At 61.9% G+C, this 90562-nt stretch carries 87 protein-coding genes, 1 tRNA gene and 2 pseudogenes (1 of these 90 only partly in view); 46 read left to right on the top strand and 44 right to left on the bottom strand.

Translation table 11 applies throughout. The annotated features are described in order from the left end of the window. On the bottom strand, window positions 1–878 hold the 5' portion of the coding sequence (locus AC0L25_RS06515) for a trimethylamine methyltransferase family protein (RefSeq protein WP_473594729.1). It extends 676 nt beyond the left edge of the window; 878 of the gene's 1554 nt are visible here — the first part of the coding sequence; its start codon is at window positions 876–878; its stop codon lies off the left edge, out of view. Window positions 879–1062: 184 nt separating this feature from the next. Between AC0L25_RS06515 and AC0L25_RS06520 the strand changes: the two genes are divergently transcribed. From AC0L25_RS06520 to AC0L25_RS06535, 4 genes are all read left to right on the top strand, one after another. Beyond that, on the top strand, window positions 1063–1701 hold the full coding sequence (locus AC0L25_RS06520; protein ID WP_473594730.1) for a TetR/AcrR family transcriptional regulator: 639 nt from the start codon (window positions 1063–1065) through the stop codon (window positions 1699–1701). Window positions 1702–1858: 157 nt separating this feature from the next. Then, window positions 1859–4018 (top strand): transglycosylase domain-containing protein, encoded by a 2160-nt coding sequence (locus AC0L25_RS06525; RefSeq protein ID WP_473594731.1) that lies wholly within the window; start codon window positions 1859–1861, stop codon window positions 4016–4018. 117 nt (window positions 4019–4135) lie between these two features. Next, window positions 4136–4720, top strand: coding sequence for a DUF1214 domain-containing protein (locus AC0L25_RS06530; RefSeq protein WP_473594732.1), 585 nt, complete (start codon window positions 4136–4138; stop codon window positions 4718–4720). Then, entirely contained in the window at window positions 4713–5261 is a 549-nt protein-coding gene (locus tag AC0L25_RS06535; protein ID WP_473594733.1) for a DUF1254 domain-containing protein, read from the top strand. The genes AC0L25_RS06530 and AC0L25_RS06535 overlap by 8 nt, the downstream gene beginning before the upstream one ends. Before the next feature lie 54 nt (window positions 5262–5315). Here the strand turns inward: AC0L25_RS06535 and AC0L25_RS06540 are convergent, their stop codons facing one another. Further along, window positions 5316–5552 (bottom strand): hypothetical protein, encoded by a 237-nt coding sequence (locus AC0L25_RS06540; RefSeq protein ID WP_473594734.1) that lies wholly within the window; start codon window positions 5550–5552, stop codon window positions 5316–5318. Between the two features lie 210 nt (window positions 5553–5762). Here AC0L25_RS06540 and AC0L25_RS06545 point away from each other — a divergent pair, with 210 nt between their 5' ends. Beyond that, a complete protein-coding gene (locus AC0L25_RS06545; RefSeq protein WP_473594735.1) occupies window positions 5763–6782 on the top strand; it encodes a hypothetical protein in 1020 nt (339 codons plus the stop codon). 47 nt (window positions 6783–6829) lie between these two features. Here AC0L25_RS06545 and AC0L25_RS06550 read toward each other — a convergent pair whose 3' ends face one another. The 3 genes from AC0L25_RS06550 to AC0L25_RS06560 all read right to left on the bottom strand — a co-directional run bounded on the left by AC0L25_RS06550 (window position 6830) and on the right by AC0L25_RS06560 (window position 9745). After that, entirely contained in the window at window positions 6830–7177 is a 348-nt protein-coding gene (locus AC0L25_RS06550) for a DUF1491 family protein (protein WP_127313594.1), read from the bottom strand. 89 nt (window positions 7178–7266) lie between these two features. After that, window positions 7267–8034 carry a peptidoglycan-binding domain-containing protein gene (locus AC0L25_RS06555; protein ID WP_473594736.1) on the bottom strand — a complete coding sequence of 256 codons (768 nt, stop codon included), beginning with the start codon at window positions 8032–8034 and terminating at the stop codon, window positions 7267–7269. Next, a complete protein-coding gene (locus tag AC0L25_RS06560; protein WP_473594802.1) occupies window positions 8009–9745 on the bottom strand; it encodes a sensor histidine kinase in 1737 nt (578 codons plus the stop codon). Before AC0L25_RS06560 ends, AC0L25_RS06555 begins: the two co-directional genes overlap by 26 nt. A 532-nt stretch (window positions 9746–10277) precedes the next feature. Here AC0L25_RS06560 and AC0L25_RS06565 point away from each other — a divergent pair. Further along, window positions 10278–10628: a DUF5330 domain-containing protein gene (locus tag AC0L25_RS06565; protein ID WP_352954076.1), complete on the top strand. Its 351-nt coding sequence runs from the start codon at window positions 10278–10280 to the stop codon at window positions 10626–10628. Window positions 10629–10722: 94 nt separating this feature from the next. Further along, window positions 10723–11151 carry a SufE family protein gene (locus AC0L25_RS06570; protein ID WP_292518181.1) on the top strand — a complete coding sequence of 143 codons (429 nt, stop codon included), beginning with the start codon at window positions 10723–10725 and terminating at the stop codon, window positions 11149–11151. A gap of 132 nt (window positions 11152–11283) precedes the next feature. On the opposite strand, the gene AC0L25_RS06575 is transcribed toward AC0L25_RS06570, so the two are convergent. After that, a complete protein-coding gene (locus tag AC0L25_RS06575; RefSeq protein WP_029354623.1) occupies window positions 11284–11709 on the bottom strand; it encodes a Ros/MucR family transcriptional regulator in 426 nt (141 codons plus the stop codon). 428 nt (window positions 11710–12137) lie between these two features. Beyond that, the gene (locus AC0L25_RS06580) at window positions 12138–12506 is read right to left on the bottom strand and encodes an SH3 domain-containing protein (RefSeq protein WP_473594737.1); all 369 of its coding nucleotides are present in this window, start codon (window positions 12504–12506) and stop codon (window positions 12138–12140) included. A 118-nt stretch (window positions 12507–12624) separates the two neighbouring features. Here AC0L25_RS06580 and AC0L25_RS06585 point away from each other — a divergent pair, with 118 nt between their 5' ends. Both AC0L25_RS06585 and AC0L25_RS06590 read left to right on the top strand, forming a co-directional pair. Further along, window positions 12625–14775 carry a S9 family peptidase gene (locus AC0L25_RS06585; protein ID WP_473594738.1) on the top strand — a complete coding sequence of 717 codons (2151 nt, stop codon included), beginning with the start codon at window positions 12625–12627 and terminating at the stop codon, window positions 14773–14775. A 161-nt stretch (window positions 14776–14936) separates the two neighbouring features. Beyond that, window positions 14937–15320: an SET domain-containing protein gene (locus AC0L25_RS06590; RefSeq protein WP_352954081.1), complete on the top strand. Its 384-nt coding sequence runs from the start codon at window positions 14937–14939 to the stop codon at window positions 15318–15320. A gap of 28 nt (window positions 15321–15348) precedes the next feature. Here AC0L25_RS06590 and AC0L25_RS06595 read toward each other — a convergent pair whose 3' ends face one another. The 4 genes from AC0L25_RS06595 to AC0L25_RS06610 all read right to left on the bottom strand — a co-directional run bounded on the left by AC0L25_RS06595 (window position 15349) and on the right by AC0L25_RS06610 (window position 18535). After that, window positions 15349–16299, bottom strand: a complete 951-nt coding sequence (locus AC0L25_RS06595) for a cytochrome c (RefSeq protein ID WP_473594739.1) — start codon at window positions 16297–16299, stop codon at window positions 15349–15351. A 9-nt stretch (window positions 16300–16308) separates the two neighbouring features. Further along, on the bottom strand, window positions 16309–16752 hold the full coding sequence (locus AC0L25_RS06600; protein WP_473594740.1) for a c-type cytochrome: 444 nt from the start codon (window positions 16750–16752) through the stop codon (window positions 16309–16311). A 195-nt stretch (window positions 16753–16947) separates the two neighbouring features. After that, the gene (locus tag AC0L25_RS06605) at window positions 16948–17550 is read right to left on the bottom strand and encodes a superoxide dismutase (protein ID WP_127313602.1); all 603 of its coding nucleotides are present in this window, start codon (window positions 17548–17550) and stop codon (window positions 16948–16950) included. A 106-nt stretch (window positions 17551–17656) separates the two neighbouring features. Further along, window positions 17657–18535 carry a branched-chain amino acid aminotransferase gene (locus tag AC0L25_RS06610; protein ID WP_352954085.1) on the bottom strand — a complete coding sequence of 293 codons (879 nt, stop codon included), beginning with the start codon at window positions 18533–18535 and terminating at the stop codon, window positions 17657–17659. Window positions 18536–18692: 157 nt separating this feature from the next. Here AC0L25_RS06610 and AC0L25_RS06615 point away from each other — a divergent pair, with 157 nt between their 5' ends. Beyond that, complete coding sequence (locus AC0L25_RS06615) at window positions 18693–19355, top strand: haloacid dehalogenase type II (RefSeq protein WP_473594803.1); 663 nt, start codon at window positions 18693–18695, stop codon at window positions 19353–19355. A 271-nt stretch (window positions 19356–19626) separates the two neighbouring features. After that, on the top strand, window positions 19627–20451 hold the full coding sequence (locus AC0L25_RS06620) for a L,D-transpeptidase (RefSeq protein WP_473594741.1): 825 nt from the start codon (window positions 19627–19629) through the stop codon (window positions 20449–20451). 150 nt (window positions 20452–20601) lie between these two features. Here AC0L25_RS06620 and AC0L25_RS06625 read toward each other — a convergent pair whose 3' ends face one another. Then, on the bottom strand, window positions 20602–22146 hold the full coding sequence (locus AC0L25_RS06625; RefSeq protein WP_473594742.1) for a helicase HerA-like C-terminal domain-containing protein: 1545 nt from the start codon (window positions 22144–22146) through the stop codon (window positions 20602–20604). 259 nt (window positions 22147–22405) lie between these two features. Here AC0L25_RS06625 and AC0L25_RS06630 point away from each other — a divergent pair, with 259 nt between their 5' ends. The 4 genes from AC0L25_RS06630 (at window position 22406) to AC0L25_RS06645 (ending at window position 26646) form a co-directional block, all read left to right on the top strand. Next, a complete protein-coding gene (locus tag AC0L25_RS06630; RefSeq protein ID WP_473594743.1) occupies window positions 22406–23848 on the top strand; it encodes a methylmalonyl-CoA mutase subunit beta in 1443 nt (480 codons plus the stop codon). Beyond that, window positions 23845–25968 carry a methylmalonyl-CoA mutase gene (scpA, locus tag AC0L25_RS06635; protein ID WP_473594744.1) on the top strand — a complete coding sequence of 708 codons (2124 nt, stop codon included), beginning with the start codon at window positions 23845–23847 and terminating at the stop codon, window positions 25966–25968. The genes AC0L25_RS06630 and scpA overlap by 4 nt, the downstream gene beginning before the upstream one ends. A 70-nt stretch (window positions 25969–26038) precedes the next feature. Next, a complete protein-coding gene (locus AC0L25_RS06640; RefSeq protein WP_473594745.1) occupies window positions 26039–26260 on the top strand; it encodes an AbrB/MazE/SpoVT family DNA-binding domain-containing protein in 222 nt (73 codons plus the stop codon). After that, window positions 26257–26646, top strand: a complete 390-nt coding sequence (locus tag AC0L25_RS06645) for a type II toxin-antitoxin system death-on-curing family toxin (protein ID WP_473594746.1) — start codon at window positions 26257–26259, stop codon at window positions 26644–26646. The genes AC0L25_RS06640 and AC0L25_RS06645 overlap by 4 nt, the downstream gene beginning before the upstream one ends. On the opposite strand, the gene greA is transcribed toward AC0L25_RS06645, so the two are convergent. Continuing rightward, on the bottom strand, window positions 26643–27116 hold the full coding sequence (gene greA, locus AC0L25_RS06650; protein ID WP_473594747.1) for a transcription elongation factor GreA: 474 nt from the start codon (window positions 27114–27116) through the stop codon (window positions 26643–26645). The two genes, AC0L25_RS06645 and greA, sit on opposite strands and share 4 nt — an antisense overlap. 118 nt (window positions 27117–27234) lie before the next feature. Here greA and AC0L25_RS06655 point away from each other — a divergent pair, with 118 nt between their 5' ends. Beyond that, entirely contained in the window at window positions 27235–28611 is a 1377-nt protein-coding gene (locus tag AC0L25_RS06655; RefSeq protein ID WP_473594748.1) for a TIGR03808 family TAT-translocated repetitive protein, read from the top strand. Window positions 28612–28621: 10 nt separating this feature from the next. Here AC0L25_RS06655 and AC0L25_RS06660 read toward each other — a convergent pair whose 3' ends face one another. Both AC0L25_RS06660 and AC0L25_RS06665 read right to left on the bottom strand, forming a co-directional pair. Beyond that, window positions 28622–29626, bottom strand: coding sequence for an asparaginase (locus AC0L25_RS06660; RefSeq protein WP_473594749.1), 1005 nt, complete (start codon window positions 29624–29626; stop codon window positions 28622–28624). A 128-nt stretch (window positions 29627–29754) separates the two neighbouring features. Continuing rightward, window positions 29755–30921, bottom strand: coding sequence for an acetyl-CoA acetyltransferase (locus AC0L25_RS06665; RefSeq protein WP_473594750.1), 1167 nt, complete (start codon window positions 30919–30921; stop codon window positions 29755–29757). A 221-nt stretch (window positions 30922–31142) separates the two neighbouring features. Between AC0L25_RS06665 and betI the strand changes: the two genes are divergently transcribed. The 5 genes from betI (at window position 31143) to betB (ending at window position 37545) form a co-directional block, all read left to right on the top strand. Further along, a complete protein-coding gene (gene betI / locus AC0L25_RS06670; protein WP_473594751.1) occupies window positions 31143–31733 on the top strand; it encodes a choline-binding transcriptional repressor BetI in 591 nt (196 codons plus the stop codon). Then, window positions 31730–33259: a choline-sulfatase gene (gene betC / locus AC0L25_RS06675; RefSeq protein WP_473594752.1), complete on the top strand. Its 1530-nt coding sequence runs from the start codon at window positions 31730–31732 to the stop codon at window positions 33257–33259. Before betI ends, betC begins: the two co-directional genes overlap by 4 nt. Further along, window positions 33256–34263 carry a threonine/serine dehydratase gene (locus tag AC0L25_RS06680; protein ID WP_473594753.1) on the top strand — a complete coding sequence of 336 codons (1008 nt, stop codon included), beginning with the start codon at window positions 33256–33258 and terminating at the stop codon, window positions 34261–34263. Before betC ends, AC0L25_RS06680 begins: the two co-directional genes overlap by 4 nt. Before the next feature lie 3 nt (window positions 34264–34266). After that, a complete protein-coding gene (betA, locus tag AC0L25_RS06685) occupies window positions 34267–35919 on the top strand; it encodes a choline dehydrogenase (RefSeq protein ID WP_473594754.1) in 1653 nt (550 codons plus the stop codon). Between the two features lie 162 nt (window positions 35920–36081). After that, entirely contained in the window at window positions 36082–37545 is a 1464-nt protein-coding gene (gene betB, locus AC0L25_RS06690; protein ID WP_473594755.1) for a betaine-aldehyde dehydrogenase, read from the top strand. 9 nt (window positions 37546–37554) lie between these two features. Here the strand turns inward: betB and AC0L25_RS06695 are convergent, their stop codons facing one another. After that, window positions 37555–38466 carry a LysR family transcriptional regulator gene (locus AC0L25_RS06695; protein ID WP_473594804.1) on the bottom strand — a complete coding sequence of 304 codons (912 nt, stop codon included), beginning with the start codon at window positions 38464–38466 and terminating at the stop codon, window positions 37555–37557. Window positions 38467–38566: 100 nt separating this feature from the next. Between AC0L25_RS06695 and AC0L25_RS06700 the strand changes: the two genes are divergently transcribed. Then, complete coding sequence (locus tag AC0L25_RS06700) at window positions 38567–39454, top strand: NmrA/HSCARG family protein (protein ID WP_473594756.1); 888 nt, start codon at window positions 38567–38569, stop codon at window positions 39452–39454. Between the two features lie 115 nt (window positions 39455–39569). Here AC0L25_RS06700 and AC0L25_RS06705 read toward each other — a convergent pair whose 3' ends face one another. Further along, the gene (locus AC0L25_RS06705) at window positions 39570–41090 is read right to left on the bottom strand and encodes a phosphomannomutase/phosphoglucomutase (RefSeq protein WP_473594757.1); all 1521 of its coding nucleotides are present in this window, start codon (window positions 41088–41090) and stop codon (window positions 39570–39572) included. Between the two features lie 204 nt (window positions 41091–41294). Here AC0L25_RS06705 and AC0L25_RS06710 point away from each other — a divergent pair. Beyond that, window positions 41295–41371, top strand: a tRNA-Pro gene (locus tag AC0L25_RS06710). A 239-nt stretch (window positions 41372–41610) separates the two neighbouring features. Here AC0L25_RS06710 and AC0L25_RS06715 read toward each other — a convergent pair. Together AC0L25_RS06715 and AC0L25_RS06720 are read right to left on the bottom strand one after the other, a co-directional pair. Continuing rightward, on the bottom strand, window positions 41611–42315 hold the full coding sequence (locus AC0L25_RS06715; RefSeq protein WP_473594758.1) for a hypothetical protein: 705 nt from the start codon (window positions 42313–42315) through the stop codon (window positions 41611–41613). A gap of 299 nt (window positions 42316–42614) precedes the next feature. Next, window positions 42615–43451: a universal stress protein gene (locus tag AC0L25_RS06720; RefSeq protein ID WP_473594759.1), complete on the bottom strand. Its 837-nt coding sequence runs from the start codon at window positions 43449–43451 to the stop codon at window positions 42615–42617. Window positions 43452–43834: 383 nt separating this feature from the next. Between AC0L25_RS06720 and AC0L25_RS06725 the strand changes: the two genes are divergently transcribed. From AC0L25_RS06725 to AC0L25_RS06765, 9 genes are all read left to right on the top strand, one after another. After that, a complete protein-coding gene (locus AC0L25_RS06725) occupies window positions 43835–45397 on the top strand; it encodes a bifunctional aminoglycoside phosphotransferase/ATP-binding protein (RefSeq protein ID WP_473594760.1) in 1563 nt (520 codons plus the stop codon). Window positions 45398–45428: 31 nt separating this feature from the next. Then, window positions 45429–45878 (top strand): thioredoxin TrxC, encoded by a 450-nt coding sequence (gene trxC, locus AC0L25_RS06730; protein ID WP_473594805.1) that lies wholly within the window; start codon window positions 45429–45431, stop codon window positions 45876–45878. A 217-nt stretch (window positions 45879–46095) separates the two neighbouring features. Further along, a complete protein-coding gene (locus tag AC0L25_RS06735; RefSeq protein ID WP_473594806.1) occupies window positions 46096–46848 on the top strand; it encodes a FadR/GntR family transcriptional regulator in 753 nt (250 codons plus the stop codon). Between the two features lie 63 nt (window positions 46849–46911). Continuing rightward, window positions 46912–47814 (top strand): 5-dehydro-4-deoxyglucarate dehydratase, encoded by a 903-nt coding sequence (gene kdgD / locus AC0L25_RS06740; protein WP_473594761.1) that lies wholly within the window; start codon window positions 46912–46914, stop codon window positions 47812–47814. 106 nt (window positions 47815–47920) lie between these two features. Further along, on the top strand, window positions 47921–49435 hold the full coding sequence (locus AC0L25_RS06745; protein ID WP_473594762.1) for an ABC transporter substrate-binding protein: 1515 nt from the start codon (window positions 47921–47923) through the stop codon (window positions 49433–49435). Window positions 49436–49518: 83 nt separating this feature from the next. After that, a complete protein-coding gene (locus tag AC0L25_RS06750; RefSeq protein WP_473594763.1) occupies window positions 49519–50433 on the top strand; it encodes an ABC transporter permease in 915 nt (304 codons plus the stop codon). A gap of 3 nt (window positions 50434–50436) precedes the next feature. Beyond that, a complete protein-coding gene (locus AC0L25_RS06755) occupies window positions 50437–51354 on the top strand; it encodes an ABC transporter permease (protein WP_473594764.1) in 918 nt (305 codons plus the stop codon). Further along, a complete protein-coding gene (locus AC0L25_RS06760; protein WP_473594765.1) occupies window positions 51351–52991 on the top strand; it encodes an ABC transporter ATP-binding protein in 1641 nt (546 codons plus the stop codon). Before AC0L25_RS06755 ends, AC0L25_RS06760 begins: the two co-directional genes overlap by 4 nt. Window positions 52992–53334: 343 nt before the next feature. Beyond that, complete coding sequence (locus AC0L25_RS06765) at window positions 53335–53823, top strand: nucleoside deaminase (protein WP_473594766.1); 489 nt, start codon at window positions 53335–53337, stop codon at window positions 53821–53823. A 34-nt stretch (window positions 53824–53857) separates the two neighbouring features. Here the strand turns inward: AC0L25_RS06765 and AC0L25_RS06770 are convergent, their stop codons facing one another. The 7 genes from AC0L25_RS06770 to AC0L25_RS06800 all read right to left on the bottom strand — a co-directional run bounded on the left by AC0L25_RS06770 (window position 53858) and on the right by AC0L25_RS06800 (window position 61057). After that, complete coding sequence (locus AC0L25_RS06770) at window positions 53858–54823, bottom strand: ABC transporter ATP-binding protein (RefSeq protein WP_473594767.1); 966 nt, start codon at window positions 54821–54823, stop codon at window positions 53858–53860. Between the two features lie 2 nt (window positions 54824–54825). After that, window positions 54826–55833 (bottom strand): ABC transporter ATP-binding protein, encoded by a 1008-nt coding sequence (locus AC0L25_RS06775; RefSeq protein WP_473594768.1) that lies wholly within the window; start codon window positions 55831–55833, stop codon window positions 54826–54828. A 2-nt stretch (window positions 55834–55835) separates the two neighbouring features. Further along, a complete protein-coding gene (locus tag AC0L25_RS06780; RefSeq protein WP_473594769.1) occupies window positions 55836–56753 on the bottom strand; it encodes a dihydrodipicolinate synthase family protein in 918 nt (305 codons plus the stop codon). 17 nt (window positions 56754–56770) lie between these two features. Continuing rightward, window positions 56771–57673 carry an ABC transporter permease gene (locus AC0L25_RS06785; RefSeq protein ID WP_473594770.1) on the bottom strand — a complete coding sequence of 301 codons (903 nt, stop codon included), beginning with the start codon at window positions 57671–57673 and terminating at the stop codon, window positions 56771–56773. Next, a complete protein-coding gene (locus AC0L25_RS06790) occupies window positions 57673–58632 on the bottom strand; it encodes an ABC transporter permease (RefSeq protein WP_292395281.1) in 960 nt (319 codons plus the stop codon). Before AC0L25_RS06790 ends, AC0L25_RS06785 begins: the two co-directional genes overlap by 1 nt. 83 nt (window positions 58633–58715) lie before the next feature. Further along, entirely contained in the window at window positions 58716–60302 is a 1587-nt protein-coding gene (locus tag AC0L25_RS06795; RefSeq protein ID WP_473594771.1) for an ABC transporter substrate-binding protein, read from the bottom strand. 41 nt (window positions 60303–60343) lie between these two features. Next, a complete protein-coding gene (locus AC0L25_RS06800) occupies window positions 60344–61057 on the bottom strand; it encodes a FadR/GntR family transcriptional regulator (protein WP_473594772.1) in 714 nt (237 codons plus the stop codon). 274 nt (window positions 61058–61331) lie between these two features. On the opposite strand from AC0L25_RS06800, the gene AC0L25_RS06805 reads away from it, so the two are divergent. The 4 genes from AC0L25_RS06805 (at window position 61332) to AC0L25_RS06820 (ending at window position 64861) form a co-directional block, all read left to right on the top strand. Further along, on the top strand, window positions 61332–62054 hold the full coding sequence (locus AC0L25_RS06805; RefSeq protein ID WP_473594773.1) for a Gfo/Idh/MocA family protein: 723 nt from the start codon (window positions 61332–61334) through the stop codon (window positions 62052–62054). Further along, window positions 62051–63046 carry a Gfo/Idh/MocA family protein gene (locus tag AC0L25_RS06810; RefSeq protein WP_473594774.1) on the top strand — a complete coding sequence of 332 codons (996 nt, stop codon included), beginning with the start codon at window positions 62051–62053 and terminating at the stop codon, window positions 63044–63046. The genes AC0L25_RS06805 and AC0L25_RS06810 overlap by 4 nt, the downstream gene beginning before the upstream one ends. Next, window positions 63036–63989: a dihydrodipicolinate synthase family protein gene (locus AC0L25_RS06815; RefSeq protein ID WP_473594775.1), complete on the top strand. Its 954-nt coding sequence runs from the start codon at window positions 63036–63038 to the stop codon at window positions 63987–63989. Before AC0L25_RS06810 ends, AC0L25_RS06815 begins: the two co-directional genes overlap by 11 nt. 101 nt (window positions 63990–64090) lie before the next feature. Beyond that, on the top strand, window positions 64091–64861 hold the full coding sequence (locus tag AC0L25_RS06820) for a TIGR01458 family HAD-type hydrolase (protein ID WP_473594776.1): 771 nt from the start codon (window positions 64091–64093) through the stop codon (window positions 64859–64861). Between the two features lie 38 nt (window positions 64862–64899). Here the strand turns inward: AC0L25_RS06820 and AC0L25_RS06825 are convergent. Then, window positions 64900–66422, bottom strand: a pseudogene (locus AC0L25_RS06825) (FAD-dependent oxidoreductase). A 281-nt stretch (window positions 66423–66703) separates the two neighbouring features. On the opposite strand from AC0L25_RS06825, the gene AC0L25_RS06830 reads away from it, so the two are divergent. Together AC0L25_RS06830 and AC0L25_RS06835 are read left to right on the top strand one after the other, a co-directional pair. Continuing rightward, the gene (locus AC0L25_RS06830) at window positions 66704–67675 is read left to right on the top strand and encodes an SDR family oxidoreductase (RefSeq protein WP_473594777.1); all 972 of its coding nucleotides are present in this window, start codon (window positions 66704–66706) and stop codon (window positions 67673–67675) included. A gap of 85 nt (window positions 67676–67760) precedes the next feature. Then, complete coding sequence (locus tag AC0L25_RS06835; RefSeq protein ID WP_473594778.1) at window positions 67761–69473, top strand: HAD family hydrolase; 1713 nt, start codon at window positions 67761–67763, stop codon at window positions 69471–69473. A gap of 155 nt (window positions 69474–69628) precedes the next feature. Here AC0L25_RS06835 and AC0L25_RS06840 read toward each other — a convergent pair whose 3' ends face one another. Together AC0L25_RS06840 and AC0L25_RS06845 are read right to left on the bottom strand one after the other, a co-directional pair. Further along, window positions 69629–70075: a TIGR02588 family protein gene (locus tag AC0L25_RS06840; protein ID WP_473594779.1), complete on the bottom strand. Its 447-nt coding sequence runs from the start codon at window positions 70073–70075 to the stop codon at window positions 69629–69631. Then, window positions 70072–70893, bottom strand: coding sequence for a TIGR02587 family membrane protein (locus AC0L25_RS06845; protein WP_473594807.1), 822 nt, complete (start codon window positions 70891–70893; stop codon window positions 70072–70074). The genes AC0L25_RS06840 and AC0L25_RS06845 overlap by 4 nt, the downstream gene beginning before the upstream one ends. A gap of 210 nt (window positions 70894–71103) precedes the next feature. Here AC0L25_RS06845 and AC0L25_RS06850 point away from each other — a divergent pair. Then, window positions 71104–71548: pseudogene (locus AC0L25_RS06850) on the top strand (PPC domain-containing DNA-binding protein). A gap of 48 nt (window positions 71549–71596) precedes the next feature. On the opposite strand, the gene AC0L25_RS06855 reads toward AC0L25_RS06850, so the two are convergent. From AC0L25_RS06855 to AC0L25_RS06865, 3 genes are all read right to left on the bottom strand, one after another. Further along, entirely contained in the window at window positions 71597–72871 is a 1275-nt protein-coding gene (locus AC0L25_RS06855) for a DUF763 domain-containing protein (RefSeq protein ID WP_473594780.1), read from the bottom strand. A 139-nt stretch (window positions 72872–73010) separates the two neighbouring features. After that, window positions 73011–73541, bottom strand: a complete 531-nt coding sequence (locus AC0L25_RS06860; RefSeq protein WP_473594781.1) for a GFA family protein — start codon at window positions 73539–73541, stop codon at window positions 73011–73013. A 14-nt stretch (window positions 73542–73555) separates the two neighbouring features. Beyond that, window positions 73556–74185 (bottom strand): alpha-ketoglutarate-dependent dioxygenase AlkB, encoded by a 630-nt coding sequence (locus AC0L25_RS06865; protein WP_473594782.1) that lies wholly within the window; start codon window positions 74183–74185, stop codon window positions 73556–73558. 153 nt (window positions 74186–74338) lie between these two features. On the opposite strand from AC0L25_RS06865, the gene AC0L25_RS06870 reads away from it, so the two are divergent. Then, complete coding sequence (locus AC0L25_RS06870; RefSeq protein ID WP_473594783.1) at window positions 74339–74554, top strand: KTSC domain-containing protein; 216 nt, start codon at window positions 74339–74341, stop codon at window positions 74552–74554. Between the two features lie 61 nt (window positions 74555–74615). Here AC0L25_RS06870 and AC0L25_RS06875 read toward each other — a convergent pair whose 3' ends face one another. Beyond that, window positions 74616–74810 carry a hypothetical protein gene (locus tag AC0L25_RS06875; protein ID WP_473594784.1) on the bottom strand — a complete coding sequence of 65 codons (195 nt, stop codon included), beginning with the start codon at window positions 74808–74810 and terminating at the stop codon, window positions 74616–74618. Window positions 74811–75015: 205 nt separating this feature from the next. Here AC0L25_RS06875 and ku (AC0L25_RS06880) point away from each other — a divergent pair, with 205 nt between their 5' ends. Beyond that, window positions 75016–75885, top strand: a complete 870-nt coding sequence (gene ku / locus AC0L25_RS06880; protein ID WP_473594785.1) for a non-homologous end joining protein Ku — start codon at window positions 75016–75018, stop codon at window positions 75883–75885. Between the two features lie 3 nt (window positions 75886–75888). Then, the gene (gene ligD / locus AC0L25_RS06885) at window positions 75889–78438 is read left to right on the top strand and encodes a DNA ligase D (RefSeq protein ID WP_473594786.1); all 2550 of its coding nucleotides are present in this window, start codon (window positions 75889–75891) and stop codon (window positions 78436–78438) included. A 31-nt stretch (window positions 78439–78469) separates the two neighbouring features. On the opposite strand, the gene AC0L25_RS06890 is transcribed toward ligD, so the two are convergent. Both AC0L25_RS06890 and ku (AC0L25_RS06895) read right to left on the bottom strand, forming a co-directional pair. Then, window positions 78470–79468: an ATP-dependent DNA ligase gene (locus AC0L25_RS06890; RefSeq protein ID WP_473594787.1), complete on the bottom strand. Its 999-nt coding sequence runs from the start codon at window positions 79466–79468 to the stop codon at window positions 78470–78472. An 85-nt stretch (window positions 79469–79553) separates the two neighbouring features. Next, on the bottom strand, window positions 79554–80357 hold the full coding sequence (gene ku / locus AC0L25_RS06895; protein WP_473594788.1) for a non-homologous end joining protein Ku: 804 nt from the start codon (window positions 80355–80357) through the stop codon (window positions 79554–79556). A 300-nt stretch (window positions 80358–80657) separates the two neighbouring features. Between ku (AC0L25_RS06895) and AC0L25_RS06900 the strand changes: the two genes are divergently transcribed. After that, a complete protein-coding gene (locus AC0L25_RS06900; protein WP_473594789.1) occupies window positions 80658–81347 on the top strand; it encodes a phosphoribosyltransferase in 690 nt (229 codons plus the stop codon). 188 nt (window positions 81348–81535) lie between these two features. Here AC0L25_RS06900 and AC0L25_RS06905 read toward each other — a convergent pair whose 3' ends face one another. The 3 genes from AC0L25_RS06905 to AC0L25_RS06915 all read right to left on the bottom strand — a co-directional run bounded on the left by AC0L25_RS06905 (window position 81536) and on the right by AC0L25_RS06915 (window position 82419). After that, complete coding sequence (locus AC0L25_RS06905) at window positions 81536–81751, bottom strand: hypothetical protein (RefSeq protein ID WP_473594790.1); 216 nt, start codon at window positions 81749–81751, stop codon at window positions 81536–81538. Between the two features lie 16 nt (window positions 81752–81767). Further along, a complete protein-coding gene (locus AC0L25_RS06910; RefSeq protein ID WP_029356303.1) occupies window positions 81768–82013 on the bottom strand; it encodes a hypothetical protein in 246 nt (81 codons plus the stop codon). A 238-nt stretch (window positions 82014–82251) separates the two neighbouring features. Continuing rightward, entirely contained in the window at window positions 82252–82419 is a 168-nt protein-coding gene (locus tag AC0L25_RS06915; protein ID WP_473594791.1) for a hypothetical protein, read from the bottom strand. A 577-nt stretch (window positions 82420–82996) separates the two neighbouring features. On the opposite strand from AC0L25_RS06915, the gene AC0L25_RS06920 reads away from it, so the two are divergent. Continuing rightward, on the top strand, window positions 82997–84742 hold the full coding sequence (locus tag AC0L25_RS06920) for a thiamine pyrophosphate-dependent enzyme (RefSeq protein WP_473594792.1): 1746 nt from the start codon (window positions 82997–82999) through the stop codon (window positions 84740–84742). A gap of 17 nt (window positions 84743–84759) precedes the next feature. Here AC0L25_RS06920 and AC0L25_RS06925 read toward each other — a convergent pair whose 3' ends face one another. The 3 genes from AC0L25_RS06925 to AC0L25_RS06935 form a co-directional block, all read right to left on the bottom strand. After that, window positions 84760–85074: a hypothetical protein gene (locus AC0L25_RS06925; RefSeq protein ID WP_473594793.1), complete on the bottom strand. Its 315-nt coding sequence runs from the start codon at window positions 85072–85074 to the stop codon at window positions 84760–84762. 167 nt (window positions 85075–85241) lie between these two features. Further along, window positions 85242–85490 (bottom strand): hypothetical protein, encoded by a 249-nt coding sequence (locus AC0L25_RS06930; RefSeq protein ID WP_473594794.1) that lies wholly within the window; start codon window positions 85488–85490, stop codon window positions 85242–85244. 139 nt (window positions 85491–85629) lie between these two features. After that, window positions 85630–86451, bottom strand: a complete 822-nt coding sequence (locus tag AC0L25_RS06935) for an SIR2 family NAD-dependent protein deacylase (RefSeq protein WP_473594795.1) — start codon at window positions 86449–86451, stop codon at window positions 85630–85632. 184 nt (window positions 86452–86635) lie between these two features. Between AC0L25_RS06935 and AC0L25_RS06940 the strand changes: the two genes are divergently transcribed. Next, complete coding sequence (locus AC0L25_RS06940; RefSeq protein WP_473594808.1) at window positions 86636–86959, top strand: hypothetical protein; 324 nt, start codon at window positions 86636–86638, stop codon at window positions 86957–86959. Window positions 86960–87078: 119 nt separating this feature from the next. Here AC0L25_RS06940 and AC0L25_RS06945 read toward each other — a convergent pair whose 3' ends face one another. The 3 genes from AC0L25_RS06945 to AC0L25_RS06955 form a co-directional block, all read right to left on the bottom strand. Next, window positions 87079–88002 (bottom strand): NAD(P)/FAD-dependent oxidoreductase, encoded by a 924-nt coding sequence (locus AC0L25_RS06945; protein WP_473594796.1) that lies wholly within the window; start codon window positions 88000–88002, stop codon window positions 87079–87081. Window positions 88003–88089: 87 nt separating this feature from the next. Beyond that, window positions 88090–88563 carry a DUF2269 family protein gene (locus tag AC0L25_RS06950; RefSeq protein WP_473594797.1) on the bottom strand — a complete coding sequence of 158 codons (474 nt, stop codon included), beginning with the start codon at window positions 88561–88563 and terminating at the stop codon, window positions 88090–88092. After that, complete coding sequence (locus tag AC0L25_RS06955) at window positions 88563–89849, bottom strand: SDR family oxidoreductase (RefSeq protein WP_473594798.1); 1287 nt, start codon at window positions 89847–89849, stop codon at window positions 88563–88565. Before AC0L25_RS06955 ends, AC0L25_RS06950 begins: the two co-directional genes overlap by 1 nt. A 147-nt stretch (window positions 89850–89996) precedes the next feature. Between AC0L25_RS06955 and AC0L25_RS06960 the strand changes: the two genes are divergently transcribed. Then, a complete protein-coding gene (locus AC0L25_RS06960) occupies window positions 89997–90206 on the top strand; it encodes a DUF2934 domain-containing protein (protein ID WP_473594799.1) in 210 nt (69 codons plus the stop codon). The last annotated feature ends 356 nt before the right edge of the window (window positions 90207–90562 follow it).

Below are 90562 nucleotides of genomic sequence, written 5' to 3' on the forward strand. Positions count from 1 at the left end.
AGCCCGGCCAGCGCTTCGGCATGCTGCAGCGTCAGCGCACCGGCCACCGTGATCGGCGCCATGGCGCCGGCGAGGCAGAAAGGTGTGATGATCAACACTTGCCCCGCCTTGGCAAAGTCGATGATGCCATGCGCCATCGGGATGTCGAGCTGGCGTGGCGAGTTGGTGTTGATGACAGTGTAGCAATGAGCGCCCGAACGGAATTCGTCCTCGGACAGGCCGCGCGCCAGCCGCAGCATCTCAAAGCCGTCCTCGACCTGCGGCGTGCCGCGCGCGAAGACGAACGGGAACTTGTCTGAGAGCGTCAGTTGAGCCCGGTTGACGGCATAATGGCGGAAACGGTTGTCGATGTCCTGCGGTTCGATGCATGGCCCCAGCATGTGCAGAACGTCGAAATGCTGCACCAGCCGAATGAGATCCTCGAAGGCGGCTAGCGTTCCCGGCCGACGGCCGCGCTCTAGATCGGTGACGTTCGGCGCCCCGGATCCCGCCAGGAACGTCATCGAGCCAAGCTCGAGCGTCAGGTCGCGGGCACGGTCACCAGCGTGCGCCCGGATCAATTTCGGCGCCGAGGCCAGCGCCGCCGCGACAATGTCGCGGCCGATGCGCACCATCTGGCTGTCCTCGTCGACCATAGCACCGGCACGAGCAAGAATGGTGCGCGCCTCCGGCAGCAGCACCTTGACGCCGAGTTCCTCGAGCACGCGCAGCGCCGTGTCGTGAATCGCGGCGACCTGGTCGGCCGAAAAGATCGGCTGCGGCAGAAACGGGTTCTTCAGCGAACGATAGTCCGGTCGGCGACTGCTCTCGCTGCCGGCCTCGCCGGTTCGTCCGCGCCTGCGTTCGCACCTGAGATCACGTGCGGCGTCATCGATCATGGCGGATACTCCTCATTGCCGTATTGCCCTGCCGTATTGCCCTGCTCTGGGGATCGTAGGGAGAAGCCGCTATGACGCGCGCCGGCCGCTCGGCCCAGTTCGTTGAGGCGGGCAGGATACTTGCACTGTACATATGTGTCTAGTACGGTTGTATGCAGCTCCCCCTCATGCCAATTGTGCGGCCATGATCATGATTGCTCCGCAGGACGAGCCGGCGCCCGGCAACATCAAGGTGACGCGCTGGGACTGGATCAATCTTGCGCTCCAGACATTGATCTCAGACGGCATCGAAAGCGTGCGCGTGCTGCCGCTCGGCCAGAAGCTCGGCGTTTCGCGCTCTAGCTTCTACTGGTATTTCGAGAGCCGTCAGGATCTGCTCGATCAGTTGCTTGCCCATTGGCGGGATACCAACACCAAGGCGATCGTCGAACGCGCGCAGCGGCCAGCCGAAAGCATCATCATGGGCGTCATGAACGTGTTCGAATGCTGGGCTGACGAGCGTCTGTTCAATCCGAGGCTCGACTTCGCCATCCGCGAATGGGCGCGTCGCTCCGACGACGTGCGCCTGGCCATCGACCAGGCCGACAATCACCGGCTAGACGCGATCCGCGACATGTATCGCCGGCATGGCTACGACGAAGAGGATGCCTTGATCCGCGCCCGCGTGCTCTACTACATGCAGATCGGTTATTATGTGCTCGACCTCAAGGAACCGGTCGAGGCGAGAGTCAGTCATCTCGCCGCCTATCTGCGCAGTTTCACCGGCCAGGAGCCAAGCGATGCCGACGTGGCGCATTTCGTGCGCTTTATCGCGGCGCGGTAAGCGGGTGCGAGGTGGCGGAGGTGGCAGGCCCTACCCTGGTAACAACAAACTGTACAGCGAAAGTCCCATCGCCCTTGTGAGCGGGGCCAAAATGGACAAATAGTCTGGTAGGAGTGCCGCTTCTCAGTGAGAGGCGTAGCCGCAGCCGGATCCTGGAATGGCCAGTCCTTTGAAACCACGCAAGAGAAGAGGTCCGATTGCCGCAAGGCTGCTGGCGGCGGATGCGTGGTTCGATTCCTCGCTCTACGAGATCGGCTTCAAAGCGCGCCGGTTCTGGGAAGCGGCCACCATTTTTTTCCGGCGCTTCCGCGTCTCCGGCTGGCGCCGCAGCATCATCGAAATGTTGAGCGAAGGTTTCACGCTCGGCGCCGGCGGCATCGTCGTCATGTTGGCGCTTGCCTTGCCGGCCTTCCAGGAAACCGCTGGCGACTGGCGTGCCCAAGGCGATTTCGCCGTCACCTTCCTCGACCGCTATGGCAATGAGATCGGCCAGCGCGGCATCATCCAGCGTGATTCGGTGCCGGTCGACGAGATGCCCGACCAGGTCATCAAGGCGGTGCTGGCCACCGAGGATCGGCGTTTCTTCGATCACTACGGCATCGATGCGCTCGGCCTTTCGCGCGCGATCTTCGCGAATGTGCGGGCGAATTCCGTGGTTCAGGGCGGATCGAGCATCACCCAGCAGCTGGCCAAGAACCTGTTCCTGACCAATGAACGGACATTGGAACGCAAGATCAAGGAAGCCTTCCTCTCGCTGTGGCTCGAGGCCAATCTGTCGAAGAAGGAGATCCTGCAGCTCTATCTCGACCGCGTCTATATGGGCGGCGGCACGTTTGGTATCGAAGCGGCCGCCGATTTCTATTTCGGCAAAAGCGTCAAGGATGTGAACCTCGCCGAAGCGGCGATGCTGGCCGGCCTGTTCAAGGCACCGACCAAATACGCGCCGCACATCAACCTGCCTGCTGCCAGGGCGCGGGCCAATGTGGTGCTGTCCAACCTCGTCGAGGCCGGTTTTATGAGCGAGGGTCAGGTGCTGCAGGCGCGGCTGCACCCGGCCGAAATCGTCGACCGCGGCGAGCAGAAGAGCCCGGATTACTACCTCGACTGGGCATTCGAAGAGGTCAAAAAGATCGCTGCAAAGTCCGGCCAGCATTCGCTGGTCGCTCACACCACGTTCGACGCCAACATCCAGAAGGCGGCGGAAGAATCGATGGAATTCCATCTCCGCCAGTTCGGCAAGGAATACAACGTCACCGAAGGCGCTATGGTCGTCATCGAAACCAATGGCGCAGTCAGGGCGATCGTCGGCGGCCGCGACTACGGCGCCAGCCAGTTCAACCGCGCCACCAAGGCGCTGCGCCAGAGCGGCTCATCGTTTAAACCCTACGTATACGCAACAGCAATGGAGCACGGCTTCACGCCGGACTCCGTCGTTTCCGGCGCGCCGATCTCCTGGGGTGCCTGGTCGCCGCACAATTACAATGACGGACGCGCCGGCAAGGTCACGCTGATCACGGCGATGGCCAAATCGGTCAACACCGTGCCGGTGCGGCTTGCCAAGAATCATCTCGGCATCAAGCCGATCAAGGCGATGGCTGAAGCCATGGGCGTCGAATCGCCGCTCGAATCGCACAAGACGATGGTGCTCGGCACATCGGGCATGACCGTGATGGACCAGGCGACAGGCTATAGCGTGTTCGCCCAGAATGGCTTTGTCGGCTCCCGCCATGGCATCACCCAGCTGGTTACTCGTACCGGCGAGGTGGTTTACGATTTCGCCAAGGACGCGCCGCCGCCGCGCCGTGTACTCTCGGAGCAGGCGCTGAAATCTATGAACACCATGCTGGCGGCGGTGCCGGTGATGGGCACGGCGCGGCGCGCTGCCCTTCCCAACATCGTTTCGGCCGGCAAGACCGGCACTACGCAATCTTACCGCGACGCCTGGTATGTCGGCTTCACCGGCAACTACACGGCTGCCGTGTGGCTCGGCAACGACGACTTCACTCCGACCAACAACATGACCGGCGGCTCGCTGCCGGCGATGGTCTGGCAGCGGCTGATGGTCTATGCGCACCAGAATATCGATCTCAAGCCGATCCCCGGTCTCGATCATCCCTTCGTCGACGAAGAGATCGCCGCCAAGGCCGAGGAAGCGGAAAAGAAGAATGCTGAGCAGGCAGCGGCCGACGCCGCCGCCGAGCGCCCGCCGGTGCTGTCCAGCCAAACCACGCGGGCGCTCAGGGACATCGCAAGACTGTTCCAGTCGGCGCCCGTCCTCCAGGCGCCCGCGACGCCGGAGACCCTGTCGGCGCTTTAATGCCGGCACGACCGGCCAGGCTGTCCTTCTCGCCGGCAATTCCACAGAGGTCCGCTTGCCATGGCCCCCTGCCCCGCGATATCCCCGAGCGGCATTCCCTCTTTCCCGCGACTCCTCATGCTCAAGAACGCATTCCTGACGCTTCTCGCGCTTGCCATAGCCATCGGCGGTGGCGGCGGCAGCGTCTGGTACGCTCTCAAGACGCAGGATGGCATCGGCGCGATCAGGATCGGCCCATGGACGGCGTTCCCCGATATCGGCACGCAGGCGGCGGATCCTTATTCGAAAGCCCGCGTGGCGCGCGAGGGTATCCTTGCGCTCGGGCAGGCGGAAGGCCTGTCCTTTATTGCCGAACGCGATTCCGATGGCGAACAATTGAAACGCCAATGCGTCTATCAAATCGAAGGCGGCTTTCCCACGGCCCGATTCTGGACCCTCTATGCCGCCGATCAATCGCTCGGCGTGGTCGAGACCGGCAAGCCAAGGCTTGCGGCACTTCAATCCTACCAGGTGCTGCGTCAGCCCGACAATTCCGTGGTGATTTCCGTCAGCAACCGCCCCGCACCCGGCAACTGGCTGCTTTCCGACGGCTTCGGCCGGATGTATCTCGTGCTGACATTCTACGACACGCCGATCGCCAGCAGTACGGGCCTTTCGGATGTCACGCTGCCACAGATCGTGAAGGTCGGCTGCAATGCGTAGGCTGCTGCACTCGATCTTGCTCGGCCTGCTTGGCGCCGGCATCGTACACATCATCGTGCTGCTGCTCGTCCCGGAATTTTCCGAACGTAATGCCTGGTCGCGGCTGGCCATGGCCTCGGACCTTTATCGGATGACTAGGCTGGACGCGGAGGCCGGCGGTACGCCAGTGGTGAAATCCGTCGATCCGCTGTTTTATGCGGCTGCTTGCAGGTTCAATCTGTCCGAAGGGATGGTGCGGGTGAAGGCACCGGGAAATGTCCCGTTCTGGTCGGTATCGGTCTATGACCGCAGCGGCCACAACATCTACTCCTTCAATGATCACAGTGCGACCGGAAGGGTGCTGGATAGTATCGTACTGACGCCGGCGCAGATGATCGAGATCCGCAAGGCTCTTCCTGAGGAACTGCAAGGGGCAATCTTCGTCGAGGCGCCCATCGACGAAGGCATGTTCGTCATCCGCTCCTTCGTGCCCGACGACAGCTGGAGGCCGATCGTGTCGCGATTTCTCGAGCAGAGCTCCTGCGAACTGCAGGACTACTGACGTCAGCCGAAATATGGTTAGAGCGTCCTTCGCGCGTCCATGGCGCGCGGCGCTCTAATGATGCGGAACCGGCATCGTCCCTGACGAGCCCGGCATCGTCCCTGACGAGCCCGGCATCGTCCCTGACGAGCCTGGCTTGTCCGAACCGGCGCCTGGCCGAGTCTCGCCCGTCAGCGCCCGTTGCTCGTAGCGAACGCCGGGGAAAATGATCACCGCCGCCGGCGTCCCGGTGTTTCGTTCTGCTCGATTGGTTGCCGCCGTTCGCGGCACGAAAGACAGTACAATGCCCATGGTTCGTGCATTCCTCTCGGTTGCCCCGGAGCACAACGCAACGCCTCCAATCTGATTAAGGGCGGCAGTAGGTTAACGGAACGCTAACGGATCGCCGCTAATTTGATGTTTGTTCTGAGGTCAGGAAATCCTGACCCGAGGCCAATGCGAAACCGACACAGCCCCGGTCGAGCATGGTCCAGATCGTGTCGAGTGTCAGGCGTATCCTTCGTGTCAGCTTCGGATTTCAGGCAAATCGCTATACGGGCTGTATCGGGAAAGGCCGAAAGGCTGTTCCGCGCCGCGGTGTCGGCGTTCTGTTCGCTCACCCGCCCTTCACGCCGGGAGATCGCGCAACTTGAGGATCTGACGCTTCCACTTTTCGCCAGTGTGTCGGTCGAATCGCGCCGCTACGTCGCCGCCGCCCTTTCCGAATGCGAATATGCGCCCACTGCGCTGGTCCGCCGGCTTTGCGAGGAGCCGGTCGACGTTGCCGCGCCGTTGCTCATCCGTTCGCGCGCGCTGAGTGATATCGACCTCATCGCGCTGATCGGACGGCACGGCTTGCCACATGCGCGCGCCATCGCACGCCGCAAGGAACTGAACCCCACCATCGCCCACCTGATCAGGGCGCTTGAAAAGCCGACGCTGGTGAGCGTGCGGCAGCCGGAGGCGATCGCCAAGACGGCGACCGAAAGCGCCGAAGTCGTCGCGCCCGGCACCGACAGCCAGCAGGTGCCCGGCGTCGCCGCAGAGGATGCACGGCGCCGGCTGCGGTCGTTGATGCGTGCCGATGCTGAGAGCGGCGGCGCGACTGTCAATCCGTTCGCCGGCACTGAAACCTATGTCAAACTGCGCGAGACAGCGCTGACCGGCAACGCCGCATTCTTCCAGACCGCACTGGCCGACGCGCTCGAAGTCGATTTTTCAACGGCGCGGTCGCTCACCGCAAACCAGAACTACACGTCGCTTCTAGCCGCCCTACGCGCGCTTGATCTCGGCGAAGAAAGAGCGTTCCTGATCACTGTCGCCCTCTATCCTACAGAGTTTTCGCATCCGCGGGCCATCCGCATCTTCCTCGACCGCTACCGATTGCTGCATCGCGACGCGGCGCTAGACAGGCTACGCGGCTGCAAGACCGAGACACTGTCGAAGGCCGTTCGCAATGCTGGACCCATCGCGGCAAACGCCGACATCCGCAAAGCGGACAGCGATAATGCTGCCGCCAGTCCTAAGGCGCGTCGCGTCTGAAAGAGATTCAAGCGAACGCCTTAAGCCTTTGTTTTCATCCATAATCGTTAGAGCGACTTGACGGAAATAAGTTCCTCGACGGGAACAGCGCCGGCCTCGATCTCGACCACCCAGATGTCGGGATCGAATTTCTTTTCCCTCTCCAATCGTGCATCAAAGACTGCGGCATCATCGCCGGCGCCGAGCAGACTGAAGAAGCGGTCGTCGGGTTTGGCTGAATCGTAGCTCGTCTGCGGCGCCGGTCCAAACAAAGCAACCTCGCCCAGGCGGCCACGCGCCAGCACGAAGACGGCGCCGGCCTCGGTCGCGCCGCGCTTGACCACGGCGGCGAAGCCGCCAGCGCCGAAAACCCGGCGCAACAGGGCCGACACCCACAGATCGGTGGTTACGCGCATTACAAAACCCCGGACGAGATCCGGATGCTGTTTAGCGAGGTTTTCGCCAATCCGCGAGCGATCGTTCGACCACTAGTAGGGCCAAAGCCTCAGTTGGTCAGGCCGATCTCGCGCATCTTGACGTAGACGACCTCGTCGGGCTCGCCGGTCTCCGGCAGCCCGAACAGCGACTGGAACTCCTTGATCGCTGCCTTGGTGCGGGCCCCGACCACGCCATCGAGCTGCATATCGTCATTGCCGAATGCCTTCAGCCCGGCCTGGATCTTGATGATGCGGGCGTCGGGTGCCTGCGCCGGCACATCTGCCGGCGCCGAAGCGGAGACGGGAATCGCGGCCATGTCGTCCGGGCGCGGTGCCGGATGCGGCACGACCGTCGAGGCGGTTGGCGTGGCGCCCAGTTGATCGAGCAGAACGCTGTCGATCTCGCCGGAAGCGTTGAGCCCGACCTTCTGCTGATAGGCTTGGATGGCCTTACGCGTGTTGGGGCCGGGAATGCCGTCGACCGTGCCGGAATAGAAATCCAGGTCCTTCAATATGCCCTGGATCTGCTCGACGACCGGATCGCTCTTGATCGGGGCCGAGCCCGGCCGCACGATGTTGATGGTGGTTTCGGGCTCGTCGGCGCCTGCTCGAGGAAAGCTCTCTATGCTCCTGGTCGCAAAAAACGCGCCGGCATGAGGAAAAGGCTGATACCACAGGGCGTTCGCCGAGACGTAGAACAGCGTCACCAGGAAGGCGGTCGAACCGCCGACCAGAACCGGATTGCGCGAGATCAGGCTGCCGACCGCGACCGCGCCACCCTGGAAGGCATTGCCGCGGCGCTTGACCGCCTTAGGCTGTTTTGCGGAGCGAGCCATGCCTGTCCCCCTTCGTCTCCGTTTTGGCCGCAGGCATCGGCAGCACGCCGGGCTTGTCGGTCGAACGTCCCTTCGGTCCGTTCACCGGTAAGCTGATCGTGACCGTGGTGCCCTCACCCGGCATGCTTTCGATCGACATCGTGCCCTCGTGCAGCGCCACTAGGCCCTTCACCAGCGATAGGCCGAGGCCGGTTCCCTCGAAGCGGCGCGTATAGTCATTCTGGATCTGCATGAACGGCTTGCCGAGATTGGCAAAGTCTTCCTCGGCGATGCCGATGCCGGTGTCCCTGACCCAGAAATGCAGTCGCGAGCCGATCCGCTTGGCGCCGACGACGACATCGCCGCCATCGGGCGTGAACTTGATCGCGTTGGAGACGAGGTTGATGAGTATCTGCTGCACGGCACGACGATCGGCGTTTATCTCGCCTGCATCCGGTGCGATCTGAGCCTGCAGATCGATCTCCTTTGCCTCTGCCTGCAAGCGCATCATCGACTGGCACATTTCAACCGCTTCCACGAAACGGAACGGTTCCGGCTCGGTCGCGTAGGCGCCGGCTTCGATCCTCGACACGTCGAGTATCGAGGTGACGACGGCAAGCAAATGCTGGCCGGACTCCTTGACCAAGCCGACATATTCCTTCTGGCGCGGATCCTTGAAGGTGCCGAACATCTCATGCAGCAGCATGTCGGAAAAACCGATGATGGCGTTCAACGGCGTGCGCAGCTCGTGGCTGACGACCGCCAGAAACCGTCCCTTCGCCACTTCGGCAGATGCGGCCGCCTCTTTTGCGGCGGCAAGCTCTTCGCGCAAGCCGGCGAGTTCGTCGTTCTCGCGCAAGACGAACGTGAAGACATCATCCTGCTCCGCCCGCATCAGCTCAAGGGAAAACGGCCGGTAGTTGTCCGCCGTCGGGCCATGGCCGTTTTGCGGCAGCCGGACGCGAAGATCGAGCCGGCGCCCCGACGCGCCGTCGCGCATGTCGGCCAGCGCGCTGAGGTATGCGACGCGATCGGACAGATGGATACGGTCGAACAGGCCGGTACCGAACAGCAGTTCCGGCTGCAGCTTCAGGATCGTGCGCGCCTTTGCCGACGCATCCAAAACCTCGCCATGCCTGCCGGCCCGCAGGACAACGGCGTCGATGATCTTCTCGAGCCGATCGTCGGTCGCCGGATCAAGCTGCGCGCCGGCCGGACTGCCAAGTCTCGTGACGCGGGGAACGACGGTGAGCGCCCAAGCCAGCGGCAGCAGCCAATGCCAAGCGGCTGTTACCGCCGGGCCGAACGGGATGACAGAACCGGCAAGGGCCTGCAGCAGGATAGCGACAAATGCGGACACCACACCCCAGAGTGCAGCGCGACGAGACGCGCCGATCCACCAGGCTTCGAACGGCAGCGCCACGACAAGCATGGCGACCGGCGAGGCCAGACCGCCCGCCGCGGCAATGACACCGGCAAGAGCAAGACTGCCCATCACCAGGGCGACCTGGCCGGCGAACGCCATCTTGCCCGTTGCCGCCACCAGCAAGGCGGCAAACCAGCAGAGGCCGAAAGTCGCAAAGATCGCAGCCATGGTCACGGCCGCGCCCATGCCCGAGGTGACCAGCGTGACTGCTGCACCTGCGGCAAAGAACGGAGCGGCCAGCATGACACCGATAAGCCGGCGCTGGCACCGGCGGTCGTTCTGTCCGAGGATCGACGGATGAACCATACGTTCGCAACCGGCTGCCATGGCGCCGGGCAACTCAACGTATCTGGCCCTTATCGAACTCAACTCAACGCACTCGCACCTGGTCGTGAACAGCCCTGCTTCGCAGGTTGGTTTTGTTGATCTGAAACTCGCATCCAGCGTTTAAGGAATGGATAAGGCAGGACCGATCAATGCCCGGCCTGAGGCAAATATTGGGAGGCCGGCGCGGCAAAACCCTGGCAATTGCAGCCATAGTAAATGGAGCGTTATCCGGGCGATCCGCCCTTCCGCCTCTGACAGTCGCCACCGGCACGCCACGCTTCGCGAAATAACTTTGGAAAACAGGCAGATGGATGGTTAACCTAAAGTGAAGAAAATCGGCTGCGTTTGAGACAAATCCTTTGCAAAACACTTCGTTTCGAAATTGCCTAAAATTTGAGGAAAATTTTCGCTGACCGGGCAAGCCGTCCTTTGCGCGTCTATGCCACTATCGTACCCCTAAAGAGGTCATGCCGCACGAATGCATGATCCGGTCACAAATGAGGGCATACAGATGGGCTTTCTGATAAGAATGGCTTTCTGGTTTTCGCTGGTGCTTCTGGCGCTGCCGCTGAATGTCGGCTCGGACGAGACGGGCCACCAAAGCGTCGGGCCGATCCAGGCCTTGTTCGCGGCACGGGAAGCGGTCGGCGACTTTGCCGGCATATGCGAGCGCAAGCCCGACGTCTGCGAGACCGGCAAGTCTGCAATGCACACGATCACCGCCCGGGCCAAGGAGACAGCCAAGATCGCGGCCGCCATGTTGGACGAAAAGACTGCCGAACCCGACACGGCGACAACGACCGGCAGCGTGCCCGAAGACATCGTCTTGCCGGCGAAAGTCGACTTGCCCGCGAAAAACTGAGGTCACTGCACCGCGGGCCGTCCGCCCTCGACGCCTATGGTGTTTTTCCTCTTTTTCCGTGACGCGGCGTCGCCGGATGACTATATCCGGAGCTATGACTACGACGATCCAAACGATCCGCGACGACTTCTCCCTGCTTGACGAGTGGGAAGACCGCTATCGCTATGTGATTGAACTGGGCGAGGCCCTGCCGCCATTTCCCGATGAGGAACGCAATCCCGCCAACAAGGTACCCGGCTGCGTCAGCCAGGTCTGGCTGACGACCCAATATGGACCGGGTCCCGACCCAATCGTGACGTTCGCAGGCGATTCGGACGCCCATATCGTGCGCGGCCTCGTTGCTATCATGCTGGCGCTGTTTTCCAGACGACCTGCAAGCGAGATCCAGAAAACCGACGCGGAAGCCACGCTGAAGGCACTCGGCCTCGACGAACACCTGTCGCCGCAACGCGCCAATGGTCTTCGTTCCATGGTCAAGCGCATCAAGCGCGACGCCGAGGCGGCCTTGAGGCAGACCGCCTGATTAGGCCACGCGATTGCCCCGAATGGCGGACAGCCCGCACATGGCGCAACGCTATCGCCCCAGCATGCCCCAAAACCAAACGGCGCCCGGAGGCGCCGTTGATCGTTCAACCCACGTTGGGAAGAGCCGATATCAGCGCCCCTTGCGCTTGCGGCCGAGACCCATCTTCTTGGCGAGCTGTGAGCGGGCGGCAGCATAGTTGGGAGCAACCATTGGATAGCTTGCGTCCAGGCCCCATTTTTCACGATACTCGTCGGGCGTCAGACCGTAGTGGGTCATCAAATGGCGCTTCAGCGACTTGAACTTCTTGCCGTCTTCAAGACAGACGATGTAGTCGTCATGGACGGAGCGTTTCGGGTTTACTGCCGGCTTCTGCTTGTCGGCAGGAGGTTGTTCACTGGTCCCGCCCACGCGCCCGAGGGCGGCATGGACATCGGCGATGAGGCTCGGCAGCTCGCCGACCGGCACCGGATTGTTGCTGACATAGGCGGCCACGACGTCGGCCGTCAACTCGATCAGCGCATCACTATTTCTGGAAGGTGTTTCGATAATATCCATGGCTTCATGGCCCCAACGAGAGTTGTTTCTATCTGCGCCCTATTTTTGACAGGTCGGGCATCGCGCGAAATTTTTGCAGGAAAGAGCCTCTGCGATTCGCGTCACAACATCCTAATGAGCCAGTGAACCAAGTAAGTCAATTCGCTTCTTGCGCTGTATTCATCGATGTTAATAAAATATTCCGCGATCAGCTTCAACCTTTCGTGCACTCTGTAATTTTGCGATATTTTCTGGTCCGACCAGCAACGGCTGACGCCCCGTCGGGCTGCCGTTACATCCCCGATGGCCAGTAAAAAGTTCTCAATGCTTGGCTATGCTTGGTTGTGGCGCCGGCTATCTGGTTGTTTTCAGAATCTGCAAAACCATAGGTTGCGATTTGCTGGTAGCAAACAAGCCAGAAATCAGCGCTTCGGACCGGCGCCGATCCATCAATGTGGGGTAATGTATTTTCCGTAGACCCAGCCGGTGACAAAATTGCCGTTGTGTGCCGGATCATGCCAGACTTCGCACCAGCGGTAGCGGATCTTCTGTTCTTGTGTCCAAACCGGCTGCTTGGCAATGTCGAGCAGGCTTATCCCGCCGGTGCATCTCCCGGTCATCTGCAAAACGGCACCGTTGGGATAGGCGGCCTGCTTCTGGGACGATCCCGCGGGATACTTGCGCACGTTGAGCGTGTCGCCAAACGGAAGGTTGCTCACTTGCCAAGCTGCGAACACGGTTGCATGAGATTGGCCGATAAAGGCCAAGACTGTCGAAGCGACGGCGAAAGCCGCGGCTGCGTGAAAACGGAACTTCATTTTTCCCTCTCCTCCGGCTCATCTTCTGGAGCCCGGCGCAAACATCTACCCCGGCTCTTGAACCTGCGCTGATCGGCGTGTTCATTCTCCATTCAAGTAACTTCCACAGCGAGACGCAATGACCCGAACCCCAGCATTTCCGACTGCCAGCCCGCCACAAACCGAGAAGCGACCGGTCTTCGATCTGCATCATGGAGTAACCCGGACGGACGACTATGCCTGGCTTAGAGCCGATAATTGGCAAGAGATGTTCAGGGATCCGTCCCTGCTTGACGGCCAGATCCGCGCCCATCTCGAAGCCGAGAACGCCTATCAGGCGGCTTTGATGGCCGACACCGCCCAGTTGCGGAAGCAGCTTTTCAAGGAGATGAAGGGCCGCATCAAGGAAGACGATTCTTCCGTGCCGATGAAGGATGGGCCGTACGCCTATGGCTCATCTTTCAAGCTTGGCGGCGAGCAGCCGCGTTACTTCCGCACGCCGCGCGATGGCGGCGACCAAGATATCCTGCTCGACGGCGATCTCGAGGCCGAAGGCAAAGCCTATTTCCGCCTCGGCGGCGTCGACCATTCGACCGACCACCGCAAGCTTCTCTGGGCCTTCGACGACAAGGGTTCCGAATTCTACACGCTTCGCGTCCGCGATCTCGCCGACGGCAACGATCTCGCGGACAGGATTCCGGACACAGGCGGCGGCGGCGTGTGGGATGCCGGAAATGACGGATTTTTCTACACCCGCCTCGATCCCAACCACCGTCCTTCCAAGGTGCTGTTCCATGCCCTTGGCGAGAGTCCTGAGAACGACCGGCTGATCTACGAAGAAACCGATCCGGGCTTCTTTATGAATGTCGGCGGCACGCGCTCCAACGAGTGGATCATGGTCGGCATCAACGACCACGAGACCTCGGAATATCGCATCATGAGCGCCAGCGAGCCGTTCGCCGAACCGAAGCTGGTTTCGGCGCGCGAGACCGGCCTGCAATACGACCTCGAAGAAGGCGGCGATATCTTCTTCATTCTCACCAACGCCGACGGCGCCAAAGATTTCAAGATCATGACGGCGCCGGCGAGCGACCCGGTGCGCGCCAACTGGCAGGAACTGGTGCCGCACGAAGCGGGCCGGCTGATCCTTTCGGTGATCGGCTTCAAGGACCATATGGTCAGGCTTGAGCGCAAGGAAGGCCTGCCGCGCATCGTCGTGCATGACCGCAAGAGCGGCGAGGAACACCTCATCTCCTTCGACGAGGAAGCGTTCTCGCTCGGCCTGTCGGGATCTTATGAATACGACACCGAGATCATGCGCTTTTCCTACTCGTCCATGACAACGCCGGCGCAGGTCTTCGATTACAACATGCGGACCCGCGAGCGCGTGCTGCTGAAGACGCAGGAAGTTCCGTCCGGTCACGACCCGGACCACTATGTGACGCGGCGGCTGATGGCGCCCGCCGCCGACGGCGAACTGGTGCCGATCTCGCTCATCCACCATCGCGACACGCCGCTCGACGGATCAGCGCCTTGCCTGCTTTACGGCTACGGCTCCTACGGCATCACGGTCCCGGCCGCCTTTAACACCAATTTGTTTTCGCTGGTCGACCGCGGCTTCGTCTACGCGATTGCCCACGTCCGCGGCGGCAAGGACAAGGGCTATGGCTGGTACGACGACGGCAAGCGGGCGCATAAGATGAACACGTTCACCGATTTTGTCGCGGTCGCCCACCACCTCGTCGCCGAACGCTATACGCAACATGACCGCATCGTCGCACAGGGCGGCTCGGCCGGCGGCCTGCTGATGGGCGCGATCGCCAACATGGCGCCGGAATGCTTCGGCGGTATTGTCGCCGAGGTTCCGTTCGTCGACGTGCTCACCACCATGCTCGACGCGACCTTGCCGCTGACGCCGCCGGAATGGCCCGAATGGGGCAATCCGATCGCTTCGGAGGAAGACTACCGAACGATCGCCGCCTACTCGCCCTATGACAATGTCGCCGCACTCGACTATCCGCCGATCCTGGCGCTTGCCGGTCTCACCGACCCGCGTGTCACCTATTGGGAGCCGGCCAAATGGGTAGCGCGGCTGCGCGACCGCAAGACCGGCGACAATCCGGTGCTGTTCAAGATCAACATGGACTCCGGCCATGCCGGCGCATCCGGCCGGTTTTCCAGGCTCGAGGAAATCGCCTTCACTTACGCGTTTGCGCTGAAGGTGGCGGGCAAGGCCGACCTTGCCACCGCAGCGCCGCCCACCCTTTTGGACGCGCAAAGGGCGCTGTAGGAGCTTGAGCTTGCGCACGATCCCCTACGGGAAATCGATTCCGATTTCGGGTCACGGCCTGGCTGATTTTCCGCTCGCAATTGCGATGGCCGCGCGCTACCCAATGCGCGGCTTTTCGCAGCTGCGCCACCAAAATCATCCAGTCACGCCAAGGGTCTGCCATGTTGCTCGTCGACGTCTATCTCGACAAATCGCCTATCCAGGGCATCGGAGTCTTTGCCAAGAACCACATTCCCCGTGGCACTCTGGTTTGGAAGCTCGATCCCAATTACGACCGGCGCATTCCCGTCGAGACCTACGAGCGCGAAACCGGGCCGATCAAAGCCTATCTCGATCGCTATTCCTATCCCGACCGGCGCGACCCGAACTACATCGTCTTCGAAGCCGACGACGCGCGCTACATGAACCATGCCGATGACCCGAATTGCGACGTCTCCTCGCCCGAGGAGACGTATGCGTCGCGCGACATCGCGCCCGGCGAGGAAATGACCTGCAACTACAATCATTTCTTCGAAACCGGCTTCGATTTTCTCGGCGACCGCTGACGCGCCGCCATCCCGTCCGGTTTTCGCTTCAGCTCGAAGGCTGCTTGCGCGCCGGATAGCCATTGGGATGCGGCGGTATGGCCTTCAGATAGGCTGATATCGCCGCCCGGTCCGCGGGCGTCAGTTCGGCCATGTTTCTCTGCACGTCGACCATGGCGCCACCGACGGTATCGAAATCCGGCGTGAAGCCGGTTTCGAGAAAGTTGGCGATGTCGGCCTCCGACCAGTCACTGAGCCCGCCTTCACCCGAAGTGATGTTCGGCACGATGCCGCTGCCTTCGGCAGCAGTGGCTCCGGCCAGCCACTGGCTCTTCTTGGTGCCGCCAGTAAAATCACGCGGCGTGTGGCATTCGCCGCAATGGCCCGGCCCTTCGACCAGGTAGCGGCCGGCCATCACCGGATCCGGCGTGCCATCGGGGAAGGAAACCACCGGCTGGTCACTCAAATAGAGACGTTTCCACAGCCCGATGCCGCGACGGATGTTGAACGGGAATCCCAGCGAATTGGGCGGCGCCTTGCCGGCGACCGCCGGAAGCGTTTTCAGGAAGGCATGGAGATCGGCAATGTCGGCCGGCTTCATGCGCGCGTAGGATGCATAAGGAAACGCCGGATAGAAATGCTCGCCGCTCGGCGACACCCCCTTCATCATGGCGTTGGCGAGGTCTTCGACCGACCAGGCGCCGATGCCATCCTTGGCATCCTGCGAGATGTTCGGTGGCACGAAGGTGCCGAACGGCGTCTTGAGTTCGAGACCGCCTGCCAGTCGAAGGCGGGCATCGCCTTGTGAACCAGGCTTCGCATGACACGATGTGCAGCCTCCGGCATAAAAAATGCGCTTGCCCCTGGCGACATCGCCGGGGCCGAGCCGCGCCAGCGTCTCAGCGTCGAGCCTGACCGGCGCCGACAGGAACCAGCCGGCGAGAGCGCCGGCGGCGCCCAGAGCGAGGGCGGCGCCGACGAGCCTTTTCAGCAGGCGCATCGCCCGCTATCAGCCCTTCTTTATCCTGTACGTCTGGTGGCAGGTGCCACAATCGCCGCCTATGGTGTTGAACCCTGCCTTCAAGGCATCGACGTCGGCTGGGGCGGCCGCCGCCGCAGCCTTGACGTCGGCGAGATATTTTTCCTCAACCGCCTTGAAGCCGGCCATATCTTCCCAGATCTTGGGGGCAGCGGTGGTGTCGCCACTGTCGCTGCCAGCCGGGAAAAGAGCCTCGACGTTTACATGGAACTTCTCGGCGTTGGCCTCCAGCGCCTTCAACGCCGCCAGGACGGCCGTTGCGTCGTAAGGGGTCTCGCCCTTGACCACTTTCGACAATTGGCCGGCGATCTTTCCACGTTCCTTCATCAGAGCCTGCCGCTCCTGGATCGGGTCGGCAAATGCCGCCGAACCGGCGAAGGCGAGCATCGAGATGGCGAGGATAAGCTTTCTCATTCAATTGGCTCCATGATGACGATGTTTGGGTGAGGCATTCTGGACCTACCGATAACGGCAAAAGTGGCTTAAAAATTCCGGAAATTCGCCTCACGCTTGTGTGAATTTTGCGACGGTCGTTCTGTTCTGGAAAAAGCGGCCGATCGTTGAGCCAAAAGAAAAGCCCCGGTTTTGCCGGGGCTTTCTGCAACTCAGTTAGGCCGACGCCTTTTCGTAGAGCTCAAGGACATGGTCCCAGTTGATGAGACTATCGACGAAGGCTTCGAGATATTTCGGCCGGGCGTTGCGATAGTCGATGTAATAGGAGTGCTCCCAGACATCGACGCCCAAGATCGGTGTCGCGCCATGGACGAGCGGGTTCTCGCCGTTCGGCGTCTTCGAGATCGCCAGCTTGCCGTCCTTGACCGAAACCCAGGCCCAGCCCGAACCGAACTGAGTGGTTCCGGCGGCGATGAAGTCGGCCTTGAACTTATCGTAGCCGCCAAGATCGCTGTCGAACGCCTTCTGCAGCGCGCCCGGCAATTTGTTGCCGCCGCCGCCCTTCTTCATCCACTTCCAGAAATGGATGTGGTTGTAATGCTGGCCGGCATTGTTGAAGAGCCCGGGGTTCTTGCCGAAAGACTGCTTTACAACCTCTTCGACCGACAAGTCGCCGAGCCCGGCTTCGGCAGCCAGCTTGTTGCCGTTATCGACGTATGCCTTGTGGTGCTTGTCGTGGTGGTACTCCAGCGTCTCCTTCGACATGTAAGGCTGCAAGGCCTCGTAGTCATAGGGCAAGGCAGGAAGTTCAAAAGCCATTGGTCGTACTCCTCGTGGAAAAATCCGGTGCCGATACCGGACTAACATAGGTCTGGATTGATGTGGAACAACTCCGGAATGAAGCGCCGGTTCGCTTTTTAGCCAGTCAGCCGGTCGAAGTCGAATGTGCCCAATCCCAATAGAGTTCGCGCGCCTTCTTGGCTACAGGCCCGGGCTGGAGATTGCGATCCTCGATGCGGGTGATCGGCACGACTTTCGAATGGTTTCCCGTCGAGAATATTTCGTCTGCTTCGAGGAAGTCGCGCACCGACAGCGTCTTCTCGGTGGTCTTGAACCCATACTCGCCAAGCAGCGTCATCGTCCGCGAGCGGGTGATGCCGGACAGGAACGTGCCGTTCGGCGCCGGCGTCAGGACATGGCCGTCCTTGACCAGGAAAATGTTTGAGGTTCCGGTCTCGGCGACATTGCCCAGCATGTCGAGCACCAAGGCGTTGTCGAAGCCGCGCATCTTGGCTTCGAGGATGGCGCGGCCATTGTTGGGATAAAGGCAGCCTGCCTTGGCGTTGGTCGGCATGGTTTCGATGGTCGGGCGCCGGAACGGCGAGACGGTGACCGAAAAGCCCGCCGGCGAGATCATCGGCGATTCGTAGAGGCAAAGGCAGAAACGGGTCGAGGCCGGATCAGCCGGCACGCCCATGTAGCCACCATGCTCGGCCCAGTACATCGGCCTTATGTAGACCGCCGTCTTGCCGTCGAACTTCTTCAGCCCGTCCCAGGTCAGCCCGACGATCTTTTCGGCGCTCATGGATGGTTTGAGACCAAGCGCGATCGCCGAGGCGTTCACCCTCGCGGCGTGGCGGTCGAGGTCGGGGGCGACGCCCTCGAACCAGCGAGCGCCATCGAACACGCTGGTGCCGAGCCACATGGCATGGCTGCGCGGCCCCAGAATGGCGACGTTGCCTTCGTACCAGTCACCATCCACGAAGGTCCATGTCGCGGATTGCGCCGCAGCCGCCAGTGTCATCGCTTGGTTCCGCATTTCAAAAAGCTGTCCTGTCTCGCCATTGGAAGATGCTTTGGCGTCTGCCGTCAACTGTTATGGCTGAGATTTGTTGAGGCCAGCGGTATGCGAACGCAATCTGTGCTTGCGCCTTGCCTTGCCTCGCCGCAAAACTGTCACCATGCACCATGCGGCTTACGTTTTCGACGCCTACGGCACGCTGTTCGATGTCCATGCCGCCGTGCGCCGTCATGCCGACCAGATCGGGCCGGACGGCCAGCTTCTGTCGGAGATCTGGCGCGCCAAGCAACTGGAATATTCCTGGGTGAGGACGCTGATGGGCGCCTACGCCGATTTCTGGCAGCTCACCGAGCAGGCGCTCGATTTCGCCCTGCGCAAGGTTCCCTCCGCGGACAAGGGACTCAGGGCCAAGCTGCTCGACGCCTATTGGCGGCTGGACTGCTATCCGGAGGTGCCTGCCGTGCTCAAAGCGCTCAAAGCGTCTGGCGCCAAGCTGGCGATCCTCTCCAACGGCTCGCCTGAAATGCTGGAAGCGGCGGTCAAATCGGCCGCGCTCGACCAGTTTCTGGACGACATCTATTCCGTCGATGCCGTCAAGCGCTTCAAGGCCGATCCGTCGGTCTACGACATGGTCACGACAGGCTGGCGCCTCTATCCGGATGCGGTGTCGTTTCAGTCATCCAACCGCTGGGACGTCGCCGGCGCCACCAAATTCGGTTTCCGGACAGTCTGGATCAACCGCTCCAACCAGCCCGAGGAATACCGGGACTTTCCGCCGGCCCTGATCCTGCCCTCGCTCGAGGGCCTGCTGGCCGGAGGCTGACGCATGATCCCAAAAATCGAAATCGATTTTTGGAAAGATCATGCGCAAAGTAAAAGTGCTACAGCATCCTTTACGCCTTCAAATGGACGCGCGGTGCTGTAGGCCTGTTGCCCCGGCGCAACAGGGGCGGAACTGTCACAGCTTTGCCTTTGTTTGTCCTCCGTCAGGCCAGAATCGGAACCGCCTATCGCGCCAGGCATTGGTAGGGCTGGCGCCGTACTGATCGGCGTATTGATGTTTGTTTCGTTTTGAGACCTAAAAAAAGGCAACCATGTTCACAACCGAAATCGACTCCTATCGCCTGAGCCGTCGCGGCTTTCTCAACGCCGCTGCGCTCGGCGCCGCCTCGGTTGCGGTTTCCGCCTGCACCACGACGGCAGGCCGGCCTGTCGAGCCGCCGCCGCCAGCCAATGTCGAGCCGCCGCTCATGGACTATGCAACAATGTATGGTCCGGTCAGCGACAATGGGTTCGAGCTGCCGGGCATACCCTACGAGAAAATTGACGAGCAATTTCTGCGTCAGATCGTTCCCGATCCGACCGGCCAAGCGCCCGGCACCATCGTCGTCGATACGGCCGGCCACCACCTCTATCTCGTGCGTCCGGGCGGACAGGCCATCCGTTACGGTGTCGGGCTGGGTCGCGCCGGCTTCGAATGGTCGGGAGACGCCGTCGTCCAATGGAAGCAGAAATGGCCGAAATGGACCCCGCCGGAAGAAATGATCGCTCGCCAGCCCGAGCTCGCAAGATACAGCGCCGACAATGGCGGCCAGCCGGGCGGGCTGACGAATCCGCTCGGCGCGCGGGCGCTGTATCTCTTCGAAGGCAACCAGGACACGCTTTACCGCCTGCACGGCTCGCCGGAGTGGTTTTCGATCGGCAAATCGGTGTCATCTGGCTGCGTTCGCTTGATAAATCAGGACATTATCGACCTTTATGACCGTGTGCCCAACAGGACGCCGGTGATCGTTACCGCCGGTGTCGGTCAGGAGCTGGTTGCCACGGCAGACCGCAAAGCCATTCCAATCGATGCGGGCGTCCCGGAAGGATCGATCCTGCTCGGCCCGGCAAGGTCGATCTCGGACTCGATCTTCTGAGCTGGTCGAAGCGCTGGAGCGGCCGGCGTACCTCTGAATCCGATGCCCTCTGCCTAGCCATCGGATTGTCTAAAACCGGTGCCCACTTTTGGGTCCGATGCTTTTTGGTTTGAGCATCGGATTTTCCGGTGCCCACTTTGGATCCGATGCTCAGCGCCCCCTGGCCAGGCTGCCGAGGATGCCGCGCACGATTGCCCGTCCGACGGACGAGCCGACCGAACGAACCACCGCCTTGATCGCCGCCTCCGCCACCGTCTGGCGATTGGACGCTCGCGGCGCCGGTGCCCGCCTGCCGCCGGTGGGCTGGGGGGCGGGATCGTCATTGCCGAAGCCTGGAATGGTCCAGCGCGAGCGGCCGCTCTCCTGCTGCTGCGCCTCGGCGTCCAGTGCGTCCTTGGCTTTTTTCTGCAGCATCTCGAAGGCCGATTCGCGATCGACGGTCTGGTCGTACTGTCCACTAACCGGGCTCTCAGTGATCAGCGTGCGGCGCTCGTCAGGCGTGATCGGGCCAAGGCGTGACGACGGCGGGCGAACCAGCGTCCGCTGGACCATGGACGGAACACCTTTGGCTTCCAGCGTCGAGACCAGCGCCTCGCCGGTGCCGAGCTGCGTGATCACGGTTGCACAGTCGAAGTCGGGATTGGGCCTGAAGGTCTCGGCCGCCGTCCTCACTGCCTTCTGTTCCCGCGGCGTGTAGGCGCGCAGCGCGTGCTGCACCCGGTTACCAAGCTGGGCCAGAACCGTTTCGGGGATATCCAGCGGGTTCTGGGTGACGAAGTAAACGCCGACGCCCTTCGAACGGATCAGGCGGACCACCTGTTCGACCCGGTCGATCAGCACCTTCGGCGCGTCATCGAACAGAAGGTGCGCCTCGTCGAAGAAGAAGACCAGCTTTGGCTTGTCGGGATCGCCGACTTCGGGCAGCTCCTCGAACAGTTCCGACATCAGCCACAAAAGGAATGTCGCATAGAGCCGCGGATTCATCATCAGCTTGTCGGCGGCCAGCACGCTGATCGCGCCGCGCCCGTCGCGGGTGGTGCGCATGATGTCGGCGATCCGAAGTGCCGGCTCGCCGAAGAAATTCGTCGCTCCCTGCTGCTCCAGAACCAGCAGCGTGCGCTGGATTGCGCCGACCGAAGGTTTCGTCACATTGCCGTAGCGAGCGCCGATTTCTTCGGCGCGTTCGGCGATGTTGGCAAGAAGCGCTTGCAGGTCCTTCAGGTCCAGCAGCAACAAGCCCTCTTCGTCGGCGATGCGGAAGGCGATGTTCATGATGCCTTCCTGCGCCTCGGACAGGTTCATCAGGCGCGACAGAAGCAGCGGCCCCATTTCCGAGACGGTGGCGCGGATCGGATGGCCCTGCTCGCCGAACAAGTCCCAGAAGATGACCGGAAATTCCTGGAAATCATAGGGATCGAGCTTGACCTGCTCGGCGCGCTTGACCAGAAAATCCTGTGCCGTGCCCATCATGGCGATACCGGACAGATCGCCCTTGATGTCGGCGCAAAAGACCGGCACGCCGGCATTGGAGAAACCTTCCGCCAAAATCTGTAAGGTCACGGTCTTGCCAGTACCGGTCGCACCGGTGACAAGGCCGTGACGATTGCCATACTGCAGCAGCAGATTTTCAGCGCGCTGATAGCTGTCGTCGGGCTTTCGGCTGGCTCCTATGAAAATACTGGTGTCGTCAGCCATGTGTCGGGTCTCCGCAACCTGAAGTATTGAATGCCCTGATCTATTGAAAGTAACGGGGCTCGCCGCAGGTATAATGACGCCATTGCGCAGCGACAATGGCCATGGTCGAAAATGGGTTTTTGGAGCTTGCGGATTTTGCGCATGTTTGGCAATCGGTTGACGGTTCATCGTCGCAGGACGCGTGTCGCATTGTGATATCGGACGGGGAACCGTAGACTGACGTTCCAGGCCTATCGGCCGACAAATACGAGGAGAGCGGATGGGCGCCGGTGCCTTGAACCACGATGCCGAACTTCCGAACCCTGACCGGCAGCGGTGGCTGGCCCTTGCGGAAAAAGCCTTGGCCGGCGGATCCTTCGAGGAAAAGCTCGTATCCCATACGGACGACGGCATCCGCATCGAGCCGCTCTATGATCGTTCGGTCACCGCAGAGCCTCTCGCACGAGCAAATCCCAGATCGCCGTGGATTGTCAGCCAGCGTATCGACGATCCGGATATCGGCCGCGCCAAAGCCCAGGCCCTGGAAGACGTCGCACAGGGCGCCACCGGATTGTCGCTTGTCTTCGACGGCGCGCCGAATGCGTTCGGCTACGGCCTGCCGAGGACTGCCGAGGCGCTGGAGACAGTGCTGGACGGCGTGCCGCTCAACCGCATTCAGGTCCGCATCGACGCGCATCCCTGGAGCCGCGCCGTGGCCGACTGGCTGGTTGCGTTCTTGAGCAAGCGCCGGTCGGACCCGGCAAAGCTCAACCTTTCCTTCGGCATCGATCCGGCGGCGATCTTTGCCGGAACCGGCCGGTTGCGTATGTCGATCGAGGCCTTGCAGGCGTCCATGCCGCAGTCCCTGGCGCATTTTTTCTCGATGGGCGTGCCGGGGGTTCTTCTGGAGGCAGACGGACGCGTCTTCCACAATGCCGGCGCGACCGAAGCGCAGGAACTGGGCACCATGATGGCTTCGGCAGTCTCCTATCTCCGGATGTTCGAGGAGGCGCGCCAGCCGCTTGTCTATGCGGCACCCCATATCGGCTTTGCGCTGAGCGTCAACCAGGACCAGTTCGTGTCGATGGCCAAGGTCAGAGCCCTGCGCAGGCTGTGGGCGCGGGTCCAGGAGGCATGCTCGATCTCCGCGTCGACCGCCAACGTCCATGCCGAAACGTCGTTCCGCATGATGACTTCGGCGGACCCGGAGACGAACATCCTGCGCACCACGATCGCCACTTTTGCCGCGGCGGCCGGCGGGGCGGATTCGATCTCCATCCTCCCGCATACTATCGCGCATGGCCTGCCGGCGGGCTTTGCCCGCCGTGTTGCCCGCAATACACAACTGATCATGGCCAACGAAAGCCATATCGATCATGTCGCCGACCCTGCATGCGGTTCGGGCGTCGTTGAAGCGCTGACCGCCGAACTCTGCGAAGCGGCGTGGGAAGAATTCCAGCGGATCGAGGCGGAAGGCGGCGTGCTGTCCAGCCTGCAGCAAGGACACATTCAGAAAAGAGTTCAGGCGGCTTCCGCCAGCCGCAATGCTGCCTATCAAGCGGGCGAGCGGGCCATCATCGGCACGACGCTTCACCCGTCGAAGACCGAACGTCCGGTCGAAACGCTGGCGGCGGAGCGGCGGCCTGCCGTCACCGAGGGCGTGGCGGTGTGCGAGCCGCTGTTTCCGATCCGCCTCGATCAATCGATCGGTGCAGCGCCATGATCCCGGACTTCAGTCAAATCCGCTGGTCGGCGCCGCGCCGGGCGCCGATCGAGGTCAAGGGCCAGCGGATGACCCCGGAGGGACTGGCCATCAAGCATCTGTACAACCAGGGCGACCTCAAGGGGTTGCCGCATCTCGACACTTATCCGGGCCTGCCGCCATTCGTGCGCGGCCCCTATCCGACCATGTATGTCCAGCAGCCCTGGACGATCCGGCAATATGCCGGCTTCTCGACGGCGGAAGAGTCGAACGCGTTTTACCGGCGCAACCTTGCGGCCGGCCAGAAGGGACTGTCGGTCGCTTTCGACCTCGCTACGCATCGCGGCTACGACAGCGATCATCCGCGTGTTGCCGGTGATGTCGGCATGGCCGGCGTCGCCATCGATTCCATCCTCGACATGCGCCAGCTCTTCGACGACATCCCGCTTGGCGAAATGACGGTGTCGATGACCATGAACGGCGCGGTGCTGCCGATCATGGCGCTCTACATCGTGGCGGCGGAAGAACAGGGGGTTGCGCAGAAGGACCTCGCCGGAACCATTCAGAACGACATTCTGAAAGAGTTCATGGTGCGCAACACCTACATCTATCCGCCGAAACCTTCGATGCGGATCGTGTCCGACATCTTCTCCTACACGTCGCAGCACATGCCGAAGTTCAATTCAATTTCGATCTCCGGCTATCACATGCAGGAAGCAGGGGCGACCGCCGACCTTGAGCTCGCCTACACGATCGCCGACGGCATCGAATATGCCCGCGCAGGTGTCGCGGCGGGTCTCGATATCGACCGTTTCGCGCCGCGCCTTTCCTTCTTCTGGGCGATCGGCATGAACTTCTTCATGGAGGTCGCCAAGCTGAGGGCAGCCCGCCTTTTGTGGTCGACCCTGATGCTGAAGAACTTCTTGCCTAAGGACGAGCGCTCGCTGTCGCTGCGCACCCATTGCCAGACTTCGGGCTGGTCGCTGACGGCGCAGGATCCCTACAACAACATCATCCGCACCATGATCGAGGCGATGGCGGCGACGCAGGGTCATACGCAATCGTTGCACACCAACTCCTTCGACGAGGCGATGGCGCTGCCGACCGACCATTCGGCCCGCATCGCCCGCAACACACAGCTCATCCTGCAAAAGGAATCCGGCACCACCCGCATCATCGACCCGTGGGGAGGCTCTGCCTATCTCGAACGGCTGACGCATGATCTGGCGGCGCGCGCGCTTGCCCATATCGAAGAGATCGAGAGCCTGGGCGGCATGGCCGCCGCAACCGAAAAAAACATACCGAAGCTGCGTATCGAAGAGGCCGCAGCGCGCACGCAGGCGCGGATCGATTCCGGCGAGCAGATACTTGTCGGCGTCAACGCCCATCGTCCCGAGACGGACATCAAAGTCGACGTGCTGAAGATCGACAACGCCGAAGTCAGAGCCCGGCAATTGTCGAAACTGCAGCGGCTGAAAGGCACGCGCGATGTCGGCGCTGTCGAGAGCGCACTGGATGCCCTGAGCCGCGCTGCCGAGAGCGGCGAAAATCTGCTGGAGTTCGCCATTCGCGCTGCGCGCGCCAACGCCACGGTCGGCGAGATTTCGCTGGCGCTGGAAAAAGTCTTTGGCCGCCACGTCGCCTCGGTCCAGACGATCTCCGGCGTCTATCGCAAGGCGCTCGGCGACAATCCGGTGGTCGACCGCCTGCAGGACAAGATCGTGGCATTCGAGGAGAAGTCCGGCGGCAAGCCGCGCATTCTCGTCGCCAAGATGGGACAGGACGGTCATGATCGCGGCCAGAAGGTCATCGCCACCGCCTTTGCCGATCTCGGCTTCGACGTCACCGTCGGGCCGATGTTCCAGACGCCGGAAGAGATCGCCAGGCTCGCGGTCGAGCATGACGTGCACATCGTCGGCGCCTCGTCGCTGGCGGCGGGCCATTTGACGCTCATTCCCGAACTCAAGGACGCGCTGAAGAAGCTCGGACGCGACGATATGCTGATCGTCGCCGGCGGCGTCATCCCGCCGCAGGATTACGATGCTGTGCTGCAGGCGGGAGCCGCAGAAATCTTCCCGCCGGGCACGGTTATCCCCGAGGCCGCCGACCGGCTGATGGACCGGCTGCTGCAGGCCGGATGAGCCTGTTACAATATCTGTTGTAACGGGGGCGGATTGCGTTATAATTGGTGTTGCAACAAGGTGCAGCGCCATGAACACGACCATTCGCAAGATCGGCAATTCCGAAGGCGTTATCCTGCCGAGGGAGCTTCTCGATCGTCTGAACCTGAAGGCTGGCGACCAGCTTCAAATCGTGGAAGCAGGTGACGGCCTTGCGCTGAAGCCGGTGGACGATAGCTTCGAGCGGCAAATGAAAGCTGCCCGCGAAGTGATGGACAAATACAAGGTGGCGCTCCAGAAACTCGCCGAATGAGCTGGCAATTCCTGAGCCGGCGCGCCGTGGAAGCAATGCACGCGGAGCAGCTGCGCCGGCATGGCGGCGCGCAGGGTTTGCGAGATGAGAATGCTCTTGAATCGGCGCTCGCCCGCGCCGAGAACAAGGCGAACTATGGCGATCCATCGATCGAGGATCTGGCTGCGGCCTATATTTTCGGCATCGCCAGAAATCACGCCTTTGTCGACGGCAACAAGCGCACGGCTATCGTCGCCGCCGGCGCGTTCCTGATTGTCAACGGCTATTCGCTGACGGCCGACAACGGCACGATCTATGAGTTCGTGATGGGTGTCGCCGCCGGTGAGATCGACGAGGCTGGCGCGGCGGCATTCTTCCGCGACCATGTGGTCAAGGTCGAGCCCTAACTGGCAGTCAGCTTGACGATTTCCCATTCCTTGCCGTTCACCACGGCAATTTCGCCGACCTGCTTGCCGAACAAGGCGAGGGCCATCGGTGAAACATGGGAAATCGTGCCTTTGGCCGGATCGGCCTCATCCTCGCCGACGATCTTCCAGTGCACCTTCCTGCCGTCATCGCCTTCAAGCGTGACGCCCATCCCGAAGCGAACCAAATTGCTGCCCGGTTCCGGCACGGAAAGCTCGGCGCTTTCACGCCGCGCGGTCCAGTAGCGCAGGTCGCGCGAGATGAGCGCGATGCGCTCGCGGTCGGCCCTCTTTTCCGCTCGAGCCAGATCATCGCGCAGAGCAGCCAATTCGGCGTCGATCAGCGCCAGGCCGCGTTGCGTCACGAGATTGCGGTGAGGACTGATCGGCCGCTCGCCGATGCCGGCGATGGCGTTTTCGCTGTCCTCTTCGCGCGTGAAGGCTCTGCTCATTAGTCGAGCTTATGCCTCGCGCGGCGACTTCACAAGCGATTGCCGGCAAACCGGATCGGCCGATCCGGTCTGGCACGATTCCTGCGGCGCGGCGGCCGAACGCTGGGAATCTGTGCCGATGTTGAACAGACGAAAACTTCTCGCACAAACCGCCGGCTTTGCCGTCCTGGGCCTCTCGCTCGGCAAGGCAGCGGCGGGCAGCCTGCCCGGCATCGACAATGCCCCGATGCGCGGCTCGATCAACGCTGCCGACCTCGGCGTGCAGCCCGGAGCGCTTGACGAGCAGAGCAAGGCCTTCGCCACGCTGCTGCGCGAGGCAAACGACCGCGACATGCCGGTGTTCCTGCCGCCGGGAACCTATGTCGTATCCAACCTTTCGCTGCCCAGCCGTATCAGACTTTCCGGCGTGCCGGGCGCATCGCGGATCGTCTATGGCGGCAACGGCCATCTGCTCATGGCCGAACAGGCCGAGCATATCGAATTCACCGGACTGGTGTTCGACGGCACCAACCGCTGGATGGGCGACCACGCGCAAGGCCTGCTCGACCTCCGCCGCGTCGCTCACCTCGTCATCGACAATTGCCAGGTCACCGGCAGCGGCAAGAACGGCCTGGTGCTCGAGCACGCTTCGGGCCGCATCGTGCGCTCGGAAATATCGGGCGCGGCCGACGCCGGCATCTATTCGGTCGAAGCCGCCGGCCTGGAGATATCAGGCAACACCGTGTCCGACTGCGCCAATGGCGGCATTCTCGTGCACCGCTGGCAAGCGGCCGAGGACGGCACCATCGTCAGCGGCAACCGCGTCGAGCGCATTCAGGCGCGTAGCGGCGGAACCGGCCAGAATGGCAACGGCATCAATGCGTTCCGCGCCGGCAACGTCGTCATCTCGGGCAATATCGTTTCGGACTGTGCGTTTTCGGCGATCCGCGCCAACAGCGCCAGCAATCTGCACATCACCGGCAACACCTGTTCGCGATCCGGCGAAACGGCACTCTATTCCGAATTCTCCTTCGAGGGAGCGATCGTCGGCAACAACATTGTCGATGGCGCCGCCAACGGCATCTCTATCGTCAATTTCAACGAAGGCGGCCGTATGGGCGTGTGTTCAGGAAACATTGTCCGCAATCTCTCGACCAGCGGCCCCTACCCTGCCGATGCGCCCGGTTTCGGCATCGGGATCAACGTCGAGGCCGATACCACGGTCTCCGGCAACGTCGTCGAGAATGCGCCGCTCTACGGAATGCACATCGGCTGGGGGCCGTTCATGCGCAATGTGGTCGCCACCGCAAACATCATCCGCAAGGCCGGAACCGGCATCGCCGTCACCGTGGTCGAGGGCGCCGGCACGGCGGTCATCTCCGATAATGTCATCGACGGCGCCCAAAACGGCGCGATCGTCGGCCACCGCTGGGCCGAGCCGGTGACCGGCGATCTCGCCTCATCAGGCAATGCCGGCTATGCGCATCTGACCATCGAGCGCAATCATGTGAGCTGAATGCCCGTTCTCAGCTCAGTGCGGCAGTAGGGCGGAGTGCGCCAACCTTGGCGCCGATCCGGCTTCCGATAGGCGGATGTGCCTGTTCGATCAGTTTCGCCGCCAGCGCCTTGTCGGCGTGCAAAAGCCTGGCAATGCATGCCGCGACCATGACTTCAGCCGCGCGGCCAGCGCCATCATCGCATTTCAGCGCGATGCCAAGGCCAAGCTCGGGAAGGGCTGCGCAATAGACGCCTTCAGCCCCTCCCTTCACAAAAATCCGGCCGGGTGCGGCTTCCATCAGCGCAACATCAGCCCTGCCTGTGCCGGCAACCAGAAATGGCTCGGCCATGCAGGCGGAAAGCAGACGCTTTGCGGCCTTGGCGCGGATGGGTTCAAAGCCGATACCTGTCGCCATGCGGGCAAAGCCGAGCGCGAAGCTGCGCAGCGGCACGGCATAGGTCGGGATCGAGCAGCCGTCAGTGCCGCAATGATCGAAATCATGGGCAGCACCGGTCACCGCTTGCATCGCATCGCGCACCATCTCCTGCGAGGCATGGCCTGATTTGACATAGCCGCGATGGGCGATGCCGGCGTGGGCGCAGGTGCAGAGAAAGCCCGCATGCTTGCCAGAACAATTGTTGTGCAGTGCGGTTGGCGCCTTGCCGGCACGGGCGAGCGCAACTGTCGCCGCATGGCTGGACGGCCAATGGGCGCCGCACTCCAGCGCCGCCTCGTCCAGCCCGGCCTTCGCCAGCATCGCCCGCGCCAGTTCGACATGCGCCGGCTCGCCGGAATGCGAAGCGCAGGCAAGCGCCAGTTCGCGGTCGCCGAAACCGTACGCATCGGCCGCGCCGCTTTCGACCAGCGGCAGCGCCTGGATCGCCTTGACAGCCGAGCGCGGAAACACCGGGCGAGCCGTATCGCCGATTTCCAGAAACGGTTTACCATCGGCATCGAAGACCGCAATGGCGCCACGATGCGCGCTCTCGACCACGGTGCCGCGCAAAACTTCGACCAGAACCGGATTCGTCATGATTTCCCCGCTAACGCATGACCTCGAAAATCGGAATCGATTTTCGAAAAGGATCATGCGCAAAATCAAACGTTACAGCGTCCTTTGCGCGCCAGGAACGGCGCGCCGCGCTGTAATGCGGGCCGCTTTTATCTGATCCGATCGAGAATGGAAACGTAGTTGGCGACCGCGGCGCCGCCCATGTTGAAGATGCCGCCAAGCTTGGCTCTCGGCACCTGGATGCCGCCCGCCTCGCCGACGAGTTGCATGGCGCTCAGCACATGCATCGAGACGCCGGTGGCGCCGATCGGGTGGCCCTTGGCCTTCAGCCCGCCAGACGGATTGACAGGCAGCCGACCGTCCTTCGCCGTCTCGCCATCCAGCGCCAGTTTTGCGCCCTCACCCGGTTTCGCCAGTCCCATCGCCTCATATTCAATCAGCTCGGCGATGGTGAAGCAGTCATGCGTCTCGACAAAAGACAGATCATCGAGCGTCACGCCGGCCTTCTTCAGCGCCTGGTTCCAGGCCTGTTCGCAGCCTTCGAACGCCAGGATGTCGCGCTTCGACATCGGCAGGAAATCCTGCACATGCTCGTTGGCGCGGAAGGCGACGGCGCGGCGCATCTTCAACGCGGTCGCCGTGTCGGCAAGGACCAGGGCTGCGGCGCCGTCCGAAACCAGCGAGCAGTCGGTGCGTTTCAGAGGGCCAGCGACGAAGGGATTCTTCTCGCTCTCGTGCCGGCAGAACTCATAGCCGAAATCCTTGCGCATCTGCGCATATGGATTGTCGACGCCGTTCTTGTGGTTCTTGGCGGCGATCATCGCCAGCGCGTCCGACTGGTCGCCATAGCGCTGGAAATAGGCTTGGGAGATCTTGCCGAAAACGCCGGCAAAGCCTGCCGGCGTGTCGCCCTCCTCGGGCAGATACGAAGCCTTGAGCAAGTTTTTGCCGATTTCTGGACCTGATGTCGTCGTCATCTGCTCGGCTCCGACCACCAGCACGATGCGGGCGGCATTGGCGTCGATGGCGCGGATGCCTTGCCTGACCGCTGCCGAGCCGGTGGCGCAGGCGTTCTCGATGCGCGTCGCCGGCTTGAAACGCAGCCGGTCGTCTGTCTGCAAGACCAGGCTTGCGGTGAAATCCTGTGCGGAAAAGCCGGCATTGAAGTGGCCGAGCACGATCTCGTCGACCTCGTCCGGACCGATGCCGGCATGATCGAGCGCCTCGCTAGCCACCTTGGTGATCAGGCCCTCCAGCGTCTCGCCTTCGAGCTTGCCGAAGCGCGAATGCGCCCAGCCGACGATGCATGCTGTCATGGCTATCTCCATCCTGCGGGCCTGGGCCACGCGATGTCGCGGCGCGCCCCACCATTGTTCAAGCATGAACCGTTCCGACGACTTCGTGAAGGGGCCAGAACCACACAATCGCTTGATCTTGATATCTGGTCATAGCGCCTGAGTTCTGCCACCAGATTACGCAGGATTTTTGTTGATTGATCCGTCAATAAAAAATAACCTGCTACAAGACCGGAGCAAAGATGCCGAAAGTCGGAATGGAGCCGTTGCGCCGCAGAGCGCTGATCGTCGCGACGATCTCGGCGGTCGGCGAGCGCGGTTCGCTCGACGTGACGATGTCGGAAATCGCCGGGCGCGCCGGCGTGTCCTCGGCGCTCGCCCATCACTATTTCGGCGCCAAGGACGAACTTTTGCTGGCGACGATGCGGCACATCCTGGCCGAGCTGACCGCCGACATGCGGCGCGCGCTTCGATCGGCCAGCACTGCACGCCAGCGCGTTTCGGCCGTGGTCGCCGTCAATTTCTCCGACGCCCAGTTCCAGCCGGAAACGATCGCCGCCTGGCTCGCCTTCTATGTCGAGGCGCAGAAATCGGCAGCGCTGCGCCGGCTGCTCAAAGTCTATGCGCGGCGCCTGCATTCCAATCTGTTGAGCGGGCTGGCCGGCATCCTGCCGAGAAGCGAGGCCGACCGCGTCGCTGAGGCGACAGCTGCGCTGATCGACGGCCTCTACATCAGGCGCGCGCTGAAGGACGGCGTGCCCAATGCCGCGACCGCGATCGCACTGATCGAGGATTATCTCGAAACGAAACTCAGCCGGCGGAGCGCGCAGTGACGTCCAAGCAACCCAATTTCCTGGTCGTCATGGTCGATCAGCTCAACGGCACATTGTTTCCCGATGGGCCGGCTGACTTCCTGCGCGCGCCGCATCTGAAGGCGCTGGCCGCTCGTTCGGCGCGCTTCAAAAACAACTATACTGCCTCGCCGCTCTGCGCACCGGGCCGGGCCGCGTTTATGAGCGGCCAGTTGCCGTCACGCACCGAGGTCTATGACAATGCTGCCGAATTCGCCTCGTCAATCCCGACCTACGCGCATCATCTGCGCGCCGCCGGCTACCATACTTGCCTCTCCGGCAAGATGCATTTCGTCGGGCCCGACCAGTTGCACGGTTTCGAAGAGCGGCTGACCACCGACATCTATCCGGCCGATTTCGGCTGGACGCCGGACTATCGCAAGCCCGGTGAGCGGATCGACTGGTGGTATCATAATCTCGGCTCGGTGGCCGGTGCCGGTGTCGCCGAGATCACCAACCAGATGGAGTATGACGACGAGGTCGCTTTTTACGCGGTGCAGAAGCTCTATGATTTCGCCCGCGTCTCCGATGACGCTTCGCGCCGGCCGTGGTGCCTGACGGTTTCCTTCACCCATCCGCACGACCCCTATGTTGCCCGGCGACGCTATTGGGATCTCTACGAGGACTGCCCGGCGCTTGAGCCGGAAGTGGGCTTCGTCCCCTATGACGAACAGGATCCGCATTCGCAGCGGCTCTACCGGGCCAGCGACTATGACAGTTTCGACATCACGGGCGAGCAGATCCGCCGCGCGCGGCGCGGCTATTTCGCCAATATCTCCTATCTCGACGACAAGGTCGGTGAATTGCTGTCGGTGCTCGAGCGCACGCGAATGCTCGATGACACGATCATCCTGTTCTGCTCGGATCACGGCGACATGCTCGGCGAGCGCGGCCTGTGGTTCAAGATGTGCTTCTTCGAGGGCTCAGCGCGGGTGCCGCTGATGATTGCCGGAAAAGACGTCCCAGCCACCCTGATCGACGCGCCGGTCTCCAATCTCGACGTGACGCCGACGCTATGCGACCTCGCCGGCATTGATATGAGCGCGATCGCGCCATGGACCGACGGGCAGTCGCTGCTGCCGCTCCTCGACGGCAAGACGCGCACCGCGCCGGTGCTGATGGAATATGCGGCCGAAGGCTCCAATGCGCCGATGGTGGCGATCCGCGAGGGTCGCTTCAAATTCATCCATTGCGAGATCGATCCGCCGCAACTGTTTGATCTTGAATCGGATCCGCGGGAATTGACCAATCTCGCCACCGACCCGGGGCATGCCCCTTTGCTGGCTGCTTTCACCGACAAGGTCCGGGCGCGCTGGGACATGGCCGCCTTCGATGCCGCCGTGCGCGCCAGCCAGGCGCGCCGCTGGGTGGTCTATCCGGCGCTGCGCAACGGCACCCATTACCCCTGGGAATTCCAGCCGCTGCAGAAAGCATCGGAACGCTACATGCGCAACCACATGAACCTTGACCTGCTCGAAGAGCAGAAGCGCTTTCCGCGGGGCGAATGATGACAACCCTTGTCCCCTCCCTCGATCACCTCAAACAGGCCTATGACGTCACCGCCAAGGCGACGCAGATCACGCCGCTGCTGGAGTCAGCGGCCTTGGCCAGAGAGACCGGCGCCGCGCGCGTCTTCATCAAGCCGGAGTCGCTGCAATGGGCGGGTTCCTTCAAGGTGCGCGGCGCCTATTGGCGGCTGAAGCGGCTTTCGCCCGATGAAGCCAGGAAGGGCGTCGTCGCCTATTCCTCCGGCAATTTTGCGCAAGGGCTGGCTGCCGCCGGCCAGGCGCTGGGCGTTCCGGTGACCATCGTCATGCCGATCGACGCGCCAGCCGCCAAGCGCGACGCAACGACCGGCTATGGCGCGCGCGTGGTGCTGACCGACCATGGCGAACGCGCGCGTGAGGAGGTTGCCGCCGCCACGGCGCGCGAGATCGCCGAGACCGAGGGGCTGGCGTTGCTGCATCCGTTCGACGATCCGGAGATCGTCGCTGGCCAGGCTGGTGTGGGGCTGGAGGCACTCGAGCAACTCGATGCCAGGGGTGCCAGCGCCGATCTTCTGTTCTGTTCGGTCGGCGGCGGGGGGCTGATCGGCGGCGTTTCGCTGGCTTTCCACTATCTGTCGCCGCCGACCGAGATCATCGGCGTCGAGCCGGAAGGTTTCAACGGCATGGGCGCGTCGCTGGCGCATGGCGCCATCGAAACCATGCCGAACGGGCCGAAATCGATCTGCGACGGGCTGATGGCGCGAAAGCCCGGCGACGCGCCATTCGCAGCGGTCAGGACCGCGGGCGTTCGCGGCATCACCGTCGACGATCAATCGGTGCGCTGTGCGATGCGGATCGCCTTCGAGCGGATGAAGCTGGTGCTGGAACCTTCGGGCGCTGCATCGCTGGCGGCGCTGCTCGACGGCAAGGTGGATGTGAGCGGCAAGACGGTGCTCGTGGTGGCAACCGGCGGCAATGTCTCGCTCGCCGATTTCATGTCGCATATGAACGATGGGCGCATATGAACCATGCTTGAGGCGGATTTCGTCATCATCGGCGCCGGCTCGGCCGGCTCGGCCATGGCCTACCGGCTGTCAGAAGACGGCAAATATTCGGTGATCGTCATCGAATTTGGCGGTAGCGATATCGGGCCGCTGATCCAGATGCCGTCGGCGCTGTCGATCCCGCTCAATATGAACCTTTACGACTGGGGTTTTGCCAGCGAGCCGGAGCCGCATCTCGGCGGCCGCGTGCTGGCGACGCCGCGCGGCAAGGTCATCGGCGGCTCGTCCTCGATCAACGGGATGGTCTATGTGCGCGGTCACGCCCGCGATTTCGACCATTGGGCCGAACAGGGCGCGGCTGGCTGGGGGTTTGCCGACGTGCTCCCCTATTTCAAGCGCATGGAGGACAGCAATGGCGGCGAAAACGGCTGGCGCGGCCACGGCGGCCCGCTGACCGTACAGCGTGGCTCAAGGACGAACCCACTCTACGGCGCCTTCGTCGAGGCAGGCCGTCAGGCCGGATTCGAGCTGACCGACGACTACAACGGCGCGAAGCAGGAAGGCTTTGGGCCGATGGAACAGACCATTCGCGGCGGCCGCCGCTGGTCGGCGGCGAGCGCTTATCTGAGGCCGGCGCTGAGGCGGAAAAATGTTAGCCTGGTCAAGGGTTTCGCCCGGCGGGTGATCATCGAGAATCAACGCGCCACCGGTGTCGAGATCGAAGCGCGTAAACGGATCCAGAAGGTCAAGGCGCGACGTGAAGTGATCGTTGCCGCCTCCTCGATCAATTCGCCCAAGATCCTGATGCTGTCCGGCATCGGACCGGCCGAACATCTCAGGGAATACGGCATTCAGGTGATCGCCGACCGGCCCGGCGTTGGCCGCAACCTGCAGGACCATATGGAGCTCTATATCCAGCAGGAATCGACGCAGCCGATCACGCTGAATTCGGTTCTGAACCCCTTCTCCAAGGCGATGATCGGCGCGCAATGGCTGTTCTTCAAGTCGGGTCTCGGCGCAACCAACCATTTCGAGGCGGCCGCCTTCGTGCGCTCGCGCGCCGGCGTCGACTATCCCGACATCCAGTATCATTTCATCCCGGCGGCGGTGCGCTATGACGGCAAGGCGGCGGCGAAGGCGCACGGTTTCCAGGCGCATGTCGGGCCGATGCGATCGAAGTCGCGCGGTTCTGTCACGCTGCGCTCGCCCGATCCCAAATCGAAGCCGGTGATCCGCTTCAACTACATGTCGCATCCGGACGACTGGACCGAGTTCCGCCACTGCATCCGGCTGACGCGCGAGATCTTCGGCCAGCCGGCATTCGACCCTTATCGCGGCAAGGAGATCTCGCCGGGCTCGCACGTGCAGTCGGACGACGATCTCGATGCCTTCATCCGCGATCACGCCGAAAGCGCCTATCACCCTTGCGGCACCTGCAAGATGGGCCGCAAGGATGATCCGATGAGCGTCGTCGATCCGGAATGTCGTGTCATCGGCGTCGAGGGGCTGCGGGTCGCCGATTCCTCGATCTTTCCGCGCGTCACCAACGGCAATCTCAACGCACCGTCGATCATGACCGGCGAGAAGGCCGCCGACCACATTCTTGGCCGCACGCCGCTGGCGCCGTCCAACCAGGAACCATGGATCAATCCGCGCTGGCAGGTGTCGGATCGATAGAGCGACGTGCGTCCGTTCGGACGCACAAGCGCTCTATCGCTTTTTTAGTCCTCGCATCGTGCTTTCCGAAAATCGATTCCGATTTTCGGGCCGATGCGATAAGCCATGATCCGGTGGTGTCTGCTCGCCGGTCCCGGCGAAAGACAATTTGGAGAAGCTCCCATGCGCGCCCAGCCAAAGGCATCGCACTATGTCAACGGACGCTACATCGACGACGAGCAGGGTGCGCCGCTGCCGGTCATCTATCCGGCAACCGGCGAGACCATCGCGATGCTGCGCTCGGCGACGCCGAACGTGTTGGAACTCGCGATCGAAGCAGCGCGTGCGGCACAACCGGCCTGGGCGCGGCTGAAGCCGGTCGAGCGCGGACGCATCCTGCGCCGCGCCGCCGATATCTTGCGCGTGCGCAACGCCGACCTGGCGCACATCGAGACGCTGGATACCGGCAAGGCGATCCAGGAGACGCTGGTGGCAGATGCGCCATCGGCAGCCGACTGCCTCGAATATTTCGGCGGCGCAGTCGCTGCCTATAATGGCGAGTCCATCGATCTCGGCGGACCCTTCGCCTATACAAGGCGCGAGGCGCTGGGCGTCTGCGTCGGCATCGGCGCCTGGAACTATCCGATCCAGATCGCCGGCTGGAAATCGGCACCGGCACTCGCCATGGGCAACGCCATGGTCTTCAAGCCGTCGGAGAACACGCCGCTGTCGGCTCTGGCGCTCGCCGAAATCTATACAGAAGCTGGCCTGCCTGACGGGCTATTCAACGTGGTGCAAGGCTATGGCGATGTCGGCGCCGGCCTCGTCGGGCACGATGTCGTCGCCAAGGTCTCGGTGACGGGCTCGGTACCGACCGGCCGCAAGGTGCTGTCGCTCGCCGGCTCGAAGATGAAGCACGCCACCATGGAGCTTGGCGGCAAGTCGCCGCTGATCGTCTTCGACGACGCCGATCTCGAAAACGCCATTGGCGGCGCCATGCTCGGCAATTTCTATTCGACCGGCCAAATCTGCTCCAACGGCACGCGGGTCTTCGTGCAGAAAGGCATCCACGACCGTTTCGTCGAGCGCCTGGTCGAGCGGACCAAGAAGATCCGCATCGGCGACCCGCTTGACCAGGAAACGCAGATGGGACCGCTGGTCTCGAAGGCGCAGCACGAAAAGGTCATCGGCTATATCGAGGCCGGCAAGCAGGATGGTGCTGTGCTCGCCTGCGGCGGTAGCGTGCCGTCGCTGCAAGGTTTCGGCGGCGGCTTCTTCGTCGAGCCGACGGTCTTCACCGGCGTCACCGACACGATGCGCATCGCGCGCGAGGAGATTTTCGGGCCTGTCATGAGCGTGCTGAAATTCGACGATGAGGACGAGGTGATCGACCGCGCCAACGATACCGAATTCGGCCTTGCCGCCGGCGTGTTCACGCGCGACCTGCCGCGCGCCCACCGCGTTATCGCCGAGCTGCAGGCAGGCACCTGCTGGATCAACGCCTATAATCTGACGCCGGTCGAAATTCCCTTCGGCGGCTTCAAGCAGTCGGGAATCGGGCGGGAAAACTCGCTTGCCGCACTGGCGCTGTATTCGCAGTTGAAGTCGGTCTATGTCGAGACCGGCGACGTGGCGAGCCCCTATTGAGGCTCGCGGCTACTGCTGGTCAGCCGCTGTATTCGCCCGACCGGAAATCCGATCGGATGCAAGCTCGATGAATGTCTTGACGAGGGGCGAAAGATGCCGGCTGCTCGGATATAGGACATGCAGCCCGCCGACCGGCGTCGTGTAGTCCCGGAGAACGCGGCTCAGCCGCCCCCCATTGATGAGGGGTTCGGCGATGCTATGCGGCAATTGGGCGATGCCGAAGCCTGCGAGCGTGGCCGCAACGACCGCCTGCATTTCATTAGCGGCGAAGCGCCCGGCCACCGCAACCGTTTCCTGACCGTGTGGCCCGTCCAGCACCCAATGGGCGCCCGAGGTCGAAGGGCCTGCGATGACGCATTGGTGGTGCGCGATATCCGCCAGGCGCTCCGGTACCCTGTGGCGCGCGAGATAGTCCGGGCTGGCGCAGAGCAGCCTGTGCGTGGAGCCGAGTTTGCGCGCAATCAGCGTCGAATCCTGAAGAACGCCGGTTCGGAAGGCGAGATCTATGCCGTCCTCGACCAGGTTGAGCTTGTCGTCTGTCAGGCGGAGCTCGACCTTGGTTTTCGGATACATTGCCAGAAAGTCGACCACCGCCTGGGTGAGGAAATAGCCGCCGAAGCCGACAGGAGCCGAAACGCGGATCGTGCCCGATGGCTCCGCCCTTGCTTCGGCGAGGCGCAAATTTGCGTCCTCGATCGTCCGCAGCGCCTGGCTGCTCTGCTCGTAATAGAGACGGCCGGCATCCGTCACGTTGAGGCTGCGCGTCGTGCGCTGCAGCAGGCGGACCCCAACCTCACGCTCGAGCGCGGCAACGCGTCGACTGACCGTCGTCTTGGGCATGGCAAGCAGCCGCGCGGCAGCGGTGAAGCTGCCAGCTTCGACGACGCGAGCGAACACCACGATATCGTTGAGATCGAGCATTGTATCCATGCATGGGACAAAGTTTTCCAATTATAGGCAATTATGCATCAATGTGACAAACCCTAATTTTGCTCCATCGGAAAAAAGAAGGAGCAAACACATGACCACCAAACGAAGCGTTCTGGTTACCGGCGCCACAGGCCAGCAGGGCGGCGCGGTTGCGCTTGCCTTGCTGTCGAGAGGACATCGCGTCAAGGCACTAACGCGCAAGCCGGACAGCGATGCCGCGCGGCAATTGGCGGCGGCAGGCGCCGAGCTCGTGGCCGCCGATCTCGGCGCTACGGCCTCCGTTGTGAAGGCAGCAAAAGACGTCGATACCATGTTCTTGATGGGCAACAGCTACGAGGCCGGGATGGAAGAGGAGACCCGCCAGGGGATTCTGGCTGCCGATGCCGCCAAGGCTGCCGGCGTCGGGCATCTGATCTATTCGTCCGTTGCCGACGCCAACAAGAAAACCGGCATCCCGCATTTCGAAAGCAAATATCTCGTCGAGCAGCATGTCGAACGGCTCGGCATTCCGTATACGATCAGCGCCCCGGTCGCCTTCATGGAGAATTTCGTCGCGCCGTGGTCGATCGGCGCGCTCAGTCAGGGCACGCATGCTTTCGCGGTGCCCGCCAAGCGCCCCCTCCAGCTGGTCGCCCTGGCGGACATCGGCGCCTTTGTTGCCACCCTGGTCGAGCGGCGCGAGCGCGTGTTCGGCAAGCGTTTCGATTTCGCCGGAGACGAGTTGTCCGGCGAAGACCAGGCCAATATCCTTTCGCAGGCCATCGGCCGCCCGATTAACTATCAGGAAATTCCGATCGCCGTGGCCCGCCAGCAAAGCGAGGACGTAGCGCTGATGTTCGAGTGGTTCGACCGCGTCGGCTACGACGTCGATATCGCGGCTTTGCACCGAGATTTCCCGGAGGTCCGCTGGCACAGTTTTGCCGACTGGGCGCGGGAGTTCGACTGGCGTGCGCTTGAGCGGGCTTATTCCGCTGCCTGAGGTCCTGTAGACATCATCGGCCGATGAAAACCTGGGGAGCGGACCAGCTGCAACGGGAAACACTTGGTCCGCTTCCCCATCGTGGCCTTCTCGCGCCGCGTTGAAATGAGAGAACCTAAAAAGTCTGGTTGTAGGCGCCGACCTCAGGGCTGCGGCGCAGCACCGCATCGACAGCTTCGAACATCTCCCGGCGCCGCTCCGACGAGACCGGGCTCTCTACCACGACGACAAGCTCCGGCTTGTTCGACGACGCCCGCACCAGGCCCCAGGTGCCGTCCTCGGCAACGACGCGAACGCCGTTGACGGTGATCAACTCGGCGATCTTCTGGCCGGCGAAGACAGTGCCGTCCTGCTTCATTGCCTGAAAGTCGGAAACGACCCGCTCGACCACGCCGTATTTCAACTCGTCGGCGCAGTGCGGCGACATGGTCGGCGTGCCGAAGGTCAGCGGCAGGGCGCGATAGAGATCGGCCATGCTGCTGGCCGGGCTGCGATCCAGCATCTGGCATATGGCGACGGCCGTGATAAGACCATCGTCATAGCCACGCCCGATCGGCGGATTGAAGAAGAAATGACCGGATTTCTCGAACCCGGCGATGGCGCCAAGTTCGGCCACGCGCCGTTTTATGTAGGAGTGGCCGGTCTTCCAATAATCGGTGACGGCGCCATCGGCGCGCAACGCGGCGTCGGTGTTGAACAATCCGGTCGACTTGACGTCGACGACGAAGGTCGAGCCCGGATGCAGTCGCGCAATGTCGCGGGCGAGCATGACGCCGACCTTGTCGGCGAAAATCTCGTTGCCTTCATTGTCGACCACGCCGCAGCGGTCGCCATCGCCGTCGAAGCCAAGCCCGACGTCGGCTCCCGTTTCCAGCACCTTGTCGCGGATCGCGTGCAGCATCCTCATGTCTTCGGGATTGGGATTGTAGTTCGGAAATGTATGGTCGAGCTCGACATCGAGCGGAATCACCTCGCAGCCGATCCGTTCCAGCGCTTCAGGTGCAAAGGCGCCGGCGGTGCCGTTGCCGCAGGCGGCGACCACCTTGAGCTTTCTCGATATGCGCTTGTCCCGGGTCAGGTCGTCCAGATAGGTTTTGCGAAAATCCGCAACGAAGTCGTACGAGCCGCCGCCGATAAGATCGAAGTCGCCGGCAAGCACGATCGTCTTCAATGCGCTCATTTCCTCCGGACCGAAGGTCAGCGGACGCGCTGCCCCCATCTTGACGCCGCTCCAGCCGTTCTCGTTGTGAGAAGCGGTGACCATGGCGACGGACGGCGTATCGAGCGCGAACTGGGCGAAATAAGCCATCGGCGACAGCGCCAGCCCGATATCCCTGACTCGCGCGCCGGCGGCCATCAGCCCGGAAACCAGCGCCAGCTTGATTGCCAGCGAATAGGAGCGGAAATCATGACCGGTCACGATGTCCGGCCCGGCGCCCAGGCGCCGGATCAGCGTGCCGAGCCCCATGCCCAGCGCCTGAACACCAATCAGGTTGAGCTCAGGCGGCTCCGCAGAGCCCGGATGGCCGAACCACCAGCGCGCATCGTACTCACGAAAGCCGGACGCCTTGATCAGCGCCGAGGTTTCAAACTCAAAAGTGTTGGGACGGGCTTCGCTAACGATCTTCAGGGGCAAGACAGGAACTCCAAGCGGCTGGAATCAGAGTGGTTTCAACGCAGGTGGCCGATGCCTATAACACGAGCCTTTAAGCCGTGTTTATCCCCCAGCAAACTGAAAGCTGTATGACGTTAGGGCGAAAGCGGAAGAAATGCGACAGAGGCGCTGCCATTGGCGCTTGCAGGAACGAAGTGCGGCGGCTATAAGCCCGCGGTCTGGTCACGGAGTGTAGCGCAGCCTGGTAGCGCACATCGTTCGGGACGATGGGGTCGCAGGTTCAAATCCTGCCACTCCGACCAGAAAAAACAAGCACTTAGCTTTTTCCCGAAAAGTGCTACCCACCTGGAACCTTATTGGCAGGACAGGAAGTAGCACCCCTGAAGCTTTGCCATGTCCTCGCCTGGGACATAGATGGCGTATTGTGAACTGGGGCATCGCGAACCTTCAGATTGAAAGGCTGCAAGGCGCAATTGCCGTTCGGTTGGCCGCCGCTTTTCTTCTCGACCAGGACATACCTTGCTCTGGCGCAGCGATGAGGTCAGCGCGTGCGTGATGTTATCTCACGGTATGAGAGTAGTGCGTAAATAAAGGTCAGTGTCCCGGCAAGTTCGAGACCTTCTTCGATGTTCGCCAGCATGCGATAGCGCAAGGATTCCGTGCCTTCCGCCTCTGCAACGCTGCCGCCGACCATTTCAAGCCCCACCGCTCCGCCAAGAAACAGCGCGGCCGAAACCGCCAACAGCGCGGCGAGTGATGTCGGGAAAGAGCGGATGAATGGAACAAAGACAGCTAGCCCGACCAAGCTAAGGATGCCTGCCGGCGCCGCCCATGCAAAATACAGCAGGCCCGTATTGGTTGACCTAGCAGCCAACGCAGCGGATAGCTTCTCATGAAGGCCAGTGAATTCATCGAAACAAAGAAGCAGGAACAGGAAGCCTAGGAAATACCAATGCCAAGTGAACTGGCTGCTACGGCCCGCCGCATCGTCTCCGCACTGAAATAGAAGACCGCTGCAGAAAAAAAGCGCCAGCACGGAGACCCAAGTGAACGCGCTCCGTTCCACATCCACATCAAGGAGCCATATTTTTGTCGAAAGGTCCGGCTCCTCTCCAGCGTACAGGCTTAAATCTTGTACAAAACTTACACAAAGAATCAGCAGAGATAATACGGCAACTAGGGCGAGTATCGGTCTCCATTGGCTGAACAGAAGCGGGGCTTTCTTTTCCACACTTGCAATTGTCATAAAAGTGTCACATAGAAGTTAGTAACTTGTCAACCATTGGCGTTCCCATGCGCATCGACGGAAACAAGTTCGAGTTATTACTCGGCGCAAGCGTGCTTGTTCTCCTAATGGCATTGGCCGGGCTCATCGCTTTCTACGAGGTTGAGGTGGTATTTCCGTTGGGGTAACGCGTTAATAACCGCGGGCGGGATCTCGAGCAGCGTGATCGTGATCTGCGGCTTACAGAAAACACTTAGCGCTTCCGGAAAGCGCCTGCCTCTGGTCGGCGGACTGACCGACGGCCGCGACAGCAGCAGCGGTTAACGCGCCATAAGGATCGGCATCGACGGGTCTTCAAGCATCGAGACGGTGACGCCACCGAAGATGCGCTCGCGCAACCGGGAATGACCATAGGCCCCCATCACCATCAGGTCGGCGGCGATGTCGACCGCGTGCTGGCGAAGCACGTCGGCGACTGAATGATCCAAGCTGGGCAGCCGGTCGACCGTGACATTCACGCCATGCCGCGCGAGATAGGCAGCGGCGTCGGCTCCGGGTTCCGCCCCGTGGCGGTATTCGTCCTCCACCGGATCGACCATGACAAGGTGCAGCTCATCGGCACCTGGCAGCATGTCGAGAGACTCGCGGACGGCACGCGATGACTCCAGACGCGCGTCCCATGCAATCAGCACGCGTTTCGGCTTCAGTGTCGGTCGCGACCCCTCGGGGATGAGCAGCAAAGGCTTTCCCGAAGAAAACAACGCGCCTTCGATCGCTTTGCTTTTCAGCGTTTCATTGGCAAGCAACTCCGGTCCAATAACCGTAATGTCGGCGTAGCGGGCACGGCGGCCGATGGTGTCGTCGACCCAGCCGGCTTCCGGATATTCGCTGGAGACATCGGCCGAAAGCACCCTGCCGGCCAGAAAAGCCGACACGGCGGCGGCTCGCTTCTTCAACAGATTCTCGTCGGCCTGACGCTCGCCGAGCCAGGATTCTGAAACGACCGCGGCATACTCTCCGACAGGTGGCGGCGCAGCAATGGCAACGATCAGAACAGCAAGGTGGGCGCCGATTTCGCTGCACAGGTCGGCGACGAGCTTGAGGTCCTCGTCACCCTTGTTCGGTCCCGTGACGGTAAGTATCGTCCTGAACGCCATGGTTGCTGCTCCCGATCTTGCGCCAAAGCCCAATCGTCGTTGTAACAACAGCGAGACGGCGCGGCGCGTTCCTAGCGCTGAGACAAGAACGTCGCCGTGCATCATTTGATCCGTTTCAACGTGCCCACGTGCCGACGCCGAAGGCTTCAGGCTGCTACGTTGTGCCGGAACATGGCGGCTGCGACATGCCTGTGTGGGTCACCAGCTTTCTTCCGGACGACGTTAAGAAATACCGTCCGAACACCGGAGAAGCATCACCACGGAACGCATCCGTGACTTGGCTGGTTATATCCAGACGCTGCAGCAGGAAGGGCCCGATGGCGCGGAATTTCAGCGACCACGCCCGTCGGATTCCAGGGTGGATACTAACAAGGAGGCATCCGATGATCGTCGAAGATCAGGAATCCGTGGTCGCGATGTTGATGGACCCTGCCGCATATGGCGAGACTGGGCCGGTCGAGGCGATCGAAACCCATATCTCGCGTATCTTCCTGGTTGGCCAGCGCGCCTACAAGATCAAGCGAGCTGTCAAGCTGCCCTATGTCGACTTCTCGACCCCGGTGCTGCGGCTCGCCGCTTGCGAGAAGGAGGTGGAGCTTAACTCCAAGACCGCGCCCGGCCTTTATCTGGGTGTGCGGCGCATCACGCGAGAGGCCGACGGCAAGCTCGCCTTCGACGGGAGCGGCGAACTGGTCGATGCTGCGGTCGAGATGGTCCGCTTCGATCAATCGAAGCTCCTCGATCGAATGGCAGTCGGCGGCGAACTGACGCCTGCGCTGATGACGGCGGTCGCGCGCATGATCGTGCGCTATCATCGCGGCGCGCCGGAGATCCACAGGGGCAGCGGATCCTCGAATCTGGCAGGCGTGCTCGCCATCAACGAAGCCGGTTTTGCCACCAGCCATGTTTTCGAAGAAGCCGAGATCAAGGCATTCACCGGGAATTTCCGCACCGCCCTCGCCCGTCATTGCGAACTGCTCGACCGGCGGGAAGCCGCAGGCAAGATCCGGCGATGCCATGGCGACCTGCATCTGCGCAACATCTGTTTCTTCGACGGAGAGCCCCGTCTGTTCGATTGCATCGAATTCAATGACCAGATCGCCAGCATCGATGTGCTTTACGACCTGGCTTTCCTGCTGATGGATCTTTGGCACCGCGGCTTTCCGGAACTCGCCAACCTGGTGATGAACCGCTACCTCGACGAAGCAGACGACGAGGACGGCTTCATCCTCCTGCCGTTTTTCATGGCAGTGCGGGCCGCAGTGCGCGCGCATGTCACCGCAACCCAGATCGAGGAAGGCAGTGCCGATTCCGGCGTGCTGATTGCCGAAGCCAGATCCTATCTCGAGCTTGCCCGAACACTTCTCGAGGCAAGACCTCCTCGCCTGATCGCCATCGGCGGCTTGAGTGGTTCGGGCAAGACGGCCGTTGCCGAGGCACTCGCCGCACATGTCGGCGCGCCGCCTGGTGCCCGCATTATCGAGAGCGACCGCATCCGCAAAGCCATGCATGGGGTGCCGGCCGAAACGAAGTTGCCGGACAGGGCTTATCGGCCTGATGTGTCGGACCGCGTCTACCGCGAAATGGCATGGCGCGCCGACCTGATTCTTTCTGAAGGCGGTTCGGTGATCGCCGATGCCGTCTTCGACCGGCCGGCCGATCGCAACCGCATTGAGAAGGCGGCAAATGGCAGAGACGTTGCTTTCGTCGGATTCTGGCTGGAGGCGGATCCGCTCGTTCTTTGGCGACGGGTGAGCGAGCGCAGCGGCGGCCCTTCCGACGCCACTGTCGATATCTTGTCGCGGCAATTGCAACGAAACGCCACTCCGTCGGCGTGGCGCAAGGTCGAGGCCGATCGAAAGCTCGCCGACATCGCCGCAGAGCTGGCGAGCGTTTCGGACGCGGCCGCTTCTGCGCAGGATGCTCCCCTCAAGACAGCATCGTGATGGGGACGCGCATAAAGATGGGTGAATGGGCATGACGCAGGGCAATCTGGTGGTTTGCGGCAAATGCGGCGGGGTCAATCGCCTGCCGCCGGCACGCAATGCCGGGGACGCGAAATGCGGAAAGTGCGGCTCCAAGCTGTTCTCGGGTCACCCGGAAGACGTCGATGCACAGAGCTTTGATCGCCAGGTCCGACGAAGCAGCCTCCCCGTTGTCGTCGACATCTGGGCACCGTGGTGCGGCCCCTGCAAGATGATGGCGCCGGCATATGAAGCGGCAGCAAACGAACTGGAGCCGCATGTTCGCCTGATCAAGCTCAATTCCGACAATGAGCAGGCCGTTGCAGCCAGGCTCGGCATTCGCAGCATCCCGACGATGATCCTCTTCCATGGCGGACAGGAGGTTGCGCGCACATCGGGTGCCATGACCGCGGGGCAGATCGTCAGGTGGATCCGCGATCACCTGCCGACGGCCGCAGCCTAAACGCCGCCACGCCGTGGATTCGCTGATCGCCGTGGCCGCATCAGCAAAGTTGTCAAAGAAAACGAGCTAGACGACTTGACGGCCGACACGCGGAGCGCAGAAGCCATACGATGACCTAAGCGCATTCGACCTTGGATGAAAATTTCATATGATGACCTCGCCTTTAGCCCGCACTGGGAGTATGGATCCTCATGGACCGGCAAAAGTTGGAGGACTCATGCAGCAGGCCGAACATCGAACGTCCCGCAGGTCGTTCGTTTCTCAGGTTGCGGATGCACTGCGCGGTCAGATCGAAGCCGGCTTTTATGCGCCTGGCGACAAATTGCCGACGGAACCCGCGCTGATTGACCGGTTCGGGTTCAGCCGCACTGTGGTCCGGGAGGCCATTGCCGCCCTTCGCGCCGACGGGCTGGTGGAATCGCGGCAAGGCGCCGGCGTCTTCGTCCTGGGCCCGAAACCCGTCGACGAGGGATTGAAGCTCTTCACCGACGAAACGAACAAGATCTCGGACATCATCGAAGAACTCGAGCTGCGCATCGGCATTGAAGTTGAGGCAGCCGGCCTTGCCGCAGCCCGCTGTTCGCCGGCGCAGGAGGCCGAAATCGAGGCTCAGGTCGAAAGGTTCGCCGATCTCATGGCGCAAGGGCAACCCACCGACGAGGCGGACTTCCAGTTCCACCTGGCGATTGCCACCGCAACGAACAACGCCAGGTTCAAGGCATTCCTCGAACATATCGGCCGGCGGATGATCCCGCGGGTGAAGTTCAAGACAATGATGGGCGGCGTCGATCCCTTGCCCAATCGCGACCATCCGATTCTGGAGGAGCACAGGGAAATCGCGGATGCGATTCTCGCCCGCGACCCGGAAAAGGCGCGTGAGGCGATGCGCCGCCACCTGGTGACGGGGATAAAGCGCTATCGCGCCCTGACCGTTCGGCGCTCGACAAACCAGGACAAGACCGGCGGTTGACTCGCCCCAATACTCATCATATGAATACAAATTACATCATATTAATTTGTGGGATGAGTTCCTTTGTCGCCAGATGAAATCAAGTTGCGTGTCGCTTCAGGGCTGCTGTCGTTTCCGGTCACACATTTCAACGAGGATTTCAGCCTCAATCTCGAAAGCTATCGCGCGCATGTGGCATGGCTCTCGGAGTTCGGCGCCGCTGCCCTGTTCGCGGCCGGCGGCACGGGTGAATTCTTCTCCCTGTCGGAAGAGGTCGCCGATGTTACCCGGGCGGCCAAGGATGCCTCGGGAGACGTGCCGATCATCGCCGGCTGCGGCTACGGCACGGCGCTGGCCACGGAAATTGCGCGCCGCGCCGAGGCTGCGGGAGCCGACGGTCTATTGCTTCTGCCTCATTATCTAATGGAGGCCTCGCAAGAGGGGATATTCCGGCATGTCAAAGCCGTGTGCGAATCCACCGGCCTCGGCGTCATCATCTACAACCGTGCGAACTCGGTCGCCAATGCCGACACGGTTGCTCGCCTTGCTGACGCGTCCCCAAACCTCATCGGCTTCAAGGACGGCACAGGCAAGATCGATCTTGTCCGCCACGTCACCGCAAAGCTCGGCGATCGGCTCTGCTACATCGGTGGCATGCCCACGCATGAGCTCTTTGCCGAGGGCTTCAACGGCGCCGGCGTGACGACTTATTCCTCTGCGGTGTTCAATTTTGTGCCGGAATTGGCACAGCGGTTCTACAGGGCGATGCGGACAGGTGATCGCGCTGCCATGGAAGAAATCCTGCACAGCTTCTTCTTCCCCTTCGCGGCTTTGCGCGATCGCGAGCAAGGCTATCCGGTGTCGATCATCAAGGCCGGCGTCGAACTCATCGGACGGACACCCGGCCCGCTTCGTCCGCCGCTGACGGATCTGAAGCCGCAGGAGAAAGACATGCTGCGCGGACTGATCGAGAAGATCGCCGCCTAGTCGCCGGGAGATCGGCACATTGCGGACGAACGCGACGAGGAGGTTCGTCCGCCGCCCGACAGCCAAAACGGAAGATCCCAAAACGGAAGACCAAGGGAGGAGAGACATGAATAGAAGCGTTCATACGATTGCAGCTGTCGTATTGATGACCGCTGCCGCCGTTCCATCGGCTATCGCACAAGAAGCGGCGCAGGAGATCCGTATCGTCCTGCCGGAGCAGCCGGCCAATCTGGAGCCCTGCGGCACCATCATCACCAATGTCGGCCAGATACTCAGCCAAAACGTGGTTGAATCGTTGACCGTCATCGATCCGAACAGTGGACAGCCCCAGCCGAAACTGGCGACCGAGTGGACCAGCATGGACCCGACCACCTGGCTGATCAAGCTGCGCGAGGGCGTCAAATTCCAGGACGGAACCGAACTCAATGCGGATGCGGTCGTCTTCTCCATCAACAGGATGATCAGCGGCAAGCTTACCTGCAGCAACATTGCGAAATTCGGCGATGCCAAACTGACGCTGACGCCGGTCGACAAGCTGACCGTCGAAATAAAGTCGGACAGGCCCGAGCCCATCATGCCAACGCTGCTGAGCGTGGTCATGATCGTCTCGCCGAAGACGCCGGTCGACCAGGCGGTGAACGATCCGGTCGGGACCGGCCCGTTCACGCTGTCGACCTTTTCTCCGCAAACCGTGGTGCTGGACGCGTTCGACGGCTATTGGGGCAAGAAGCCGGAGATTACGAAGGCAACTTATGTCTGGCGGCCCGAATCCTCGATTCGAGCGGCCATGGTGGAAACCGGGGAAGCCGACCTGACGCCGTCGATTGCCATCCAGGACGCCAGCAATCCGGAGACGGATTTCGCCTACCTGAACTCCGAAACAACCGCGATCCGTATCGATGCCACCGAACCGCCGCTCGATGACCTACGCGTCCGTAAGGCGCTCAATCTCGCGATCGACTGGGAAGGCCTTGCCCAGCTGTTCGGCGACGATGCCAAACGTGCGTCGCAGATGGTCGTCTCCGGCATCAACGGCCATGACGATGCACTCGAGCCATGGCCGTATGATCCGGAAGAGGCGAAAAAGCTCATCGAGGAGGCGCGCGCGGCGGGTGTCGCGGTCGATACCGAGATCAAGCTCATCGGGCGAAACGGCATCTATCCAAACGGCGCGGAAGCGATGGAGGCCATGATGACGATGTGGCAGGACGCCGGCCTCAACGTCAAGCTTACCATGCTCGATGTCGCCGACTGGCTGCGCTATCTGCAAAAGCCTTTCCCGCCGGAGCGCGGCCCCAATCTCCTGCAGATGATGCACGACAATAACAAGGGCGATGCGGCCTTCACAATTCCGATCTTCTACCGATCGAGCGGCAGCTACTCGACCGTGGCTGATCCGGCATTCGACAAGGAGATAGACGAGGCGCTGGCTGCGACCGGCGAAGCCCGCACGAACAGCTTCAAGGCCATCTTCGGCAAGACCCGCAAGGAAGTGGTGGCGGACATCCCGATGTTCCACATGATCGGCTATACCCGCGTTGGCACCAGGCTGGAATGGAAGCCCGATATCACCACCAACAGCGAAATACCGCTGGCCAATATCGCTATCAAAAAAGACTGAGTGATACGGGGGCGCCGGGTCCAATCGTGGTCCTGCGTCCCTGACCCGTTGTCTCCGTCGATATCCGTCCAAGGGCATCCCAAATGATCACCTATCTTGGACGCCGGGCGTTCCACAGCATCCTGTCGGTCATAGGTCTGTTGACGCTGGTCTTTTTCCTGACACGGCTTACCGGCGATCCTTCCGCCTTGTACCTGCCTCTGGACTCGACTGCGGAAGCTCGGGCCGCGTTCGCGCGGTTGAACGGCCTCGATCAGCCGATCTATTGGCAGTTTCTGGAATATTTGCGCGATCTGCTGCAGCTGGATTTCGGTGAATCGCTACGCCAGAACCGCTCGGCGATGCAGGTCGCGCTTGAGGCGTTCCCGGAAACGCTGAAGCTTGCCGCCGTCGCGATGACGCTGTCGACCGCTCTGGCTATCCTTGTCGGCTCTCTTGCGGCCGCGCGGCCGGGCAGCATGTTCGACCGTATTGCCAGCCTCATCTCGCTGGCCGGCGCAAGCGCACCGGATTTCTGGGTCGCCATCGTCGGTATTCTTGTCTTCGCTGTCGGGCTCGGGCTTTTGCCGACATCCGGCACCGGAACCTGGGCCCATTGGATCATGCCGACGTTCGTGCTGATGCTTCGCCCCTTCGGTCTCCTTGTGCAGGTCGTGCGCGGAACGATGCTGTCGGCGCTTGCCTCTCCATACATCAAGACCGCAAGGGCCAAGGGCCTGCCTCTTCAGAAGATCATCTTCGGGCATGCGCTTCGCAACTCGCTGCTGCCCGTCGTCACGGTCGCCGGCGACCTGGCGACCAGTCTCGTCAACGGCGCCGTCGTCGTGGAGTCGATATTCGGCTGGCCAGGCATCGGCAAGCTGATGATCGACTCGATCATCCAGCGCGATTTTGCCGTCGTCCAGTCGACCATTCTGGTGACGGCTACCGCTATCTTCATCCTGAACATCGCGATCGATCTGCTTTATGCGGTTCTCGATCCGCGCATCCGGTACTAAGCCATGACGATCATCACCCCCGACACCAAGCCGGTGGCCGTTCCAGGCAGCGTGCTTCTCGCCTATTTGAAGCGCGACAAGCTTGCGCTCGCAGCGGCTATCTTCCTGACGGTCGTCGTGCTCGCGGCGGTCCTCGGCCCGTGGCTGGTGGGCGACGCCGCTTCGCGGCTGGGGCTGCGCCAGCGCAATCTCGCTCCCTTCTCGCTGGCTAGCGGCTGGATCTATGTTCTCGGCGCCGACACCCTTGGCCGGCCCATCCTGGCCAGGCTGATTGTCGGCGCGCAGAACACGTTCGGCATTGCCGCGGCGGCGGTATTCGCATCGATGCTGGTTGGTGGAACACTCGGCCTGATAGCTGGTTATTCGGAGCGCTGGTACAGCCATCTCATTCTGCGCCTGGCCGATGTCGTCATGAGCTTTCCCTCGCTGCTGCTGGCGCTCATCGTGCTCTACACGCTGGGCCCGAGCATCACCAACCTGGTGATCGTTCTCGCCGTCACGCGCATGCCGATCTACCTCAGAACAGCCCGCGCAGAGGTGCTGGAGTTGCGCGAGCGCATGTTTGTCAGCGCGGCGCGCGCCATGGGCGCGAAGCCGGCCCGGATCATCGTCCGGCATATCGCACCCCTCGTCCTGCCGACATTGGTGACGATTTCCGCCATTGATTTCGCGACCGTCATTCTATCGGAATCGGCGCTGAGTTTCCTTGGCCTCGGCATTCAGCCACCCGACTTCACCTGGGGCGCAATGGTGGCAAACGGCCGCGGCTATCTCGCCACCGCCTGGTGGATCGCATTCTGGCCGGGTCTTGCAATCATGCTGACGACGCTGTCGCTCAACATCCTCTCGAACTGGGCGCGCACCGTCGCCGATCCACAACAGCGCTGGCGTCTTCAGACATTGCGAAAAGCTGCCCGATGAGCAACGCGACCATTCTCAAAGTCGAGGGCCTGACCGTCGATTTCCTTTCGGACGAGGAGCCGGTACGCGCCGTCGACGACGTCTCTTTCCACGTCAGCCGTGGCGAAACACTGGTGATCCTCGGCGAAAGCGGTTCGGGAAAAAGCGTCAGCACCAGCACGGTGATGGATCTCGTCGACTGTCCGCCAGGCGATATCGTGGCCGGCTCCTGCCTCTTCGACGGCGTCGAGCTCTCGGGCCTCGGCTCGGAAGCGCGCAGAAACATCAACGGCCGCGGGATTGCGATGATCTTTCAGGATCCGCTTGCCTACCTGAACCCCGTCTACACGGTGGGGCGCCAGATCGGAGAGGTCTATGAGAGCCACGACGCGGGAAGCGGCAAGGACGCACGCGCCAAGACGATAGAACTGCTTCGGCGCGTGGGCATTCCAGAGCCGGAAAACCGAGTCGATTTCTATCCGCATCAGTTCTCGGGCGGACAACGCCAGCGCGTGATGATCGCCATGGCGATCGCGTTGAAACCGGACATCCTGATCGCCGATGAGCCGACGACCGCTCTGGACGTCAGCGTGCAAGCGCAGATCCTCGATCTGCTGCGCGACCTCCAGCGCGAGACCGGCATGGCGTTGATCATGATCACCCATGACCTCGAAGTCGCCGCGTCCATGGCCGACCGGATTATCGTCATGAACGGCGGCAAGGTAGTGGAGACAGGCATCGCCAAGGAGGTCTTCAGCAATCCGCAGCACCCCTATACGCGCCGGCTCATCTCTGCCCTGTCCCACGGCAACGCAGCGGAGGCGCCGAACAAGCGTTCGACGACGATCGCCGGCGAAACGCTGCTCAAGGTGGAACATCTCACCAAACACTATGTGCTTGCTTCCGGAGCTTTCGGCAGCAAGCGGACGTTCAAGGCGGTGGATGACATAAGCTTCGAAGTCAGGAGAGGCGAAACGCTCGGCATTGTCGGCGAGTCCGGCTCCGGCAAATCGAGCGTCGCACGCATGCTGTTGGGGCTGAACGAGCCAAGCGCCGGCAAGGCTGTGTTTGCCGGTGAGAACATCTTCGAAATGAACGGGAAGCGCCTTATGGCGTTTCGGCGCAAGGTCCAGATGGTCTTCCAGGATCCGTACGGATCGATGAATCCGCGCATGCGCGTTTATTCGATCGTTTCCGAACCCTGGGTGATCCACCGCGATATTCTGCCGAAGAACAGGTGGAAAGTTCGAGTGGCAGAGCTCCTGGAATTGGTCGGGCTGTTGCCGGAGCATGCCGACCGCTACCCGCACCAGTTTTCCGGCGGCCAGCGACAGCGCATCGCGATTGCACGCGCGCTTGCGAGCGAGCCGGAACTGATCGTCTGCGACGAGGCGGTTTCGGCGCTCGACGTCTCTATACAAGCGCAGGTGATCGACCTTCTGGCCGACCTTAGGACCAGGCTCAGCCTCTCCTATGTTTTCATCACACACGACCTGCCGATCGTGCGCCATTTCGCGGACCGGATCATGGTCATGAAAGATGGAAAGATTGTCGAGGAAGGCCAAACCTCGGCGCTGTTCGGGGCGCCTCGCCACGACTATACGCAAAGCCTGTTGCAGGCTGTGCCCAGACCCAAATGGCTTACGCAAGCTCAATAGTTCTCATCCGGGCTTAGCGCGAGCCGCCTTGCCGATGCCAACCCCGCGTCGCGGACGCTTCTGCGGCCCGGATTTCATCCTACCGCAGTCACCCTTTGAATAGCCGAACGTCAAGCTCGAACGGATCAACCCCGTGCGATTTTGATTCGGGCCGCGGCAGGATGATGAGGAATGATGAGAACATTCTGATCTGGCCCGTCCGAGATCGGGACAATGGCTGACAGAACAAAGAACAGAGCAGCGGCGACGCTGTTCCGCCACTCATCGCCGAGCTGAATCTGCCGACTTGAGTCGGCGGATTGTTCGGCACTATGATCAAACGGCGCTGCCGGAGGATCTGCCGATGCCACAACGCCCCTATGATGAGCGCCTGCTCCGTCAGGCGTTGGATGTCGCGCGCAAGGCACGCGATGCTGGCGAACATCCCTTTGGTTCGCTCCTCGCTGACAAAGACGGCAATGTGTTGCGCGAGCAACTCAACGGTTACAAATCCGGAGGCGGCGACCGAACCGCTCATGCCGAAAGACTGCTGGCATCGTGGGCAGGGATGAATTTCAGTCTCGAAAAGCTGGCCTCCTGCACACTCTACACTTCGGCCGAACCTTGCGCGATGTGCTCCGGGACAATCTATTGGGCGGGTATCGGACGTGTCGTGTTCGGGCTGGCTGAGCATGACATGAAGGCACTGACGGGTGCACACGTCGAGAATCCCACACTCGACCTGCCCTGCACTATCGTCTTCGACGCTGGGCAGCGTCCGACTGAAGTCGTCGGCCCGCTGCTTGCCGATGAAGCGGCGCAACTCCAGGCCGATTTCTGGAAAGACAAGTAGCTCAATTGCCGCGCACGCGGCAAACGAGTGAGTGCTAGGCGATGTCGTCGCGAATGCAGGCCTTCAGATGGCCATCGGACGTTGCCCTCAGCGGCGGGACGATGCCGGCACAGGCGTCCAGAGCAACCGGGCAACGGGTTCGGAAAACACACCCGGTTGGCGGATTTGCAGGGCTTGGAATGTCGCCCTTCAGCACCTGCCGGCCTTGCCTGGCCAGTGGGTCGAGCGACGGAATGGCCGAAAGCAGCGCGCGCGTATAGGGGTGCTGCGGCCGTCCGTAGAGCGCGGCCGCCGGCGCAACTTCCATGATGCGGCCGAGATAGAGAACGATCACCGTGTCGCAGATGTATTCGACGACGGCCAGGTCATGCGAAATGAACAGCATGGTCAGACCGAGCCGGACCTGCAGGTCGCGCAGAAGATTTATGATTTGCGCCTGAATGGAGACATCGAGGGCAGAGACCGGTTCGTCGGCGACGATGAATTCGGGTTCGAGCGTAAGCGCGCGGGCGATGCCGATGCGCTGACGCTGCCCGCCTGAGAATTCGTGGGCGTAGCGGTCATAGGCATCGACTGGCAACTCGACCGCAGCAAGTGCCTTCTCCGCCCTCGCCCGCCGCTCGCGCCTGTTGCCGATGCCCTGAATATCCAGGCCTTCGGTCAGGATCTGCCCGATGGTCATGCGCGGCGACAGGCTGGCGAACGGATCCTGGAAGATATACTGCATCTTGCGGCGCTGGCGAGCCAGCGGGGCGGCGCTCAGCTTGGTGATATCGACGCCGTCAAAGCTGATTTCGCCGGATGTCGGCTCGATGAGACGCAGCACCGAGCGGCCGATCGTGGTCTTACCCGACCCGGATTCGCCGACGAGGCCGACCACCTGACCGCGCGCAATATCGAAGGAAATATCGTCCAGCGCCCTGACGACGGGACCGCGCGAGAACGCTGTCGGCGCAAAATGCTTGGTCAGGTTCCTGACCGAAAGGAATAGGGCGTCCACTGTCAGAGATCCTCCCAGCGCAAACAACGGCTTTGCTGGGTCGACGTCGCCGCGAATAGTGGCGGTACCGCAGCGCGGCAGGCATCGACAGCCATGGCGCAACGCGGCGCGAATGAGCAGCCCTTGGGCAGCATCGCCAGCGACGGAACATTGCCGGCGATGGTCGGAAGCGGCGTTCCTGCCGCCTTCAGCGTGGTGGCCTGGCCAAGCCGTGGCACCGAACGCATCAGCCCGGCAGTGTAGGGATGGCGCGGACGGGTGAACACCTCGCGCACCGGACCCGATTCCACGATGCGCCCGGCATACATGACCGCGACCCGGTCGGCGATCTCGGCAACGACGCCGAGATTGTGCGTGACAAAGAGGATGCCCATGCCGCGTTGCGCCTGCAGCTCGGCCAGCAGTTCGAGAATCTGGGCCTGGATGGTAACGTCGAGCGCGGTGGTCGGCTCGTCGGCGATCAGCAAGGTCGGATCGCAGGACAAGGCCATGGCGATGGTTGCGCGCTGGCGCATCCCTCCCGACAGCTCATGCGGGTATTGCCGCGCCCGCCGATCGGGGTCGGGAATGCCGACCTGAGCCAGCAGCCGCACGGCATCAGTGGCCGCATCACGATGCGACTTGCCGAGATGGATGCGGATCGGCTCGGCGATCTGTTCGCCGATGGTGTAGACCGGATTGAGGCTGGTCATCGGCTCCTGGAACACCATGCCGATGTCGTTGCCGCGCACCTTGCGCAGCGACTCGGGGTCGAGCCCGGTCAGCTCGGTGACTGTACCATCCCTGCGGCGCAGCGCGATCGAGCCCTCGGCGACGTGTCCGATCTTCTTCGGCAGCAGGCCGATGATCGACAGGCTGGTGACAGATTTGCCCGATCCGGACTCTCCGACCAGCGCGACCGTCTCACCCGAACCTATCACCAGATCGACGTCCTGCACGGCGGCGATGTCGCGTCCGGCGATACGGAACACCGCGCGCAGGCCTGAGATCGAGAGTATCGGAGCGTCCACGGTCAGCGCAGCAATCCGACGTCGCGAAGGACAATTTCCACCTTTGCAGTCTCCTCGTCGTTCAAGCTGCGTTGCGGCCGCGCCATGGTGTTGGAGGCGATGATGCCGAGGCTCTTCATCGCCGTCTTAAAGGCGCCGACGCCGGCCGACCCGGCGCTTGTCCTGCCGAGCGAAATCCAGACGATCTCGAACAGCTTCAACAGCCGCTCCTGCTCCACGCGGGCTTCGGCGTGCTGACCCGCCAGCATCAGGTTCCACAGCTTGACGTAGCCGTGAGGGTCGACATTGGCGAGGCCCGGCACAACACCATGCGCGCCCATGGCAAGCACGCTGTCGACCAGGATCTCGGATCCGGTCATGCCGAAAAAATTCGGATCGTTGGCCATGTCCTTGAGCACATAACGCAAATTGCCGTCATCGCCGCTGGAATCCTTGATCCCCGCGATAACGCCCTCGCTGGCAAGGGCGACGGTGGTCTTACGCTCCAGCTTGACATGGACGCAGACCGGAATGTCGTAGGCGATGATGGGGATGTCGACCGCGTCCTTGATATAGCGGAAATGATCGCCGATCTCGGGCTGGCTGGTGCGGGTATAGAACGGCGCGGTGACCACGACTGCGTCAGCGCCGGCCGATCTGGCTGTTAGGGCGTGGTTGATGACACGATCGGTTGTCGGGTCGATGACCCCGGCGAAGATCGGAACGCGGCCATTGTTGACCTTGACCGCGTGGTCGAGGATCGCTCTGCGGCCGGCCTCATCATGGAAGACCACCTCGCTGGTCGAGCCGAGCACGAAGAGCCCGTGAACGCCGCCGTCGAGCAGGTTTTCGATCGTCCGCGTGAACGACGGGAAGTCGACACTGAAATCGGCATTGAGCGGAGTGACGACAGGTGGCACGACGCCGGTAAACAGGGGCATTTTGAAAAACCTTCAGGTCAGTTGAGGTCGGAACGAGGATCGAATGCATCGCGCAGGCCATCGCCGATGAAGTTGATGGCCAGCACGGTGAGCACGAGCACGGCGCCGGGAAACATCCATTGCCAGGGATATTGCTCGAGCACCACGGTGGAGCGGGCGAGATTGAGCATGTTGCCCCAGCTGGCTTCGGGCGGTGCAATGCCGAGGCCGAGGAAGGAGAGGCCGGCTTCGAGCAGAATGGCGTTGGCGATCTGCAGCGTGGCGTAGACGACAAGAATGTCGATGCAGTTCGGCAGGCCGTGACGGAACAGGAGATGCGGCAGCCCCGCCCCCATGCCGCGGGCGGCGGCGACGAAGTCACGCTCGCGCAGCTCGAGCAGCCGGGCGCGCACCATGCGCGACAGCACCGGCCATGAGAGCAGCGAGATCACCAGGATAGTCGGCGCGATGCCGGTGCCGGCGATCGAAGCGAGCACGAGCAGGAAGATCACCGGCGGCAGCGTCATAGCGAGATCGACGAAGCGCATCACCGTGCCGTCGACAAGACGCCCGCCGAAGCTGGCGACGGCGCCGACGAGGAAGCCGATGACGATCGAGATAGCGACCGAGCAGACCGCAACCAGCAGCGATATCCGCCCGCCTTGCATCAGCCGGGCCATGACGTCGCGGCCGACGCCGTCGCTGCCCAGCCAATGAACAGCGGACGGTCCCTTGTTGATCGCCCTGAGATCGATGGCGTTGGGGCTGAACGGCCACCATAAATGATGGGTCGAAACCGCCAGCAGGATGGGGACGACGATAAGCAGACCGGCGCGCGCAGCACGATTCTCAAAGAAACGGTCGAGCGCACGGCGGAGCGGTCCTTTGGTTTGCGGCACGGCTGTCGGGTCGACTGTCGGATCTGGCGCGGTGATCGTCATCACGACACCTGGATGCGCGGGTCGACGACGGCATAGACGATATCGGTCAGGAGATTGACCAGAATGACGCAGATGCCGATCACCAGAGTGGCGCCCATGATCACCGGGTAATCCCGCGTGCCTACGGCGTTGACCAGCAGCAGGCCCATGCCCGGCCAGTTGAACACGCTTTCGAGGAAGATGGCGCCGCCGATCGCGATGCCGACCGTCGACCCGATCAGGGTGATAACAGGCAAAAGTGCATTGCGCGTCGCGTGCTTGATGATCACCCAGAATTCGCGCACTCCCTTGGCACGCGCGGTCCGTACATAATCCTGGTTCAGCACTTCCAGCAGCGACGCGCGCATGTAGCGCATGATCAGCGCGGCGTGTCCGATGGACAGCAGGCAGGCGGGAAGCACGAGGTGCGCGAGCACGTCCGATACGGAAAAAGGTGCGCCGGCGGTCTGCATGCCGCCTGATGGCGCCCAGCGCAGCAACACCGAGAAAAAGTACAGCCCCAGAAGCGCCGTCAGAAAAGCCGGGCTGGAGATGCCGACGAAAGAGACCACCGACAGTGCGATGTCGGGCAGCGCGTTACGGCGGACGGCGCTGAAGATGCCGGCGGAAATGCCGAGCACGATGGCGATGGCCAGGCCGGTGCCCATCAGGAGCGCGGTTGGGCCGATGCGCTCCATGACCAGCGGCAGCACGGCAACGCCGCTGCGCTGGATCGAATAGCCGAAGTCGCCGCTGAGCGCAGCGCGAAGCCAGGCGAGGTATTGCACGGGAAGCGGCTGGTCGAGCCCAAGCCGGTCGCGCAGGACTTCGAGGTCGGAAGCAGACATCGGGCTGGACGGGTTGATATACGCGTCGATCGGATCGCCGGGCGCCAGCCGCAGAAGGATGAAGATGAGGACGCTCAGAGCGACCAGCATCAACAGTCCTGTAGCGCTGCGGCGGGCAATGAAACTCAGCATTGGCTGTCCGTAGTGATGGTGAGCGGAGCCGGTATCGTGCCGCTCCTTGCAGAGGCGGGCCGGGAGTGGCCCGCCAGGCGTTTTTACTGGATATCCCAGCGTTCCGGGTGAGCCGCGAAAGGACCGCCGGCAGGCGCCGGCGTCCAGACAAAATCACGCAGCTTGTTGGACGCGACACCATAGCGGTTGGCCACCCACAATGTCGCCCAGGGCAGATCCTTGTTCATCACCTTGCAGACTTCCTGCCAGGATTGATCGATCTTGGCCGGATCGGTCTGGCCGAGCGCAGCGTCCAATGCAGCGCTCAGATCGTCGAACTCGATGCGCATGGTGTTGAAGCCTGCCGGCGGAATCTGGGACTTGTTGAGACCCGGGCTGATGCCAGCCGGATTCGGACCGTTCTGCAGGCCGGCATAGACCATCGGAAACGCGTTCCAGTCCGGCGTGCCTTCCTTGTAGACGATGCCGTTATAAGTCGGCGTATCGACGACGCGCGGCACCACATTGATCCCGACCTCAGCCAGCATCGACTGGATGGCGGCCATCACGTTGGCCGCTTGCGGCGAGCCGTAATAGGTCAGCAAGGTGATGGGCTTGTCGCCGTTGACCTTGTCCCAGCCCGCCTCGGCAAGCAGAGCCTTGGCCTTTGCCGGATCGTAAGCATAGGTCTCGAGACCGTCGGGAAGCAGATGCGGTGCGACGTAGCCGCAATTGGCCGGTTTGGCCGCCCCGCCATAGAGGCTCTCGATGATGGCATTGCGATCGATCGCGTACATGATCGCCTGCCGGACGCGAACATCCCTAAAGAGCTCGACCTTCTGGTTGAGGCCGATGTAGTTGACCACATAAGAAGCGCCCTCGATCACCTTGAAATTGCTGTCGCTTTTGAAGGATACCGCGTCGTCCGGCTCGACATAAGTGAACTGGATTTCGCCGGCGCGCAGCGCGGCAACGGCCGCCGCCGGGCTCTCGAAATACCGGTTGATGAGCACGTCGACCTTCGGCTTGCCACCGCGATAGTCGTCATCCGCGGCCAGTTCGACATATTGATCGCTGACATAGCGCTTGAACTTGAAGGGGCCGGTGCCGACCGGCGTGGTGGACCACCAGGTGCTTGTGGCCAGCGTTTCCAGTGGCATCCCGGCCAGGGCGTGCTCCGGCAGGATCATCACCTGCGAGAGAATGGACAGGAAGGAGCCGTTGGGCTTCGACAATTTGACGACCACGGTGCGCTCGTCCGGCGCGTCGACCGACGCGATGTCGCCGAGACGCGCGGCAAACAAACTGCCGGAGGCTTTGTTCCTGGCGAGCTCAAGCGTAAACTTGACGTCCTTGGATGTGAACGGCTTGCCGTCGTGCCAGCTCTCTTGGGCAAGGTTGAACGTATAGGTCAGCTGGTCGTCGCTGACCTTGTAGTCCTTGGCCAGATCGCCTTCGAGTTCGGTCAGTTCGGCGTTGTAGATGACCAGCGGTTCAAAATAGGTGCTGAGCCAGGTAAAACCGCCGGTCGCAGCCAGCGGATTGAAGTTCTTGGGAAAGCCGCCGGGGCCGACGTCGAAGCCCCCGGTTATGGTCTTGGCACCCTGTGCCTGGACGCTGGTGGCTAGGCCGATGCCGCCGAGCAGCAGCCCGGTGACGGCCAGATAACGAGCTATAGTCTTGATGCGCATGGTTTTCCTCCCTTGGCATTGTCAGTTAGTTCGGCGTTGGGTCAGGTGGTTCGGTTTTTGGCGATGACTTGCTGAATCCCCCTATAGTGGTCGTCGAGGCGCTGACGCGCCCGGTCGACGTCCTTGGCGGCAACCGCCTCGACGATCTCGTGATGGTCGCGCCATGTCGCCAGCGGTGTCGGATTATCGAGGCTGGTGAAGTTCGAGGCCTTGTTGAACGCCACCCAGAAGATGTCGATCAACGCGCTCAGCATGTGATTGTTCTGGCAGCGGAACAGCAGCTGATGGAATTGCTGGTCCTCTTCGGCAAAGCTCTCCTGGCGCTCGGCGCGCCGCCGCATGCTTTCGGTCAGCTGGCGCAGCGCGGCGATGTCTTCGGCGCTGATCATCTCGATGGTTTTGGCGATGAGGCCGGTCTCAAGGACGCGGCGGATCTCGCGCAGCTCCTCGACGTCGCGCAACGAATCTTGCAAGCCATATGCCAAATTATCCAGCAACGGCTTGAACGAGAATTCCTTGACGAACACGCCGATGCCGCGACGCGTCTCCAGAATGCCGATCGACTCCAGCGCCTTGATCGCTTCGCGCACCGAGTTGCGGCCGACGCCGAGCCGCTGCGCCAGGAAGGTCTCCGGAGGCAAGGGATCTCCCGCCTTGAGCTTGTTGCTCTGGATATATTTCCTGAGGCTCTCCTGAACGCTGACGTGAAGCAGCGGCGGTCGGGCCAGCGGTTCGATCGACTTGGGTTCCGACATGGATTTGGGTTCCGACATCGGCTTGGGTTCTGAGATCGATTTGGGTTCCGACATTTTGCTCCCAGCGCCGCTGCAATTGCGCCCGACGGCACATTGTAAAGCAGTCGATACTTGTAGCATAGCGACTTGTAGGATATCCCGCAAGGCGGAGGATGCGTCCACGAAATGAAGATTGTCCTAGCCGGCTCAGGCCATTGGCACGCCGAAATGCATCTCGACGCTGCACACTGGTGTGGCGCTGAGATTGCCGGCATTTGGGATGAGGACGCGGAGCATGCGCGCGCCTTCGCGACGCGAGCCGGCGGCGAGCAGCACCGAAGCGTTGGCCGCGCTGCGCGACTTGGCGAGGCAGCACAAGGCGTTTGTCAGCGTTCCCCTGCCCAACCGTTTTGGGCCGGCCGTCACTGCCTTTGAACGGCTGCGCAGCCGAGGCCGCGCCGGCGCGGTCGCGCATTGCCAGTTCCGGCTGGTCAATGGCCCGCCGCAGCGCTATGCGGCCGAAGGCGTCGCCTGGGTCGTCGATCCGGCGATCGGCGGCGGCGGCGCGCTGAGGAACCTCGGCATACACGGCTTGGACGCCGCGCTCAGCCTGGCAACCGGCGGGCTTGGGCTGAAAGCCGTTTCGATCGAGAATCGCATTCACCGCGCCCCGGTCGAGGACCATGCGCTGCTTTTGCTGGAAGACGCTGCCGGAGCGTTATTCGCCGTCGAGGCAGGATACACTTTCGCGTCAATGCGCCCCGGCGGCGACTTCGAATGGCGCATCGTCAGCGAGAATGCGTCCCTCATCGACTATGGCGACCGCGCCATCTGTGCGACGCTGGACGATGGCGCTATCGTCGACTTGCCGATCGAATTGCCGGCGACACGCTACCGGCTATGCATGAGCGACACGCTCGACCGGCTGGCCCGAAAAGCGCCGCCGGCGATTTCGATCGATGACTATGTTGCGGCGATGTCGCTGATCGACGCCGCGTATGAAAAGGCAGGACGATGATTGGAATAGGCATTATCGGAGCGGGCGATTTCGGCGCGGCCCATGCAAGGGCAATCAAGGAAGTGCGCGGCCTGCATCTCGTCGCATCGAGCCGCGGCAATAACGATGCCCTGGCCGGCTTCACCAGTGAACACGGTGGTCGCGGCTACACCGACTGGCGTGAGCTGCTAGACGACAAGGATGTCGACGCTATCCTCATCGCCAGTCCTCACCACCTCCATGCCGAAATGGCCATCGGTGCGGCAAACGCCGGCAAGCACATCATGCTGGAAAAACCGATGGCGCCGACGGCGGCGGCCTGCGATGCGATCAATGCCGCTGTGGCCGCCGGTGGCGTCAAGGCGATGATCGCTCAACTCATGCATTTCGCCCTGCCCTGCATGGCGGCCAGGCAAATGCTGGAGGAAGGAGCGCTCGGCCGGCCGCTCATCGGATCGAGTTGGATCATCAAGCTGTGGATGGAGCGCAATCGCCGCGACTGGCATCTGCACAAGGCAACCGGCGGCGGCATGCTGTTGACGGCCGGCATCCATGCGCTCGACCGCCTGGTCTGGCTGATGGATGACGACGTCGTGTCGGTGAGCGCCATGCTCGGCGCCAAGTTCCATGACCAGGAAGCCGACGATACCGCCCTGCTCGGTCTGCGCTTCGCCGGCGGCGGCATCGGCCAGGTGCAAAGCGTCGGCTATCGCACCGGCGCGACCACCTACGCCATGGACCTGGTCTGCGAGCAGGGAACGCTGCGTATCGACATGGACCGAGGCACGATGCTGGGGCGCGATACGATCTGGACCGACCTGCCCGGCTCGTTCGAGCCGAACTGGATGCACAATGCGCTGGTGCGCGAATGGAGCGCGATGCGCGATGCCATTGCCGACGATAAGCCGGTGCCGGTCGACGGTGCCTATGGACGCAAGATCATCGCGATCATCGAGGCCGCCTTTGCGTCGAACGAAACGCGCCGCGAACACGAGATCGCCGGTGCGCGCTGAGCTGGACGACCATCTGACCCACTTGCCTGCACATGCGCCGCGCGGCGTCTGGGGCGCGGTGATGCTGGCAATAGATGATCGCAGAGCAATCGACTGGCAGGCGACGGAAGAGACGATCGCGCGGCTCTGCGCATCAGGTCTCGATGGCATCTATTCCAACGGCACGGCCGGCGAATTCCACTGCCAGACCGAACCCGAATTCGACCGTCTTAGCGACCTGGTGGCCGCGCTGGCCGGCCGCGCGCGCCTGCCCTTCCAGATCGGCATCAGCCAGTCCAATCCGCGCGTCGCGCGCGAGCGGCTGGTGCGCGTGTCGGCGCTTCGCCCGGCGGCGGTGCAATTCACCTTGCCCGACTGGTGGCCGCCCAGCGACGACGAGATCATGCGCTTCGTCGGCGGTCTTTGCGAGACTGCGCCCGACATGCCGCTGGTGCTCTACAATCCACCGCACGCCAAGCGCCGCCTGACGCTCGAAGGCATCGCCAGGCTGCGTGCAGCCGTGCCGTCGCTGGTCGGCGCCAAGCTGCCGGGCGGCGACGCCAGCTGGTACGCCGACATGCGCCGCGAACTGCCGGGATTTTCGGTCTTCGTGCCCGGCCATACGCTGGCCACGGGCTTTGCCCAGGGTGCGCACGGCAGCTACTCCAACGTCGCCTGCCTCAATCCGAAAGGCGCTGTGATGTGGTGGCAGATGATCCGCACCGACGCAGCGGCCGCTGCCGAGGTCGAGACGCGCATACAGGCCTTTCTCGCCAGCCACGTACTGCCTTTTCGTGCTCGCTACGATGCCAGCGATGCGGCGCTCGACAAAGCGATGGCCGCGGCCGGCGGCTGGGCGCCGCTTGGCCCGCGACTGCTCTGGCCTTACAGCTCGGTTCCCGACGAGGAGATCGCGACGCTGGCCGAAGCCGCACGCATGGCCTTCCCCGAATGGTGGCAGTGACCGTCGGTTAATCGAGTGCGCCTGCCCGCCCTGATCCAAAGGAACAACCCTGGCCTTGTTCCGGATTTGACGCATGGCGGACTCGTGGTCATGCTGGACCGATGACAAGGGGTGTACTGCTGGACCTCGCAGGCGTCATCTATGATGGCGAGACCGCCATACCAGGCGGGATCAACGCCATCGCGCGTTTGCGCCAGGCCGGTCTGGCCGTACGCTTCGTAAGCAATACCACGCGCTCGTCGAAACAGAGGGTCCTCGAACGTCTGGAGGCGATGGGACTCACCGTTACCAATGCAGATGTTTTCACGCCGGCGCACGCTGCTCGCGGATGGCTGCTTCGCAATGGCCGTGCGCCATACTTGTTGGTTCACCCCGGCCTTGCGCCGGATTTTTGCGACCTGCCGGATCGCGACAAGCGCGCCGTCATCGTCGGCGATGCCGGAGACGCCTTCACCTATGCGGCGTTGAATGACGCGTTCCGCGAGCTGAGCGCCGGGGCCGAATTGCTGGCCCTTGCCACCAACCGGACGTTTCGGGATGCTGACGGCGGGCTCAGCCTCGATGCAGGGCCATTCGTCGCGGCATTGGAATTTGCCTCCCTGAAACGCGCAACCGTTCTCGGCAAGCCCTCGCCGGCATTCTTTCTGTCGGCGCTGGCAAGCATGGACTGTCCGGCGGATCAGGCGATCATGGTCGGCGACGACGCCGAGGCCGATATAGCTGGCGCCCTGCGCGCCGGACTTTCGGGCGCATTGCTGGTGCGGACAGGCAAATACCGGCAGGGCGATGAGAAACGGTTTGATCCGCGTCCGACCGCAACCGTCGCCGATCTCGCGGCTGCAACCGACTGGATCATTGCGCGCCGAGACTGATTGCGCAGGTTAAACCCGGCCGTACGGCGCCCACTTCGCTAGGTCATTTGGCGCTCCATTTCTACCTCGGCCCCTAGACTTCCATGTCGCGGAAGATCGAAGCGACAGCCAGCGTGCGCCCTTCGCGCTTGAAGCGGAGCAGGCAATCCTTGGCAATGATGTCTCCATCGGATCTAGTCCCATTGCGCGGCATGGCCGACGTAGTTGATGGGAACATCGTAATGCTGGCTCCAGAAGAACGGCACGGCGACGAATTTCTCGCGATGGCCGAGCATGTTGACGGCCGCGGTTTGCCCCTGCCTCTCTGCAACCACCCAATGCTCGACTCGAATGTTCTCGCCACTGTGAGGATCTGGCCACCGCGCAATGTCGCCGGCCGCGAAGATGCCTGGTGCGCTCGTCTCTAGAAACGCGTTCACGACGACACCGTCGTCGACGGTCAGCCCCGCCGTTTCGGCAAGCCCTGTCCGCGGTCGCACGCCGATGCCGGCGACGACGAAATCCGCCGCCAACGTATCGCCACTGCTGAGTTTCACCTTGCTGCCGTCGATGCTGCTGGCGGTGTCCTCGAGATGGAATACGACACCATTCTCCTCATGGAGGGCGCGGATGAAATCGCCCATTTGCGGACCAAGAATCCGCTCCATGGGTCGTTTTTCCGGCGCCACGACATGAACTTCGATATCACGCGAGCGCAGGGCGGCGGCAACTTCTAGGCCAATGAAACTGGCGCCAAGAACGACGGCGCGGCGCGCAGTCGTGGCTCGCTCGGCGCCTTGCAGTCTGCGAACGAGCGCAACGTGTGAACGTGTGGCTGGTCGGCGCCGGGTATGGTCAGGTGAACCGGTTCGGCTCCGGTCGCAAGGAGTAGCCTGTCGTAAGGAATCCGGGCTCCGTCCGCGAGCACAACTTCGCCAGAACGTGCATCGATGCTGGCGACGTTCGCATTGAGGCGCAGGTCGATATCGTTCTTCGAATAGAAGTTTTCCCCGCGGAGCGGAATCCAATCCTCCGGTGCTTTGCCGGCGAGGTAGTCCTTGGAAAGATTGGGCCGATCAACGGGCGGCGCTTCGTCGTTGCTGAGCATGACGATGCTGCCTTGATAGTGTTCGCGCCGCAGTTTTTCTGCCGCCGCGAAACCGGCCGCGCCGCCACCGACAATGACGATTTTCTCTGGAACCTGGCCGGAGCCGCCAATGCGCTGCTTCGGTGCCGTCCGTTTGCGCTTCTCGCCCACGAATATCCGATCATCGCGTTGTTCCACCGACCAGCAAGCGAGTGGACTGAAAGCAGGGGCGCGCAAGGCTTCGCCTGTTCGCAAATCGAAGCACGCGTGATGCCAGGGACACCGGACGGTGTCTTCCACCACAAGACCGTCGACGAGCGGCCCGCCATAATGTGTGCATGTCGCCCCGATGGCGAAGACCTCGGCCCCGCGGCGCACCAGCAGCACCTGCTCATCGCCGCAATGGCCGAGGAGCTTTGCGCCATCGGCAAGGTCGGATAACGCGATGCCCGCGACCAGATCCGGCCCGTTTGGTTTGGTGAGACGTTCAGCCATGTTCCTCTCCCTTGGTGCGATCCGGTGACAAGATCGCCTGTACGGCCGAGAAGCGGGAAATCTTAGGTCACCAGCCTCGGACTACCTTCTACCTGGCGGGCGCGCCTTCAGGTTCCCGGACACCGCTCGTGCCCAAACGTCCGGCCGCGTCATTCGTTGCCAGTTGGGCAAGGCCCCCTTCGATTTCCTGGCGTTTGGATTCGCTACCGAAGGAATGACACCGTCGCCTAAACTTTTTCGCCGGACATGCGTTGTCCCTTCTCCAAGCCAAGGAGACAGCCATGCAGATGAAATCGGAAATCGCCGGCGAGGCTGCCAAGCAACGCCACATCCAGCGCGGCATCGACGCCAAGGACAAATCGAAGGGCCGCGGCAAGCAACAAGGCGCCATGCAGGCCGGAGCACGCAAATATCCCGAGCCGCCCTTCCCCGAACAGCACCAGCCGAAGCCCGGGCACGAATGGGCGATTGAGCCGGCGCCGCTCTATGACGCGCCATTCTATATCGGATCGAAAAAGCTAGACGGCAAAGTGGCCGTCATCACCGGCGGCGATTCCGGCATCGGCCGAGCCGTGGCCGTGCTCTATGCGCGCGAAGGGGCCGATGTGGCGATCGTCTATCTTTCCGAGGACAAGGACGCCGAAGAGACGAAGAGGGCCGTCGAAGCCGAAGGCCGGCGCTGTATGCTGATAAAGGCCGACGTCAGCGAACGCGACCACTGCCACAATGCTGTGGCCGAGGTGGTGAAGGAATTCGGCCGGATCGACGTGCTGGTCAACAACGCCGCTTTCCAGATCCATTCCAGCGACTTCAGCGAGCTGACCGAAGAGCATTTCGACACGACGCTGAAGACCAACCTCTACGGCTATTTCCACATGGCGCAGGAGGCCGTGCCGCATATGAAGCCTGGTTCGGCGATCATCAACAGCGGCTCCGTAACCGGCATCGAGGGCTCAAAGCAGCTGGTCGACTATTCGATGACCAAGGGCGGCATTCATGCCTTCACGCGCGCGCTCTCGGGCAATCTTATCGAAAAGGGAATCCGGGTGAACGCCGTAGCGCCGGGCCCGGTGTGGACGCCGCTCAACCCGTCGGACAAGCAAGCCGGTGACGTCTCGAAATTTGGCGCGGACACGCCGATGAAACGGCCGGCGCAACCGGAGGAGATCGCGCCCGCCTATGTGTTCCTCGCCTCGCCGCACTGCTCAAGCTACATCACCGGCGAGATATTGCCGATCATCGGCGGCTATTGAATGCTCGTCGCCGCCCAGCTCGATCGTCGTGCGACCTCACGTGTGACGGTGGCAGCGGCGATCTCAGATGTGAAATGGTCGACAGATGTATTTCATTGCCTTGGCGACAGACTATGACGGCACGCTGGCGCACGATGGGATCGTAGCTGAGAAGACGCTTGCAGCCCTCGAACGGTTCAAGGAAAGTGGCCGCAAGCTTATCCTCGTCACTGGCCGCGAACTGCCCGATCTCAAGCAGGTTTTTCCCGAGCTCGGCGTGTTCGACAAGGTCGTCGCCGAAAATGGGGCGTTAATCTATACGCCTGCCCGCGAGGACGAACGTGCTATTTCCCCGGCGCCGGCGCCCAAGTTCGTCGCCAAGCTAAAGAAACGCGGCGTCAAGCCGCTTTCGGTCGGACGGTCGATCGTTGCGACCTGGGAACCGCACCAGGCAACGGTTCTCGAGGTCATTAGGGAACTCGGGCTGGAACTGGAGATCATCTTCAACAAGGGCGCGGTGATGATCCTGCCCAGCGGCATCAACAAAGCAACCGGGCTTGCCGCCGCACTTGAGGACCTCAGGCTGTCGCCACACAATGTGGTCGGTATTGGCGATGCTGAAAACGATCATGCGTTCCTGCAGGCCTGCGGCTGCAGCGTCGCTGTCGCCAATGCACTTGCGGCGGTCAAGGATACAGCGGATCTTGTAACACGCGGCGCGCGTGGAAAAGGCGTCGAGGAACTGATCGAAAAACTGGTAAAGCGTGATCGGGAATTTGTCCGAAAACGCCGGGACGGCATCCTTCTCGGTTCGGTCGGCGGCGACGAAGTCTATCTGACGCCGACCGACACGGTTCTGATCGCCGGGAGCTCCGGCATCGGTAAATCCACCTTGGCCACCGCACTGACGGAACGCTTCGTCGAGAACGGCTTTCAGTTCTGCGTTTTCGACCCGGAGGGCGACTATGATGGGCTCGAAGGCGCCGTCCGGGTAGGCGATGGCTCAAGCGAACCGACAAAGGCGCAAGTGCTCGACCTGATCGAAAAGCCCGACACCAATGTGGTCGTCAATGGGCTGGCGTTGCGGGTCAATGAGCGACCAGACTTCTTTGCCGATCTGCTCCCCGGTCTTGGCAGTTTCCGCTACCGTACGGCGAGGCCACATTGGCTGGTCATCGACGAGGCGCATCATCTTCTGCCCAAGAGGCGCGACGACACGCGCGCCGTCCTGTCGTTGGAATTGCCGGGCACTGTCCTGATCACCGTTCATCCGGAAGCGATCTCGACCGATGCGCTGCGTCTGGTCACTGCCGTCATTGCGCTCGGTCCCAAGGCCAAAGATGTCATCAAGGCCTTTTGTCAGGAGACGGACACCGAGCCGCCAAAGAACATTCCGTCGCCAAAAGGCGAGCGCGTGCTGTTCTGGCGGCCGCAAGCCCGCAAGAAAACTGCCTTGGTCAAAGCGATCGAGCCGCGCCAGTCACTCAAGCGTCACAGCCGCAAATATGCGGAAGGTCAACTCGACGAGGCCGGCAGCTTCTATTTCAGAGGTCCCGACAACGCGATGAACCTGCGGGCCCACAATCTGATGATCTTCGCTCAGATTGCCGAAGGTATCGACGACAGGACCTGGGAGCATCACCTGCGCGCCGGCGACTATTCCGAATGGTTTCGCCATCAGATCAGGGACAAGGAGCTGGCGCGCGAAACCGCCGAGGCAGAAAAGGACGAAATGCTCTCGGCGCAGGAAAGCCGCAAGCACGTTCTGGATGCTGTACGTCGCCGTTATACGGCTCCTGCCACCGCCCCGGAGGAATAGGAAGCGAAAGGACCGGCCATGCACATTATTCTCGAAGGCATGGGCCATTTGGGTTCTGCTGCAGCCATGTCGCTTGTACAGCAGGGCGAAGCCGTGGCCGGGATGACCGCGTCATCCATGCCGAGTTCCATTTTATCGATGGTGTTTCCGACTGGTCACGGTTCGCTGTATCCACTGGCAAAGAGGCGCAGGTCATAGGCTTCGGGATCACGACGAAAGATCAACGCGCCCTTCCGTTGGGATTCCTGTGGGACATAGTCGAGCGTAGCGCTGCTCTCCTCGACGACCTCATCGCCATTGCGGAGTTCACCTTTGATCTCGACAGCGGCAACTGATTTCCCCGCTCTGTTTGTGGCGGCGAACTCGACCACGTAGCCGCCCTCGGTGACCGCGACCGCGAGCGGCAGCACAACGATCCGGGCAGTCCCATCGCGCGCGCTCAAGCCATCGACGACAAGATAGGTGAGCACGGCAAGCAGGGCTACGGAGCTTATCCCCGCCACGACCCACTCCGTGACCGAAGTCCCGGTTTTGCGGATCTTTCCTTTGTCGTCGGGCTGCTGCTTCTGTTGCGTGTCGCCTTTTGCGGGATTCTTTGTCACAGAATGAGCCTCGCAACCGCCGCCCCGAGCGCGCCGGGAAACGACAGAACCACGACTGCACTGAGTGTCTCCGAAAAGCCGGCGCCATCAGTCCTGCCGAAGGTCCACAGGATATAAAGGTTCACAAGCATTACCAGGACATAGCCGACGATCGCATAGCGAAAGAAGATGCTGAGGACTCCAGCGCCTGGCTCTGGACTGTGCGAGCCGCGGAATTCGAACTCGTAGACGAAGGCGTGCATGAGAGCGAGGGTGACCAGCACCAGGGTGATTTCCTGCCATGGCTGCATCTTGTAGGCGATGAGGACGACCTCCTCCGTTGGCGCGATGTTCACCGATAGAAACAGCGCTCCGACCACCATCAGGAACAGCTCTCCGGTGTAGCCGGGCTCGGGGATGTCCCCCTCCAACGAACTCGGGCCAAGCTGAGCGCGTGCCAAAGATGCTCCGAAACTGCCCGGGACAACCTGCACCGCAATTTTGCCAATCACCTCCCGTAGCGGCATTTCGGCGGTCACGATGCCGAAAATAAAAAACACCGCAGTAGCCGCCACAGCGGCCACAAGTATGGCCACAAAAGCATCGGCGATGCGGTCGCGGAGCGCCACTGTCTGGCGAAAGCCTACGTACTTGTGCAGCAGCACCAGCATTGGCAAAGTGACAGCGAGGAACAGGGCGAGCCGCAGTGGGTGAAGGTGAAAGCCCAGCGCCCAAGCTTCCATGGTCATCAGCACCGGGACGGCGAAGATCAACGCTCCGGCAAAGGCACGGCCAAGACCAATCCAGAACTCACGCGGCGTTAGCGCATGCCTTACCATGATCTCGGTTGGCGCCACGTCCGCTCCTCAGAGATAGCCTGCGGAGAACAATGTTTCCTGCGCGATCTTGTTCCGGACCACTGCCATGGTCAAACGGCCCGGCGATGTTCAAACCCAGACCAAACCTATTGGGAACTCGCGAGCCAGCTTTCCGTTCAAACTCTCGATCGAAATACAACGCAAAGCCGACACAGCGTCTGGAGTGAAATCATGAAATCGCAGCTCGTCGCTGAAAGCGCCGGACAAAGGACGTTCGTGGTGGTGCTTGATCCCGGCGAGGAAGCGTTCGCGGCGCTTACCTCTTTCGCGCTCGATCAGGATATTGGCGGCGCCTCGCTGACCGCGCTCGGCGCCTTCGAAAAGGCGACTGTCGGCTGGTTCGACATCGAGCAAAAAACGTATCGGAAAATCCCGGTGCTGGAACAGTGCGAGGTGCTCAGCGCGATCGGCGATGTCGCGATCGACGACGACGGCAAGCCCAGCCTTCATGTCCACGTGGTGCTCGGCTTGCGCGATGGCAGCACGAAGGGGCGGACACCTGCTCGATGGCATCGTTCGGCCGACACTCGAAGTTACATTGGTGGAAGCGCCTGGCCACCTGCGCCGCAGAAAACGCCCGGAACTCGGCATCGCCTTGATCGATCTGGATGCCTGAGGCCGAACACGGATCGGGCCAGGTCCACTGAACTGCGATCCGGCCCGATTATCCCTTTTGTTTGATTTGTTCGACGTCCGCGGGGGCCTCGGGTGCGGCCTCCCAGCCGAACACGCTGCGACCGCCGAGCAGATGCGACTGATCGAACTCTCCGGCAACGATTTCCTTCAAGCTGGGGCCGGTGACATAGCGTTCGACCTGCCGTGACTGGTCGTCGAGCCGCTTCAAGGCACCGATTTCTTCGTCGCGGCCAAGTTTGGCCTTGTGAACGGCGGACTTCAGCACGCCGATCGTCTCGTCATAGACCTTCAGCGGCACAGGGAATGGGTGCCTGTCCTTGCCGCCATGGGCCAGCGAGAAGCGGCCGGGATCGGAAAAACGGCATGGTGCGCCATGCAAAACCTCGGCAACCAGCGCCAGCGCCCGCACCGTGCGCGCCCCAACGCCGGGGACCAGGAGAAGTTCGGAGAAATCGGCCGGGCCACGCTCGGCAGCCGCCGCCATGTTCCCATGAAGGCGGCGCATAACGACATCGCTTTCGCGAACATCGTGGTGCGCCGGCATGACCAGGTGTGGCAGCATCGGCTGGGCGGGCACCGGTTCTGCGGCCACGTCACGCTCGAGAGCGGCAAACTCCCTCAGAATGCGATCCGGTCCGAGGTCCTGCAGCAGCTCCAACTGTCCCTTGCGTGAGGCGTCGGCGCGGCGGTCGGTCAGATTGACAATCTCGCCCTGATTGGCGCCCTCGATGGCAGCATGCGGCTGGTCGACGAAGCTTTTCAGGTCTTCCGAAAGCCAATGATAGCGGCGCGCCACCTTGCTGTCGCCGTTCATACCCTGCTGCACCACGACCCAGTCGCCGTCATCGGTCACGATGAAGCCATGCAGATAAAGCTCGAAGCCGTCCTGAACGGCGGCGCTGTCAACCTTGGCGACGAGCCGGCTGGCAGTTGCCAGGCCTGCTCCGTCGAATCCGACGCGCTCGCCGATAGCGGCAAGCTCGTGCGGGGTCTTGCGTGAATGCGCGCCGCGGCCACCGCATACGTGAATGCCGAGCTCGCCGGAGAGCGGAGCCAAACCACGTTTCAGGGCGCCGATGACGCTGGTCGTAATGCCGGAAGAATGCCAGTCCATTCCCATGACGGCGCCAAACGACTGGAACCAGAAAGGATGCGCCAGCCGGCGCAGCAGCTCCTCGCGACCGTAATGGTGAATGATCGCCTCGCACATGACCGCGCCAAGGCGCGTCATACGGTCGCCGAGCCATTTCGGCACGCGTCCGCCATGAAGTGGAAGGTCTGCGCTTCCCGATCGTTGTGCCAAATCTTGCTGCCTGTTGCCGATCTATGCCTTGCGCTCAACAGATAGGTATCGAAAGCGGCATGGAGAAGCGATGATACCCGTTTCAAGCTGCCGATGCCCGATCCGAATTCCATTTGCCGGCCTTGGACCGACGATCGTCTCAAGGTCCTCGTGATCCGCCGCCTTCCAGGTGAGCGTCAACACGGCGTGGTGTTCGCGGTATCACCAGATCGACCCATCGGCGGCGTTTGCCGGTTATCGATCGGCTGGATTTCCGACCGCCGGATCGCGCCGCCTTGAATATCGTCCCACACGCGGCAGATCGTCGGGAAATTCCACCCACGGCAATTTCATGTCCCAATAAGCATGAGCCTGCGGCGCAAAGTTCGGGGTGGTCGAAGAAGCCGATAGTTACATAGAGTTCTTCGGGAAGCCCCTGGTCGAGATAGGCTATGGATGTGCCGCAATCGGCGCAGAAAGTGCGGAGCACGCCTGGGGTTCTTGAGAACGTTTTCGGCGTGCCGGTCATCAGTCTGAATTGGGCCGGTCGATAGCCTACCCAGACGGTCAGCGGGCTCCCAATGGCCTTGCGACAATCATCATCGTGATCTGAGCAAATCCAGAACGGGTCGCCATGCATCTCAGCACTTATCGAACCACAAAAACAGGAGCCGGTCTCGATCCTGGTCATCGAACCACCACTTTTCAGCGAGGCGACCGTTGCGGATGCAGGGTCCGCAAGGTGATCGAATAGCGGTGCGCGGCAACCGGCGGGATACTGTGCTCCCATTCGGTGCGCGCCGGACCCGTCATCAGGTAAATCGATCTTGGCTCGACGATGATGGTCTCGCGGTCCCATCTCGTGCCGTTCTTCCGGCGGAGCCGAAAGCTGCATGGCGCAAGCAGGGAAACGCCGGCCACGGCATCGAAATGCGGCTTGTCGCGATGCCAGCCGATACCCGCGCCGGGCCGGTACTCGTTGATCAAAACCTGAGCGAAAGCATCGGCGGGCAGCCGCGCAAAGGCCGCCACCTTCTCCCTGAGCGGCATCAGAAAAGCAGGGATCGCCTGTGCCTCGACGACTTTGCGTTGGTCAAAATCATAGCGCAGGCCAAAACCGGCGACGCGCCGGTTTGCGAGATGGCCATGAAAGTCGAAAGGCTGGAAGGCGAGACCTTCGAGCTGCCGCACCAGCTCAGCCTCTTCCTCGGCGGTGATCAGCTCTGGCTGGTAGTGAAATCCTTCCGGCAGATCGCCAAGCTCACGAGTATCGGGCGCGCGAAACAGGTCGCCTTGGCCAGCGAATTCCGGCTGCTTGGTTTTGAGCGATGGCATCAACCCTAATTGGTGAAGCCGGCCGGCGGCGGCAAGACCTTGGAGGCGTCGAGCCGGCCGGATCATCGCCTCCATATCTTGCGAGAGGGAACCCGGATTGCCGGGGCGGGTTATTGTCCAGACGCGTCGAGTGTTAGGGTCGAGTGTCGGGAAATGCCTTCAACTGCTATTCAAAGCATGAATTACGATCCGGCGACGAGGACCCTCTCCGTATGGTTTGTCCCAAGCGGATATCGCTACGATTACCACGACGTGCCGCCGCAGACCTACGCTACATTCCGCAAAGCCTCGTCAAAAGGCCGGTTCTTCAACGCGTTCATTCGAGACCGGTATAGCTATCATCTGGTCGAGCAGAGCCAGTCGGGGTGAACACCTCGTGCCCTTGCCGCGCGTATTGCATCCGGGAGAATCCGGTCGGCCGGCCGATCCCTCATTGCGCCGGCGGCGTACCGGGTTGATCGCCGCCTGTGGTCGACTTCGGCGTCGGATCCTTGTCGACCTCGGGATTTTGGTCGACGGTGTTGGTGTTGCTCTGTGTCGGTTCAGTGCTGCTGGTGCTGTCCTGTGTCGGTTCGGCCTCGTTGCTGCAGCCCGCTAAAGCCAGAGCTGCAACCAGAGCCGACAAAAACGATAGTCTCGTCAATGATAGTCTCGTCATGGCCAACCGCTCCCTTCCTGCTCGACAACGGCGGGTCGTGAATTTGGTTGCAGCGGAACGGTTGTCTGGTTGATCAGGACCTTCTCATCGCCGTGAAGGTGCCAAGGAACAAATCCGCGCACCGCCACGTTGCATTTCCAGTGCAAACGCTTGTGACAGTGAGGCTGTTGTCTTGGCGCCGAGAGCAAATTGGAAGGGCTTCCTGAAAATTGGAGAACTTAGCTGCCCGGTGGCGCTCTATACGGCAGCTTCCGCCTCAGAGCGGATCGCCTTCCACACGATTAACCGCGCCACGGGCCATAGGGTGCATCGCGCGTTCGTCGACAGCGATAGCGGCAAACCCGTCGAGAAGGACGATCAGGTCAAAGGCTATGAGATCAGCTCGGGTGAGTATGTCGTGCTCGAACCCGATGAGGTCGCAGCCGCCGTCCCCGAGAGCGACAAGACGCTGTCGGTCTCGGCCTTCATCGGCTGTTCCGATGTCGACGACGTATATTTCGACAAGCCATATTACCTCGCCCCGCCGGACAAACACGCGGAAGAGGCATTCGGGCTGATCCGCGAAGGCATGCGCAGGAAGAAAGTCGCTGCGATCGCCCAGACCGTCCTGTTCCGGCGCGTCCGGACCCTGCTCATCCGCGCCTATGACGAAGGCCTGGTCGCAACGACGCTGAACTTCGACTACGAGGTGCGCTCGGCAGAGGAAGCCTTCGACAACATTCCCGATATGAAGATCGAGGGTGAGATGCTCGATCTGGCCGAACACATCATCAAGACCAAGAAGGGCAAATTCGATCCGACCAAATTCGACGACCGATATGAGGCGGCGCTTGCCGAACTTGTGAAGGCAAAGCTCGAAGGCAAGAAGATCGCCGTTCCGAAGCCGGCCAAGCGGGAGAAGGTCGTCGATCTTATGGATGCGTTGCGCCAGAGTGCCGGCGTTGGCGGCAAGCAGCCCTCGACAAGAAAGCCCGCGGCAAAGTCAAAGCCGGCGCGCCACACAAAGGCGAAGCAGACAGCACCGCGTCGGAAGGCCGGCTGACCGATGGCGCTCGAGACCTACCGCAAGAAGCGCAATTTTTCCGTTACCCCGGAGCCGCAGGGGCGCAGGGCGCCCGGGAGCGGCAACAGCTTCGTCATACAGAAGCATGATGCCACCCGGCTCCATTACGATTTTCGTCTCGAAATGGACGGCGTGCTCAAGAGCTGGGCCGTCACAAAAGGGCCGAGCCTGATCCCCGGCGAGAAGCGTCTTGCCGTCCATGTCGAGGATCATCCCTTGGAATATGGCGGTTTCGAAGGCACCATTCCGAAGGGCGAATACGGCGGCGGCACCGTTATTTTATGGGACAGAGGCACTTGGACGCCGATCGGCGACGCGCATCGCGGCTATGCCAAAGGCCATCTCGACTTCGAGCTTCACGGCGAGAAGCTGGGCGGCCGCTGGCATCTTGTGCGGATGGCCGGAAAGCCGCGGGAGAAGCGCGAGAACTGGCTGTTGATCAAAGGCGACGACGACGCCGCGCGCACCGAAGACGACCCCGATATTCTGGACGAACGGCCGGAATCCATTGCGACCGGCCGCAAGATCGAGGACGTCGCCGGCGAAGAGCCCGGCTGGTCGTCCAAGACGGGGCGCATTCGCAAGCGCCGCGGCGGCCGCACGGGGGCCGCTCCACCGGAAGAGCCGCCTACCACCGTCAGCGTTCCGGAGCCGTCAAAGATCAAGGGTGCCAGGAAGGCAGCGCTTGCCGATTTCGTCGAGCCGACGCTGGCGACCCTGGTCTCGTCCGCGCCGTCCGGCGAACGCTGGCTGCACGAGATCAAATTCGACGGCTACCGGCTACAGGCCAGGATCGAAGCCGGCCGCGTCAAACTGTTGACTCGGAGTGGTCTCGACTGGACGAAGAAGTTTGGAAAGGCGGTCGTTTCGGCGCTGGCCGACATTCCTGTCGGAACGGCGCTGATTGACGGTGAACTGGTGGTCGAGACATCCGCCGGCGCATCCGATTTCTCCGAGCTGCAAGCCGATCTCAGCGAGGGTCGCAGTGATCGCTTTCGTTTTTACGTCTTCGATCTGCTCCATCTCGACGGATACGATCTGCGCGACGTTGCGTTGATCAAGCGCAAGGAATTGCTGGAAAAGATCGTCGGCAGTGATAACGGCATCATCAGCTACAGCGGGCATTTTGAGGAGAATGGCGCCCTGGTCCTGCAACACGCCTGCCGGCTGAGCCTGGAAGGCGTTGTCTCCAAGCTTCGCGATGCGCCTTACCGCTCGGGCCGCAGCAAGAACTGGGTGAAGTCGAAATGCTCGGCGCGGCAGGAATTTGTCGTGGCCGGCTATGTCCCCTCGACAACTTCGCGCAACGCGATCGGTTCGCTTGTCCTGGGTGTCTATGACGACGGCAAGCTTCATCATGTCGGGCGCGTCGGCACCGGCTACACGGCAGCGGTCGCCGAGAGCCTCTTCAAGAAGCTCGAGCGGATACGCATTCCGTCGAGCCCGTTCGACGAGCGGCTGACCGCCGAGGAGGCTCGGCAAGCCCGCTATGTCAGGCCGGAACTCGTCGCCGAAGTCGAGTTCCGAGCGTGGACCGCCGACGGCAATCTGCGCCACGCCTCGTTCCGCGGAATGCGTGAAGACAAGCCGGCGAAGGAGATCGTCCGCGAAGCGCCGAAGACGAGCAAGGCAGCGCCCCAACCCCAGCGCCGGACCGTCAAACTCACCCATCCCGACCGCCTCTATTGGCCGGACCAGGGCGTGACCAAGGAAGGTCTTGCCGATTATTATGCCGAGGTCTGGCGCTATGCGTCGCCCTACATCGTCGGCCGCGCGTTAGCGCTGGTGCGATGTCCCAACGGGATTTCGGGCGAGCAGTTCTTCCAGAAGCACGCTTGGAAGGGTCTCAACCCCAACATCGTGCTGGTCCACGACCCTAAGGATCCGCCCGATGAGCGGCTGATCAGCATCAATGATCTCGATGGGCTGATCGGGCTCGTCCAGTCGGCGGCGCTGGAGATCCACCCCTGGGGCTCGATGGTGAGCGATTGGGAGCGTCCGGACACGATCATCATGGACCTCGACCCCGGCGAAGGCGTGAGTTGGGAGGCGGTGATCGAAGCCGCCGTTGAGACCCGCAACCGACTGAAGGATGCAGGTCTGGTCCCCTTCATCAAGACCTCCGGCGGCAAGGGTCTGCACGTCGTGGCGCCATTGAAGCCGAAAGCGGAATGGCCAGAAGTAAAAGCCTTTACCAAGGCGATAGCCGACTCCATGGCCGCCGACAGTCCCAACCGCTACGTCTCGACCATCACCAAGTCCAAAAGGCGCGGAAAAATTCTCGTCGACTATCTGCGCAACCAGCGCGGTGCGACCGCAGTCGCACCCTATTCGACAAGGGCACGACCTGGCGCAGCGGTGTCTATGCCGCTTGCCTGGGACGAGCTCGGACCCGGCATCGGACCGGCCTATTTTACCGTCGAGAACACGCCGACCCGGCTTGCGTCGCTGTCGTCGGATCCCTGGCAGGATTTCCGAGCGGCCGCAGCACCGATCGAGGACCGTGCAAACCGGCGCAAGAAAGCGGCTTGAAAACCGTATACGGAGCACGCACCGCAGGCACTCAGGCGATCTGCTCAAACGTGCATTGGTCCGGTGCCTTGTCCGGCCGCCAGCGCAGGAACTTGGTGCCATGCCGGAAACGGTCGCCGGTGACGTGATCGAAGCGTACTTCGACCACCAATTCGGGCCGGACCGGCTCCCATTCGCCGCTGCGCTCGGTACTCCAGCGGCTCGGCCCGCCCGGCGCTTTTCCGGTGAAGCCGGGTGGCTCGCGCATCGCTTGGAGTTTGCGGGTAAGCTCGGCCCTGTCGTCCTTGGCAATGGTCGAGGTGAAGCCGACGTGATCGAGCTTGCCGGCCTCGTTGTAGAGACCCAGCAATAATGAACCGACCTGCCGGCTGTTGCTGAGATAGCGGAAGCCGCCGACCACGCAATCGGCCGACCGCAACCGCTTTACCTTCACCATCGCGCGCACCCCCGGTTGGTACGGACCGTCCAGCCGCTTGGCGACCACGCCGTCTGTCGCCCCATGTCCGGCAGCCCCTAACCAGGAGCGGGCTTCCTTCACATCGCGCGTACAGTGCGAAAGCACGATGTTCCTGCGGTTTGCCGAAGCGACGAAAGCCTCAAGGATCGCTCGCCGTTTTTTCAGGGTCCGCGCCAACCAGATGGTTCCGTGCTCGTCGCACAGCATATCGAACAGGACGATGTGCGCCGGGGTTTCCGCAGACAGCTTGCGGATCCTGCTCTCGGCGGGATGAAGCCGCATCTGGAGCGCATCGAACGACGGTTTGCCGTTGAACCAGATGACGATTTCACCGTCGACGACAAAACGGCGCGACGGTAATTCCTTCAATGTCGCGACGAGTTCGGGAAAATAGCGTCCGAGCGGCTTGCCTGACTTTGCGCGCAACTCCACCGCATCATCCTGCCGAAATGCCAGGCAGCGAAAACCATCCCATTTGCGCTCGTATTGCCATCCGTCTCCCTCGGGAATCGCATCGGCCGCCTTGGCCTCCATCGGAGGCGTATCGAGCGGCAGGAGGAAATCGCGGGTCATCGGCTGGTGCTGTCGAAAGCAGGATCGCGGGGTATGACCTTCATTGTGCTGCCTTTGTCCCCCAACCCAGCCTGCTCCCAGGCGCTTATTTCCGCTTTCCGGCCTCCGAGCCGAGGCTCTTGCGCAGCGCATCCATGATGTTGATCACATTGCTTGGCGGTTGCTCGGCCTTGGCCTTCGCCTTGGCCGGGCTCTTCTTGCCCTTCTTCTTCGAGGCAATGATCTCCAGTAGCCGCGCCTGGACGGGATCTCCGGTCATGGCGGGATCCCACTGCCTGGTTCGCTCATCGATCAAGGTCGAGACCATATCCATCAGTTTCGGGTCGGGTTTGGCGTCTTCGATCTTGCCGAAATAATCCTCGGGATCGCGAACCTCGTCGCCATAACGCAGTGTCCACAGCACGATGCCCTTGCCTCGTGGTTCAAGCATAACGGCGCGCTCGCGGCGGTACATGACCAGGCGCGATATCCCGACTGTCCCTGTCGATTTCATCGCGTCGCGAATGACCGAGAATGCCTCCTCCCCGACCGGATCGTCGGGGGTGAGATAGTGAGGCTTGTCGTACCAGATCCAGCCGATGCTGTCGGCATCGACGAACATATCGATGTCGATGGTACGCGTACTCTCCAGCGCGACCGCGTCGATCTCGTCGTCCTCGAGCAGGACGTATTCGTCCTCGCCGCGCTGATACCCCTTCACCTCGTCGTCTTCAGCAACGGCCTTGCCGCTGACGGCATCGACATATTGGCTGACCACCCGCTGCCCGCTCTTGCGATTGAGCGTATGAAACCGGACCTTTTCGCTCTCGGTGGTAGCGGGCGTCATCGCGACCGGACAGGTCACCAGCGAAAGCTTCAGATAGCCTTTCCAGAAAGGACGCGGCGCCATCGAGGATCCTCGGCAGGTGTAGAACAGTCGAACGCATCAAGGTGATCGATTGTTCCAGCAGCGTTTCGTCGCGCTCCCAAGGCTCGCAGCCAAGAATCCATCATTTTCCGGTTCAAGAAGGAACCGATCAGCGCAAGCGCAGTTCGGGACAGACAAACAGCCCTGCGGCAGCAAGGACCATTTCAATGTCGGAAGCGATCCGGATCGCGATCGGCGCTCCATTGTCCGGAAATGCGGCAGCGCTTGGCGCCGAGATGAAGCAGGCGATCGAGCTCGCGGTCGAGGAGCAGAAGTGACGCCATGATCTTTGACGCGCCGAAATTCAGGGATCGAACGGATGCGGGGCGCCAGCTTGCCGCCGCCTTGACCGGGTTCGCGGCAACCGATCCTTTGGTGCTGGCGCTGCCGCGCGGCGGAGTGCCGGTCGGCCACGAAGTGGCGAAGGCACTCCGTGCCCGGCTCGACGTGCTGCTTGTGCGCAAGATCGGCGCGCCGGGCCATTCCGAATATGGCATCGGCGCGGTCGTCGACGGGGAAAATCCGCAGCTCGTCCTCAACGAGGAGGCGATGGCTTTGGTCCAGCCGTCAGACGACTACGTCGAGGCAGAGAAACGGCGGCAACTGCTCGAAATCGAACGCCGCAGAAACCTCTATCTCGGCAGCAGGCCTGCGGCTTCGGTCCTGGGCCGGACTGTCATAGTCGTCGACGACGGCATAGCGACCGGAGGCACGGTCAGGGTGGCGCTCAAGGCTCTAAGGAAGGATCAGGCCGCGCATGTTGTCTTGGCCGTTCCGGTAGCACCCAGGGATACGCTCGACCTGATAAAAACCGATGTGGAGGAAGTGGTCTGTCTCGCCACGCCCGAGCCGTTTGTTGCGGTGGGCCGGTATTATGAGGATTTCGCGCAGACCACGGACGCGGAGGTGATCCGGCTGCTGCGTGAGGCAGAGCAGTTCGAGAGCAAATCGTCGATGCGATCTGCCGGCTAGAGCGGGATGTTTTAGCTGAACCAGGCATCCCCCTCTAACGAACTCAAATGGCCAAATCGCGCCATCCGATAGAGCCGCTTTTCAGTGGCGAATGGGCCTGAGCCCTGCCCTCCCCTTGAGCTCGCAGCCCGCTGAGAAGGGAGGCCCAGTTCAGGACCAAACGACCCGCGCCCCAACGGCGGCGGCCGTCAGTCCCGCAAACGATTGGCAGCGTGATCCTGGCGCTGCTCAGTTGCGACCTGCTTTGAATCCAGACCGCGCTGCTTCGTATGCTGAGCCTTGTCGCGGTTGGACAGGATCTGGTTTTCTTCGAGCTTGTCTTTTGGGGTCGTGGTCATGGCACCTGTACCAGAACCCTTTCCTCGTGCACCCGCTCCGATGTGCTTCTTGCTACCTTTTGCCATAGGCTTGCTCCAATTCTCAGTCGTCGGGACGGTTCTTGTGATGAACGCTCTCCTGATTTTCTCCGCGAAGGATGTTGCGATCATCAGGGTCAACAAGGTCGGGTGTCTTGGACCTGATTTCCGATCCCTTGCGCAGCGCTTCACGTTCCGCTGCTGATCGCTTCAGATCCGCCTCCGCGTCGAAATCCTTGCCGGCGCCCTTGGTGTTCTCCCGCTTTTCAATGATGCGCAATTGCTGCTCATGCGTCCTGCGTCCAGCCATTGGTTCCTCCAAGATGCCTTGCGTTCGATTTGAGGCCCAGATCGCTGGCGGCATCATCGACTTGCCGGATTGCGAGGCCACGGCCCTTGCCGAAGCGGACCAATCGTGGGCCACCACGATCTGAGCCTGTCCTTATGGCGATAATGGCAGGGCGGCGGGATCGTTCCGAAATGGCGGTCGAATAAACCGTCCATCGCTCATCGACTCCGGGCTGCTCATCCGCATCTGCCATGATCCGTCAATCTTTCTCCTCCTCCTCGCGGTACAAGCGCTCGGTCGCCTGCTCGCTCTCCCTGCGTTCTGCGGGACCGCGATGGCGTCGCGTGAGGAGTGCGTAGGCGATCAGGATTGCCAGTATCAGGGGACCGCCTGCAACAACGAGCAACCACATGCTATTCTCAAACATGCAACATCTCCTTTCCCTCACAACCGAGCAGGTGCCATAACCGTTCCTGGGCTCTGCGAAATGGACCCTGTTCGGCGCGGACGGCGCTCGACAGGCGCAAGTCGGGAACCTGCACTCGGCCAAGGGTGAGATGAGGCCCGGGCTCAAATCCGAAGCGATTGCCCGGGTTGGGAGCTGGCGATCCGTTGCTTTGTGACGGCAGTTATGCTATTGGTTTCAGGGCGCCGACCACCCGCCGCCGAGGCGGGTTTTTTGTTTCAAGGGTCGGCGCCATCCCTCACGGGCTGCATGTCACGCGTGACGAGCGCGACTTCACCTTGCCGAACCACTTCCGAGAAACCGAGACTTGGCTTGAATCCAAACAGGGTCTCTTGCGGCGTTTGCCAAGCAGAGACCGAGGGCCGCCTGTCAGGCGGCTGCCCGGATCACAACGGCTGCCGTTCCGATGGAACATCCCGGCATCTCCGTCGTTCGGCGACTGATCGCCGATGTCCACGTCTGACGCCCGACGCCGCAGCGAGAGCATAAAGCTGCAGGCCCAGGACAACAGCATACCACACACACACAGGAGGCAACCATGCCCAACACTGCCGAGATCCTTGTCGACACATTGATCGCCTGGGACGTGCGGGTGATTTTCGGCCTGCCGGGGGACGGCATAAACGGCATCATGGAGGCGCTGCGCACAAGGCAAGACAAGATCCGCTTCGTACAGGTGCGGCATGAGGAATCTGCGGCCTTCATGGCGACGGCCTATGCCAAATGGACCGGCAAACTCGGTGTCTGCCTCGCCACGTCGGGGCCAGGAGGCACTCACCTGCTCACCGGCCTTTACGACGCAAAACTCGACCAGGCGCCGGTCCTTGCCATAACCGGCATGCAATTTCACGACCTGATCGAGACGTTCACGCAGCAGGATGTCGATCTCACCCGCGCTTTCAACGACGTCGCCATCTTCAACACGCAAGTGACCGACGCAGCGCATATGGAAAACGTTGCCGGCCTGGCCTGTCGTTCCGCGCTTGCGGGACGCGGCGTCTCCCATCTCTCGATAGCCAGCGACGTCCAGGAACAGACGTCGGCAAAGCGCTCGCCTCGCAACGTTCCAAGACACACACCCGAACGGTGGTTCGAAGGGGACAAGCGCCCCGACGAAGCCCAACTTGCCCTTGCAGCGGACATTCTCAACACAGCCTCAAAGGTGGCGATACTCGCCGGGCGCGGTGCGTTGCATGCGCAGACCGAACTCGAGAGGACAGCGGAACTCCTCGCCGCACCCGTCGCCAAGGCTTTGCTCGGCAAAGCCGTCCTGCCGGACGATCACCCGCACGTCATGGGCGGAATCGGCATATTGGGCTCGCTGACCTCGCAGGAGATCATGGAGGAATGTGAGGCGCTGCTGATCGTCGGCTCGACCTTCCCCTACATCGAATACTATCCCAAGCCCGGCAAGGCGCGCGGCGTGCAGATAGACCGCAACGCGCAGCGCATCGGCCTTCGCCATCCCGTGGAGGCCGGTCTCGTCGGCGATGCAGCCATCACACTGCAATTGCTCAATGAAAGGCTGAGGCCAAAGCAGGACAGATCATTTCTTGAGGACGCGCAACAGAGCTTACAGCGCTGGCGCAAGATGATGGCCGAGGCGGAAAGCCGGGACGACGTGCCGCTCAAGCCGCAACGCGTGGTCAAGGCATTCGGCGACCGAATGCCGGCCAATGCGATCCTGGCTAGCGATTCCGGTCAGAACACCGAACTTGCCGCCCGTCATATCGATATCAAGGCAGGACAGGATTTCGCCGTCTCCGGCTCGCTGGCATCGATGGCCTGCGGGCTGCCCTACGCGATTGCCGGCGGGATCGCCTTTCCGGGCCGGCCGGTTTTCGCGGTGGTGGGCGATGGCGGGCTGGCAATGCAGCTTGGCGAATTTTCGACGGCCGTACGCTACAAGATTCCGCTCAAGGTTCTGGTGATCAAGAACAACATGCTCAACCAGATCGCCTGGGAGCAAATGATGTTCCTCGGCAACCCACAATTTGCCTGCGAACTCCAGCCGATCGATTTCGCTTTGGCCGCCGAAGCTATGGGGGGCATCGGCTACAGCGTCACCCGGCCTGAGGACGTCGATGGTGTCCTTGATGCCGCTTTTGCCGCCGAAGGCCCAGTGATCATAGAGGCGGTCGTCGACGCGTATGAACCTATGCTGCCGCCGCGCATGCCGGACGAATATCGCACGAACATGCGCACAGCGCTGCGGCAAACGCCAGGCCGTAAGGAGATCGAAGCAAACCTCGCTCGGGAGCCACTGAAGACAATGATGGGCTGACTGCAGTTCCTGGCCGGTCACTCCTTGACGTAGGCGCCTGGCTGGCGGCCGCTCTTTGGAGCCTTGGCGTCCTTGGAACGCTCGGCGATCGAGGGACCGGCGCCGGATGTCTTTTCGGTCGCGGCACTGGGCGTGGACTGACTGGCCGGGTTTTGCCCTTCGGACTGACGGGTCTTGTCCTCCACCTCGTTTCTTGACCGTGTCAGGCCCATCCCGCCGGCAGGCTTCTTGTTGCCGGCCGCCTCTTGGGAGAATTGGTCCGACGCGTCGGCATCTTTCTTGGCCGGGTACTTGGTCGCACCATGTTCGTAGCGGGTCTCGTTCTTAGTCATGGCGTGTCTCCGATTGCCTCATGCACAGCGGTTAAACAGGCCCGTGACGGCCGGGTTCCAACTGCCGCCAGTGCTCCCCACTGCGGCATATGCGACATCTGCAAGCAGACGCGGCGCCCGCTGGCGCGGCTGCCGATATTCGGCAACGCTCAGGCGTCCTGCGGCAGTCAGGCCTCTTGCCATGGCGTGTGCAGGATATCGGCGCCCGGCTGCTCGTCGAACAGGACCGCGCAGCCGCGTCCCCACGCCACCGGCGACAGGGCATTGGCCACGACTTCGTCCGGCGAGATGAAATCCCCGGTCAGCACCCGCAACTCTTCCACGGCTTTGGCCATCGACACCAATCGCCCTGCGGCGCGACCGGTCGTGCAGGCGTCAATGACGGAAACGAGATCGATCATATCGAAGTGGCCCATAATAGGCCTCCGTAAACAGCATCCCTTCCCGGCTATGAACGCCGCAGCGATCGACAATGTTCCCGGCGGGCCGAATAGAGCGACGTTCCGAATTTGCCGTCACCCGTTCGGCTTCAAGCGCGGTGCATCACATCGCCTTTCAGGTGTTGTCTATCCCGTCCTTGAGCTTGCTCAGGAATGCCACCAGAGCATCCTCCGGCCGCTCGGCCTCCTCGGTCAGCATGTCGATACCCCAGCGTCCGAGGACCGCTTCCTGGACGACGCTCGGTTGCGGCATGAAGACGAACGATTTCGGACGGTTCTTTTCGTAGCCGGACCGGCGCCAGGTTTCCCAAAGCCGATACAGCAGCAGGCGGATGTTCATGTCGGACATGCTGTAGCCGATGAACAGGATGGTGCGCCCCAGTGCGTCGGCACGAAACTTCACATCCAGCGGCGATTCGAACGACAGCCGCTTGAAATAGTCGGACTCCGCCAGGACCAGAGATGCATCGTCGTCGAAATCGCCGTGGTATTTGATGATCTGGGCGGCCTCGCCGTTCACCTTGGCGATATCCTTGGCATTGGCCACTTTTACGAACGGGCGGTCGTGGACTTCGAAAGCAACCTCAAGGTTCCGATCATAGTTGGTGGTGTAGATGATCGGGAAATCGAGTGACACGATAAGCTTGTGGATCGCCGATCCCTTGACTTTTTCCCGCGAGACGCTCCATTCGCGATCCATCCAGCTGCGCAAGGGACCGAGGCCTCCATTCTTCAGCCGGTAATATTCGGCAAGAGCCTGGTAGCTGGGTTCAGGCATGTCGACCATGTCGCGGTCGAGGCCGAGTTCATCCTCCATATGCTCGATGAGCTTCTGCCAGGATGGCAGGCCGACGCTCATCGACACCCCTGCTCCAACGAACAAGATCGCTCGTCGCTCTTTCACGGATTGAGCCAGTTGCTCGAGTGCAGACGGCATGGCCAACTCACCAGGCAATGATCCAACACAACTGCGAAAGGCGTTCTCTGTTCCGGAGAGGCCCGGATCCGCCAAATGTGTCCAGCAAATGGAATGTGCTCAGAAAATGGCCGTGTCCAGCAAATGCGGCACAGACTGGAACCGCGGAGGCAGATCGAAGTTTGGTTGCCAGGGAGAGACCATGATGGCCGGACAACGAGATCAGACGCCCGCCAAAGCGAGAGGCGCTATTCAGGCCGGGGCGACGCACGACAAGACCCCCGGGTTCGACCCTGCCGCCGCACCTGAAGAGACCGACGCCGAAGCGGCAGATGTGGCGAATCCTGTCGCCGAGGCTGGCCCACGGCGACAGCCAGAGTTCACGAATGAAGCAAGCTTCGGCGATGCGATGCGGCCGGTAGCAAGCGAGCCTGATCTCCAGCCTGGCAAGAACTGGCCGGTGCTGGTGATTGCCGCAGTCGTTCTCGTAGCGGCCGCGGTCTTCGTGATAGCAGCCATGCTGCGCTAGAGCGGTTCATCGTTTCATGGAATGGCCGAACCGCTCTATCTCTTTGTTTTGCGCAATTCCTAGCGGAAAACCGTTCCACACTTTTCCTGGAAATGCGCTAGCGAGGTACGTTTCGAGAGCTATTCGTACCCGAGGGCAAGGTCATTGTGAGCATCTGTCGCGGCGATCGCAGCCTGGCCGAAAGCGACTGCGATCTGGTTCAGGGCCTTTACCAGGTCGCCGATGGCATACACCCCATCGACCGAGGTCCGCTGATGCTTGTCGACGACGACATAGCCCTCGTCGCAGCATTCGATGCCCATTGCCAGCGCGAGTTCGGAACGCACCTGGCATCCCATCGCCGGATAGATGACGTCAAAATGGCGCACCTCGCCGTCCTTGAGGACGGCCTGGTAGCCGCTGTCGGTGGGAACAAACTTTTTGAACGTGTCGCAAACAGCAATGTTCTCTTCCATGGCCACGCGCCGTGTGCTGGCGGAAAAATCGGGAAGATAGCGTGCGAGCAGTGTGACGTGCTGCGTATACTGCTTGAGGAACAAGGCCTCTCGCAGCGCCTTCGCCTCGTGGCCGATGACCGCGACCTGACGATCTATGACTTCGTAGCCGTCACAAACCGGGCAAAGGCGTACGCTGCCTCTGGCGATGGCCTCGCGCAGACGCGGAATTGCAGGCACCACGTCGACGATGCCTGTCGCCAGGAATATCTTGCGGGCGACGATCCGCCCCGCGTTGGTCTCGGCGCCAAACCCGCCTACCGTCGGCTCGATCGATGAGGCCTGATCCTGCACCAGTGTCGCTCCGTATTCGGCGGCCTGCGCGCGAAGCCGCTGCAGAAGATCGGGGCCGCTGATCCCTTCCGGAAACCCAGGACAGTTACGGCTTTGCGCAATCAACATCGCGCGCGATTCACCCGCGTCGACCACCACGACCCGATGACGGAACCTGCCGAGATAGATAGCGGCCGCCAGCCCCGCAGGTCCGCCACCAACAATGAGAACATCCGCTTCAGTCGCGGATGAGGCTGAATGTCGGCGTTTGCGCACGGATTGATCCATCCGCGCCGAACGCACTCATGGGAAAGATGTTCCAGTGCCGAAATCGAAAGCCGCGACATCTGTCGCGGCAAGGCATTACCACTCGACAGCCGGTCGCGCGATCATTAGCCAGAAAATCCCGAGAACGGAAGCAAAGGCGGGAAAGCCAAAGGCGAACCACAGCCAGAAAAGCCTGATATACCGGGCCGGCAGCGGTGCCCCCGCTTTGGCGGCTTCGGACGCCAGATTGCGCATCTCCATCTGCATCCATACCACCGGCAGCCAGAACACACCGGTGACGATATAGAGCGCGATGGAAAGCACGATCCAGCCTTCGGAGAGCGAGTAACCCGCCAGCCAGGCGAGCGCGACGCCGGTTATAGGCTGCGCCACGACGGCAGTTGCCGTGAAGAGAAAGTCGGCGACCACTACGATGCGCGCCACTGCCGCAATTGTTGCAGCATTGCCGGTCCTGTGGGCGAGAAGCATGAAGAAGGCAATGCCGGCGCCGGTGCCAAGCAGCACGCTGGCACCGATGACATGCAGGTACTTCAGCGCGAAATAGAGCATCAGCGCTCCTCCAGGATTGCCAAGGCAACAAAGTGAAGGACGATGATCGGCAAGACCTTGAGGAACGGCCCAAGCGGTTCGTTCCACAAGTCCGGGCGCAGGAAAGTCCCCACGACCAGATAGAACAGCGAGAGCGCGATGCCAGCGTAGAGGCCTTTTCGCGCCGTTGGCCGCCAGGCTATGAGTGCGCCGACGACGACGTCTGCAAGAGCGCCGGCGATCACGGCAGGCGCCGACAACATGCCAGCCCCCGTGCTTTGCATGAGGCCGATGCCGTTGCCGTAGCCAGTGGTCAGCGACACGATCCCCGTCATGATCCAGAAGAACGGCAGGACGACGAAGATTGCAGGCTTGGCGAAATAAAGCCCGGCGAACCATTTCTCCTGCACCGTTGCCGGATTGAGCGCGAGGAACTGTGCCAGGCTTTGTGGCTGCATGCCGGTCAGGGACATCCAATGCGATGGATCTCCGACCGCCCCTCGCGTGATCTCCCTCGCGGCATTGGTGCGCATTGGAGGCCGCCAGCCGAGCGTCGCGGCAAGATCGCCGAGGCGGTAGAGAAGTCGGGCGACCCAGGCCGGCAAGACCAGCCTAGCTGCCGGAGCCCAGCCGAACCAGCGGCGGAAAGTGCCGACGATCTCGTCCATGGACAGCTGCTCGGGACCGGCAAGTTCCAGCGCGATACGAGACGGACTGCCGGGATTGAGAAAGAAAAGCACCGTCGAGACCACATCCTCGAGCTGCACGACCTGTAGCCGGCCGGTATCGGGCATTGACGGCAGGACCGGCAGCGAGGCCAGACCGCGAAACAATGCACTGGCCCCAAACACAGGCCGGCCGAGCACCACGGACGGGCGAAGGATGATCCAGTCCAGATCAAGTGCGATGAGGGCCTGATCGCCAGCATATTTCGTCGCCGAGAACGACGAAGGCTGTGCCCGATCGACACCCATTGCCGAGAAGTGGATCACCTTGGCGACGCCGGCTCGCGCGCAGGCGCGAAAAAGAGCCGACGCCGCATCGCGATGAACTTGCCCGGTCTTTTCGCGAGGGCTGTCCTGCAGAACCCCGGCACAGTTCACGACGGCATCGACGCCTGCCAGATGCGGCAGCCAATCTTCAGGGCGTAGCGCGGTCGCCATGTCCAGCACCAATGTCTGGTAGTCGCGGGCTGCATTTGCCCGAGGGCTACGGACGATGCCGACCACCTCATGTCCTTCGGAAACGAGGCGGGAACAGACCGGAGCGCCGATCAGGCCGGTGGCGCCAACAACGAGAATTCTCATCGGACCCCGATCTTAAGTGCCGGAGGGATATTGTTCATTCTACTCTCTCGCTTGCGAATGTTCGACATGCTCTTTCATGCGGGAACTGTCCGGCAGCGCGGAACAAACCATCGATCGGGGGATTAGAAAGCACCAGGAGGGCCGATCATGGACAGAGAGGAGCGTATCAGGCGGCGAGCCCATGAAATCCGGGAGGGTGAAGGCCGTCCCGAAGGACGGGAGCGCGAGCACTGGGATCAGGCCGTGCAAGAGATCGAGGCAGAGGATTCCGAAGCAGAACGTGGCCCGGTCATGCCTGACGCGACCGTTGGCGCCGGCTCCGAACCCGACACGGGCGGCACCAAACCACCGAGATAACGGGCAGCCGACGTCTTGACCGGCGGTTTCGGCACGGAAAGGAAAATGCCATGCCCTGTGTGATCGCCTTGATCGTGATCGCATTGTCGGTGGTCTCATCGGTTGGCTTTGGATCGACCAGACTGGCCGGACGAGCGACGGGACTCAGCCCCCGCCGCATGGAATAGACCAGGATGGATGACGACGGCAGTTGAACTCCATTCCGGGCAGGACCTGCAAGTTGTTGCAGTGGACGCGATCCTCGCCTAACTCGAGGGCGCTGGATCATTCCTATACTCGCTAGAGCATCGGACGTTCAAGTGAGTCCATACCCTGCTGCTGTGAAGTAGTTTCTGCATTCAACTGGCGAGAACAGA

This window comes from Mesorhizobium sp. WSM4813, assembly GCF_055811555.1.

Coding starts and splice junctions, on each gene's coding strand:
- AC0L25_RS06890 (WP_473594787.1), bottom strand. CDS start 79,468: ATGACCCGCGATTTCCTCCTGCCGCTCGATACGCCTCCGATGGAGGCC.
- AC0L25_RS06940 (WP_473594808.1), top strand. CDS start 86,636: ATGGCCGGACAACGAGATCAGACGCCCGCCAAAGCGAGAGGCGCTATT.
- AC0L25_RS06560 (WP_473594802.1), bottom strand. CDS start 9,745: ATGGTTCATCCGTCGATCCTCGGACAGAACGACCGCCGGTGCCAGCGC.
- AC0L25_RS06865 (WP_473594782.1), bottom strand. CDS start 74,185: ATGCCATCGCTCAAAACCAAGCAGCCGGAATTCGCTGGCCAAGGCGAC.
- AC0L25_RS06645 (WP_473594746.1), top strand. CDS start 26,257: ATGAGCTGGCAATTCCTGAGCCGGCGCGCCGTGGAAGCAATGCACGCG.
- AC0L25_RS06720 (WP_473594759.1), bottom strand. CDS start 43,451: ATGGCGTTCAGGACGATACTTACCGTCACGGGACCGAACAAGGGTGAC.
- AC0L25_RS06910 (WP_029356303.1), bottom strand. CDS start 82,013: ATGGCTGGACGCAGGACGCATGAGCAGCAATTGCGCATCATTGAAAAG.
- AC0L25_RS06750 (WP_473594763.1), top strand. CDS start 49,519: ATGATCACCTATCTTGGACGCCGGGCGTTCCACAGCATCCTGTCGGTC.
- AC0L25_RS06665 (WP_473594750.1), bottom strand. CDS start 30,921: ATGACAGCATGCATCGTCGGCTGGGCGCATTCGCGCTTCGGCAAGCTC.
- AC0L25_RS06960 (WP_473594799.1), top strand. CDS start 89,997: ATGGACAGAGAGGAGCGTATCAGGCGGCGAGCCCATGAAATCCGGGAG.
- AC0L25_RS06575 (WP_029354623.1), bottom strand. CDS start 11,709: ATGGATATTATCGAAACACCTTCCAGAAATAGTGATGCGCTGATCGAG.
- AC0L25_RS06555 (WP_473594736.1), bottom strand. CDS start 8,034: ATGGCTCGCTCCGCAAAACAGCCTAAGGCGGTCAAGCGCCGCGGCAAT.
- AC0L25_RS06950 (WP_473594797.1), bottom strand. CDS start 88,563: ATGCTCTATTTCGCGCTGAAGTACCTGCATGTCATCGGTGCCAGCGTG.
- AC0L25_RS06550 (WP_127313594.1), bottom strand. CDS start 7,177: ATGCGCGTAACCACCGATCTGTGGGTGTCGGCCCTGTTGCGCCGGGTT.
- AC0L25_RS06600 (WP_473594740.1), bottom strand. CDS start 16,752: ATGAGAAAGCTTATCCTCGCCATCTCGATGCTCGCCTTCGCCGGTTCG.
- AC0L25_RS06570 (WP_292518181.1), top strand. CDS start 10,723: ATGACTACGACGATCCAAACGATCCGCGACGACTTCTCCCTGCTTGAC.
- AC0L25_RS06625 (WP_473594742.1), bottom strand. CDS start 22,146: ATGGCTGACGACACCAGTATTTTCATAGGAGCCAGCCGAAAGCCCGAC.
- AC0L25_RS06605 (WP_127313602.1), bottom strand. CDS start 17,550: ATGGCTTTTGAACTTCCTGCCTTGCCCTATGACTACGAGGCCTTGCAG.
- AC0L25_RS06725 (WP_473594760.1), top strand. CDS start 43,835: ATGATCGTCGAAGATCAGGAATCCGTGGTCGCGATGTTGATGGACCCT.
- AC0L25_RS06860 (WP_473594781.1), bottom strand. CDS start 73,541: ATGACCAGGATCGAGACCGGCTCCTGTTTTTGTGGTTCGATAAGTGCT.
- AC0L25_RS06755 (WP_473594764.1), top strand. CDS start 50,437: ATGACGATCATCACCCCCGACACCAAGCCGGTGGCCGTTCCAGGCAGC.
- AC0L25_RS06525 (WP_473594731.1), top strand. CDS start 1,859: ATGGCCAGTCCTTTGAAACCACGCAAGAGAAGAGGTCCGATTGCCGCA.
- AC0L25_RS06765 (WP_473594766.1), top strand. CDS start 53,335: ATGCCACAACGCCCCTATGATGAGCGCCTGCTCCGTCAGGCGTTGGAT.
- AC0L25_RS06920 (WP_473594792.1), top strand. CDS start 82,997: ATGCCCAACACTGCCGAGATCCTTGTCGACACATTGATCGCCTGGGAC.
- AC0L25_RS06520 (WP_473594730.1), top strand. CDS start 1,063: ATGATCATGATTGCTCCGCAGGACGAGCCGGCGCCCGGCAACATCAAG.
- AC0L25_RS06930 (WP_473594794.1), bottom strand. CDS start 85,490: ATGGGCCACTTCGATATGATCGATCTCGTTTCCGTCATTGACGCCTGC.
- AC0L25_RS06630 (WP_473594743.1), top strand. CDS start 22,406: ATGGGCGCCGGTGCCTTGAACCACGATGCCGAACTTCCGAACCCTGAC.
- ligD (WP_473594786.1), top strand. CDS start 75,889: ATGGCGCTCGAGACCTACCGCAAGAAGCGCAATTTTTCCGTTACCCCG.
- AC0L25_RS06925 (WP_473594793.1), bottom strand. CDS start 85,074: ATGACTAAGAACGAGACCCGCTACGAACATGGTGCGACCAAGTACCCG.
- AC0L25_RS06745 (WP_473594762.1), top strand. CDS start 47,921: ATGAATAGAAGCGTTCATACGATTGCAGCTGTCGTATTGATGACCGCT.
- AC0L25_RS06660 (WP_473594749.1), bottom strand. CDS start 29,626: ATGACGAATCCGGTTCTGGTCGAAGTTTTGCGCGGCACCGTGGTCGAG.
- AC0L25_RS06735 (WP_473594806.1), top strand. CDS start 46,096: ATGCAGCAGGCCGAACATCGAACGTCCCGCAGGTCGTTCGTTTCTCAG.
- AC0L25_RS06760 (WP_473594765.1), top strand. CDS start 51,351: ATGAGCAACGCGACCATTCTCAAAGTCGAGGGCCTGACCGTCGATTTC.
- AC0L25_RS06810 (WP_473594774.1), top strand. CDS start 62,051: ATGATTGGAATAGGCATTATCGGAGCGGGCGATTTCGGCGCGGCCCAT.
- betA (WP_473594754.1), top strand. CDS start 34,267: ATGCTTGAGGCGGATTTCGTCATCATCGGCGCCGGCTCGGCCGGCTCG.
- AC0L25_RS06640 (WP_473594745.1), top strand. CDS start 26,039: ATGAACACGACCATTCGCAAGATCGGCAATTCCGAAGGCGTTATCCTG.
- AC0L25_RS06565 (WP_352954076.1), top strand. CDS start 10,278: ATGGGCTTTCTGATAAGAATGGCTTTCTGGTTTTCGCTGGTGCTTCTG.
- AC0L25_RS06915 (WP_473594791.1), bottom strand. CDS start 82,419: ATGTTTGAGAATAGCATGTGGTTGCTCGTTGTTGCAGGCGGTCCCCTG.
- AC0L25_RS06700 (WP_473594756.1), top strand. CDS start 38,567: ATGACCACCAAACGAAGCGTTCTGGTTACCGGCGCCACAGGCCAGCAG.
- AC0L25_RS06785 (WP_473594770.1), bottom strand. CDS start 57,673: ATGACGATCACCGCGCCAGATCCGACAGTCGACCCGACAGCCGTGCCG.
- AC0L25_RS06820 (WP_473594776.1), top strand. CDS start 64,091: ATGACAAGGGGTGTACTGCTGGACCTCGCAGGCGTCATCTATGATGGC.
- AC0L25_RS06805 (WP_473594773.1), top strand. CDS start 61,332: ATGCGCGCGCCTTCGCGACGCGAGCCGGCGGCGAGCAGCACCGAAGCG.
- AC0L25_RS06790 (WP_292395281.1), bottom strand. CDS start 58,632: ATGCTGAGTTTCATTGCCCGCCGCAGCGCTACAGGACTGTTGATGCTG.
- AC0L25_RS06905 (WP_473594790.1), bottom strand. CDS start 81,751: ATGGCAAAAGGTAGCAAGAAGCACATCGGAGCGGGTGCACGAGGAAAG.
- AC0L25_RS06800 (WP_473594772.1), bottom strand. CDS start 61,057: ATGTCGGAACCCAAGTCGATCGAACCGCTGGCCCGACCGCCGCTGCTT.
- greA (WP_473594747.1), bottom strand. CDS start 27,116: ATGAGCAGAGCCTTCACGCGCGAAGAGGACAGCGAAAACGCCATCGCC.
- AC0L25_RS06780 (WP_473594769.1), bottom strand. CDS start 56,753: ATGCCCCTGTTTACCGGCGTCGTGCCACCTGTCGTCACTCCGCTCAAT.
- AC0L25_RS06540 (WP_473594734.1), bottom strand. CDS start 5,552: ATGGGCATTGTACTGTCTTTCGTGCCGCGAACGGCGGCAACCAATCGA.
- trxC (WP_473594805.1), top strand. CDS start 45,429: ATGACGCAGGGCAATCTGGTGGTTTGCGGCAAATGCGGCGGGGTCAAT.
- AC0L25_RS06530 (WP_473594732.1), top strand. CDS start 4,136: ATGCTCAAGAACGCATTCCTGACGCTTCTCGCGCTTGCCATAGCCATC.
- betB (WP_473594755.1), top strand. CDS start 36,082: ATGCGCGCCCAGCCAAAGGCATCGCACTATGTCAACGGACGCTACATC.
- AC0L25_RS06715 (WP_473594758.1), bottom strand. CDS start 42,315: ATGACAATTGCAAGTGTGGAAAAGAAAGCCCCGCTTCTGTTCAGCCAA.
- AC0L25_RS06535 (WP_473594733.1), top strand. CDS start 4,713: ATGCGTAGGCTGCTGCACTCGATCTTGCTCGGCCTGCTTGGCGCCGGC.
- AC0L25_RS06590 (WP_352954081.1), top strand. CDS start 14,937: ATGTTGCTCGTCGACGTCTATCTCGACAAATCGCCTATCCAGGGCATC.
- AC0L25_RS06620 (WP_473594741.1), top strand. CDS start 19,627: ATGTTCACAACCGAAATCGACTCCTATCGCCTGAGCCGTCGCGGCTTT.
- AC0L25_RS06835 (WP_473594778.1), top strand. CDS start 67,761: ATGTATTTCATTGCCTTGGCGACAGACTATGACGGCACGCTGGCGCAC.
- AC0L25_RS06615 (WP_473594803.1), top strand. CDS start 18,693: ATGCACCATGCGGCTTACGTTTTCGACGCCTACGGCACGCTGTTCGAT.
- AC0L25_RS06900 (WP_473594789.1), top strand. CDS start 80,658: ATGATCTTTGACGCGCCGAAATTCAGGGATCGAACGGATGCGGGGCGC.
- AC0L25_RS06585 (WP_473594738.1), top strand. CDS start 12,625: ATGACCCGAACCCCAGCATTTCCGACTGCCAGCCCGCCACAAACCGAG.
- scpA (WP_473594744.1), top strand. CDS start 23,845: ATGATCCCGGACTTCAGTCAAATCCGCTGGTCGGCGCCGCGCCGGGCG.
- AC0L25_RS06655 (WP_473594748.1), top strand. CDS start 27,235: ATGTTGAACAGACGAAAACTTCTCGCACAAACCGCCGGCTTTGCCGTC.
- AC0L25_RS06830 (WP_473594777.1), top strand. CDS start 66,704: ATGCAGATGAAATCGGAAATCGCCGGCGAGGCTGCCAAGCAACGCCAC.
- AC0L25_RS06845 (WP_473594807.1), bottom strand. CDS start 70,893: ATGGTAAGGCATGCGCTAACGCCGCGTGAGTTCTGGATTGGTCTTGGC.
- AC0L25_RS06795 (WP_473594771.1), bottom strand. CDS start 60,302: ATGCGCATCAAGACTATAGCTCGTTATCTGGCCGTCACCGGGCTGCTG.
- betI (WP_473594751.1), top strand. CDS start 31,143: ATGCCGAAAGTCGGAATGGAGCCGTTGCGCCGCAGAGCGCTGATCGTC.
- AC0L25_RS06955 (WP_473594798.1), bottom strand. CDS start 89,849: ATGAGAATTCTCGTTGTTGGCGCCACCGGCCTGATCGGCGCTCCGGTC.
- AC0L25_RS06870 (WP_473594783.1), top strand. CDS start 74,339: ATGCCTTCAACTGCTATTCAAAGCATGAATTACGATCCGGCGACGAGG.
- AC0L25_RS06595 (WP_473594739.1), bottom strand. CDS start 16,299: ATGCGCCTGCTGAAAAGGCTCGTCGGCGCCGCCCTCGCTCTGGGCGCC.
- AC0L25_RS06695 (WP_473594804.1), bottom strand. CDS start 38,466: ATGCTCGATCTCAACGATATCGTGGTGTTCGCTCGCGTCGTCGAAGCT.
- ku (WP_473594788.1), bottom strand. CDS start 80,357: ATGGCGCCGCGTCCTTTCTGGAAAGGCTATCTGAAGCTTTCGCTGGTG.
- AC0L25_RS06680 (WP_473594753.1), top strand. CDS start 33,256: ATGATGACAACCCTTGTCCCCTCCCTCGATCACCTCAAACAGGCCTAT.
- AC0L25_RS06580 (WP_473594737.1), bottom strand. CDS start 12,506: ATGAAGTTCCGTTTTCACGCAGCCGCGGCTTTCGCCGTCGCTTCGACA.
- AC0L25_RS06935 (WP_473594795.1), bottom strand. CDS start 86,451: ATGCCGTCTGCACTCGAGCAACTGGCTCAATCCGTGAAAGAGCGACGA.
- AC0L25_RS06610 (WP_352954085.1), bottom strand. CDS start 18,535: ATGACACTGGCGGCTGCGGCGCAATCCGCGACATGGACCTTCGTGGAT.